We start from the raw sequence: 115,343 nt of genomic DNA on the forward strand, positions 1-115,343 counted from the left end.
CACCGTCATCGACCCCTACGACCTGCGCATGAACCAACCCGGCGCGGTCACCGTGCCCACGCTGCGCGCACAGGCCCGCCGGATGGGCATCGACGTCGCCGACAGCGTGACCGTGCTCGCCGGCCGCGACTACGCCGACCCCGTTACCGCCGTATGGCCACACGCCGCCCGACCACTCGACGGCACACGCGGCATGCCCGAACAAATGGCCATGCTCGCCGAGCTGGCGCGCACGCCGACAACCCCGGTTGTCACCCGACACCTCCCGACCACCCCGCACCCGGAAGGACGTGCCGCATGACACCCGCCCGCCTCCACCTCGTCCCCACCGACCAGCCGCAACCCGCCGACCAGCCGGCCAACGGCGGCCCGCTGTGGGATGTTCCAGTGCCCCTGACCGGGGCAGCCACCGCGACCCCGCCGTTCCCACTCGACGTGTTCCCCGCCTGGCTCGGCGACATGGCGGCCGGGGTCGCCCGGTTCACCGCCACCGACCCCGCCATGGCCGGCACCCTCGCCGTCGCCGTCCTGTCCGCCTGCGCAGGCGGCCGGCTGGAAGTCGAACCGGTCGCCGGGTGGCGGGAACCGACGAACATCTTCACCGCCGTCATCGCCGGCCCCGGTGAACGCAAGAGCCCCGTTCATCGGGCGATGACCGCGCCGCTGTTCGCGGCACAGTCCACGCTGTCCGAGGCGATGCGACCGAGGATCGCCGAGGCCGCCGCACTACGCGACATCGCCGACCGGCAGGCAGAGCAGGCCAAAGCCCAAGCCGCCAAGGCCACCGACCCGACCAAACGCGACGACGCGGCGGCCGAGGCCGTCGCCGCCGCCATCGCCGCCGAGTCCATCACCGTGCCGACCCTGCCCCGCCTGATCGTGGACGACGCCACCCCCGAAGCCCTCATCGGACTCATGGCCGCCAACGGCGGACGCATGGCGATCATCTCGGATGAGGGCGGGATCTTCGACACCCTCGCCGGCCGCTACTCCGGCACCCCCAACCTCGACCCCTACCTGAAGGGGCACGCGGGGCAGCCGATGAGTAACGAACGGCAGACCCGCGAAGGCGCCTCGATTGACAAGCCCGCCCTGACCGTGTGCGTGATGGCGCAACCGGTCGTCCTGCGGCAGTTCGGCGGCAACGCCGGCCTCGCCGGGCGTGGCCTGCCGGCCCGGTTCCTGTTCGCGCTACCCGCGTCGATGGCCGGCTACCGGCCCGTCGACACCCCGCCCGTCCCGGAGCAGGTAGCGGTCGGCTACCGGCGCCACGTTCACGACCTGGCCGCCACCTTCGCCGAATGGGAAGACCCCGCTGTGGTCACCCTCACCCCCGAGGCCGGCCAGGTACGGCGGGCCGCCGCCGAACACGTCGAAGCGCAGCTACGGCCCGGCGGCAGCCTCCACGACATGCGGGAATGGGGCAACAAACTCGCGGGCGCCACCCTGCGACTGGCCGGACTGCTCCACGTCGCCCACCACCCGCAGGACGCCTGGCGACGCCCCATCGACGCCGACCGCATGGCCGACGCCGTAAGGCTCGCCGAGTTCTTCGCCGCCCACTACCGAGCCGCCGCCGCCACCATCACCGCCGACGCCACCACCGAAACCGCCCGCCGCGTCCTGGCCACCATCACCGCCAAGGGCATCACCACCTTCACCCGCCGAGAACTGCACCGCCGCTGCCACCGGCAACTCCCACGCGCCGCCGACGTCGCCGCCGTCCTGGACGTGCTCACCGCCCACGGCTGGATCCGCACCACCGACACCGGCGGCTACGAGATCCACCCCCGCGCCGCCGACCTCGCCGGGGCCGGTGACAGCGGTGACACGGTGACAACCCCACCCGCCGGCCACGTTTCCGCAGCTCACACCACCCGAACCCCTGTCACCACCCCCCGGTGACAGCCCGGTGACAGCGGTGACAGGTCAGCCGGCTGTCACCGCTGTCACCACCTGTCACCACCACCCGGTGACAGCCCGAAACCCCACCCGACCAGCACAAACACCCGACCAACCGCCCCGCTGTCACCGTGTCACCGCCCCCGGCCCCCGCCCCGGGTGCGGCACGCCTCGACCGACAGCCGAACCGGCCCTCTGAGAGCCATACAGACGGATCGGCGCATACCAACACACTCGGACGCCCGAGATCTTGCGTCTACGGCGCTTTCAGGGGCCGCTCTAAGCCGTTCTGCGGTGATACCTCCCCGTTCCTCCACAAGTGACCCACATCGACCGAAAGGGCCTCACCGTGCGAATCAGGCTGCACGGAACACCCACTGAAACAGCCGCTGCGCTCGATGCCCTTGCCCGAGTGCTCCACGTCCACCAGGTCAGCCGGCCCTACCCCGACCGCCGCTGCCCGATGTTGGCAGCGCATCTACCTCCACGCCACCCCGAAGGAGGGCATCAATGGCTAAGCGAGTCACCGGCAAGCCCGCGCCGGTACCTGCGCTGCCCACGGAGCTTCTGACCATCGAAGAGGCCGCCGACCGAATCAAGATGAGCGTGCGCTACCTCCGCCGGGCGGTTGCCGAACGTCGGATCGCGTTTCATCGCCTTGGTCGCTCAATCCGCTTCGATCCTGCCGACCTTGCCGCATTCGTGCAGGCGAGCCGTGTGGAACCCATGACCGCCGAGACGGTATGGCGCGAACTGAGGAGTGTTGCCTGATATGGCCAATAAGGATGGACACCGCCGGTTCGGCAACATCCGTAAGCGCGAGTCCGGCCGCTATCAGGCTCGCTACCCCGGCCCGGACGGACGGATGCGCTCCGCTCCGCAGACGTTCGCTCGCAAGCCCGAGGCTGAAAAGTACCTGTCGCTGGTCGAGGCTCAGATGATGCGGGGCGAGTGGATCGACCCTGAGCGCGGCAAGATCCGGCTACGCGACTACGCCGACCGGTGGATCGCCGAGCGACCGAACCTGCGGCCCCGGACCGTGCACCTGTACCGGTGGACTCTCGGCAGGCACATCACGCCGCACCTCGGCGACATGCCGCTTAACCGGATCGACACGCCTATGGTCCGCGAGTGGCGGTCACGGTTGCTGGCCGAGGGCGTGTCGGTAACCATGGCCGCCAAGGCTTACCGGCTGCTACGCGCGGTCCTGATGACCGCCGTCAAGGAGGACGAGTTGATCAGGATCAACCCGTGCCGCGTCGTTGGCGCCGACCAGGAGAAGCCCGCCGAGCGGCCGGTCCTCACTGTCCCGCAGATCTTCGCGCTGGCCGAGCGGATGCCGGAGCGCTTCCGGGCGTTGATCCTGGTCACGACGTTTGGATGCCTGCGGTGGGGCGAAGCGGTGGCCTTGCAGCGGCAAGACGTCGACCTGGTTGCCGGCACGGTCCGGGTACGACAAGCATTCGTCGAGCACCGAGGTACCGGGTTGATCCTCGGCCCGCCGAAGTCCCGGGCAGGCGTACGAACGATCGCGCTGCCAAAGGCCGCCTTACCCCTGCTGAAACAGCACATGAGCGGCTACGTGGGAGAGGCGCCGGACGCGTTCGTGTTCACCGGCGAGAGCGGGCGGAACCTGTGGCGCGGCAACTTCAACAAGCTGGTCAGGTGGACCGAGGCCGTTGCCGCCGTGGGGGCGCCCGGCCTGCACTTCCACGACCTGCGGCACACCGGCAACACCCTCGCGTCGCGCGCACCCGGCGCGAGCCTGCGGGACATCATGGCGCGGATGGGCCACGACAGCCCGCGCGCCGCGCTGATCTACCAGCACGCCAACCGGGAAGCTGACCAGGGGATCGCCGACGCGATCGACCAGGCGGTGAAGGCGGCCCGACGCAAGCCGAGCAAGCGCAAGCCGAAGCGGGCCGCCTCGGGTGAACCGGCCGCCGAATCGAGCTAATGGCCCACTAATGGCCCACGGCCTGTTTCAGATCTCCTGAGAACGCGGAAGCCCTGGCGGGACATTAGTCCTGACCAGGGCTTCTGTGTTTGGAGCGGGTGACGGGAATCGAACCCGCACTGTCAGCTTGGGAAGCTGATGTTCTGCCATTGAACTACACCCGCGAGCGGACCTCACTGTACCTGGTCGGCTGCGCTGACGCACGGACCCCTCCCGATCCGCGTGACCAGGGGGTGGGCGCACGTTGGGCGGGCGCCGGCCCCTGGCCACGCGGATCTTCGGGGGGATGGGGTGGGCTCAGGCGGCTAGCTGGGTCGCCACGGCGGGCGACGTCGCGGGGTCCAGCCAGAGTCGGACTTCGGGACGGCCGGCCGGGTCTGCCGTCAGCGGGGTGGCGCCGGACTGGCCGTGGCGGGCGACCATCGCGACCTCGATGCTGAACTCGAAGAGGCGCCAGTCGACGTCGTCGGTGGCGCGCAGGGTGTCGGCCAGCCGGGCGACCCGTGCCTGGTCGGTCACGGGACGGGCGCGGCCGGCGACGTAGGCTTCGTCGTCGCTGTCCTCCGGGGGGAACGAGTGCAGGGCGTACCGGCCGTCGCGCTCCAGGTCGCGGCGTTTGGGTGAGTCGACGACGAAGCAGAAGAGGCCCTCGTCGGTGATCACCGGGGCGACGGGGTGTACGCGCGGCCCGCCGTCGGCCCGGACGGTGGCCAGGTAGCCCAGGCCGGGGCCGTACTGGTGCATCAGCGAACGGATCGCTTCGGCGAGTCGGGGCTCGTCGGCGGCGAACTCGGTCCAGGTAGCCATACCGGAATTCTATCGAACATCTGTACGACACGGGTAACGAACCGCGGATCTGACCAGCACAATCTGGCCGAACCGGCGGGGCGGGCCGCCGACCCACCCAGGCCGGCTCGATATGGTGTGACGATGCTGCTCTCCGACCGCGACCTCGTCAGTGAGATCAAGGCGGGCGCCCTGGCGCTGGAGCCGTTCGATCCGGCGCTGGTCCAGCCGTCGAGTATCGACGTACGGCTCGACCGGCTCTTCCGGGTGTTCAACAACCACCTCTACACGCACATCGACCCGTCGGTGCAGCAGGATGACCTGACTTCGGCTGTCGAGGTACCGGACGGGGAGCCGTTCGTGCTGCATCCGGGCGAGTTCGTGCTCGCGTCGACGCTCGAGGTGATCTCCCTCGGCGACCAGCTCGCCGGACGGTTGGAGGGCAAGTCGAGCCTCGGCCGGCTCGGCCTGCTGACGCATTCGACGGCCGGCTTCATCGATCCGGGCTTCTCCGGGCACGTGACGCTGGAGCTGTCCAACGTGGCCAACCTGCCGATCACGCTCTGGCCGGGGATGAAGATCGGCCAACTCTGCATCTTCCGGCTGTCGTCGCCAGCCGAGCACCCGTACGGGTCGGCGGTCTACGGTTCGCGCTACCAGGGGCAGCGTGGGCCGACGCCGAGCCGCTCGTGGCAGAACTGGCGGACCTGGCCGGTCCGCTGAGGCACGAAGGCAGCAAAAGGGGCGCCTCCCGTCGAGGGAGGCGCCCCTTTTGGCGTCGCCGTCACATCCTGGGGCGGCCGAAGCTGTGGATCGTGCCGTTGTCGTAGCGCTTCATCAGGACCGGTACGCCGGCCTGGGAGGCATGCACCAGCCAGCCGTTGCCGACGTACATGCCGACGTGGCTGAGGTCGGAGTTGTAGAAGACGAAGTCACCGGGGCGCAGCTCGGAGCGGCTGATCGAGGGCATCATCCGGCGCTGGGCGGCGGCGTTGTGCGGCAGTCGTACGCCGACCTTGCCCCAGGCGGCGAGCATCAGGCCGGAGCAGTCGTAGCCGTTCGGCCCGGAGGCGCCCCAGACGTAGGGCTTGCCGATCTGGGAGCAGGCGAACTTTGCGACCGTGCTGGCCGGCCCACCCGGGTACGTCGCCGGACAGGGCGCCGGACGCAGCGAGCCGAGGCCGCCGGAGGTGCCGTACGCCTTGAGCCGCAGCTCCTGGAGCTTCTTGATGTCCGCGTTGATCTGCTTGGTCTTGGCTGCCAGCTCGGCCTCGGTCGTGGTGAGCTGGGCGACGAGGGTGTCGAGCGGGCCCTTCTGCGCCGTGTACTGCGCCTTGAGGTCGACCACGCTCTGGATGTCGCGGGCCTGCCTGCGGGCGAACTGGTCGAGCAGTTCCAGCTGGTCGGCGAGGGTCTGCGGCGAGCCGTTGGTGAGAATCGAGTTCAACGCCGACGTGTTGCCGCCCTTGTAGGCGCGGGTCGCGAACTGACCGACGCGTTCCATGGCCAGGTCGACCTGGAGCTGAAGCGGGGCGATCTTCGCGGCGAGGGCGTCGGCCTGCTTCTTCTTCGTCGCCAGCTGCTCGCGGGTGGCGTTGTGTTGCTCGATCACCGGCTCGAGCTGGCTCCACGACTTGTCGATCTGGGCTTCGATCTCGGCGACGGTCGGCTCGGCCCGGGCGGGTACCGCTCCGAAGAGGACGATGGCGACACTGGCGACGGCGACGAAGACGGTTGTCCTGGTCAACCGGCGGAGACGTGGCAGGGCCGGCGGTCGGCCGGCGGTCGCCGGCCGGAAGAGTCGGCGCCACGGTGCATGATCAGCCACCGGGGTCGGTGCTCCTTCTCCTTACGGACCGCCTACCGGGTTAGCTGACGGGTTCGGGCGGGAGAGTTGCGCCCTACCGCAAGTCTGCGGATTCACCCCGGTTACTTCTGGGTCCCCGGCTCACGACCTTGTTGTGACTCGGCGGTGTCGAGTCGACGCCATCCCTGGTGGATGGCCGGATCCCGCTCGACGGTTCATCACATTAGGCAGCGTCGTTATCAATGCGCAACCACCGGACCTGTGAAATCCGTTGCGTGTCAAGCCTGTCGCAGTCAGTCAGGCATGAAAGTTTCCTACAGTACGCAGACATCGTCCGGAATCCATTGACGGGAGCGGCCACACGGACGAAGGTGACGACATAGATCAATCCGACTGGAGGTTCGATGCAGCGTCTCACCAAGCCGACGGGCAGGCGGATCCTGCTCAGCGTCGCGGTCGTCGGCGCCGCGACGCTCGTGCCGGTCAGCCCGGCACCCGCCGTGCCAGCCCCGACCGATACCAGACAGCAGCAGTACGCCGCCGCGTCCGCCGAGTACGGCGTACCGGAGAGCATCCTGCTCGGCGTGTCGTACCTGCAGTCGCGCTGGGACACCAACGCCGGCACGCCGAGCACGAGCGGCGGGTACGGCCCGATGCACCTCACCGACGCCGCGCACGTGGCGAGCCTGCCGGTACCCGGTCACCACGGCACCCACGAGGACCCGCGCGGCGACACCTCCCGCGAGGCGATCGAACTCGAACACCCCGCGCCGAACCCGCCGGACGAGGCGGCGCTGCGTACCCTCGGCACCGCCGCCGGACTGACCGGGGCCGGAGCCGAGGCGCTGCGTACCGACCCGGTGGTCAACATCCGCGGCGGCGCCGCGCTGCTCGCCGCGTACCAGCGGGAACTGGGTGCCCCGCAGGGTGCCGGCAGCGACCCGGCCGACTGGTACGGCGCGGTCGCGCGCTACTCCGGCGCCGACACCCGTGACGCGGCGGCCGCCTTCGCCGACGAGGTCTACTCGACGATCCGTACCGGCGCGACCCGGCGGACCGACGACGGCCAGCAGGTCAGTCTGGCCCGGCACGCCGGCCTCACCCCGGCGACGTCCTGGCTGGACCGGCTCGGCCTGCGCAAGCTGGCCCGCCCGGACGGGCTGGAGTGCCCGGACGACATCTCCTGCGAGTGGCTGCCGGCGCCGTACGAACTGCGCGGCGACGGAACGGTCCCGACCAGCTACGGCAACCACGACAAGGGCAACCGCCCGGCCCAGCAGAAGATCGAATACATCGTCATCCACGACGCCGAGGGCTACTTCGCCGGCACGACCCGGCTCGCCCAGGACAAGAACTGGGTGAGCTGGCACTACACGCTGCGCTCGGTCGACGGGCACATCGCCCAGCACCTGAAGGCCAAGGACGTCGGCTGGCACGCCGGCAACTGGTTCGTCAACGCCAAGGCGATCGGCCTGGAACACGAGGGCTTCGCCGCCCAGGGCACCTGGTACACCGAGGCGATGTACCGCACCTCCGCCAAGCTGGTGCGGCACCTGGCGCTGCGGCTCGGCATCCCGCTCGACCGGCAGCACATCATCGGGCACGACAACGTGCCCGGCACGCTCGCCAGCAACATGGGCAGCATGCACTGGGACCCGGGCCCGTACTGGAACTGGTCGCACTACTTCGACCTGCTGAAGGCGCCGTTCTGGAGCACCGGCACGCACCGTACCGGCCTGGTCACGATCGACCCGGACTTCGCGACGAACCGGCCGGCGTTCACCGGCTGCGAGGTCGCGGGCGTACCGTGCCCGTCGCGGGGGTCGTCGTCGGTGATCCTGCGCAGCGCGCCGAGCCCGGACGCGCCGCTCGTCAACGACCTGGCGAAGCGCCCCGACGGTACGCCGAACACGATGCACATCTCCGACCACGGAGCGCGGGCGTCGGCAGGGCAGACGTACGCGATCGCCGAGCGGCGCGGCGACTGGACGGCGATCTGGTATCTCGGGCAGAAGGCGTGGTTCCACAATCCGCCGTCGGCGCCGAACGGCAAGTGGTCGATCGGCCTGGTCGCCACCCCGAAGCCCGGCAAGGACACCATCCCGCTGTACGGCCGTGCCTACCCCGAGGCGGCGGCGTACCCGGCGGGGGTGCCCTACCAGACGATCTCCCCGTTGCAGTACACGATGAAGGCCGGCGAACGGTACGCCGTCGGTGACGTGCTGGGCAGCGAGTACTACCGGGCCAGCACGTACGAGGGCAACTCGCCCGGCGACTGGACGGTGATCCGCGGCGAGAAGACGTACGTGCAGATCCAGTTCGGACACCGGTTCATGTACGTGGACCGGGAGGACGTACAGATCCTCATGTCACCAGTCGGCGCTCCGCGCTGACCTACCCGTCTCCCATCGGCGCTCCGCGCTGACCCGTTCCAAAAGAATCGGCCCCCGCCGGGAGCGGGGGCCGATTCGTGGGAACAGGTGTCTATCCGGTTCCGACGCGCCGGAAGCCGACGACCGGCTTGCCCATCTGGTCGATGCTCGCCATCTGCACCGGTAGGCCGGCCCGGGGGGCGTGCACCGTGACCCCGTTGCCGAGATAGATGCCCACGTGGCTCAGGTCGCTACCGAAGAAGACCAGGTCTCCGGCTTTGGCATCGGCCCGGCTCACCGCGGTTCCACGGTTCCACTGCGCGCCGGTGTAGTGCGGCAGGGACACGCCGGCCCGGGCCCACGCGTACTGGGTCAGGCCGGAGCAGTCGAAGGAGTTCGGACCGGCCGCGCCCCACACGTACGGCTTGCCGATCTGGGCACAGGCGGTGGCCACGGCACGGTTCGGGTGGTTGGTCGGGCAGGTACCGATGCGGACCGGCGGGCCGATCGGGATGTTCATCTGGGCCTGCAGCCGCTCCAGGTTCTTGATCTCGGTGTCGATCTTCTTCTTCTTCGCCGCGAGATCGGCATCCTGCTTGCGCTGCTCGGTGATGACCGTCTCGAGGGTCATCTTCTCCGTCTCGTACTGCTCCTTCACGGTGACGACGCCGGCAACCTGCCGCTGCTCGTGGCGGGCCAGCATCCGGAGCATCGTCATCTGGTCGGCGAGGCTGTCCGGCGTGCCGACGGTGAGCAGCGCGTTGAGGCTCAACGACGGGCCGCCCTTGTACTGCCGGGTGGCGAGCAGGCCGATCCGCTCGGTCGCCATCTCGGTCTGCAACATCAGCGGCTGGATCTTCTTGTCGAGTTCGGCCGCCTTCTTCTCGTTGGCCTTCAACTCGACACGGACCTTGTTGTACTGCTCGATGATCGGTTCGAGTTCGTGCCACTTGTCGTTGATCTGCGCCTCGAGTTGGGCGGCGGTCGGCTGTGCCTGCGCCGGTATCCCGGGCAGCAGGGTCACGGCCAGCGCCGCGCTGAGGGCAAGGAGGACTCGCGCGCCGAGACGCGGCAATCGGTAACGGCTGGCCACCGGAGACCCCGACTCCTTAGTTGCGACCGCGGGCGCCTCTCGGGGGAAGAACGGAGGCCGACATCCACACACGGTCGGTGCCTCACCTTAGAGGTGTCTCCAAAGTGAATCAAGACGGCGCTCTGCCCTGACGCCTCCCTGGGCGCTCCCTGAACCCCGGCTGAGATCCGTTACAGGTACGTCAGTTGCCGGTCTTGGCCGGCGTGGTGTCGGGCTTGACCGAGCGCAGCAGGACGGTGGCGACGTCGACGACCTCGACGTTGTCCTCCTCGCCCTTGCCGGTCACCCCGTCGCCGAGCATCGTGTAGCAGAACGGGCAGCCGACCGCCACGGTCTTGGCCCCGGTGGACAGCGCCTCTTCGACCCGGTCGACGTTGATCCGCTTGCCGATCCGCTCTTCCATCCACATTCGAGCGCCGCCGGCTCCGCAGCAGAACGACCGCTCGGAGTTGCGCGGCATCTCGGTGAGCCCGCCGTCGACAGCGGACCCGAGCACCTCGCGCGGTGCGGCGAAGACCCGGTTGTGCCGACCGAGGTAGCACGGGTCGTGGTAGGTGACGCCGCCGTCGACCGGGGTGACCGGAGTCAGCTTGCCGCTGGCGACGAGGTGGGCGAGCAACTGCGTGTGGTGTACGACCTCGAACTTGCCGCCGAGTTCGCCGTACTCGTTGCCGAGGGTGTTGAAGCAGTGCGGGCAGGTCGCGACGATCTTCTTGACGCCGGCCTCGTTGAGGGTCTCGACGTTCTGCTGGGCCAGCATCTGGAAGACGAACTCGTTGCCGATCCGGCGGGCCGGGTCGCCGGAGCACGTCTCGCCCTCGCCGAGGATGGCGAAGTTGACGCCGGCCTCGTGCAGCAGGGTGGCGACCGCACGGGTGGTCCGCTTCGCCCTGTCCTCGAACGCCCCGGCGCAGCCGACCCAGAAGAGGTATTCGAAGTCTTCGACCTCGCCGACACGGGGCACCTCGAAGTCGAGGCCCTTGGTCCAGTCCTCACGGGTGTTCTGCGGGGCGCCCCACGGGTTGCCCTTGTTCTCCAGGTTGCGCAGCATCACGCCGGCTTCGGACGGGAAGGACGACTCGATCAGCACCTGGTAGCGGCGCATGTCGACGATGTGGTCGACGTGCTCGATGTCGACCGGGCACTGCTCGACACAGGCGCCACAGGTGGTGCAGGACCACAGCACGTCGGGGTCGATGACGCCGCCGTCCTCGGCCCCCCCGATCAGCGGGCGCTCCGCCTCGGCCAGCGCCAGTACGTCCAGGTGCGCGAGCTGGGCCGCGGTCGCCTTCTCCTCGCCGGTGAGGTCCTTGCCGCCGCCGGCGAGCAGGTAGGGCGCCTTGGCGTAGGCGTGGTCACGCAGGCTGAGCACCAGCAGCTTGGGCGAGAGCGGCTTGCCGGTGTTCCAGGCCGGGCACTGCGACTGGCAACGGCCGCACTCGGTGCAGGTGGTGAAGTCGAGCAGGCCCTTCCAGGTGAACTGCTCGACCTGGGCGACGCCGAACTGGTCCTTCTCCGGGTCGGCCTCCTCGAAGTCGAGCGGCTTGCCGTCGGACATCATCGGGCGCAGCGCGCCGAGCCCGGAGCCGGCGCTGCCGGGGTCGCGCTTGAAGAAGATGTTGAAGAAGGCCGAGAACCGGTGCCAGGCGACGCCCATGGTGACGTTCAGCGAGATCACGATCAGCCAGGTCATCGAGATGGCGATTTTGATCAGGGCGACGATGCTGAGGGCGGCCTCGGACGCCGGCAGCACCGACCCGAGGGCGTGCGACACCGGGGTGGCCCACACCGGGTAGTCGAAGTGGTCGGTGGCGACCTTGAACCCACGGATGAAAAAGCCGCAGATCAGGATCGTGAAGATGACCCATTCGACGAAGTAGGCCTGCCACATGGTGGAGCCGGTGAAGCGGGACAGCCCGCGGGCCCGGGTCGGACGGTTGATCAGTCGGATCACCATCAGGACCGCGATACCCACGAACCCGAGTACGCCGATCAGCTCGGTGAGCAGCCCGTACGGCAGCCAGCCGCTGAGCAGGGGCAGGCCAACCCTCGGGTTGACCACCTCGAAGTACGCCTCGAGCACCAGGGTCGACAGGGCGATGAAGGCGATCATCACGAACCAGTGCGCGGCCCCGACGACGCCCCACCGGAGCATCCGGGTGTGGCCGGCGATCTCGACCAGCATCGTCTTGAGGCGGGTGCCCCGGTCGGTCAGCCGCTCCGGAGCCGGCTGGCCGAGCCTGACGACCGCGACCATCCGGCGGACCGCACGGACCGCCAGCCATACCGCCACCGCGGTGATCGCGGCGGCGAGGACCGTAGTGACGATCTGGACTGTGCCCATGCCTGGCCTCCCGGTCTGCCTGGGTACGGCTGATGACCGGGGGGACGACCGGCCATGCGATGCAGCCTACGCGCCAGGTTACCCGTCAGTAACGTGAGAGTCCCAACAGGCGGGCCGCATCATCCTGCGGCCACCTTAAGGCTCGTTACGGCAACATGATCGGCGGCCGCCCCTGGGGACGGCCGCCAACTTTGTCACACGCCTGTGGAAAACCTGTGGATAACAGGGTCGCCGGTCAGCGCCAGCGGGACAGCAGGATCAGCGAGCTGACCATGGCCCCGAAGCCGACCGCCAGGTTCCAGTAACCCCAGGTGGCGACCGGGTAGGCCGTCTCGGACAGGTAGTAGACGACCAGCCAACCGATGCCGAAGACAATCAATGAAACCGCGGCGATCGGAAGCCAGATCGGGCTAGGCTTGCGGGTCGCGGCTGTCGAAGTCGGGCGCACGTCGGTCGGCGGGGTGTACACCTTCTTCTTGCGAACCTGGGACTTTGGCACGACGCTCTCCTGAGTGAGGGGTTGATCCTCGTCCGGCCTGACAACCGGACGCAGGGGCGACGGTCCATGGCCAATAATGTTCGAGAGCTAGCGTAGTCAAGACAACGCGCTCAGGCCACGTATGGGTTGAAGACAGGTACGTACAGCGTGCCGGCCCGATGCGGCCGGGCCGCGAACCAGCCGGGCCGGACGACGGTCCGGACGACGATCGATGCCGTCCGGAGCGGCGGAGGGAGGCAACGTGGAATACACCTCGGGCGCCGCCTCTTGGCGCCAGGTGTTCCGCCGCGTCGCCGCCGGACTCAGGTGGCGGCCCGCCAGGTCACGTCGCACCGGCTGGAGTGTCGGAGTGCCGCTGATCGCCCTCGCCGCCGGCCTGCTCTTCACCACGACCGCGACCACCGCCGACGGCACCGCCCTCCGCGAGGACCGCCGGCCCCAGCTCACCCAACTGATCGAAGAGCGCCGCCAGCAGGTCACCGACAGCGAGGAACGGGCCGCGCGGCTGCGGGCACAGGTCACGGCTCAGGCCGAGGAGTTCGCCGGCTCGGACGCGCCGATCGCCGAGCAGCGCAACCGCGCCGAGTCGAGCCGGCAGGCAGCCGGATTCACCGCGATGCGCGGACCCGGTCTGGTCGTTGAACTCAACGACGCACCACAGGTCGGCGAGGGCAACCGGCCGGATGCCGCGACCAACGACGACCTCGTGGTGCACCAGGGCGATGTCCAGGCCGTTGTCAACGCCCTCTGGGCCGGTGGAGCCGAAGCGATGTCGATCATGGATGTGCGCGTGCTGTCGACAAGCGCTGTACGCTGCGTAGGCAACACGCTGTTGCTCCACGGGCAGGTCTACTCGCCACCGTTCAAGATCGCTGCAATCGGGGATCCCGCCCACCTTCAGCGGGCGCTGACCGAGTCCGAGGGGGTCCAGTTGTTCAAGGACGCCGTTGACCACTACCAGCTCGGTTACCGAGAGTCGGTCGAGACCGATCTGAGTGTGCCAGCCTACGACGGTTCGAGTGCCCTGCGCTCGGCGAGGGTGCCAGAGTGAATCCCATGAGCGGCGATGGGCCCGAGAGGCGTAACGGTCGCCATCGCGCGACCGGCACAGACGACGCCACAGCGTTGATTCCCAGGGTCACCGACGCGACCCCCGAACAGCCACCGACCCCCGCTCCCCCTCCGACCGGCCCCGCCTACCCGCCGCCCCCGGCCAGCCCCGCGTACCCGCCACCCATGGCCGGCACCGGCTACCCCTCACCCACGGCCGGCACCGGCTATCCCTCGTCCCCGCCTGGCCCCGGCCACCCCTCGCCCACGGCCGGCACCGGCTACCCGCCGCACGCGGCCGTCCAGGCCACGCCCGGCCAGGTGGACCACCCGTCCGACCAGCGCGGCTACGACCAACCCCCGACGGCGGGCCAGCACCCGGTCGGCGCCGCCCGCCCCGACCCGTACGAGCCGCACCGGGCGGTCCCCCGGCCACCGGTCCCCGGCGAGCAGCCGTCGGCCGGAGCCCGACCGGTGGCCGGGGTCGCCGGACCGTCCACCGCCCACCGCTTCGCCGGCCGGCCGGAGGGAGGGCCGCCCCCCGGCCCGCCCACCGACGGCGGGTTCGGACCGCAGCCCGGGCCGCCTCCCGGCCCCGACCTCGGCCGCCCGCAGGCCGACGGTCCACAGATGCGTCCCCCGCTCGCCACCGGACCGCTCGACGACGGCCGGATGCCGGAACCCCGGCCACGGCCCCGGCCGGCGCCCACCCCGCGCGGCGGTCCGTTGTGGCCCGACAACCCGATACGGCGCGACCAGCCGGGCGACGGTCACCCCGGCCAGCCACCGGCGGCACCCGGACACCAGCCCTCTCCACCCCGGCCGCCGCAGGTCGCGCCACCGCCCGGCCCGGCGGACGCTTCGACGGCGGTCATCCCACTCGACACCGCGTCGACCGCGGTCATCCCGCTCGACCTGTCGTCGACGGTGATCATCCCGCCGGTAAGGGGCCGGGATGACCGGTCGGTGGCATCGGCCGGCGCACCGTTGCCGGGCGACCAGACCGCTCCCCTGTCGCGGGCCGCGGCGGCCGGCGCGCGGACCGGCGACACCGACCTCCGTTCCGCGTCCGGAGTCACCGCTGCGGACAGTGCCCGCACCGGAGACGACGGTGACCGCGGCACGGCCCGGGTCGACCCGGTGGCGGCCGCCCAGGCCCGGGCCGCGAAGGCCGCTGCCGCCGGTGCCACGGCCTCGGCCGGCGGCGAATCCGGCGACGGCGCGGCCGACAAGCCCCGCCGGGGCGAGAAGGTCGTCCAGCTTCGCCCGCACCGCACCGACGAGGGATACAAGAGCGTCTACTCGGAACTGACCCGCCCGTCGTTCGGTTCCCGGCTGCGCGGCAGCGTGCGCGTCGCCGGCGAGGTTCTGATCACCTTCGGTCTCGTGGTGCTGCTCTTCGCCGGTTACGAGATCTGGGGCAAGGGCGTGGTGGTCGACGCCCATCAGAGCGACCTGAGCGAGCAACTGGCCCAGCAGTGGGACCAACCCACCGACCCGACGGTCGGCCCCACGCCGGCGGCCAGCGGCTCCCCGACCCCGGCGGTCACCGGCAAGCCGATCGCCGGCCTCTACATCCCGAAGTTCGGGCAGAACTGGATCGTGGTCGAGGGCGTCAGCCAGAAGGACATCCGGTACGCACCGGGCCACTATCCCAAGAGCGCCATGCCCGGTCAGATCGGAAACTTCTCGGTCGCCGGGCACCGCAACCGGGCCACGTTCTGGCGCCTCGACGAACTCCGGAACGGCGATCCGATCGTCCTGGAGGCGAAGAACGACTGGTACGTCTACCAGGTCACCCGCGTACACATCGTCAAGCCGTCGCAGGTCGAGGTGGTCGAGCCGGTACCGGGTCAGTTCGGCGCCAAGCCGACCAAGGCGATGCTGACCCTGACCACCTGCAACCCGAAGTTCGACAACTACGAACGCCTGATCGTGCATGCCGAACTGACCCGCAGCCAGCCCAAGTCCGACGGCCGGCCGGGCGAACTGGGAGGCTGATCGACGTGTACGCCTGGATCTGGCGGAAGCTGCCGTTCGGGCTGCCCGGCAAGCTCATCGGATCGCTGCTGATCACCATGAGCGTGCTGGCCCTCCTGTGGTTCTTCGTCTTCCCCTGGGCCGAGCCGTTGCTTCCCTTCGACGACGTGCAGGTCACCCAGGATGGTGGCGAACCGGGCGGCGGGACACCCGACGGCGGCCCCGGCCCGGACACCGGTGAGCCCGGCAGCGGTGACGGCCACGACATCCCGTACGACACCGAGCAGAACAACCCCGCACCCACCCCCTCGGCGAGCAGGTGACGTCCGTGCGCGTTCTCGTGATCGACAACTACGACTCGTTCGTCTTCAACATCGTGCAATACCTCGGGCAGCTCGGGGTCGAGTGCGACGTACGACGAAACGACGAGATCGACGTGGCCGAAATCGGGCAGCTCGGCGCCGCCGGCATCCTGCTCTCTCCCGGTCCGGGCGCACCCGAGCGTGCCGGCATCTGCCTCGACGTGATCCGGGAATACGCCGGAAAGCTGCCGATCTTCGGCGTCTGTCTCGGCCACCAGGCCATCGGGGCGGCGTTCGGGGCGACCGTGACGCGGGCACCCGAACTCCTGCACGGCAAGACCTCGCAGGTGCACCACGAGGGCAGCGGCGTGCTGGCCGGCCTGCCCGACCCGTTCACCGCCACCCGCTACCACTCGCTCGCGGTGGTACGGGAGACGCTGCCGGACGAGATCGAGGTGACCGGCTGGACCGGGTCCGGGGTGGTGATGGCGATGCGGCACCGCACGCTGCCGATCGAGGGCGTGCAGTTCCATCCCGAGTCGGTGCTGACCGAGGGCGGCCACATCATGCTCGCCAACTGGCTGGCCGCCTGCGGTCGGCCCGAGGCCCTCGACCGGGCTCCCGCCCTGGCCGCCGAGGTCGACACCCGTCGCCTGGCGGCCTTCGCCGGCGCCTGACCAGCACCGCAGCCGCCGCCCCGACGAACAGGCGCTCCGACCGCTGGGGTCGGAGCGCCGGGTCAGGGAACGGTTAGTTGTTGCCGCGCCCGTTGAAGGGCGGCAGGGACGGAATCACTCCCGCACCGCCGCCGTCTCCACCTCCGCCTCCGTCACTGGGCGTCGGCGTCGGGGTGGTCGGCGTCGGGGTGGGCGACTCGGTGGGTTCCGCGCGCGGCTGGGTCACCGTGATGGTGATCGTCGTACCGCGCTTCGCCTCCTGGTTCGCACCCGGGTTCTGAGCGGTGACCCGACCGGGGTCGTCGCTCTCCTGTCCCTCCCGGACGGTGACCTCGAAGTCGGCGTTTCGCAGGGTGGTGGTTGCCTCCGACTGGCCCATCCCCACCACGTTCGGCACGCTTCGGAGCAAACCGTTGGAGAGCTCGACGACGACCTTGGTGCCCGGCTCCACGTCCTTGCCCGCGTCCGGGACCTTGACCACCTGGTCCTTGGACTGGCTGCTGTCGACGGGCTTCCACTCCGGCACCAGTTTGGCGTCCTCCAGTGCCTTCTGCGCACCGGTCTTGTTGTAGCCCGCCAGGTCGGGAATCGTGACGAGTTCGGCGCCACCGCAGACCTGGAGGGTGACCTCCTGCCCGGGTTCGATCCGCTCGCCGGCGGCCGGGGCCTGGGTCAGGACGTTGTTGAGCACGCAGTCGTCCTGTTTGATCACATTGCTGACGACCTTGAGGTTGGCTCCCTCGAGTTCCGCCGTGGCGGCGGCGACCGGCTTGTCGACCACCCCCGGCACGGTCACCAGATCGGGTTCGTCGTTCCCGGCCGCGATGAGCCCGGCGATCAACGCGATCACCGCGAGCACGCCCAGGGCGCTGAGCGCGGCCAGTACCCAGGCGGACGCCTTACGGCGGCGGGGATCGCCGACCCGGGCCGGCGCCGGTCCGCCGCCGGCCTGGCGGGTCGTCGCCGACGGCGCCATCGCCATCGTCTCGTCTTCCCGCATCACCGGGGTGGCCATGACGGGTCGGCCGTTGGCCGCCCGCAGCAGGTCGGCGCGCATCTCGCCGGCGCTCTGGTAGCGGTTGAGCGGGTTCTTCGACAGCGCCTTGAGCACGATCGCGTCGATCGCCGGGGTGACCTCGGGGTTGATCTCGCTCGGTGCCCGGGGGTCTTCCCGGACGTGCTGGTAGGCGACGCTCACCGGGCTGTCGCCGACGAACGGCGGGTGGCTGCACATCAGTTCGAAGAGCACGCACCCGGCGGCGTAGACGTCGGAGCGGGCGTCGACGGCCTCGCCGCGGGCCTGCTCGGGTGACAGGTACTGGGCGGTGCCGATCACGGCGCTGGTCTGGGTCATCGTCGTCGCACCGCTGGCCAGCGCCCGCGCGATGCCGAAGTCCATGACCTTGACCGCGCCGTTCTGGGTGAGCATGACGTTGCCGGGCTTGATGTCCCGGTGGATGATCCCGTGCCGGTGGCTGAACTCCAGCGCGGCGCACATGTCGGCGGTGAGTTCGAGCGCGCGGCGGGGCATCAGCCGCCCCTCGGCCGCGAGGACCTCCTTCAACGTACGGCCGTTGACGAACTCCATGACGATGAACGGGATCGTCTCGCCGGTCGCGGCGATCTCCTCGCCGGTGTCGTAGACGGCGACGATGGCGGGGTGGTTGAGCGAGGCGGCGTTCTGCGCCTCCCGGCGGAACCGCATCTGGAAGGTGGCGTCGCGGGCCAGGTCGGTCCGCAACATCTTGATCGCGACGTCGCGGCCCAACCGGAGGTCACGGCCGTGGTGCACCTCCGCCATGCCGCCGTAACCGAGCAGCTCGCCGACCTGGTACCTGCCACCCAGCAGTCGGGCCTGCGCAGTCATCTCGTCTCAAGTCCTTCGTTCATGTGGTCGTCGCCCCGCCCAGCAGTCGGGCGCTCTCCACTCGACGGTACGGCGCGTTCGGCGAGTCGTCGCGCTCGACAGCCATCTGAATACTTGTCGTGACGTTCGGTGACCGCAGTTCGGCGCTGCCGAAGAGGTCGTTCTTCCGGCTCCAGTAGGCGGCGCCGAAGGAACAGACCAGGACCAGGAGGCCGAGCAGCACCGCCATCAGGAACAGGACCGGTCGACTGGCGCCCCGTTGCGGGTGGGCCGGAGCCGGGGGCTGCTGATAGCCGTACGTGTGGTCGGGCTGCTGCGGCCGGGCGGTGGGGATCGAGGCCGCCCCCCGCGTGTAGCCGCCGGCGGCCGGGCTGGCGGGAGCGGCGTGCTGCATCGATCCGGTCGCCGGCGCGCCCTGGGCCGGTAGCGGGCCGGAGCTGGCCGGCGGGTAAGCCGGCATCATCCGGGTGCCGCCCGGCCCGGAGGTCGGGGCGGTCGGTGGTGCCGAGGCCGGCTTGTTCATCGGGACGGCGGGGCTGCCGGGCGGACCGACGGGCCGGTTGGGCGCGGTCGGGGGGCCGCTCGGGCGGCCGGGACCGGACAGTTCCGCCGCGACCTGACGGGCCGCCACGGCGAGCGCCGCGGCGGACGGCCAGCGACCTCCGGGGTCCTTGGCCATCGCCCGTTCCACGATCGACCGGACCGGGGGCGGGATGTCGCCGGGCAGTGGCCGCGGGGTGTCCCGCACGTGCATCATCGCGATGGCCAGCGGGTTGTCGCCCTCGAACGGCCGGTGCCCGGACAGGCACTGGTAGGCGACCACACCGAGCGCGTAGACGTCGGACGCGGGAGTCGCGGTGCTGCCGGCCGCCTGCTCCGGGGAAATGTACGACGCGGTGCCGAGCACCGATCCGGCTGCGGTGAGCTGGGCGACCATCGCCGAGCGGGCGATACCGAAGTCGGTGAGGACCAGGGTGCCGTTGGGACGTACGAGGAGGTTGCCGGGCTTGACGTCCCGGTGCACGATGCCCTTGTCGTGGGCGGCCTGCAGCGCGTCGGCCGCCTGGGCGACCAGGGCCATGGTCCGTGCCGGGGTCAGCCGGCCGACCCGGCCGAGGGTCCGCGACAGCGCGTCGCCTTCGACGTACTCCATGACCAGGAAGGCGATCTGCTGGTCGCTGCCGTAGTCGTAGACGTCGACGACGCCCGGGTGGTTGATGGTCGCCATGGTCCGCGCCTCGCCACGGAACCGTTCGGCGAAGCCCGGCTCCTCCACCAGCGACGGCAGTAGGATCTTGACCGCGACGGTGCGACCGAGCACCTCGTCGGTGCCGCGCCAGACGTCACCCATCCCACCGCCGGCGATGCGCTCGTCGAGACGGTAGCGGTTGCCTAGCAGTACGCCAGGGCTGAGCATGTCACCTGCCTCCCGCGTCCGCGATGACGGCGCGCATGATCTGTGCGGTGATCCGGGCGGCCTCGCCACTGCCGCCGCTGCCGGCGTTTTCGAGGACGACCGCGACCGCCGAGAGCGGCTGCCCGTCCTTCATCACGTAACCGATGAACCAGCCGTGGTCGTCGTCGTTCTCGCCGGCCTGGGCGGTGCCCGTCTTGCCGCCCACCGTGTAGCCGTTGATCCGCGCGTTGCGCCCGCTGCCGTTCTCCACGACGCTGACCATCATGGCCTGCAGGTCGCCGGCGACCTGGGTGCTGACCGGCCGGCGCAGCTCCCGCGGGGCGGCGGTGTAGTAGTTGGTGGTGCGGTCCGGTCCGAGCAGCTGCTGCACCAGGTAGGGCCGCATCTGGGAGCCGTTGTTGGCGACCGCGGCCGCGATCAGGGCGCCTTCGAGCGGCGTCATCCGTACGTTGTTCTGCCCGATCGAGGACTGGGCCAGGGCCGCCTGGTCGTCGCTGCCGTCCGGGTTCTGGATGTCGCCGGTGCGGCTGGCCGCGACCGGCAGCCCGCCCTCGCCCAGCCGGCCGACGTTGAGTTCCTCGTCCTCGAAGCCGAACTGGGCCGCCTTCTCCTTCAGCTTGGCGGCGCCGAACTGGACGCCGAGCTTGGCGAAGCCCGTGTTGCACGACTCGGTGAGCGCCTCGATCAGCGTCACCTCGTCCTCGGGACAGATCGACGGGGCGGCGTTACGGATGTCGGTGCCGGACGTCGGCGGCCGGTAGACCGGGCCGGCGGGGATCCGGGTGTCCCGGGTGATTCCGTTCTCCAGGGCGACCGCGGCACCGATCACCTTGAACGTCGAGCCGGGTGGCAGCACCTCGGCCAGCGCCCGGTTCTTCAGCGGGCCGTTCCGGTCGGCCTCGTACTTGTTGTAGGCGGCCTCGGCTGTCGACGAATCGTGGCTGGCCAGTGGGTTCGGGTCGAAGCTCGGCATCGAGACGAGAGCCTGGACGGCACCGGTGCGCGGATCGATGGCCACCGCCGCGCCCCTGGTGGCGCCGACCCGGTTGTTGGACAGTTCCTTGAAGGCCGTCTCCTGGGCCCGCTGGGACAGGCTGAGCAGCACGTTGCCACCCGCCGTCTGGTCGCCGGTGAACATGTCCTTCAGCCGGTCGGCGAAGAGCTGGTCGCTGGTGCCGGCGAGGAAGTCGTTCTCGATCCGCTCGATGCCGACGGCCGCGCCGTTGACCGGCTTGTAGCCGAGGACGTGGGCGTAGACCTCACCCTCGGGGTAGGTGCGCAGGAACCTGAGCTGCCCACCGGTGTCCTCGGTGCCGGCGAGCGCGCTGCCGCCGGCCTCGATGTTGCCGCGCTTGCGCTCGTATTCGGCGACCTGGACCCGGCCGTTGTAGTCGCTCGTCCGGTATTCGTCGGCCTTGTAGGCCTGCACCCAGTTGAGGTTCGCGAAGAGCAGGCCGAAAAGAATCATGACGACCACGCCGACGCGGCGCAGTGGGGCGTTCACGGCCGGATCACCTCCGTCGGGGCGCCGTGCAACTGCGCCGGTGGGGTGCCGGGGGTCCGGGCCGGTGCGGCACCGGTCACCGGGCTACGGGCGGCATGGGATATCCGCAACAGCATCGCCACGAGCAGCCAGTTGGCCATCAGCGAGGAACCACCGGCGGACATGAACGGCGTGGTCAGACCGGTGAGGGGGATCAGGCCGCTGATGCCGCCGACGATCACGAAGACCTGGAGGGCGATGGTGAACGCGAGCCCGCCGGCCATCAGCTTGCCGAACGAGTCGCGGACCGCCAGGCCGGCCCGCAGGCCGCGCTCGACGATGAGCAGGTAGATCACCAGCAGCGCGGAAAGGCCGAAGAGGCCGATCTCCTCGCCCATCCCGGCGAAGATGAAGTCGTTGTGCACCTCGGGCACCTGGGTCGGCTGCCCACCGCCGGGACCGGTGCCGAAGAGCCCGCCGGTGCCTAGGCCGAGTAACCCTTGGACCAGTTGGAAGCCGCTGTTGTACGGGTCGCCGAACGGGTCGAGCCAGATCTCGGCGCGCTGGTAGAAGTTGGCGAACGGGCCGCCGATCGCGCTGCCCAGGAAGTAGGCGAGGAAGGCACCGCCGAAGAACAGCAGCAAGCCGATGATCATCCAGCTCGCGCGTTCGGTGGCGATGTAGAGGGTCACCACGAACATGCCGAAGTAGAGCAGCGAGGTGCCCAGGTCCTTCTGGAAGACGAGGACCATCAGGCTGAAGAGCCAGACGACCACGACCGGCCCGAGGTCACGGCCGCGCGGGAAGTCGATGCCGAGGAAGCGGCGGCTCGCCAGCGAGAGTACTTCCCGTTTGCGGACCAGGTAGTAGGCGAAGAACACCAGCAGGGCCAGCTTGGCGAACTCGCCGGGCTGGATCGAGAAACCGCCGACCTTGATCCACAGCTTGGCGTTGTTGACCTCGGAGAACCGGGCCGGCAGCACCGCGGGGATCATCATCAGCACGAGCCCGGCCAGGCCGAGGGTGTAGGCGTAGCGGGACACCGCCCGGTGGTCCCGGATCACGATCAGCAGTCCGGCGGCGAGGATCAGCGAGGCGAGGGTCCAGGCCAGCTGCCGGCCACCGGTGCCGGCGAAGATCGGGAAATCGATGCGCTCGGCCGGGGCGACCTCGGCCAGGTCCAGCCGGCGCAGGAACCCGACACCCAAGCCGTTGAGCAGGGCGACCGCCGGCAACAGGACCGGATCGGCGTACGGGGCCAGAAACCGGACGACCACGTGCAGGGCCAGGTAGACGGCCGACAGGACCGCGGCCGGAACCCAGAAGTCCAGGGTCACCGTGTCGAGCATGTTGGCCTCGACGGTGGCCGAGTAGGCAGCCACCAGCACCATGGCGACCAGCAGTAGCGCCAACTCGGAGTTGCGCTTGGTGTTGGTCGCCGCGAAACGCGGCATCTCACCCGTCGCTGCGGGTGTGGCTGCCGGTCCGGCGGAGGCGGTCACGCGTGATCCCTCAACTCGTGGAAGTCGACGCTCAGTCGATCGGCCGGCAGCTTGCCGGGTCGACAGGCAGGACCGTTTCGGAGGGTGGGGTGTCCGGCGTCGAAGTGGGTGCGGTGGGCGTTGGGCTGGCGTCGGCGCTCGGCGAACCGCTCGGGGACGGCGAGCCGCTGGGCGACGGGGAGCGGGTCGCCGAACTCGTCGGCTCGGTCGCCTCCGGGGTCGGGGACGGGGTGGGAGTGGGGGTCGGGCTGGGGCTGGGCGCGCACAGCGGCTTCAGGTTGGGGTTGCTCGGGACGTCGTCGGTCAGGTCGGCGAGCCGCCGCTGGGCGTCCGACTCGTTCGACGCCTGGATGCCCTGCTTGACCTGCTCCTGCGCGGCGGCGGTCAGTTCGTCGAGACCGGTGGTGCTGGTCTGGTGCACGCTGGAGAGGTTGAAGCCGGCGATCTGCCCGGGCACGCCCCGGAAGATCGCGAGTTGTCCCTCTTCAGTGGCACCGACGTAGTACTGCCGCTGGGTGTAGCTCCAGCCGAACCAGAGACCACCGCCGAGGATGCCGAGCAGCACGACCAGCAGTAGCGCGGTGCGTACCGGGTGCCGGCGGGGGCGTTCGGGATCGTCCTCCTGGCCCCCCTGCTCCGACCCGGAATCCGGGCTCGACGGGCGGGGGGCGGCGAGCGCGGCGGAGGCCCGGCCGGCCGGGGTGGAGACGTCGACCGGGGTCGCCATGCCACGGTCGCGGGCGGCGGCGCCGCCGACAATCGGTGCGGCCTCGAGGATGTCCTGGTCGGTGGCGTCGGCGATGATGACGGTGATGTTGTCCGGGCCACCACCACGCAGCGCGAGTTGGACCAGCCGCTCCACGCACTGGCCCGGGTCGACGTAGTCCCGCATCGTCTCGGCGATGGTGTCGGCGCTCACCACACCGGACAGGCCGTCGCTGCAGAGCAGATAGCGGTCGCCGGGAAGGACCTGGCGTACGGAGTATTCGGGGTCGATGTCGCGCCCGTCGAGCGCCCGGGTCAGCAGTGAGCGCTGGGGGTGGCTGCTCGCCTCTTCGAGGGTGATGCGTCCCTCGTCGACCAGCATCTGGACGTAGGTGTCGTCCTTGGTGATCTGGGCGAACTCGCCGTCGCGGAGAAGGTAGGCGCGGGAATCGCCGATGTGGACCATGCCGATCTTGCTGCCCGAGAAGAGGGTCGCTGTCAGCGTGGTGCCCATGCCCTCCAACTGAGGGTTGGCATCGACTGTTCCCCGAAGTTGCTGGTTGGCGGTGTCGACGGCCGACCGAAGCGCGTCGACGAGGGCGTCACCGGGGACGTCCTCGTCGAGCGGGGCCATCGCACCGATGACGATGTTGCTGGCGACGTCACCGGCGGCCATGCCGCCCATGCCGTCGGCCACAGCGAGAAGCCGCGGGCCGGCGTAGACGGAATCCTGGTTTCCGTCTCGGATCAGACCGCGGTCGCTGTGTGCCGCATAACGCAGGGTCAGAGTCATGGCCGTAACTCGAGGGAAGTGCGGCCGATCCGAATCGGCACGCCGAGGGGGACGGGGGTTGGTCCGGTGACCTTATCGCGATCGAGGTAGGTCCCGTTAGTCGAGCCGAGGTCTTCGACGAACCACTGTCCGGCGCGCGGCACGAGGCGGGCGTGACGTGCGGAGGCATAGTCGTCGGTGATCACCAGGGTCGAATCCTCGGCACGGCCGATGGTGATCTGGGATTCACCCAGGGTTATTCGGGTGCCGGCAAGTTGGCCGGCGGTTACCACCAACTGGTGGGCGGCGCGCCCCCGTTTCACCTTCGCCGGCCTCGCGGCCGCCTGGCTGGTCGACGCGCCGACCCCCCGTGGCGCGGCGACCAGACGGCTGGACCGTGATCCGGCGAAGAGGTCCCGGCGGATCACCCCGACGACCGTGAACACGAAGATCCACAGAAGGATGATGAACCCGAACCGGGCGGTGGTGATGACAAAAGGGGGCAAGGTCCTTAGCCGTCCACTCGGAACGTGAGGGTGGTCGTTCCGAGCTGGATCATGTCACCCGGGTTGAGGGCAACGGCGGAAACCCGCTGGCCGTTGACCATCGTCCCGTTGGTCGATCCGAGATCGGTCAGGACCACCTGGCCGCCGTCGAAGTCGAGCCGGGCATGGCGGCGGGAGATGCCGACGTCGGGCAGCCGCAGGCTGGCCTGATCGCCCCGGCCGATCACGGTCGAGCCCATTTGCAGCGGATAGGTGCGGCCGTCACCGGACACCAGCCGGATGTTACGACCACCGGCCCCCTGCCCCGGCGGCTGGCCGTAGCCACCCCCCTGGTCGTACGGCGGGTAGCCCTGCTGCTGCGGTGGCGCGTCGTAGGACTGCGGCGGCACCGGAGCCACCTCGCCACCGGTGTAGACCTCTGCGGTCACCCGGAACATGCCGGTGTCGAGCCCGTCACCGCGCTCGATCTCGACGATCACGTCGCCGTAGACCGTCCATGCCTGCTCGCCGATGAACTCGGCCTGCGACTGCGCCAGTTCCTGGGCGAGCGCGGCAGCGTAGGGCGCGAGGCGGCTGTGGTCGTAGGGCGAGAGATCGATCACGTAGCGGTTGGGCACGAGGGCGCGCCCACCGGCCAGGATCGCCTTGTGCGCCTCAGCCTCCCGCTGCATGGCGTTGAGGATCTCCACGGGGTGGACGACCCCCTTGAACACCTTCGCGAAGGCCCCCTCAACCAGGCCTTCAAGACGCTTCTCGAAGCGTTGCAGCACGCTCACCGGCTCCTCCTCGGGTTCCGAGGACATGATGGTATCCGGCCGAGGCACATGGAGTCCGCATGCCGATCGACCGCTCGCAGCCGGCCTGTCCTTGGGGGCCGGATTTGCCGTGCTATTGTTCCCAGGCGCCGCGAGCGGGAACCAGCCGGGAACCCTCAGTTGTGAGGATCCACCCGGCTAGGGGAACTCTCTCGCGACGCACCATGGGACAGCGTAATATGTCTCGGCAGCCGCCGAAGGGCGGGTTCGGGACATAACTATGTCGTGTCCCGATGGGGAAGTGGCGGAATGGCAGACGCGCACGGTTCAGGTCCGTGTGCCCGAAAGGGCGTGGGGGTTCAACTCCCCCCTTCCCCACCATGACGAAGGGCTCCGCACCATGCGGAGCCCTTCCTTCGTACCGGGGTCGATCCGGGCGGCGTTATGCTCCGGTGACCTTCAACCATCCCACCCCCGAATTCTGGAGTGACGTGTGACTGTCGCGCTGGTGACCGGATCCGGCGGTCTGATCGGCTCGGAGGCGGTGCGGCACTTCGCCGGGCTGGGCCTCGACGTGGTCGGCATCGACAACGACATGCGCCGGGAGTTCTTCGGCGCCGAGGCGTCCACCGCCTGGAACGTGTCGCGGCTGACCAGCGAACTAGGTACGGCGTACACGCACCATGCCGCCGACATCCGCGACCGGGACGCGCTCGCGGAGATCTTCCGGCGCTACGGCCGCGACATCGCGGTCGTGATCCACACGGCGGCCCAGCCGTCGCACGACTGGGCGGTGCGCGACCCGTTCACCGACTTCGACGTCAACGCCGGCGGGACCCTCAACGTCCTGCAGAACGTGCGTGAGCACTGCGTCGAGGCGCCGTTCATCCACTGCTCCACCAACAAGGTGTACGGCGACCGGCCCAACTCGCTGCCGCTGGTCGAACTGGAGACCCGCTGGGAGATCGAGCCGGGTCACCCGTACGAGGCGGGGATCAAGGAGGACATGTCGATCGACGCGTGCCTGCACTCGGTCTTCGGGGCCTCCAAGGTCGCCGCCGACGTGATGGTGCAGGAGTACGGTCGCTACTTCGACATGAAGACCGCCTGTTTCCGAGGCGGCACGCTCACCGGCCCGGCGCACTCGGCGACCGAACTGCACGGTTTCCTCGGGTATGTCATGCGCTGCAACATGGAGCGCCGCACCTACAAGATCTTCGGCTACAAGGGCAAGATGGTCCGCGACGCGATCCACAGCCACGACGTGGTCGCCGCGTTCGAGGCGTTCTTCCGGGCGCCGCGGTCGGCGGCGGTCTACAACCTGGGCGGTGGCCGGCACTCCAACACATCGCATCTGGAGGCGTTCGCCATCGCCGAACGGATCACCGGAATCGGGATGGTCACCGAATACCACGAGGCCAACCGGATCGGCGACCACCAGTGGTGGATCGGCTCCAACGAGGCGTTCCAGGCCGACTACCCGGACTGGAAGCAGGTCTACGACGTCCCGATGATCCTTCAGGAGATCTACGAGGCGAACGTCGACAAGTGGGTGCCGAAGGCATGAGCGAGCGCAGCGAGCGAATCGGTCGGCTCAGGTTGCCGCATGGCGGCCGCGAGCGCAGCGAGCGGACGGCATGAGCGAGCGGAGTGGGCAGGGCCTCATGATTGCCAAGGGCAAGAAGAACGTGCTGGGCGTCCTGGTCGACGCCACCGACTACGCGGCGGCCACCGAGCAGGTGATCGCCGCCGCCCACGAGCGCCGGCCGCTGGCGCTGACCGCGCTGGCCGTGCACGGGGTCATGACCGGGGTGCTCGACAAGGCGCACAACGCCCGGCTGAACTCCTTCGACCTGGTGACCCCGGACGGCCAGCCGGTGCGCTGGGCGCTCAACCTGCTACACAAGGCCGGGCTGACCGACCGGGTCTACGGGCCGAACCTGACTCTGAAAGTGCTGGAGCGGTGCGCGGCCGACGGGCTGCCGGTCTATCTCTACGGCTCGACCGACGAGACGCTGGCCCGGCTGGTGCCGGCGCTGGAGCGGATGTTCCCGGCGCTGAAGCTGGCCGGTGTCGAGGCGTCGAAGTTCCGGGCGGTGGAGCCGGGTGAGGACGCGCGGATCGCCGACCGGATCCGGTCGTCGGGTGCCCGGCTGGTCCTGGTCGGCCTGGGGTGTCCCCGGCAGGAGGTCTTCGCCTACGCGATGCGGCCGCTGCTCGACATGCCGCTGATGGCGGTCGGGGCGGCGTTCGACTACCACGCCGGGCTGCTGCGCAATCCGCCGCCGTGGATGCAGCGGGTGGGCCTGGAGTGGCTGTGGCGGCTCGGCCTGGAGCCGAAGCGGCTGTGGCGTCGCTACGTCATCCTCAACCCGGCCTACCTGAGCCGGCTGGCCGCGCAGAAGACCGGGCTCTGGAAGGCCACCCCGCCGCCGCCGGCGACTGAGCGCCCGACCAGCTTCGCGGTCTGACTCCCGACCATCGCCCGGCCGGTGGATCAAACCGGCCGGGCGATGGGCTGGCGTGTAGGAATGCGCTTTCCTATGCTGTCCGCATGAGGATCGACGAGGCGCTCACTCCCGCTGCCCTGCTACCCAAGATCGAGAAATTGTGGGAGGCGTCCGCCCACAAGATCGACTCAATCGAGAAGACGTCCCCTCCGGGCTCGCCCTCGCCGGTCTTCACCGTCGCGGGGCGCTACACCGCGCGCGGCTGGACCGAATGGACCCAGGGTTTCCAGTACGGCTCCGCGGTGCTCCAGTTCGACGCCACCGGTGACCGGCGCTTCCTCGACTCCGCCCGGGAGTCGACCGTGGCTCTCATGGCCAGCCACGTCAGCCACATCGGCGTGCACGACCACGGCTTCAACAACGTCAGCACGTACGGCAACCTGTGGCGGCTGATGGCCGAGGGCCGGATCCCGCACGACCCCCGGGAACGCGACTTCTACGAACTCGCCCTCAAGCTGACCGGCGCCGTACAGGCCGCCCGCTGGCGCGACACGATCGACGGCACCGGCTACATCTACTCGTTCAACGGACCGCAGTCGCTCTTCGTCGACACGATCCGTTCCTGCCGCGCGCTGTCCGTGTCGCACCTGCTCGGCCACGCCCTGATGGGCGAACGCGACGAGCGGATCTCGCTGCTCGGCCGGCTGATCGAGCACGCCGTGAACACCGCCCGGTGGAACGTCTTCTACGGCGAGGGCCGGGACAGCTACGACGTACGGGGGCGGACCGCCCACGAGTCGGTCTTCAACGTCAACGACGGCAGCTTCCGCTGCCCCAGCTCCCAGCAGGGCTACTCGCCTTTCAGCACCTGGACCCGGGGCCTGGCCTGGGCGATGGTCGGGTTCCCCGAGCAACTGGAGTTCCTGGCCCTGATCGACGACGCCGAACTCGAGCCGTACGGCGGGCGTGAACAGGTCGAGCAGATCTTCCTCAAGGCGGCGCTGGCCACCTGCGACTTCTACCTGGAGAACACCCCGGTCGACGGCATCCCGTACTGGGACACCGGCGCGCCCGGCCTGGTCCACCTCGGTGACTACCTCGCCGCCCCGGCCGACCCGTACAACGCGCACGAGCCGGTCGACTCGTCGGCCGCCGCGATCGGCGCGCAGGGCCTGCTGCGGCTCGGCCGATACCTGACCGGTGCCGGCCGCGCGGCCGAGGGGCAGCGCTACTGGCAGGCCGGCCTGACCGTGGCCGACACCCTGTTCGGCGAGCCCTACCTGAGCACCGACCCCGACCACCAGGGCCTGATCCTGCACTCGGTCTACCACCGGCCGAACGGCTGGGACCACGTGCCGACGGGTCAGCGGGTGCCGAACGGCGAGTCGAGCATGTGGGGCGACTACCACGCCCGCGAACTGGCCCTCTACCTCCAGCGGGTGGCCCGCGACGAGCCGTACTACACGTTCTTCGGGCCGGCCGGCGCGGCCGGGGGTGCCCGGTGAGCCGGGCGGCGATCGTCACCGGCGGCTCGCGCGGGATCGGGCGCGGCATCGTCCGGTCGCTGGCCGGCGCCGGCTACGACGTGGTGGTCAACTACGCCAGCAACGCCGACGCGGCCAAGGAGGTCGGTGCCGAGGTCGAGGCGCTCGGCCAGCGTGCCCACCTGGTGCAGGCCGACGTCTCGGTGACGGCCGACCGGCAGAAGCTGGTCGACGAGGCGATCACCGCGTTCGGCCGGCTCGACCTGCTGGTCAGCAACGCCGGGGTGGCCCCGGACGTACGCGCCGACATGCTGGAGGCCAGCGAGGAGTCGTTCGACCGGCTGATCCGGATCAACCTCAAGGGCCCGTACTTCCTGGCCCAGGCCGCGGCCCGGAAGATGATCGAGCAGATCGAGGCCGGCATGGTCACCGCCCCGAAGATCGTGATCGTGTCGTCGATCAGCACCTACACGGCGAGCGTGAACCGGGGCGACTACTGCGTTTCGAAGGCCGGCCTGGGGATGGTCGCCCAGCTCTTCGCCGCCCGGCTGGCCGAGCACGGCATCAACGTCTACGAGATCCGGCCGGGCATCATCGAGACCGACATGACCGGCGGGGTCAAGGCGAAGTACGACGACCTGATCTTCAACCAGGGCATCACGCCGATCCGCCGCTGGGGGCAGCCGGAGGACGTGGGGCGCGCCGTCGTGGCCGTCGCGACCGACCTGCTGCCGTTCAGCACCGGCCAGGTCATCGACGTGGACGGCGGCTTCCACCTGCGTACGCTCTGACCGCGACGACAGGGGCCCCGGCGCGTCCGCGCCGGGGCCCTCGCCGTGGAACCCGACTAGAGCGTCAGGGTCCAGGTGTTGATGTAGCCGGTGTCGGCCAGGTAGACGTCACGGACCTGGAGTCGCCAGGTGCCGTTGGCCGCCTCCGACGACAGGTTCACCGTGTACGTCGTGTTGACGTTGTCGGCGCTGTCCGAGGCGCTGCTGTTCTTCAGCCGGTACGACGTCCCGTCCGGAGCCAGCAGGTCGACGACCAGGTCACCGCGGTAGGTGTGGACGATGTTCACGGCCACCCGCGAGGTCGCCGAGGCGTTGCGGTTGCAGCCGCTGATCACGATGCTGCTGGTCACCGCCGAGCCGCCGTCCGGGATGGCCACGTCGGTGCCGTTGGTGCCGGAGCAGCCGCCACCGGTACCGGTCACCGTCAGGGTGTACGTCGCCGTCCGGGTGCCGGCCGCGCCGCTGCCGTTGACCGAGACGGTGTACGTCCCGGCCGCGGTGCTCGCCGTGGTGGCGATGGTCAGCGTCGAGGAGCCGCCCGAGGTGACGCTGGCCGGGCTGAACGAGGCGGTCGCCCCGCTCGGCAGGCCACTGGCCGACAGGCTGACCGCCTGCGGCGAGCCGGCCGTGGTGGCGGTGGAGACGGTGGCGGTCACCGAGCCGCCCGCCACGACCGAGCCGGAGGTCGGCGCGACGGAGACCGAGAAGTTGTTCGTCGGCGGGGGCGTGGTGCCGCCGACGAAGAGCAGCCGGTTCGGGGTGCCGGTGCCGACGTTGGTGACCACGTTCGGGGTGGACGTGTTCACCAGTTCGTCGCGGACCTGCTGCGGCGTCCAGGTCGGGTTCTGCGACAGGACCAGCGCGGCGGCGCCCGCGACGTGCGGGGAGGCCATCGACGTACCGCTGATCGAGTTCGTGGCGCTGTCGTTGGTGTGCCACGCCGAGGGGATGCTCACGCCGGGCGCGAGGATGTCGACGCAGGTGCCGAAGTTGGAGAAGCTCGCGGCCGCGTCGTTGCTCTGGGTCGCACCGACGGTGATCGCGGCCGGGACCCGGGCCGGCGAGTAGTTGCAGGCGTTCTGGCGCTGGCCGAAGATGTTGCCGTTACCGGCGGCCACGACGTAGGTGATGCCTTCATCGATCGAGTTCTGGACCGCCAGGTCGACCGAGCTGTCGGCGGGGCCGCCGAGGCTCATGTTCGCCACGGCCGGCAGGACCGCGTTCGCGGTCACCCAGTCGATGCCGTCGATGACCCCGGCGTAGGTGCCGTTGCCGCTGCAGTCGAGGACGCGTACGCCGACGATCTGCACGTCCTTGGCGACGCCGTACGAGGTGCCGCCGACGGTGCCGGCGACGTGGGTGCCGTGGCCGTTGCAGTCGTCGGCGGTTCCGCCGTCGACCGCGTCGTAGCCACTGCTCGCCTGGTTGAAGTCGTTGTGGCTGGTCCGCACCCCGGTGTCGATGACGTAGGCGCGGACGCCGCTGCCCTCGTTCGGGTAGGTGTACGAGCTGTTCAGCGGCAGGTTGGGCTGGTCGATGCGGTCGAGGCCCCAGGACGGCGGGTTGGGCTGGGTGCCGGCCAGCGAGACGGTGTGGTTCTGCTCGACGAACGCCACCGACGGGTGGGCCGCGAGGCGGGCCGCCGACCTGGCGTCGAGCCGGGCCTCGAAGCCGCGCAGCGCCGAGCTGTAGGTGCGGGCGATCGAGCCGCCGTACTGGCCGGCCAGGCTGCTGGCCGTCGTGTCGACGCTGGCGCGGCTGACCGCGCTGTCCTTGAGCACGACGATGTAGCTGTCCGCGACCGCGGTGGCGCCGCCCGCGTTGCGGATGGTTCCGGTGGGTTCCGCGGCGAGCGCCGGGGTGGCGGCCGCGATGGCGGTCAGCGCGGCTACGCCGACCAGAACGGTTCTACGTGGGAGATTCATCTCCCGTCCTCCCCTCCGACCGGCCCGGACCGTCCGCTCGCTGGAGACGAGGGATCAGTGATGGCCGATCAAGGTGAGGTTATGGAACCAGGTAACCATAACGATAGATGTCGAAATTTATATATCACTTTGTGATGCCCCCTACGGGGCGTCCATGGGGGCCTTACCGGGACCATGCCCTGATTCCCCGGCGGCCGGGACGGGAAAGACTTGTCGTCGTGAACATCGAGCTCGCGACCCTGCTCGCGGTCGCCGCCGTCTGGCTCACCGCCGGCGTCGTCGCCGACGGTCTCCCGGCGGTCGGCACCGCCCGTGGCCTGCGCCGCCGTACCGCGTTGCTCGTGGCGCTGGTCGGAACCGGCCTCGCCGCGATGGCGGGCGTCGCGGCCGTCGCACTGGTCACCACGGACGTCGCCGCCGATCAGGCTCTCCGGGCACTGGCCCTGCCGGCCGTGCCGGCCGTCGTCGTGGCGGTGGCCACCACCCGCCGGCTCCTCCGGCTGCACCGCGGCGCGGGCGCCTTCGCCAGCGCGCCACACACCCCGGCGCCACCGGCGCTGCGGGCCGCCGCGGCCCATCCCCTGCTCGCCATGCCGCTACAGGTCGCCGGGCTGCTCACGCTGCCCGCGACGGTGACCGCGGCCGGCCTGGCCGAGCTGACCGGGCCGACGATGCTCGGACTGGTGCTCACCGCGGCGGTGCTGGCCGGGGCCAGCATCGGGATACGCCACTCCCTGCGGCACAGCCGCCTCGCCGCGCATGCCGTGACGGTGCTGCGGGCCGGCCGCACCGCCCGCCGGGTCGGCCCGGCCCCCGCCGTCGCGGCCGTCAGCGCGGGCGGGCGGCGTCCTGCAGGTACAGCAGTTCGATGACCGAACGGGTGGCCTCGAACCAGCGGTCGAGCCACCCCGGATCCGGCAGGGTCCCCTTCGGCGGCAACTCCAGCAGCAGTCCGCGCAGCAACGGGTGGTCGGCCATCCGCTGACCGGCCGGCTCGTCCCAGCTCGGCAGCGGAAAGGCCGGGTCGGCGAGACCGTCGAGTTCGAGCCCGGGAAGCTTCGGCGCCCGGTCGACGGCGGACATCCCGTTACGCGGGGCGTCACCCTTCGCCGGCCCGTCCTCCGCCAGTCCGCCGTCGCGCCGGCCACCCCGGTACGGCCCGGGGAACCGCTCCTGCGTCGTCGCTCCGTTACCCAGGTTGTTCTGCCCTAACGTCATGATCTTTCGCCTGCCTAACTCGGTGGCGTCCCCGCCGCGGGGGCAATCGGTGCTGCGGCGGGTGGCCCGGCATCCGCCGCGCCATCTTTTACAACGACGCGGCGGGAGGCAGGCGACGGTGGTGATCCGTTCGCCGCCGGCCGGGCTAGCTCGCGACGAACCCGCCGACCCGGGCGCCGCCGACGAAGGCGGCCCACTCGCGCGGGTCGAAGATCAGCGCCGGCCCCGTCGGGTCCTTGGAGTCCCGCACCGCCACCACGCCCGCCAACTGGGCGACCTCGACGCAGTTGTCGCAGTTGGGGCCGCTGCGTGAACTCTTCCGCCACACCGCCCGGGTCAGGTCCACCCGGAACTCTTCGGTCTCGATCTCCACAATGGCTCCTCTGCAAGCTTGGCGATGGCTGCCACGGACTCCTCCGGACGCAGTGCCGCCGCTCGGATGTGATCGAAGATGAAGACGTACTTGCGTAGTTCCTCGGCCTTCTCCAGGAAGAGTCCCCCGGTGGCGTTCTCGGCGTACACCACACCGGGGTCAAGTGCCTCGGCGAAGTCGAGAATGGTGAACGTACCGTCCATGCCGGCGTGCGCCCCCACCTCGAACGGCAGGATCTGCAACGTCACGTTCGGCAGGTCGGCGGCCTCGACGAGCCGCGCCAACTGGGCGCGCATCACCTCGTCGCCACCAACCGGGCGACTGACCACCGCCTCGTCCAGCACCACCCACACCTCGATCGGATCGTCCTGGATCAATAACGACTGGCGCTGCAGTCGGACGCGGACCCGCCGCTCGACCTCCTCGGCGGTGATGTCCGGGCGGGCCGAACGGATCATCGCCTTCGCGTAGTCACCGGTCTGCAACAGGCCGGGCACCACCTGCTGCTCGTACGCCCGCACCGAGCGGGCCGCGGCCTCGAGACCGACGTACGCACCGGTCAGGACCGTGCTGTACGGATGCCACCATCCCTTCTGCCGGGCCTCCCTGGCGATCTGCACCAGTTCCTCGCCCTCGGGGCCGACGACGCCGTAGATGCCCAGCATGTCCGCGACGTCGCGGGGCGTCGCGCTGGTGTGGCCGGTTTCGATCCGGGAGATCTTCGACGAGGAGCACCGCAGCCGCTCGGCGACCATCTCGATGGTGACCCCGGCATCTTCCCGGCGCCGCCGCAGCTCGGCGCCGAGCCGGCGGCGCCGGACGGTCGGACTCCGGCGCTCAGTCACCGGACACGATCTTCCACAGCACGCCCCAGTGTGTCGCCCGGCCGTATGTGACGGCAACCGGAGGACCTACCCCCCGATCGAGGCACGGGTGAATCGAGAACTGCAACTTGCATGAATCATGCCGTTCGTGCAGGCTGTCCGTACGGGTCGAATCACTCAGAGTTCCGACAGAAGATCGCTGAAGTCCCACGGCACTTAAAACGATCAAGGTGCTGGCGGGCTGGGCGTCCATCACTACGGCAAGACGGCACCACCACATTCCGCGGTCAAAGCCTCGCCGCTGTAAGCCGAGCTGCCACGGCGGCGGGTGCGGGACCACGTGGATGAGCACTCGGCCGGGTCGGCGCGGATGCCGGCACCGACGGGACAGTTGCCCGACACTCAAGCGCCGATCCGGCCGGTGCTCCACCCCCCCGCCACCCCGGCCGGTGCCCCGACACCGCCACGAGCGCGGCGAGCAATTCGCGATGGTCCATAGTTGTCCCGGACCGGACTTGTAGTCCTTTCCAGACAGGAGTCGATGTGCTTCCCCGCTCCGGCGACGTCCTCCATGTGACCCGTGCGGCAAGCGTCCAGTTCACCGAACCCATCCTCTTCCGGGTGATCCGGGTGCACGACTGGACGACGTACGACGGCTGGGCCTGGCTCGACGGCTACGAACTGAACGCCGCGGGCGAGGCCGTCGACCGTCGATCGATCTTCGTCCAGTTGAGTGGGCTGCGCCAGCTGCGCCCCAACGCGGGACCGCGGGGACGGGTCGTCAAGCCGAGCCCGGTTCGCACCGGCTGACCGGAATCTCGCCGTTCGGCCCGGACGGCGGTTCGGCCGGCATAGACTCGGCACACCCACCCAGCACGTTTGATTCCTCGCCCGTGGCCCGGACCCCGAACCTGGGGGACCGCCATGCCCATCACCGTGCCGAGGCATCCACACCTGATCGGGTCGCCGGCCGGCCCACCGGACCGCCACCGTCCGACCAGGACACTCGTGGCCGTCGGCGCCGTGTTCGTCAGTCTGTCCGCGGCGGTCCTGGCCGGGACGGCGGCCGCTGGCCACGCCGGACCGGCCGGCCACGGCATGGCCGCGAACGCGGTGACACCGACCTGGTCCGACCCGTCGACCGGCACCTCGCCGGGCGCCTCCGCGACGGTCGAGCCGACCCGGTCCATCGAGCCGACGCCGTCCACCGACCCGACCCCCGCCAGCCCGGCGCCGTCCGGCACCCCCACGCCGGCACCGACCCGGTCGACCCCGCCCAGTTCCGCACCGTCGCGGCCGGTGCCGTCCGCCGACGGTCACGGCGGTGGCGCCGACGGGCCACGGCAGATCACCCCGATCACCCCGTCGGACGCGGCGTGGCGCGGTGCCGGCGCCGGCTTCGGCGGGCCGACTCCGACCCGGTCGGCGCCGGCCGCGACGGCACGGCCGGACATGCCGGCAGCCGCACCGGTCGAAACCGTGCCGGTACGGTCCACCGCGGCGGACCGCCGGCCGGAAGACCACCGGCGCACGCTGGTCTACTCGGGAATCTTCGGCCTGGCCATCGCCACCACCGGACTGGCGATGGTCGGCTGGCGCCGCCAGCACTGGTGAGCGGGTGTCAGCCGCCCGGCGTCACCGACGGCGTCGGGCTCACCGTCGGGGTGACCGTCGGCGCCGGCGCCTGTGCGATGACGAGCGTGACCTGCTCGCCCGGTGGAACCTCGGTGCCGACGCCGGGCTGCACCTCGATGACGGTTCCCGGCACCTCGTCGGAGTCGCGGAACTCCAGGCCGTAGGTCAGCCCGAACTGGTCGAGCAGACCTCGGGCGACATCCTCCGGCAGTCCCAGCACCGGCGGCACCTCGACGGTCTCCGGCTCGCTCGGGCTGGGGCTGGCCGAGGCCGCGGTCGGCGCGGCCGAGGTGGGTGACGGCGACGGGGTCGGCGATCCGGTCGTCGCTGAGGGGGACGGGGTGACCGGTCCCCCGTCGTCACCCGTCGAGCCCACGATCAGCCAGATGCCGAAGCCGAGTACGGCCAGCAGCAGCAACGCCACGACACCGGCGACGATCGGCAGCCACCACCGGCGGGGACCCCGGTCGACCTCGTCCCACTCCACCTGCTCGACCGTCGCGGGAGCCGGGCTACGCGGCGCGGCGCCGGGTGGTGGCACGCCGGCCCGGCCGGACCACACGTCGCCGCCCACCCGGTCGCCACCGCCGAACTGTGCGGTCCGGTCGTCGCCGAGCCGGGCGGTCCGGTCTTCACCGGCCGGCAAGGGTGCGGTCGAGTCGGCGTCGGGGCCGGCTCCGTGGACGGTGGTGGCATCGGGCCCACCGGGCCTCGCCGCCGCTGCCGGCCCTCCGGTGACGCCCGGCCCGTCGTCGTCAGTGACCGGGTCGAAGGGACGGGTCTGGTCCGGTGCGCCGTCCGACCGATCCGGCGGGTGCACACCGTCACGCGGCTCGTCGGCCATCACAGGTCCTCCCCACGTGGAACCCATCCACGTGGATCCAACCTATCCGGCCGACCGGGCGTCTGCCGTCGACCGTGATCACCGGGTGTGTCCGGATCCGGTCGCTCAGTCGTCGCCTTCGTCGCCGCCGTCACTCTCGGACGGGCTGGGACCGCCCGGCCGACCGTTGTCACAGGTGATGATCACCGGTTGCCCCTGCCGGACCTGGACGCCGGCATCCGGACTCTGCCGGTCCACCTTTCCCCGACCGATCAGCAGGGCCGGCGGCCGAAGACCGGCCTCCTTCAGCTCCTCGACCGCCTCTTCGCATTCCATGCCGAGCACATCCGGCATCGGCATCGACTCGGGCGGCGCGGACGAGCTGGCCGACGGCGAGGGCGTGGGGGACTTGGTCGGTTCGTCCTGCCGGTCCGGCGCCTGCTGGCTCGTCGTGGCCGAAGGGGTCGAACCGCCCGGATTCGCGTTCGAGTCGCTCTCCGAGCCGGCGGCCGCCCAGCCGGCGGTCGCCCCGACCACGGCGAGCACGACCGTCAACACCGCCGCCCCGGCCAGCACGCCGGGCCGGGTCAGCTCCTGCCGCGTCCCGCCCGGTGCTCCCCAGGAACCGTTTCCGTCCGTCATGCCGACTTCCCGTCCATCATGCCGCCCACTGTCCCACCTGTCCGACGGCCTGCCGACCCGCCGCAACCATGATCCGACGCGATCGATGCTCCGCCAATCCAGAATCCGACCGGTTCGAGTCTGCAAGACGGGCGCGACCACGACCAACCACGCCAGCCTTTCGGGGTCGGTCGGCCCGGTGCCGCGCGTACGACGACTCGCCCGACTGGCGGCCGAACGATACGCTGCCCCGCATGGCCGTACGAGGCTGGGGAGGGCCGATCGCCACCGCGGTCGGCAGTGCAGCGGGTGCTGGCGCCGCGCAGCTGGGTCTGGGCTACGGCCTCGGCATCATCACCTGGCTTCCGGCGACCGGGGCCGGCGGCGACGCGGGCTGGGTCGCGAGCCTGGCCTGGGCGGCGTGGATCGCCGCGACTTCGACGATCATCGGCGCGATCTGTGCCGAACGGCTCAGCACGCCGGTCGGTGAGCGGCCCGCCGACGACGACCATGTGACCCTCGCCACCACCCTGTGGCGGATCGCGATCGCCGTCGCGGCCGCGGTCGGGGCGCTGGTCACGGTCGCGCTCGTGGCCGTACCGGCCCGGGCGGCCACCCGCGCCGACACCTTCTCGCCCCAGACCATCGCGGCCGGCTACGCCGTCGTCGGCGTCGTCGGGGGCCTGCTGGTGGCGATCTGGGCACTCGCCTCGCGGGCCGTGGCACGCAACGTCGTCGCCACCGTCGGCTGGCTGTGGCTGCTCGCCGTGATCGCCGTGGTCGACGGGGTCCTGTCGGGGCGCGGCCTGACCAGCGCCCAGCTCGGCGTGTGGCAGATCACCAACGACAGCGAGCGGTTCTGGATCCGCGACTACTTCTACTGGCCCGGCGCAGCACTGGCCCTCGGCTCCGCCCTGGTGATCGGGGTGCTCGCCGCCTGGCCGTCGGCGCGGCTGGCCCGCACCCGGGTCGGCACCGCCGTCTCCGGAGGTATCGGCCCGCTGCTGGTGGCCGCCGCCTACTTCCTCGCCGCACCCCGACTGGCCGGCATCCAGGCCGAGCAGCTTTCCGCGCACCTGCTGGCGCCGTACGCGGTGATCGCCGGTCTCGCCGGGTCGGTGCTGGTGACCGCCCTCGCCCAGCGGACCGAGAGCCGTAACCGGGCGGCGGCCGGGTCCGGGGACGACACCACCGAGCCGCCGGCCGACGGGGAGTCGGGTGCCGGGCCGGACACCACCGACGCCGACCAGGCCGATGCCCGCTCCGCGCCCCCGGTCCCGTCCACCCAGCCGATCCAGTCGCCCCAGCCGGTCGGGGGAGCCTCGGGCGCCGTGCCGGTCAAGGCCGGCGCCCCGGCTCCGGCCGATGCCGCGACGCCGACGAAGGCCACCGGACCGGACGGCACTCCCGAACTCACGAAATCACCCGCGCCAGCCAAGGTCACCGGATCGGCGAAGCCGGTAGCGCCGTCGCCCCGCGCGGCGAAGGCCGCCGGCACGAAACCCGCCGCTCCGAAACCCGCCGCCGCAAAGGCCGCCCCGAAGGCCGCGGCCAAGCCGGCCAAGACGCCCGCACCGGCTCAGCCCGCCCCGGTGGCGCCCACCCCGGTGCAGCCCCCACCGGCAGCACCGGAGGCGCCGGCCCGGCCGGACGCCGACCTGGCGGACGACGCGTACGCCCCGTCCCGGGCGTACGTCTCGGAGACGTCCGGTGCCGGGGCCACCGCACCGACGGCCGGTGCTGCCGGCGCCGCCCCGCCGCAACCGCTGTGGCCGGCGGGCGCCCTGCCCGGCGCCGAGCCGGAACCGGCGCCCGAGGAGTCGAAGGCGATGAGCAGGCTGCGCCGGCTCGGCCGCCGCTCCCGCTGAGCCGCGCCCGACGCGACCTGCCGACCGCCGGAGACGGCGTACGGATCAGTCGATCGGCCAGGTGTGGACGGGTTCGTTGGTGTGCTGGAGATCGCCGTAGCACTGGAGCATGTAGCGCAGCGCGGCCGGACGGTCCATTCCCCGCTGGTGTTCGGCGGCCCACACCGCCTCGGCCTGCCAGACCGCGCCGTTGCGGCCGGTGCGGCAGCGCTGCTCGATGATGCCGAGCAGCCGGTCGCGGTGCGCGCGGTCGACCCCGAACCGGTCGAGCCCGGCGTACGCCTTGGGTAGCAGGACCTCCAGCACCAGGTCGGTGACCGGCGTCTCGCCCAACCCGGGCCACTGGACGGTCGCCGCGATGCCCCGCCGGGCCGCGACGTGGAAGTTCTCCTCGGCGGTGGCGAACGGCATCTGGCTCCAGATCGGACGGTCGGCTTCGGCGAGTTCGCGGGAGAGCCCGAGGTAGAAGGCGGCGTTGGCGAGCATGTCGACGACGGTGGGTCCGGCCGGCAGCACCCGGTTCTCCACCCGCAGGTGCGGGCGGCCGTTCATGATGTCGTAGACCGGCCGGTTCCACCGGTAGATGGTGCCGTTGTGCAGCCGAAGCTCGCTGAGCAGCGGTACGCCGCCGTTGTGCAGCACCTCGACCGGGTCCTCGTCGTCGCAGATCGGCAGCAGCGGCGGGAAGTAGCGGACGTTCTCCTCGAAGAGGTCGAAGATCGAGGTGATCCACCGTTCGCCGAACCACACCCGTGGTCGTACGCCCTGGGCCTTGAGCTCGTCGGGCCGGGTGTCGGTGGCCTGCTCGAAGAGGGCGATGCGGGTCTCGGCCCAGAGTTGCCGGCCGTACAGGAACGGGGAGTTCGCCCCGATCGCGACCTGGACCCCGGCGATCGCCTGGGAGGCGTTCCAGTAGTTCGCGAAGCTGTCCGGCGCCACCTGCAGGTGGAACTGGACGCTGGTGCACGCCGCCTCCGGCGCGATCGAGTCGGTGTGGGTGCTCAGCCGCTCGACGCCACGGATGTCGAGTTGGAGGTCCTCGCCGCGGGCGGCGACGATCTGGTCGTTCAGCGCCCGGTAGCGCTCGTTGGTGGAGAGGTTGTCGAGCACGAGGTGCTGCGGGGTCAGGGTCGGCAGCATGCCGATCAGGATGATGGTGGAGTCGGCCTTGACCGCCCGGTCCTCGGCCCGGCCGAGGCTGTCCTGGAGGTCGGCCTCGTAGTCGGCGAAGCCGTCGCCCTCGATGAGCCGCGGTCGGGCGTTGAGTTCGAGGTTGAACTGCCCCAGTTCGGTCTGGAACGTGGGATCGGCGAGGTTGGCCAGGATCTCCGCGTTGCGCATGGCCGGGTCGGCGTTGGCGTCGACCAGGTTGAGTTCGATCTCCAGGCCGGTGGTGGGCCGGTCGGCGTCGAAGCCGAAGTCGTCGAGCATCAGCGCGAAGACGTCCAGACATCGGCGTACTTTTTGCCGATATCGGACGCGATCCTCGCGCGAGAATGCGTCCGGCGTGAGGTCCCTGCCCATGTTGCCCTCCCCGGCGCAGAGCTGTCCCAGCGCGATCACATGTCCGCATGCCCATCCAACCGCGCGACTAACCGATTCTGGTGAAGCCGCAACCGCGCAGAGTAGGGGACAAAACAGGCACACGTCACCCCTGCGTAAGCGGGGGGAAGCGCTACGTCCACCTTTTCATACGCCGATCCGGTCTCCTACCCAGAGAAGCGCCCCGGTGACCGTGGGCACGATCACCGGGGCGCTTCCGAGCGCTGCGCGAAGGTCAGGCCTGACGGATGGCCTCACCCTCGATCTCGATCTTGACCTTCTTGCCGACCATCACGCCACCGGACTCCAGCGCGACGTTCCAGGTCAGACCGAAGTCCTCCCGGTCGATCTCGGTGGTGGCGGAGAAGCCGAACACGTCGAAGCCGTACGGGCTGCGGCCGGCGCCCTCGAACTCGACGGCCAGCTCGACCTGGCGGGTGACGTCCTTGATGGTGAGGTCGCCGGTCAGGACGAACTCGTTGCCGCTGTGCGACTTCACGCCGGTGCTGCGGAACTCCAGCGTCGGGTACTTGTCGGCCTCGAGGAAGTCGCCGGTGCGCAGGTGGTTGTCGCGGTCAGCCTGGCCGGTGCTGATGCTCGCGGCCTGGATCGTGGCGACGACGGACGACTGCAGCGGGTCCTCGCCGATCGTGACCGTCGCCGTCGCCTCGGTGAACTCACCACGAACCTTGCTCACCATGAGGTGCCGGGCGACGAAGCCGACCCGCTTGTGGGCCTGGTCGAGCTCGAAGGTGCCGGCGGTCGGGATGGTCAGGCCGTCCCAGGAGCGGGTGTTCGTGTCGGTGGTCATTGTCGTTGCCCTCCAGGAGCAGATCGTCTTGAGCCGTTGGCTGACTCAGCAACTATAGTCGTCTCAATATTCCGCGTGTCAAGTATTGCTAGGATGTGGCCGTGACCGAGAACCCGCTGGACGACTTCCGGCTGACCGCGATGGGCCTCTTCATGGAGGCGTACGCCGGTCTGGCCGCGCGGTTCGCGACCCAGTTCGAGGAACACGACCTCTCCCCGGTCGAGTTCGAGGTGCTCATGCGCCTCGCCCGGTCTCCCGGTCAGCAGCTCAGGATGACCGACCTCGCCGCCCAGACCACACTGTCCACCAGTGGCGTCACCCGGGTGGTCGACCGGATGGAACGCGACGGGCTGCTCTGCCGGCGGGCCTGCCCCTCCGACCGGCGCAGTTCCTATGCCGCGATCACCGACGCCGGGCTCGCCCGGCTGAGCGAGGTTCTCCCCGGTCACCTCGAACTGATCCGCCAGTGGTTCACCGGTCAACTCAGCCCGGAAGCGCTCGCCGGCATGCTCGATTCGCTGCGCGCCGTACGCGACGCGGTGCATCCCGGGGCGACGGCGGGCACGGCGGAACGGGGCCACTGCCCGGACTCCGCCGCCTAGATCCGGTCACCGGCAGAAAGACCGGCAGAACTGTTCGGGGCAGACCTCAAACACCTAGCAATTGGACAGAACACCCGTATCAGCCAACTACAGTGCACCGAACACAGACAGCACGGGGGGTGCGACGCGGGCGCGGGAGCCGACGGCTCCGCTGGGGGGCGATCCCGCCCGCGTCAACCGGGGGCGCGTCGACGACCGGCGCCGGCCAGCCGAAAAGGCGGCCAGCGCCGGTCGTCCGCGCCGGGTCGACCACCGGTCACTGGGCGGGGGCGGCCGTACCGTTGCGGCGCGGGACCCCACCCGACGAGCGGATCAGCGCCCGCTCCCCCGGCAACAACGTGATCCCGCCCTCGACGCAGACCGCCGCCAGCCGGTCGCGCACCGCTGTCCGCTCCGGCGGGTCGTCCGTCGTGGCCACCAGTCCCACCAGGGCTTCCGCCACATCCCGAAGGTCGTGGCCGCTGGCGTACGTCCGCGCGGCCACCGCGTACCACTCGGCGGCGAGTTCCCGGTCGCCACGCCGCAGTGCGATGGTGGCCTCGATCGAGGCACAGGCGCCGTAGCCGGGCGGGAGTTCCCTGATCGCCGCCGGGTCCGGCCCGTCCGCCGGACCCGGCTCGGCCAGCGCGCCCGCCGGTCGGGCCCGTAACTCCGCCAGTACCGCCGACGCCTCATCGAGCCGATCATCCTGGGCCAGCGCCAACCCGACCGTGCCGAGCACCCGCCGCCGGTGTCCGGGGTCGCCGAGCTCGGCCAGAGCCGCGCTGGCCCGCCGGCCGAGGGTCACCGCGTCGGCGTACCGGCCGTCCAGCCGGGCGACCTCGGCGAGGTTCGCCACGGTCAACGCCCGCAGCCGGTCGTCGCCGCACTGGGCCGCCAACTGGTCTACGGCGGCCAGCCGGCGCCGGGCCGCCCGCAGGTCACCGACCCGGATCTCGTGCCAGGTCAGGTTGTTCTGCGCCACCGCCAGGTCCCGTACCCGGCCGCTGCGGTTGGCGAGCGCGAGCACCGCCTCGCCGTGCCGGCGGGCCCGGTCGTAACCGCCGGCGGCCGTCCACACCCGACAGAGGATCGTGTGGGCGGCCAGTTCCCCCGGCACGTCACCCACCTCCTGGAAGGTGGCCAGCGCCTCCTGGACCGCCGGCAGCTCCTGCCGGCCGGCGTGGTGCTCGGCGGCGAGCTGCCCGAGCCCGACCTTGGCCCAGGCGCGGGTCGTCGGGTCGGCGTCGGCCGTACGCGGATCGTCGAGGACCCGGCGCAGCCACTGCCGGCCGGCGACGTCGCGGCCCCGGAACCGCCACCAGCGGGGTAGCCGGGACGCGAGGAAGAGCGCGGTGTGCGGGTCGTCGTTCGCCGAGTGGGCGAGCGCGGCCGACAGGTCGCTGCTCACCTCGTCGAGCCGCCCGACCCCGGCCGGCAGGTTCGCTCCGCTGAGTTCACCGGCGATCCGGCCGGCCAGCCGGGCGAAGATCGTCGCGTGCCGGCGCCGGATGGCCGTCGTCTCCCCCATCGCCGCCGCCTGTTCGACGGCGAAGTCCCGTACGACGTCGAGCAGCCGGAACCGGTACGGGCCGGAGCCCCGCACGCTGAGCAGTCCGAGCGCGACCAGCCGGTCGAGCAACGGCACCTGGTCGGCGGTGCCGACCGGCTGGCCGTCCGGGCCGGACACGTCGGCCAGCATCGCCTCGCCCAGTTCGACCGACCAGCGGTTACGGAACGCCGAGAGCCGGCGCAGCGCCGCCTGCTCCCCGGGTTCGAGCAGCCGGTAGCTGGCGGCCACCGCGTCACGCAGGCTGACGGCGACCGCCTCCCGGGTGGCCGGTCGACTGGCGAGGTCGAGCACCCGGTCGCCGTACCGGTCGAGCATTTCGTTCAGGTCGAGGACGCGGCCCCGGGCGGCGGCGAGTTCGAGGGCGAGCGGCAGGCCGCCGAGCCGTCGTACGAGGTCGGCCAGGGCTCTGACCTCACCGGGGTCGAGCGGGTCCCGGCGTACCTGGCGCAGCCGGGCCAGGAAGAGTACGGCCGCCGGGTAGCGGGCGACCGACGCGAGATCGGTGCCGGCCTCGACCGGTGGCACCTCCAGCGGGGCGACCGGCCAGACCCGCTCGCCGGGTACGCCGACCGGGTGCCGCCCGGTGGCGAGGATCCGCAGCGTGGGCGTTGACGTGGCGAGGGACCGCAGGGTCTCGGCGACCGCGTCGGGGGCCCGTTCGACGGCGTCGACGACCAACAACGCGGGCGCACCGGCGAGCCGGGCGGCGAGGTCCGCGGACCGGCCGACGCCGAAGACGGTCGCGATCGCGGCGAGCACCTCCCCGGGCGAGGACTCCTCGGTGACCACTATCCCGGCCACGCCGCCGGGGTGGGCGGCACCGAGCCGCTCGCCGACGGCCAGGGCCAGCCCGGTCTTGCCGACCCCGGCGAGCCCGACCAGGTTGACGATGCCCGCCGCCGGGCCGGCGGTGATCAGGTCGGCGAGTTCGGCCACGTCGGTGTCCCGGCCGATCAGTTTCACGGGCGCGGGCAGCCCGAAGGTGTGCGGTACGGGCTCGGGCGTCGGCGCGGTGGTCGGTCCGCCGTCGGCCGGCGCACCGCTGGCGGTCGGCGCCGGAAGCGCGGTGGCACCGCGGGCGGCGACCAGGAAGGTGTCCCGGTCGGCTCCGGTCAGGCCGAGCGCGGTGGCGAGCAGCGCGACGGTGGTCCGCTGGGGCCGGGACGACCGGCCGCGTTCGAGGTCGCGGACGGTGCGTACGCCGATGCCGGCACGGGCGGCCAGGTCGGCCTGGGTCAGTCCGGCCGCGAGACGGCGCTGGCGAAGCAACTCGTCGAAACCGGCCACGCCCTGGTCACGGCCCTGGGCGGACGGATCGGTCGACTGCCCGTTCGGGTCGCAGTCGTCATGATCCGGGAGGGTCATGGGTCGGAAGGGTACGCAGTGGCCGGACCCTGTGGAGCCGAGCGTCGCGGTGCCGACCGAGACTGACGCGGATACCCGACAGAAGGTTGACGGCGATGGCTGGGCGGGTCAGCGGTTGGCGCTCTCCTCGGCCGTGGCGCGGGCGCCGCCGCCGGTTTCCGCCCCGGCGGAACCCGGCGCCGCCGGGCCCCGGGGCGACGGCGGGGTGGCCCGACCGACCGCGGCTTTCCGGCCGGCGTCGCTTCCGGCCAGTGCCACCGCCGGGGTCACCGTACGGTCGGCGAACAGCCGCTCGTGCAGCCGGCGCAGCGGCGCGGGCGCCCACCAGTTCCACTCGCCGAGCAGGCTCATCAGCGCCGGCAGCAGCAGTCCCCGTACGACGGTGACGTCGAGGATCACGGCGACCGCCATGCCGAACCCGATCTCCTTGACCGCGGTCAGTTCGCCGAGCAGGAAGCCGAGGAACACGATCGTGATGCAGACCGCGGCCGCCGTCACCACCGGGCCGGTGTGCCGAATGCCGTCCAGCACGGCCCGGTCGCTGGCCTGGGCACGGGCCTGCGGCGTGTGCCGGCCGGACCAGCGGGTCCACTCTTCGCGGATCCGACCGAGCAGGAACACCTCGTAGTCCATGGTCAGGCCGAACACGAAGACGAAGAGCAGGATCGGCGTGGTCAGGTCGATGGCCCCCCACGACTCGACGCCGATCAGCGGGGCGCCGATCCCCCACTGGAAGACGACGACCAGCAGGCCGAGGGTGGCGAGCAGGGTCAGCACGTTCATCAGCAGCGCCTTGACCGGGATCACCACGGAGCCGGTCAGGGCGAACATCAGTACGGCGGTGGCCAGCAGCAGCACCAGCACGGCCAGCGGCAGCCGGGACGTCACCGACGACTGGTAGTCGACCAGCTCCGCCGCCGGACCGCCGACCAGGATCGGGAACGGGGTGTCCAGTTCCCGGATCTGGCGGACGACCTCGCGGGACGCCGGGCCGCCGGTCTCCCCCTCCGGGGTCACGTCGATCACGGCGGCATTGCCCGGGACATCGGGCCGGGGCTGCATCCGGATCACGTTCGGCATGGTGTTGAGCTGGTTCAGCAGGTCGCGTACCGCCGCGGTGGCCGGGTCGGTCTCGACGACCACGACGACCGGCGCGGCGCGGCCGGCCTGGAAGTCGCGCAGCACCACGTCGTGCACCTGCCGGGCCTCCATCGACGCGGGCAGCGCGCGGGCGTCGGAGTTGGCGAGGTTGGCGCCGAACACGAAGGGGGCGGCGAGCAGGAGCAGCACCAGCGAGACGCCGATCGCCACCGGCTTCGGACGGCGCTGCGCGTAACCGGCGAGCCGGGCGAGCAGTCCGTCGGGCGTACCCGGGCCGCCCTGACCGGCGGCGGCCCGGCGGGCGGCACCGGCCGGAACGGGGTTACGGCGGGAGAGGAGCCGGCGCACCGGGCCGGTGACGGTGGCGACCACCCGGCTGATCCGGGTGTCGGCACCGGGAGCGGGGATACGCCGGTGGCCGACGGCGATCAGTGCCGGCACCGCGGTGAGCCCGACCAGGGTCGCGAGTACGACCACCAGCGCGCCGCCGAGCGCCATCGCGGCGAGCAGCGGCTCGGCGAAGGCGAAGAGCCCGACCATGGCGGCGCCGACGGCGAGGCCGGAGACGAGTACGGCCCGGCCGGCGGTGGCGGTCGTCCGGGCGAGCAGTTCGGCCGGTGGCGCGTCGGGGTCGGCGGTGCGTTCCTCGCGGAACCGGGCGATCAGCAGCAACGCGTAGTCGACGGCGAGCCCGATGCCGAGCAGCGTGACCACGTTGACGGCGAACTCGCTGACCTGCATGACGGTGGCCAGGCCGAGCAGGCCGAGCAGCGTGACGGCGACGGCGCCGAGCGCGGCGGCCAGCGGGATCACCCCGGCGACGAACCCGCCGAGGATGACGACCAGCGCGACGAGCAGCACGACGAGGGCGATCGACTCGCCGATCGTGGCGTCGCGGATCGCCTGGTCGGCGAAGGCCCGCTCGGCGAGTTTCTCGCCGCCGACCAGCACCTCGGGGGCGTCGATGCCGCGCAGCAGGTCGACGACCCGGTCTTCGAGCCGCTCGCGTTCGGCATCCGGCAGTTCGTCGGCGAGTTCGACGACGACCAGGCTGCTGGAGTTGTCGGCGCCGATCTGGCCGCCGGCCGAGTTGTAGACGTCGTCGACCTCGATCACGCCGGGCAGGTCGCGGATCTCGTTCGTGATCCGGGTGACGCTCTCGACCAGCGGCGGGTCGTAGATCTCACGGTCGCGTACGACCGCGACGACGGTGGTGCCCTCGGGCAGCAGTTCCTTGACCCGACGCTCGGCACGCTGCGACTCGGCGTCGGCGCGCAGGTTGTCGGTCGCGCCGAGCCGGTCGAAGACCTGGCCGCCGAGGACGGCGCCGGCCAGCACGAGGACCAGCCAACCGCCCAGGACGGGCCAGCGCCAGCGCCACATCAACCGTCCGAGAGCAGCGAACATGACCGGGTTCCTCCGTGGCGAACACCGCGCCGGCGTACGTCGCCCGCGCCCCCGGGGACGCGATGCCCGCGTCACCCCGGGTGATGGAAGCACCAAACCGGTCGGCTCCGCCAGTCAGCTTTCGGTCGAACCAGCCAGCTTTCGGCGGAAATTGCCACCCCGTTACAGCCCGAGGTCCCTCGCAATGATCATGCGCTGCACCTCGGACGTGCCCTCGCCGATCTCCAGGATCTTCGAGTCACGCCAGAACCGGGCGACCGGGAACTCGTTCATGAAGCCGTACCCGCCGTGGATCTGGGTCGCCTCCCGGGCGTTGTCGACGGCGGTCTCGCTGGAGAGCAGCTTGGCGATGGCGGCCTGACGCTTGAAGTCGGCGCCGGCCAGCATCCGGGCCGCCGCGTCGTAGTAGGCCAGCCGGGCGGTGTGCGCCCGCATCTCCATGTCGGCGATCTTGAACTGGATGGCCTGGAAGTTGCCGATCGGCCGGCCGAAGGCGTGCCGCTCCCTGGCGTACTTGATCGATTCGTCGACGCAGCCCTGGGCGAGGCCGACGCCGAGCGCGGCGATGGCGATGCGGCCCTCGTCGAGGATGCGCAGGAACTGGGCGAAGCCCCGGCCCCGCTCACCGAGCAGGTTTTCCGCCGGCACCCGGCAGTCGTCGAAAGACAGCTCGTGGGTGTCGGAGGCGCACCAGCCGACCTTGGAATAGCCCGGCTGGACGGTGAAGCCGGGGGTGCCGGACGGCACGATGATGGTCGACAGCTCCTTGGACCCGTCGGGGTTGGTCCCGGTGACGGCGGTGACGGTCACCAGCGCGGTGATGTCGGTGCCGGAGTTGGTGATGAACGCCTTCGACCCGTTGATCACCCAGTGGTCGCCGTCGAGGACGGCGCGGGTCGCCGTACCGCCGGCGTCGGAGCCGAAGCCCGGCTCGGTGAGGCCGAAGGCGGCCAGCGCCTCGCCGCTGGTCAGCATCGGCAGCCAGCGGGCTTTCTGGGCGTCGGTGCCGAAGCGGTGGATGGGCATCGCGCCCAGCGAGACGGCGGCCTCCAGGGTGATCGCCACGCTCGAGTCGACCCGGGCCAGTTCCTCCAGGGCCAGGCAGAGGGCGAAGTAGTCACCGCCCATCCCGCCGTGCTCCTCGGGGAACGGCAGGCCGAACAGCCCCATCTTCCCCATCTGCCGGACGACCTCGTACGGGAAGGTGTGGTTCTCGTAGTGCTCGGCGATGACCGGCGCCACCACCTCGTGGGCGAACTCCCGAACGCTGCTCCGCAGTGCCTCGTGCTCCTCGGTGAGCCTGAAGTCCATCGGTTCCTCCTGGCGGGTGTTGCTGGGGAAACCGGCGCGGGGCTCGTGACGCCGCGCCGGGGGTCAGACGGGGGTGACGCCGTGCCGGCGCCGCGAGAAGCCGCGGTCCTTGTGCCGGGCGGCGGCGAACCGCCGGACGAGTTCGGCGCGCAGGTCGGCGGGTTCGACGATGGTGTCCACGACGAGTTCGCTCGCCAGCCGGACGATGTCGATGTCGCGCTCGTACTCCTCGCGCCGGGCGGCCACGAAGGCCGCCCGCTCGTCCGGGTCGGCGATCGCCGCGATCTTGTTGGCGTAGACGGCGTTGACGGCGGCCTCCGCGCCCATCACGGCGATCTTCGCGGTGGGCAGCGCGATGGTGGCGTCCGGCTCGAAGCCCGGGCCGGCCATCGCGTAGAGGCCGGCGCCGTACGCCTTGCGGACCACGACACAGATCTTGGGTACGGTCGCCTCGGAGATCGCGGTGATCATCTTGGCGCCGTGCCGGATGATGCCCTGCTTCTCCACGGCCGTGCCGACCATGAACCCGGGCACGTCGGACAGGAACAGCAGCGGCACGTTGAAGGCGTCGCAGAGCTGTACGAAGCGGGCTGCCTTGTCGGCGGAGTCGACGAAGAGCACGCCGCCCTTGAACATCGAGTTGTTGGCGACCACGCCGACCACCTCGCCGTCGAGGCGGCCGAACCCGATGGTCAGCTCCTTGGCCCACAGTGCCTGGATCTCCAGGAACGATCCCTCGTCGAGCAGGCCCTTGGCGTAGCGGCGCATGTCGAACGCCTGCCGCTCGCTGGCCGGCACCAGCGCGGCGAGGTCCACGTTGGACGGCGCGGGTACGGCGGTGGCGGCCGGCGGCCGCTGGGTCCAGTTGGCCGGCAGGTAGGACAGGTAGCGCCGGACGACGTCGAGCGCGTCGGCCTCGGTCTTGCACAGGAAGTGACCGACCCCGGACTCGGCACAGTGGACCTTCGCGCCGCCCATCGCCTCCAGCGTGGTCTTCTCCCCGGTGACCATCTCGACCATCCGGTCCGAGCCGAGGTACATGCTGGCGTTGCCCTCGACCATGGCGACCACGTCGCAGAACGCCGGGATGTAGGCGCCGCCGGCGGCCGACGGGCCGAACAGTGCGCAGACCTGCGGGATGGAGCCGGAGGCGCGGACCTGGTTCCAGAAGATCTTGCCGGCGCCGCGCCGGCCGGGGAAGAGGTCGACCTGGTCGGTGATCCGGGCGCCGGCGGAGTCGACCAGGTAGACCATCGGCAGGCCGGCGTCGTACGCCCGCTCGATGATCCGGATGATCTTCTCGACCGTGCGGGCGCCCCAGCTTCCGGCCTTGACCGTGGAGTCGTTGGCCATCAGGCAGACCTGCCGGCCGTCGATCTCGGCCGTGCCGGTGACGACCCCGTCGGCGGGCAGCCCCTCGGCGCTGGCGTTGGCGTAGAGCCCGTCCTCGACGAAGGTGCCCTCGTCGACGAGCAGCGCGATCCGTTCGCGGGCGAAGAGCTTGCCCTTGGCCGCGTTCGCGGCGTGGTATTTCTCCGCGCCACCGGCCCGGACCCGCTTGCGGAGCTGCTCCAGTGCCTCGCCGTCGAGCGTCACGCCGACTCCCCTGCCCGCAGTGAACTGAACGATCGTTAGCGTACCCGACCGGGTACGACGGAAGGGGCCTCCGGTGGTACCGGAGGCCCCTTCGTCATACGTCAGGCCGGATCACCCTCGGTTCGGGTGAGTGCCCGGACGGCTCACTGCTCGGCCGAAGCCCCGCCCTCGCTCGCCGCGAACGCGACACCACCGGCGCCGGCAACCGCGTTGCCGCTCACGTCGGCCACGATCTGCACCGGGGCGAACACCTGGGTGCCGTTGCCGATCCCGTAGTTGCCCATGGTGATCAGGTCGACGCCACCGCCGTTGGAGCCGTAGCCCTCCTCGGCCGCGGCCGTGGTGCGGGCCGGCTTCTTGGTGCCCAGGTTGGTGTCGGCGACGGCCGGCACACCCTTGCCCAGGCTGCCGACGACCGGCAGGCCGGCGACGACGGGCAGGCTGTCCAGGATCGGCAGCGCCTCTTCCTTCGAGGTCGACTCCAGCTCGGCGGACGCGCCACCCTCGCTGCCCGCGAAGGCCACGCCACCGGCGGCCGAGACCGCGTTGCCGCTGAGCTCACCCACGAGCTGGATCGGCGTGTACGCCTGGGTGCCGTTGCCGATCCCGTAGTTGTCGCCGGTCAGCATCGTGGTGCCGCCACGGCTCTCGTTCTCGGCGCTCGCGCCGCCGTCGCAGGCCGCGAAGGAGACCCCGCCCAGCCCGGCGACGCTGTTGCCGCACACGTCGATCACGGTCTGCACCGGGGCGTACACCTGGGTGCCGTTGCCGATCCCGTAGTTGCCGGTCGAGACCAGGTTGGTGCCGCCGCCACGACGCCCCTCCAGCCGGGTGCTCTCCTGCTCGGCGCTCGCGCCACCGTCGCACTCGGCGAAGGCGACCCCACCCAGCGCCGGGATGGCCAGGCCGCACACGTTGATCACGGTCTGGATCGGGGCGTAGACCTGGGTCCCGTTCAGGATGCCGTAGTTGCCGGAGGAGACGATGTTCGTCGCGGCCTTGTCCCAACGGCCCTCGGTCCGCTCGGTCGTGGCCTCGCGGGCGGAGTAGTAGCCGCCCCCGTTACCGTTCTCCTCGCCCATCGAGGCGTCCGCGCCACCGTCGCAGGCCGCGAAGGCCACGCCGCCCGCGCCCGACACGCCGTTGCCGCAGACGTCGGCCACGGCCTGGACCGGCGCGACGGCCTGGGTGCCGTTGCCGATCCCGTAGTTGTCGAAGCTGACGACGTCGCCGACGCCCTCGTTGGTGGCGGAGGCGCCGCCGTCGCAGGCCGCGAAGGAGACACCGGCCGCCCCGGCGACCCCGTTGCCGCAGACGTCGACCACGGCCTGGACCGGCGCGACGGCCTGGGTGCCGTTGCCGATGCCGAAGTTGTTGCCCGTGATCACGTCGGCCGACGCGGCGGTCTGGGTGAGGAGCAGACCACCCGCGGCCAGGACGCCAACGCTCAGGGACTTACGAACCCACGTCTTCATGGTGAGGTAAAAGCCTCTCGGTAATTTTCAGAAGAATGTCATTCGAATTCAGTTTTCGATTCCGGAATCGAGGCGAGCTCTACCCTTTCCGGAGGTGTCGCATTTGTTTTCGGGCGCGGCGGTGCTGGCCCGGTTGTTGCCAACCGTCTGCCTTTGCCGCCTGTCGACGCGCGCCCTGCCGTGCTCGTGTTTCGTGGAGTTGCCGCATTCATCGGCGGCGGAATGTCGGGCCGGGCCGCTTGGGTGGGTCGTACGACCCGGGCGGCGCGGCGGCCGCACCCGTGCCCGTCGGACCGACGGGCCGGGGTGTCGCCCCTAGTCGGGCGAGAAGGTCGGGGACTCGGCGACGATGCCGAGCGCCTCGACCTCGGTCGAAACCGGGAGCCGGTGGAACGCCACCGGGTTGCCGGCGACCGCGGAGGGGATCACGGCGAAGGCGCCGCCCTCCGAGGGGGATCCGGCACTCGCCGGAATCCCGTGCCCTGCCGAACCGAGATAACCCCGGACCGGGACGGGCAGGTCAGGTGCCTGACCGGCACCCGTACGCGCGACCGCCGCAGCGGCCGGGCGCTGGTCCGTACCGGCATACTGCCGCAGTACGGAGTGGACGGTTCCGGTACCTGCCTTCGCCATGCCGTCGCCGGCGGCCGTTCCCGTTACGGGCGTACGGATGGCGTCGGAACCGGGAACCCCGGACCGTCCGGGCTCCTCCGCGACCCCGGAGAGGTCTCCGGTGCCGCCCGCCGGGAGTCCGCCCACCGCGTCGGCGACCGGCGCTGTCACGGCGGACAGCAAGGCGGTGACCGGGGCGAGGACGAAGTCGAGCGGGGCGACGACCGGGTCGATCGCCGAGGTGAGCGGGGTGAGCAGACCCGCCGGGCCGGTCAGCGCATCGGTGAGCCCGAGCGGAGCGACCAACCCGTCGACGACACCGATCACGCCGGTGACGCCACTGGCGCCCGACGCCGACCGGGTCGGTGCGGCGTCCCGCGCCGGTGCCGCGGTGGCAGAGCCGCCCGAGGCACCGGCGATGGTCGCCGGGTCGCCGGCCGGCACGCCACCCCCCGGCCCGCTGGCCGGGGAGTTCGTGACCGGGTCGGCGGTCGTGGCGGTCCCGCCGGGCAGGACCACCGAGGTCACGCCGTCCGCGGGAGCCAGCAGGTCGCCGGCGAGCGTCGACGTGGTCCCGAGCAGCGAGCCGGAGGCCGTGCCCAGGGTGTCGGTGACCGGGACGAGCGGCGTCGACTCCTCCGGCGCCCCGACGAGCGGGGTGAGCGAGACGAGCGACGACGCCTGGTCGTCCACGGAGTGGGTGTCCGCCTGCGCGGCGGCACCGCAGAGCAGCCAGGCCGCTCCGGCGAATCCACCGACGACGAGCGCACGCAGCCCGGTCCGCGCCGCGGACCGGATGCGGTCGGTACGCCCCGTCCGGCTGGACGGTGCGGTCGAAGGAACACGCGTCGGCCGCGACGCCGTGCGCTGGTTGCGCTCGACCTCCGACCGGATCATGTTCCGCCTCTCGTCGTCGACCAAATTCTGTGGCGATCTGCCCGGATTAGATCCGTTATGACCGCCACTGCAATTGGTAACGAAGAGATCCCCGAGGGGTCACGCCGCCATTTGGAAAAACTCCGAACTACCCCAGACGTGTACGCGGACCGGCCCGCAACACCCCGGACGGCAACTGACGGCCGACGATCTCCTCGGCGTACGCCGCAACCTCGATCAGCCGGTCGAGATCGATCCCGGTGTCGACGCCCATGTCGTGGAGCATGTGCACCACCTCCTCGGTGGCCACGTTCCCGCTGGCCCCGGGTGCGTACGGGCAGCCGCCCAGCCCGCCGACACTGGCATCGAACTCGGTCACCCCCAGCTCCAACGCGGCCAGCAGGTTCGCCAGGGCCGTACCCCGGGTGTTGTGGAAGTGCAGCAGCATCGGCACGTCGGGCTGCCGGTCGCGGACAGCGGTGACCAACTCGCGGACCCGGCGCGGCGTGCCCATGCCGGTCGTGTCGCCGAACGCGACCCGGTCGGCCCCGTCGGCGACCACCCGGTCGACGATCCCGGCCACCCGGGCCGGGTCGACGTCTCCCTCGTACGGGCAGCCGAAGCTGGTCGCCACGATCACCTCGGCGGTGGCACCCGCGTCGTGCAGCAGCGCGATCAGTCCGGCGATGTCGTCGAGCGACTCGGCCGTCAACCGGTTGACATTGCGCCGGTTGTGCGTGTCGCTGGCCGAGACCACCACCTCGACCTCGGTGAACCCGGCGGCCAGCGCACGCTGCGCGCCCCGCGAGTTCGGCACCAGTGCCGAGTAGCGGACCCCGTCGACCTGGGTGGCACCGGACCAGACCTCGTCGGCGTCGGCCATCTGCGGGATCGCCTTGGGGTGCACGAACGAGACCGCCTCGATCCGGCCCACCCCGGTGCCCGACAGTGCGTCCAGGAGCCGGATCTTGGCCCCGGTCGGCACCGGGTCCTCGTTCTGCAACCCGTCGCGCGGACCCACCTCGCGGATCGACACCTTCGCCGGCAACTCGCCCATCGACGCACCTCCCTGTGCTCACCGTCCATATAACCGCACCGTCCGCGTCACCCGCCCCCACCGGGGTACGGGACGGTCAGCGCATGCGGGCGACGATGCCGGTGTCGTAGTCGCCGGAGACGAACTCGGCGTTGTCGAGCAGTTCGGCGAAGAACGGCAGGTTGCACTTCGGGCCGGCCACCTCGAACCCGGCCACCGCCGCCCGGGCCCGCTCCAGCGCCTGCGCCCGGTCGGCGCCATACACGATCAGCTTGGCCAGCAGGGAGTCGTAGAACGGGGTGACGGTGTTGCCCGCCACGTAGCCGGCGTCGACGCGTACGCCCTCGCCGACCGGCTCGATCCAGGTCTTCACCGCGCCCGGCCCGGGCAGGAACCGCTTCGGGTCCTCGGCGTTGATCCGCAGCTCGATCGCGTGTCCCCGGGCGGTCAGCGCGTCGGGGTCGAAGGTCGGCGGCAGCCCCGCCGCCACCCGCAGCTGCTCCTCGACCAGATCGACCCCGTAGACCAGTTCGGTCACCGGGTGCTCGACCTGGAGCCGGGTGTTCATCTCCAGGAAGAAGAACTCGCCGCTGGCCGGATCGAGCAGGCATTCGACCGTACCCGCGTTGCGGTAGCCGACCGCCTCGCCGGCCCGTACGGCCGCGGCCAGGAAGCGTTCGCGCAGCTGCGGGGTCACCGCCGGCGACGGCGACTCCTCGACCAGCTTCTGGTTGCGGCGCTGTACAGAGCACTCCCGCTCGCCGAGCGCCACCACCCGGCCGTCGGCCAGGCCGAGGATCTGCACCTCGACGTGGCGTACCCGGGGAAAGAAGCGCTCGATCAGCACCGAACCGTCGCCGAACATCCGCTCGGCGAAGCCGCGCACCTTCTCGTACTCGCCGCGCAGGGCGGCCTCGTCGACGGCGACGCCCATGCCCATGCCGCCCCCGCCGGCGGCGGCCTTGACCATGACGGGGTAGCCGATGGTGGTCGCCGCGTCGAGCGCCGCCTCGACCGTCCCGGCCGGATCGGTGGTGCCGGCGGCGACCGGGACGCCGGCCGCCGCCATCAGGTTGCGGGCATTGATCTTGTCGCCCATCGCGGTGATCGCGTCGGCGCCCGGGCCGACCCAGACCAGGCCGGCGTCGGAGACGGTACGGGCGAAGTCGGCGTTCTCCGACAGGAAGCCGTAGCCGGGGTGGATCGCCTGGGCACCGGTGTCCTTCGCCGCGGCCATGATCGCCTCGGTGTTGCGGTAGCTCAGCGCGGGGTTGGCCGGCCCGACGCAGACCGCCTCGTCGGCCTCGGTCACGAACGGCAGGTCCGCGTCGGCCTCCGAGTGCACCGCGATCGCCCGCACGCCCAGCCGGCGGGCGGTACGGATGATCCGGCGGGCGATCTCGCCCCGGTTGGCGACGAGCAGCGACTCGATCATTGATGCCCTTTCCTCGTTGAAACAGGCGTCCGGCGACGGATGATCAGAAGATCACGCCGAGGCCGTGGATCAAGAATCGCTGGCGGCACGCAGCGCGGCCAGTGTCGCGGCGCGCAGCAGGCTGGCCCGCCGCTGCCGGTCGACCTCGCCGCCGAGGAACGGCGTGGAGTTCATCAGACCGAACGCCGCGTGCGCGAGCACCCGGCTCTCCGCGGCGACCAGCCCGGGATGCAGCCCGGTCAGCACGGTCACCCACTCCTCCACGTAGAGCCGCTGCAACCGCCGGATCTGCCGGCGCGGTTCGTCGGGCAGGCGGTCCAGCTCGTGCAGGTGCAGGGCGATGACCGCCGGATTGGCCAGCGCGAAGTCGACGTGGAAGTTGACCAGGGACTGCAACGCCGCGTCCGGGTCGTCGGGATGCTCGGCGACCCGCTGGCGGCCGCCTTCGAGCAGGCTCTCGCTGACCGGGATGAGCGCGGCGACCAGCATCGCCTCCTTGCCGGCGAAGTGGTGATAGAGCGCCGGACCGGTGACCCCGGCGGCCGAGCCGATGTCGTCCATCGAAACGCCGTGGTAGCCACGCGCGGCGAAGAGTCCGACCGCGATGTCCAGGATCTCGTCACGACGGGACCTGCGCCGGGCGGCGGGCTGGGCCGCCTCCCCTGCCCTGGCCGCGTCCGCGGCGCCGGCCGATGTCATCGGATGCTCCACCCTCACGCGGTCAGCGTAGCCCTTTGTCAATCCCTGGTTCACCCACGAATCCACCGTCGCTCGTCACACCCGGAAACTCAGTCGTCGGCCGTCAGACCGTGCTCGGCGCGCAGCGCGTCGGCCTCCGCCGAACGGTCCAACTGGTCGAGGGCCCGGGCGAGCAGCCACGCCGTACGGCGGGCCGGATCCGAGCCGGTCGGCAGCCCGCCGAGCACCCGCCGCAGCACCGGCTCGGCCTGCGCCGGGCGGCCGGAGTCGAGCAGCAGTTCGCCGCCGAACACCTCGACCTGGGCCGCCTCCCCGAACGCCTCGATCGAACGCAGCTTGTCGGGTACGCCGGCCAGCCGGTCGAGCGCCTCGTCAAGCTGGCCGGACTGGGCCAACACCCGGGCGGCGGTGTCGGCGAGCATCGACAGCTCCCACACCACTGCCGGCTCCACCGGCTCCCCCGCCGTAAGGCCGGCCGCCACCCGCTCGGCGCGACCGACGGCCGCCAGCGCGCCCGGGACGTCCGGCGACCAGAGCAGGGCCGCCGCCTCCCGGCGCCGGGCCCGCAGCTCGTGCTGGGGCAACCCGGCCAGCCGGTACGCCTCGGCGGCGGCGGCGAACCGCTGCGCGGCCAGGCTGTCCCGGTCGGTGTCGTAGAGGATGTCGCCGGCCTCCTCCAGCATCTGCCCCCGCCCCGGCAGGTTGTCCGGCCCGTCGAGGTTCTCGGCGAGTTGGTCGAGCAGGGCCAGGGCCGGCTCCGGTTCGTCGAGCCCCCGGTAGATGCCGGCCAGCAGGTAGCGGCTCTGGTCGGCGTCGGCCTGCCGCCCCGCCCGGTCCAGCCCGGCCACCGCCTCTTCCGCGACCTCGGCCGCCTCACCGAGCCGCCCGGCCAACCGGTAGGCGTTGGCCAGGTCGAAACGCAGGTAGTCGATGCCGTCGGCGTCCTGCTCGACGCAGAGCGCCACCGCTTCGACCAACTCGTCGACCGCCTCGGCGGGCCGGCCGGTGGCGAGCAGGGCCTGCCCCCGGGTGACCCGCAGCGGCAGCAGCGCCTCGGCCGGCGCCACCGGCAGCGCCTCGTCGCAGATCGCGACCCGTTCGGCCGGGTCGTCGACCGACTGCGCGTACCAGATCGCGGCGGGGACGAGATATTCGGAGATGCCCAGCTCGCGACTGACCCGGTAGGCGTGCTCCGCCGCCGGGCCGTACTCCTCCTGCCGGCCGAGCTGCCCGAGCAGCTGCGTACGGTGCAGGGCGGCCTGGACGGACAGGTACGGATCGTCGGCGGCGGCCAGGTCGACCCGGTCGATCAGTGCCAGCGCCTCCTCCCCCGCCTGCGTCCTCGACAGCAGCGCGGCCAACCGAAGGCTGGCCGCCGCCCGCTGCCGGGCGTTTCCGTGCCGGTCGAGGTGTTCGACCGCGCCCCGGCTCAACACCATGCCCTCGTCGGCGGAACCCGACTCGTGCAGTAGCGGGCCGAGGCGTCCGGCGACGACCTCGGCGAGCACGGTGTCGCCGAGGTCCCGGTAGCGGGCCATCGCCTCCCGGTTCGCGGCGATCGAACCGGCGCGATCGCCGGCACCGAACAGTTGCGCGGCCCGCATCTCCGACCGGCGGGCCAGGGCCCGCGCCGGCAGGTCGGTGTCGGCGAACCGGTCGTCGAAGGCGGCCAGCACCTCGGCCATTCCGGCCGGGCGGTGCGTACGCCACAGCTCTTCGGCCAGGTCGAGCAGTTCGTCGACGGTGGCCTCGGCGGGCACCGGGACCGGCCCGTCGTACGGCGCGCGGGCCGGCGCCACGTCGCCGGTGCCGGGGTCGCTGGCGGCCGGGCCGGCGGCCGGAGCCGGGCCGGTGCCCGGTGCCGATACCCGGCGGCGCAGGCTGGCCGACAGCGGTAGGTAGTCGACGACCGGCTCGGCGGTGAGCCAGCGCACCACCTGCTCGGACTGTTCGGTGGTGCCGTTGCGGGCGTCGAACTGGGCACCCAGTTCCTTTGCGGTGGCGGCGAGTTCGGCGGCGAGCACACCGACCGGGACGTCCGCCGCCGGCCGGTCGCCGTACGCCCGGCGGTGCACGGACAGCTCTCCGGCGGCGCCGCCCGCCGGCCCGGCCGTCGCGAGGCGGCCCAGCTGCAGGGCACCGGCCGCCGCGAACCGCATGGCGGCCGCCGGTGACGGGGCCCGGTCGAGCCACTCCAGGTGCCGCTCGACGATCTCCAGCCCCCGGGTGTCGTTGCCGGTGACGGCACAGAACTCGACGTGTTCGCCGATCTCGCCGAGGTCGGCGAGATGCCGCCGGTGTCGCCGGTAGGCCAGCCGGTGCGCGTCGCGGGCCTGCTCGGTCCGGCCGGTACGCAGGTAGGGCAGCATCAGTGCGGTCAGGATCGCCTGTGGCTGCTCGGAACAGGTCAGCCGGCCGGCCAGCACCGGCTCGGCCAGCGCCACCGCCTCCTCGTCGCGCCCCAACTGGGCCAGGTAACTCACCTGCGAGGTGGGGTCGCAGCCGGCGCAGTCGGAGAGTTGGTCGCGTGGCGCGGTCACCCACTGGCGGTACCACTCCTCGGCCTCGTCGGCCGCGCCGATGTGCCGGGCCACCCGGTGCCGGTACTTGTGCACCGCCTGGACGCTGTGCCCGCCGGCACGGTAGCGCCGCTCCATGTCGTCGAGGACCCCGTACGTCCTGACCAGCGGCACCGCCGGGAAATTGACCAGCGCGTTGGCCATGTACTTGAAGTACCAGAACAGGGTGTGGGCGTGCCGCTCGTGGTAGGGCCGCGGTTCCCGGTCGAACTCGGTCAGACACCAGGAGAAGGTCACGAAGGACTTGGCCGGCTCACCGCCGTAGACGTAGGCGTTGGTGGCGAGCATCCGGGCCGCGAACGCCAGGTGCGGGTCTTCGGCGGCGTCGGCCCGCTGGACCAGTTGCTCGACCGCGGCGATCTGGCCGGCGCCCCACGGCATGCCGGTGATCTGGTCGAGCATCCGCCAGAGATCGTCGGTGGAGGACACCATCACTCCTGTCCGGAGACGGCCCGGCCGAGCAGGCCGAGAAAGGAACTGTTGAGCAGTGCGGCGTCGGCCGGCCGGATCGGGTGGTGCCCGAGCAGCAGCGCCTGGCCGTAGAGCGCCTCCACGGCCAGGCCGACCAGGGCCGGATCGCCGAGCGTGGTGACCCGACGGACCAGCGGGTTGCGGTGGTTGAGCACCAGTTGCGGGCGCTCCGGCGGGCCGCTCGCCGCGAACGCGTCGAGCACCCCGGCCCACAGCTCGTCGGCCTTCTCCCGGGTCGCCTCGAGCTGGTCCTGGAAGGCGGCGCTGCGGCTGACCAGGTAGAGCGCCGGCAGCGAAGCCGGGTCGTACGCCCGGACCACCACCTCGCAGCCGAGCCGGTCCAGCGACCGCTGGGCCGCGGTGACGAACGGCCGCAGCGCCAACTCGGCCGCCGGGTCCAGGGTGTCGAACCGGGTGGTCAGATCGCTGGGTTCGAGCCGTTCGATCAGCACGTCGCGGTCGAGCGCCGGCAGCCGCTCGACCAGTTCGGCGTCGTACGTGTATCCGGCGTTGACCACCGGCAGGTCCTGCGCCGCCGCGACGGCCGCGAGCTGGCGGAACTCGTCGACACTGGCGGCGTAGCGAACCAGGCCGTGCCGTTGCCGGAACTCGGCCAGGGTGAGCTGGCCGGTGTTGGTCTCCATCGGCCACCACTCGTCGACGAGCCGAAGCATCTCGTCGTCGTGCAGCGCGAGCGCCTTGACGCCGAGGTGGTGCACCCGCAGGAACTCGGCCAGCCGGTTCGGGTCGCTGCCGGCAAGCCGGACCAGCCAGCCGCGCAGCTGGTCGCCGAGCGCCTCCCGGGTGGCTTCGAGCAGGCTGTCCTCGTAAAGCGCCTCGCGGCTGGCCGTGGGCCGCAGCTCGCTGGCGTCGACGACGCACTGCGCGAAGAACGCCCAGTCCGGCAGCAGCCCGTCGGCGGCCTCGGTCAGCAGCATCCGCTTCAGGTAGACCCGGTGCCCGGCCCGCGCCGCCGGGTTGACCGGGACCGGAAGCACGAACGCGGCACCGGTCAGCCCGGCCTCGGGCACCGACAGCGGCACCACGTCGAACGGAACGAAGCCGAGCGTCTCCTGGGCGTACCCGATCAGGGCCTGCCGGCGGGCGGCGGACGACCCGGTAAGCGCCCACGGCGGCGGGCCGGCGGTCGTCGGCACGTCACCGACGCGTACGTCGACCGGCAGCAGCGAGCCGAACAGCCGGGCCAGCTCGGTGACGGTCGGCACGCTGAACCACCGGTCGGTGTCCCGCCGGGGCACCAGCGTCACGGTCGTGCCCGGCTCGGCGCGGCCGGCGTCCGGCGCGGCCAACTCGACCGCGTAGCGGCCGTCGGCGTATCCGGTCCACAACACCGTGCGGTCGTCGCCGCACCTGGTCGTCACCCGGATCTCGTCGGCGACCAGGAAGCAGGAGAGCAGGCCGATGCCGAACTGGCCGAGGAACTCGTGCCGGGCGAAGCCCAGTTCGTCGCGTTTGGAGCTGCGGCCGATGGTGGCCAGCAGCTCGTGCACCTGCGCCTCGGTGAGCCCGATGCCGCTGTCGTGCACCCGCAGCGTGCCGTCGCCGGTCAGCGCGGGCGGCTCGAACCGCACCACGGCGGGCGCGTCGGGCTCGACCGCGCGGCGCGCGGTGATCGCGTCGACGGCGTTCTGCAGCAGTTCCCGGACGAACACCCGCGGGCTGCCGTAGAGATGATGACTGAGCAGGTCGACCACGCCTCGGAGGTCGACCTGGAAGGTGCGGTCCACGCCTGCTGCTCCCCGGTCCGGTGCCGGCGCCCACCGTACCGGGACGGGCCGACAACCCGCGTCCCCCTTTTCAGCCGCTGCCGTCGGCCCGCCGGTCCGGTCGTCCGGACCGACCGGGAAGGGCCGGATGGCCCGGCCGTTCCGGGTCTCCCCGCCGGACCGGAACCGGCGGCGGAACAAGGGCGCCGGAACCCCACCAGTGCCGGGCGACCAGCGCGGCCAGCATGGCACCCGCGCCGTTGACCAGCACGTCGTCCACCGCCGACACCCGGCCCAGGTCGAGCGCGTACTGAAGGGTCTCGACCAGGACCGAGCCGGCCGCGCCGACCGCGAGCAGCCGCAGCGCGCCGGACGCCGTACGGCGCAGCGGGCCGGCCGGACGGGACAGTGCGGCGAACCGGATGGGGGCGAAGAAGCCGAGTGCGGCGAAGACGAGCAGGTTGCCGCCGATCTGCACCACCGCGACCGCCGGGCTGCCGGCCAGCAGGTCGACGAGCCCGCGCAGCGGCACGAGGTCGAGCGTCCGGGGCGCCGGCCGCGGCGTGAGGATCATCCAGATCCAGGGCAGCGTGCCGGCCACCATGCCGACCTCCGCGACGCTGCGCCACGCGGCCACGCGGGCCGGCAGCCCGGACCGCCGCCGGAGCCGGGTCAGCAGTACGGCGAACAGCCCGGCCAGCGGCAGCGCGACCGCCGAGGCCACCAGCACCGGTCCCCAGTCCCGCCACACCTGCGCCATCCACGCAGGCTAGCGGCGCCGGTCAGCCCATCAGCCCGCCGGGCTTGTCGCCGCGTACGACGGGAGCGCGGACCAGGTTGCCCCACTCGGTCCACGAGCCGTCGTAGTTGCGTACCTGCGGATAGCCGAGCAGGTGGCGGAGCACGAACCAGGTGTGGCTGGACCGCTCCCCGATCCGGCAGTACGCGATCACGTCGTCGGCCGACGACAGTCCCAGCTGGTCGGCGTAGATCGCCCGCAGTTCGTCGGCCGACCTGAACGTGCCGTCCTCGTTGGCCGCCGACTTCCACGGCTTGTTGACCGCGCCGGGGATGTGGCCGCCGCGCAGCGCGCCCTCCTGCGGGTAGTCCGGCATGTGCAGAAGTTCGCCGGTGTACTCCCCCGGCGACCGCACGTCGACCAGTGGCCGGCCGGCGGCGACGTGCCCGAGCACCTGGTCGCGGAAGGCGCGCAGGCTGGCGTCGTCACGGTCCGGCGCCGGGTAGCTGGCCGGCTTCGGGGTGGTGCGCTCGCGGGTCAGTTCCCGCCCCTCGGCGATCCACTTCTGCCGGCCGCCGTCGAGCAGCCGAAGGTCGCGGTGGCCGAAGAGGCTGAAGACCCAGAGCGCGTACGCCGCCCACCAGTTGAAGTTGTCGCCGTAGAAGACGATCGTGTCGTCGCGGCCGATGCCCTTGGCCTCGCACAGCGCGGCGAACTGTTCCGGGTGGAGGTAGTCGCGGCTGTCCTGGTCGTTGAGTTCGAGGTGCCAGTCGACCTTGACCGCGCCGGGGATGTGACCGCTCTCGTAGAGCAGCACGTCCTCGTCGGACTCGACGACCACGAGGCCGTCGGTGCCGAGGTGCTCGGCCAGCCACTCGGTGGTGACCAGGCGTCCGGGGTCGGCGTACGACTGCAGGCTGGGTGAGGGATCGTTCGGAACCGGCATCCCGTAAAGGTACGCCGGACGGCGGCCCGACACCGGGTTACCGGCCCGACCGGTGCACCGGCCCGCCGGCTCCGGTGTCAGTCGGTGAACGGGGCCAGCAGGGGCCGCTTGGCGGTGACGGTGTCGCCGGACGAGCGGCCGGTCAGCCGCCGCCTGATCCATGGTGCGAGATGCTGCCCGGCCCAGCGCAGGTCGGCCCGCCGGGCGGCGAGCCACGGCGTGGGTGCCGGGGCGGGCGGCACGAGCAGCCAGTCCTCGTCGGCGTCGACGCCGAGCGCGGTCAGCACGTGGGCGGCCACCCGCCGGTGCCCGATCTCCGACAGGTGCAGCCGGTCGACGCTCCACATCAGCGGGTTGCGGAACTCGTCGTCGGCGTAGAGGTCGACGAGCATCGCACCGTGCCGCTGCGCCGTCTCGCCGACGGCCCGGTTGACCAGTTGTACCCGGGGTGCCATGAGCCGCTGGCCGGGCAGGTGCGCCGTCAGGTCGGCGAACCGGAACAGCAGTACGTCGGCACCGGTGGCACGGAGTTCGCCGATCACCGCGTCGAAGCGGGATGCCAGCGTGACCGGGTCGAAGGACCGGCGCAGTACGTCGTTGCCGCCGGCGGCGAAGCTGATCAGGTCGGGTTTCATGTCGAGGACGACCGGCACCTGCTCGGCCACCACGGCGGGGAAGAGCCGACCCCGGATCGCGAGGTTGGCGTACCCGAAGTCCGGGCCGGCCTCGACGGCGAGCCGGGTGGCGACCAGATCCGCCCAGCCCCGGAACGTCCCGTCCGGGTACGGGTCGTCCATGCCCTCGGTGAAGCTGTCCCCGACCGCCACGTAACTGCGCCAGCGCACCGCGCCCCCCTACCGTCGTGCCTCGACCAGTTTTCTACACCCGATTCACGGCACATCGGTTAATCGGGTGCCGCATCGGTGACCGTTTCCATACGCTGCGCGGATGTTGCTGCGGATGTCCACCCTGTTTCTGCGCACGCTGCGCGAGGACCCGGCCGACGCCGAGGTGGCGAGCCACCGGCTGCTGGTCCGGGCCGGCTACGTCCGGCGGGCCGCGCCGGGCGGCTACACGTGGCTGCCGCTGGGCCGGCTGGTGCTCGACCGGGTGACCCGGGTCGTACGCGAGGAGATGACGGCCATCGGCGGCCAGGAGGTGCACTTCCCGGCACTGCTGCCGCGCGGGCCGTACGAGACCAGTGGCCGGTGGACCGAGTACGGCGACGACATCTTCACGTTGCGGGACCGGCGGGGCGTGGAGTTCCTGCTCGCGCCGACCCACGAGGAGATGGCGACGCTGCTGGTCCGGGACATGTTCGGCTCGCACCGGGACTATCCGGTGACGCTCTTCCAGGTGCAGACGAAGTTCCGCAACGAGGCCCGCCCACGCGCCGGACTGCTGCGCACCCGCGAGTTCCTGATGAAGGACGCGTACTCGTTCGACCTGTCCGACGACGGCCTGCGGGCGGCGTACGACCGGCACCGGGCGGCGTACGAGCGGATCTTCACCCGGCTCGGGCTGGACTTCGCAGTGGTTGCGGCGACCTCGGGGGCGATGGGCGGCTCGGCGTCGGAGGAGTTTCTGGCCACTACCGCGGCCGGCGAGGACACCTACGTCGGCTGCCCGGCATGCGGTTACGCGGCGAACACCGAGGCGGTGGTCACGGCGGCACCGGCGCCCGGCGATCCGGCCCACCACCCGGCGATGACCGTCCACGACACGCCGGACACCCCGACGATCGCCGCCCTGGTCGCGATGGCCAACGAGCGGCGGCTCGGCGGGCGGACCGGCTGGACCGCCGCGGCGACGCTGAAGAACGTGGTGCTGGCCGTACGCCGCCCCGGCGCCGACACCGACGAGCTGCTGGTCGTCGGGATACCCGGGGACCGCGAGGTGGACCTGAAACGGCTCGCCGCCGCGCTCGAACCGGCGACCGTGACGATGTTCGACGGCTGGGCCGACCATCCGGAGCTGGTCCGCGGCTACATCGGCCCGCAGGTCCTGTCCGACCTGGGCATCCGTTATCTGGTCGACCCCCGGGTGGTGCCCGGCACCGGGTGGCTGACCGGCGCCAACCAGCCGGGCCGGCACGCGGTCGACGTGGTCTGCGGGCGCGACTTCGTGCCGGACGGCACGATCGAGGCGGCCGAGGTCCGCACCGGCGACCCCTGCCCACGTTGCGGCACCGGGGCGCTGGCCATCCGGCGGGGCATCGAGATCGGCCACATCTTCCAGCTCGGCCGGCGCTACACGAACGCCTTCGAGGTCGACGCGCTCGGCGCGGACGGCAAGCCGGTACGACCCACGATGGGCTGCTACGGGATCGGCATCTCCCGTACGGTGGCCGCGATCGCCGAGCAGCACCACGACGAGCGGGGGCTGGTCTGGCCGGCGGCGGTCGCGCCGGCGGACGTACACGTGGTGGCCGCCGGCCGGGGCGACCAGGTCGCGGCGGCGCTCCACCTGGCCGGCCAGCTCGCCGACGCGGGCCTACGGGTGCTGGTCGACGACCGGCCGCAGGTGTCGCCGGGCGTGAAGTTCACCGACGCCGAGCTGATCGGTGTGCCGCGTGCCGTCGTCGTCGGCCGCCGGCTCGCCGAAGGGTACGTGGAGCTGCGGGTCCGGGCCGACGGCGAGCGGGTGGACGTGCCGCTCGCCGAGGTGGTGTCCCGGCTGGCCGGCTGACGCGGACGGGTCCGCCGACCGGCCCGGGCGGGCGGGTCGGTCGGGTCAGGCTTCGCCGCGCACTGCCCGGTAGTGGGCGAGGCAGTCGGCGTAGTCGGGGAGCAGCCCGGCCGTGCGCAGCTCGGCGAGCCGTGGGCCGGCGGAGTCGCGCTCGGACAGGATCGGCGGTTCGATGGCGGGCCAGGGCAGGGCCAGGTCCTCGTCGAAGACGTTGACGATCCGCTCCCGGGCCGGGTTGTATCCGGTGCTGCACAGGTAGCTGAGCACGGTGTCGTCCTCAAGGGCGACGAAGCCGTGCCCGAGCCCTTCGGCAAGGTAGAGCGCCCGCCCCTCGGCCGCGTCCAGCCGGACGAACTCGTGCGCGCCGAAGGTGGGCGACCCGACCCGCAGGTCGACGACGACGTCGAGCAGCGAACCGCTCGGGCAGTAGACGTATTTCCCCTGGCCGGGTGGCACGTCGGCCCAGTGGATGCCGCGGATCACGCCGCGCCGGGAGATGCTGTGGTTGGTCTGGGCCACGGTCAGCTCGAAGCCGAGCGCGGCCGAGAAGACGGCGGCGTCGTACCAGACGTGGAAGCTGCCCCGTTCGTCGGCGAACTGCCGGGGTACGAACTCCCACGCGCCGGCGATCGACAGTTCGGTGGCCTTCACCCGTTCACCCCATTCGCGTCCTACGCACAACCCGGCAGCACGATACCGCCTCCGGGGACGTGTAACCGCGCACCCACCGGGTACGGGTAGCCATCGTCCATCTCACCGCGGAGGCTCTCATGACCAGGCACACGGTCGGTGCGGTAATGACCAAGGAGGTCCTGTACCTGCCGGCGGAAACCACACTGGACGAAGCGGCCCGGGCGATGCGTGACGCCGACATCGGCGACGTGGTCGTGACGGAGGGACCGACCCTGGCGGGGATGGTCACCGACCGGGACATCGTGGTCCGGGCGGTGGCCGAGAAGCTCGACCCGGCCAGCACCACCATCGGGGCCGTGGCGACCCGCGAGGTCGTCATGATCGAGCAGAACTCGACGGTCGCGGAGGCGGCGGCACTGATGCGGGAGCGGGCCGTACGCCGGGTGCTCGTCTGCGACCTCGACCGGCAACTGGTCGGCATCGTCTCGCTCGGCGATTTGGCGGTCCGCTTCGATCCCGACTCGGCACTGAGCGGGATAAGCGGCACCGCGCCGTCGCCCTGACGTACGACTCTGACGCCCGGACCGCCTCACCGGCCGGTCCGGGCGTCCCGCATGCTTGGGTACGGCCGGGACACCGGGTAGGGAGGACACGAGATGCCGATGCCGCCCAAGCTCGCCGAGATCGTCGACGAGTTCGCCGCCGCACCCCGCGAGGTGGTGCTGGAGATGTTGCTGGAGTTCTCCGACGCGGTCGCGCCGCTGCCGGAGTCGCTGGCCGGCCACGAGGGCATGGAGCAGGTGCCGGAGTGCCAGACGCAGTTCTTCCTGCGGGCGGCGGTCAACCCGGACCGCACCGTCGACGTGTGGTTCGACTGCCCGCCGGAGGCACCGACGACCCGTGCCTTCGCCGGCATCCTCACCGAGGGGCTGGCCGGCGCCACGGCCGACGAGATCCTCGCCGTACCGGACGACCTCTACCAGCGGATGGGGCTCGCCCAGGCGATCAGCCCGCTGCGGGTGCGCGGTGGCACCGCCGTACTCGCCCGGCTGAAGCGCCAGGTCCGGGAACAGATCTCCTGACCTGCCGCGTTACCACCGTTCGTGGAGATTGACATCTACTCGGACGTGGTCTGCCCGTGGTGCTACATCGGCAAGCGCAAGCTGGAGCAGGCCCTCGAGTCGTACAACGGTGACGTGACGATCCGCTACCGTCCGTTCCAACTCGACCCCCGACCGGTCGAGCAGCCGCAACCGCTGCTGACCGCGCTGGCCGGAAAGTTCGGCGGCCCGGACCGGGTACGGGAGATAGTCACCCGGGTCACCGGCGCGGCCGCCGGTGCGGGCCTGCACCTCGACTTCGACAGCGCACTGAGCGCCAACACCTTCGACGCCCACCGGCTGGTCTGGTTCGCCGACCAGCGCGGACGGGCGGCCGAGATGGTCGAGGCGCTCTACCGGGCGCACTTCACGCAGGGCGTGGACATCGGATCGCCGGCCGCGCTGGCCACGGTCGCCGCCGGGGCCGGCCTCGACGAGGCCGAGGTCCGCGCCTTCCTCGACTCCCCCGCCGGCACCGCCGAGGTCCAGACGGACCTGGCCGAGGCCCGCGAGATCGGCGTGAGCAGCGTGCCGACGTTCGTCTTCGCCGGCAAGTACGCGGTCACCGGCGCCCAGGACCCGGACACCCTGCGCGGCGTGCTCGAAGAGGTACGCCGGCGGGAGGCCGCCGAGGCCGCACTGCGCCCGGTCGGCGTACCACCGACCGGTGACCGGGCCGACGGCTGCACCGACGACAGTTGCGCCGTCTGACGCATCCGCGCTGGTTTCACGTGGAACCACATCGACCGAGCTGAGTCGGCCCGGAATGTCGAGCATTCTGGGCCGGCCCGTGCTGTCGCCAGGCCGGTGCCGCCGGCAGCCGGCCCGTCAGGCGGCGGGCTTGGCCAGATCGGCGATGACCTGGGCGTTGGGCAGCACACCCACCGCCGGGCCGGGCAGTGCGATCTTGCTGTGCCGTACCCCCGAACCGATGATCACGTGCGGTACGGCGACCACCCGGGAGTCGACCAGGATCGGCCAGTCCGCCGGCAGCCCGATCGGGGTGATCCCGCCGTACTCCATGCCGGTCGACCGCACCGCGTCGTCCATCGGGGCGAAGCTGGCCTTGCGCGCGTCGAGCAGCCGGCGCACGGCGCCGTTGACGTCCGCGCGGGTGGTGGCCAGGATGACGCACGCCGCATAGCGGGTCTCGCCACCCCGCTTGCCGGCCACGATCACGCAGTTGGCCGACTCCTCGAGCCCCACCTCGTACGCGGCACAGAACGCGGCGGTGTCGGCCAGGGTCGCGTCGATCGGCGCGACCAGTACGTCGTCGACGTCGATCGGCGCCTCGGCCGGCCATGCCTCCAGGGCAGCCACGACGGGCGGTGCGAGCAGGTCGGGTCGGCCGCGGGCGGGCTCGGTCTTCAGGGTTCCCATCACGTTGCGATCCTCGCACCGCCGCTCCGGGCCCGCGCGGTCACGGGTCTCCTTGACAACAAAAGCTAATACTATTAGCTTTTACGTCATGCCTGTTAGCTACCTGGATCGCGGCGAGGGCCGCATCGCGTACGAGGTGACCGGCACCGGCCCGCTGGTGGTGTGCCTGCCCGGCATGGGTGACCTGCGCTCGGTCTACCGATTCACCGTCCCCACCCTGGTCGACGCCGGCTACCGGGTCGCCACCGTCGACCTGCGCGGCCACGGCGACAGCGACGACGGATTCAGCCGCCACGACGACGTCGCGCTCGGCACCGACCTGCTCGCCCTGATCGAGGAACTCGGCGGTCCGGCCGTCGTGCTCGGCAACTCGATGGGCGCCGGCGCCGCCGTCTGGGCCGCCGCCGAAGCCCCCGACCGGATCGCCGGGCTGGTGCTGCTCGGCCCCTTCGTCCGCGACCCCGACCTCGGTCCGGCGATGAACCTCGCCTTCCGGCTGCTGCTCGCCAAGCCCTGGGGCCCCGCCGCCTGGCACTGGTATTACCAGAAGTTCTACCCGGGCCGCCCGCCCGCCGACCTGACCGAGCACCGGGCCCGCATCCGCGAGAGCCTGCGCCGGGGCGACCACTGGCGCTCGTTCGTCAAGACCACCCGCACCAGTCACCGGCCGGCCGAGCAGCGCCTCGACTCGGTCCATGCCCCTACCCTCGTCGTCATGGGTACAAAAGATCCCGACTTCCCCGACCCGGTCGCCGAGGCCCGCTTCGTTGCCGAACGCCTCCACGGCGAACTACTGCTGGTTCCCGACGCCGGCCACTACCCGATGGCCGAATACCCGGAACTGGTCAACCCGGAACTGGTGCGGTTCCTCGGCACGGTGCACGCCGATGCCTAGGGCCGGGCTCACCCCCGCCATCGTGGTCGAGCAGGCCGCCCAGCTCGCCGACGAGATCGGACTCGACCGGCTCACCCTGGCCGGCGTCGCCCAACGGGTCGGCGTCGCCCTGCCCAGCCTCTACAAGCACGTACGCGGCGCAGACGCGCTCCACCAGCAGCTCGCCGTACGCGCGCTCGAACAGTTGACCACCGAGGCGACAACCGCCGTCGCGGGCCGGGCCGGCCGGCAGGCGCTGCACGCCCTCGCCGCAGCCTTCCGCACGTACGCCCAACGCCGGCCGGGCCGCTACGCGGCCACCGTACGCGCCCCCGACCCGACCGACCCGGCGCACATCGCCGCCGCCGAAGGTGCCGTGAACGTGATCTACGCCGTCCTCGACGGTTACGGCCTCAGCGGCGAGCGGGCCGTCGACGCGGCACGCTGCCTGCGCAGCGCCCTGCACGGGTTCATCGCCCTGCACGCCGCCGGCGGGTTCGGCCTGCCGCAGGACGTCGACCGCTCGTACGAGCGCATGATCGACGCTCTCGACCGCGCCCTCACCACCTGGCCGTAGTCTCCCGCCACGGCGGCCGTCTGCGATGCTGGTCGGCGATGACCAGCAGTTGGCGACACCTGCCCCCAGCCGCCCGTGAGATCGCCAGGGCGAGCACCGAAGCCGTGGCCGCGGCCCGGGCCCACGACGTCGAGGCGTACGGGTCGGCGGTGACCGACCTCGGCGCGGCCGACCGGTCCGGTGCCGTCCTCGGGGCGGTGGTCCGGCTCCTGCTCGAACAGACCCACCCGGACGGGCTCGACGGCGACGACGTGCGGCAGGTGCTCGAACGGTGCGTCCGGTCCGCCGCGACCTGGCAGACCGGGGTTGATCCGCACGTGGTGCTGGTCCTGCTGGCCGGTGCGCTCGGCGTCTACGACCCCGACGACGACACCACTCCGCCCGACGCGCAGGCCGTCGCCCGGCACGCACCGCTCCTCGTCGCCGACCTGCTGGCGGTGGGCGGCCGGCCGCTCGACGGCTATCTGACCGCCGCCTTCGCCGAGATCGAGCGGACCGAAATCCACGACTGACCACCGACAGGAAAGCGGGGAGGGATGGCCGCTGCCGGGCGTCCAGGTGATCGTCGCCCGCCATCTGCTGCCCAGCCGGCGAACCGTCACGGTGATCGGACAGCGAGCACGCCGGCCGCGATAGCGTAGGCCGATGGCCGAGCGGGTTTCGAAAGGCGACGTCATCGCGTTTCGCCTGAACGCCCACCACCTCACCGAACGGCTGGACGGACCCAAGCTGCTCGACGCGGCCGGCCGGTGCGGTATCCAGAACAGCCCGCCCGGGTCGGCGCTGCTGGCGGTGCACGCCAGGGTGCGGGACCTCACCCGGGAACAGGTGTCGGAAGCGGTCGCCGACGAGAAGAGCCTGCTGCAGACCTGGAGCATGCGCGGCTCACCGTTCTACTTCCCGACCGTGGACGCACCGATCTTCACCACCGGCGTGCTGCCGCCGACCGAGAAGGCGATGCGGCATTTCGTCCCCGGCGTGGAACAGACGCTGACCAGGCTCGACATGAGCCTGACCGAGGCGGTCGGGCTGTCCGGCGCCGAGATCGACGACGTGCTGTCCGGGCGCCAACTCCCGATCAACGAGCTCGGTGCGGAAGTCGCCGGGCGGATCGCCGGCAAGCTGCCGGACGAACAACGCCGCAGCTGGGAAGAAGAGGGTCCTTACGCCCCGGACCAGCCGCTCGGTGAGGGCGTCGTGCACTTCTGCATCCGCATCCTGACGTTGCAGGGGCTCGTCTGCTTCGCGCCACGGTCCGGGAACAAGGCACCGTTCGTCCTGGTCGACGAGTGGCTCGGCCATCCGATCCCGGACATCGACCCGGAGGCCGCCCGCGCCGAACTGCTTCGCCGCTACCTGCGCTGCTACGGACCGTCGACCCGCGCAGACTTCGCCGCGTGGGTGGGAATCCAGGCCGGTGACACCGAGCCCTGGTGGAGCCTGGTCGAGGACGAGCTGACACAGGTCGAGTTCGGCGGCAAGTCGTGGATTCTCACCGAGGACGTCGACAGGTTGCGGTCGGCACCGACTCCGAAGGGCGTACGTCTACTCCCGCCGCGCGACCCGTACACCCAGCTGCGCGACCGCGAAACGATCGTCGACAAGAAGTACCGCGGTGAGGTGTGGAAGACGGTGGGCGAACCGGGGACGGTACTCGCCGATGGCAGGATCACCGGTATTTGGCGGCCACGGAAAAGCGGCCGGAAGCTGACCATCACCATCAAGACGTTCGGTTCGTTGCCGGCCCGGACCAAGAAGTCGCTCCAGGACGAGGCCGAGCAGGTAGCGCCGTTGCGAGACGCGTCGTCGGTGGACGTCGCCTTCGACACCTACTGAGGCACCGCGCCGCAAGATCATCCTCAGCGGAGGCCGCGGCGTGCCTCGCGGGATACACCGGCGTCGAGAACATCCGGAAGAGGCAACGGCAGCTTCGATCGCGTCACCGGCCACGGTCGGTGATTCGGGCATCTTCGGTCTGGCCGGCTGCCACACTTTGCCCTGTGGTCAGCGAGGACAACGGGGTGTCCGATGGCAGGTCAGCGCGAGCGCCGCGCGGCATTCGACCGCTACGCGAGGGTGTCGGCGTAACCAGCGTGGAGCTCTTCTTCGATCTGGTGTTCGTCCTCGCGTTCATCCAGGTCGTTGCGCTGATGGAGGACGACTTCACCAATCACGGCGTGCTGAACGGGATGCTTGCGCTGGCCCTGTTGTGGTCGACGTGGTCCATCTATGCCTGGTTGGGCAACAGCCTCCAAGCTCGGATCGGGCTGATCCGGATCGCGCTGCTGTTTGTGGCAGTGGTCACCCTTGTGATGGCGGTAGCCGTCCGGCAGGCATTCACCGACATCCGGGGCGCGGCTGTCTCCGGTCCGGTGGTGTTCGTCGCGTGCTTCGTGGTCGTTCGGCTGGTGCATCTGGCGCTGCGCTGGTACGCCGTTCCAGACACGAGGCCGCACATCGTCCTGCTGATCGCCGTGCCACTGTTTGTCGCCTCCGTCCTTCTGTTCTCGGCCGCCGTCGTGCCGCAGCGACTGTTCGACGACCCGTGGCTGGTCAAGGCCAGCCAGACCGGGCTTTGGATACTCGCCGTCATCATCGACTATGGCCCCGCCCTGGTGATTCGGTCGTGGGGGTGGCACATCATCTCGGCCCGGCACTGGGCCGAGCGGCATGGCCTCATCGTGCTCGTCGCCCTTGGCGAGTCGCTCATAGCGGTTGGCCTGACCAGCAGCGGCGTGCCGATGACCGGAGCGCTCATCGCGGCTCTCGTCTTCACCATCGTCACCGCCGCCGCATTGGGCTGGACCTATTTCGACGTCGTTGCGATCGCCGCCGAGCGGACGCTGATCCAGAACCCAGTCCAGCGCCGGGTTGCCTACGCCCGCGACGCCTACAGCTATCTACACCTGCCGATGATCGCCGGCATCATGCTGCTCGCCCTCGGGCTGCACAAAGTGGTAACGATCATCAAAGACAACGAACTGCACCATTCGTCCCCGCAACTGGAGAGCCTGGGCCTGCACGCCCTCTACGGTGGAGCGGCCCTGTTCCTGCTCTCCCACGTCGGCTTCCAACTGCGGATCACGCGCCTGCTAAGACGGGTCATCTGGCCGCGGCTGATTACCGCAGTGCTGCTGGTGGCGCTCATCCCGGCCGCTGGCCGGCTTTCGGCGGTGCTAGCGCTCGGCCTGCTGACGGCTGTCTGTGTCAGCCTGGTCATCACGGAGATCCTCGTCGCAGGCGGGCGGCGCAAAGAACTGCGCGAGGCCGCTCTAGCCGAGGACCTTCGGCCAGAGGGCCCCTAGATCAGCACGGGACCTGGCACGCGCTACGGGCACTTCTCCGCCACAACGCTGATCACCAACCACGCTGGAAACCTACGTGCACTGGTGGCCGAAGCACGATCGTCGACGGGGGGCGGCTCGGTTCCGCGTTCGGCAGCTCACCGCTTCGCCCCAACCCCGTAACCAAGATCAGATCTGGGTCGTGCCGATTCTGTGCCGGATGACCTTGGGTACCGCTGCGGCGCAGGCCAGGCGTGGTATCGAGTGGAGCCGAGGGGACTCGAACCCCTAACCCCTGCCTTGCAAAGGCAGTGCTCTGCCAGTTGAGCTACGGCCCCGCAGCGGCGGCGGGAGCCGCCAGATCGGGTCGAACCTCAGCGAAGATCAGGCGCGGTGGTGGCCTCGTGCCACAGGGCGCGCTCGTCGTTGGCGTCCTTGACCTTCTTCGCGACGAAGGCCGCGACGCCGATGACGCCGACTACGATCAGGATCTTCTTCAACATGGGGAGACCCCTTGACTGCTGTCGGACCGGATGTGGAGTGGGGCTAGCTGGAATCGAACCAGCGACCTCAGAGTTATCAGCTCTGCGCTCTAACCGACTGAGCTATAGCCCCCCGTGCGACGAGCAAGGTTACCGCACCGCCGGCGCTTCTTTCCAATCGGGGGGTGGGTGTCACGCCGGGGGTCGAACCGGGCCGCCTGCCGTCCGTTCCGGATGGCCGCCGACCTGCCGTAACCGTAGGCGGATGCGCAACGCCGGGGCAACCGCGTTTCGCGGCGCCCCGGCGTCCGGGTCTTTTCCCGGGCCTCAGTCGCGCTCGGCGAGGGTGAGTTCGACGCCGCCGACCAGGTCGGCGCAGACGTTGTAGACGAAGGCGCCCAGGGTGGCCAGAGCGGTGAAGAGCACCACGTTGACCAGGCCGATCAGGGCGGAGGTGCCGATGACGCCCTTGGCGGTGATCTGGAAGCCGCCGCTGTCCTGGCCACCGCCGGCGCTGATCAGCTCACCGAGGCTGGTGTTGACCGTCTCGAAGACGCCCATCGCGTCGAGCGCCAGGTATAGCACCGACGTCGCCACGATCACCACGATGAACAGCACCAGCGAGACGGCGAACGAGAACTTCATCACCGACCACGGGTCGATCCGCTTGACGTTCAGCCGGGCCCGCCGGGGGCCGCGCGACGCGGCGGAGCTGACCGTGTTGCGGGCGGCGCGTACGGCTTCGGTCACCCGGGCCGCGCCGACCGCTCCCGGGCCACCGGCACCGTTGCCTCCGGCCGTGGGCTGGCCTGTCGAACCGGGCGCGGCGCCGACGCCGGAGGGGCGGATCGTGGTGCCGCCGGCGGCCAGGCGCCCCTGCCCGGCGGCGCCCGGACGGGTGGCGGTTCCGGCCTGGTTGCCCCGGGCCCCGTCGCCGCCCGCGTCTCCGGGAGCCTTTGTCATCACGACGTGGCCCTGGCCGGCGCCGTCGTTGGGCGGCGCCGTGCCGTTGCCCTGGTCCGCGGGCTGGTCGGGCGGCGGCGCCATCCCGGGAGCCCGCGTGAACTTGGGTGACGGTGTATCGCCGGGGACTGTCGCCCGACCAACGGCCGCGCGACCGGTCGCTGGTGCGCCGCTCTTCGCGGCTTCCTCATCGACCGGGGTCGTCGGGGCCCCCGCAGTCCCCGACTTCGCCTGTGTCTCCGTCATCAACTAGTCCTGTTCGTCAGGCTCGTCGGCGTTGCGAGCGATGGCCACGATGGTTACGCCTTCTGGCAGGTCCATCAGCTTGACCCCCATTGTGTTCCGATCCCGCGTTCGCCGTACAGGCTTCACCGGAGTCCGGATGACCCCGCCGTTGCTCGTGATCGCGAACAACTCGTCATCCGGACTGATCACAACCGCTCCGACCAGCCCGCCCCGGCGTTCGGTGATCTTCGCGGTCAGCACACCCTTGCCACCCCGTCCCTGGACGGGATATTCCTCGATCGGCGTCCGCTTGGCGTACCCGCCGTTCGTGGCCACCAAAACATCCATTCCCTCGCGAACGACCTCCATCGCGAGGAGTACGTCGTCATCGGTGAACCGCATACCGATCACCCCGGAGGTCGCCCGGCCCATCGGTCGCAGCGCCTCGTCAGTGGCGTTGAACCGAATCGCCTGGGCCTGCTTCGACACCAACAGCAGGTCGTCCTCGGCGGCGACCAGGGCGGCGCCGACGAGTTCGTCCTCGTCACGCAGGTTGATGCCGATGATGCCGCCGCTGCGGTTGGAGTCGAACTCCTCCAGCCGGGTCTTCTTGACCAGGCCGTTCTTGGTGGCGAGCACCAGGTAGGGCGCGACCTGGTAGTTCGGGATCTCGATGATCTGCGCGATCTGCTCGTCGGGCTGGAACGCGAGCAGGTTGGCCACGTGCTGGCCCTTGGCGGTACGGCTGGCCTCGGGCAGTTCGTACGCCTTGGCGCGGTAGACCCGCCCCTTGTTGGTGAAGAAAAGGATCCAGTCGTGGGTCGAGCAGACGAAGAAGTGGCTGACGATGTCGTCCTGCCGCAGCGTGGCGCCGCTCACACCCTTGCCGCCGCGCCGCTGCGAGCGGTAGAGGTCGACCTTGGTGCGCTTGGCGTAGCCGGTCCGGGTGATGGTGACGACGACGTCCTCGCGGGCGATCAGGTCTTCCATCGAGACCTCGCCGTCGAACGGCAGGATCTTGGTACGCCGCTCGTCGCCCCACTTGGCGACGATCTCGCCGAGTTCCTCCGAGACGATCTTCCGCTGCCGTTCGGGCTTGGCCAGGATGTCCTTGAGGTCGAGGATCTCGAGTTCGAGCTTGGCCAGGTCGTCGAGGATCTTCTGGCGTTCCAGCGCGGCCAGCCGGCGAAGCTGCATGTCGAGAATCGCCGTGGCCTGGATCTCGTCGATGTCGAGAAGCTGGATGAGGCCCTGCCGGGCGTCCTCCACCGTCGGCGACCGCCGGATGAGGGCGATCACCTCGTCGAGCGCGTCGAGCGCCTTGACCAGGCCGCGCAGGATGTGGGCCCGCTCCTCGGCCTTGCGCAGCCGGTAGGCGGTCCGGCGCCGGATCACGTCGATCTGGTGGTCGACGTAGTGGCGGATGAACTGGGCCAGGTTGAGGGTGCGTGGCACGCCGTCGACCAGCGCCAGCATGTTGGCGCCGAACGTCTCCTGAAGTTGGGTGTGCTTGTAGAGGTTGTTGAGCACCACCTTGGCGACCGCGTCGCGCTTGAGCACCAGCACCAGGCGCATGCCGGTACGGCCGGAGGACTCCTCGCGGATGTCGGCGATGCCGGCGAGCTTGCCCTCCTTGATCAGCTCGGCGATCCGTTCGGCGAGGTTGTCCGGGTTGACCTGGTAGGGCAGCTCGGTGACGACGAGGCTGGTCCGGCCCCGCTTGTCCTCCTCGACCTCCACGACGGCGCGCATCCTGATCGAACCGCGCCCGGTGCGGTAGGCGTCCTGGATCGCCTGGGTGCCGACGATCAGGCCGTACGTCGGGAAGTCGGGGCCCTTGACGATCTCGATGAGCGCGTCGAGGGTGGTCGGCTCGTCGGCCTCCGGGTGCTCCAGGCACCACTGGACGGCGGCGGCGATCTCCCGCAGGTTGTGCGGCGGGATCTTGGTCGCCATGCCGACCGCGATGCCCTCGGAGCCGTTGATCAGCAGGTTGGGGATCCGGGCCGGCAGGATGGTCGGCTCTTTGGCCCGGCCGTCGTAGTTGTCCTGGAAGTCGACGGTGTCCTCGTCGATGTCGCGGAGCAGCTCCATCGCGAGCGGGGACAGCTTCGACTCGGTGTAACGCATGGCCGCGGCCGGGTCGTTGCCGGGCGAGCCGAAGTTGCCGTTGCCGTCGATCAGCGGGTAGCGCAACGACCAGGGCTGGGCCATCCGCACCAGGGCGTCGTAGATCGACGCGTCACCGTGCGGATGGTAGTTGCCCATGACGTCGCCGACGACGCGCGCGCACTTCACGTAGCCACGGTCCGGCCGGTAGCCGGAGTCGAACATGGCGTAGAGGATCTTGCGGTGGACGGGCTTGAGGCCGTCGCGCACGTCCGGCAGCGCCCGGCCCACGATGACGCTCATCGCGTAGTCGAGGTACGAGCGCTGCATCTCGATCTCGAGGCCGACCGGTTCGATGCGGTCGTGGACGATCGCACCACCGGCGGCGGCCGGAGCGCCCTCCGGCTCGCTCTCGAAGGACTCGGGATTATCCGTCACAGTCAACCCTTATCAGACTTAAAGCCGCATATCGCTGTGGATAACGGCTGTGGAAACCGTCGAAGCTGTGGATAACTCGGTGACTCAGCGCGGTGGTCAATGTTCCGGCCACCACTGATTCACCTAGATGTCCAGGAACCGAACGTCCTTGGCGTTGCGCTGGATGAAGGAACGGCGAGCCTCGACGTCCTCACCCATCAGAACGCTGAACAACTCGTCGGCGGTCGCCGCGTCGTCGAGAGTGACCTGACGCAGCGTACGCGTCGCCGGGTTCATCGTGGTCTCCCACAGCTCCGGGTAGTTCATCTCGCCCAGACCCTTGAACCGCTGGATGTCGTCGGGCCTGGCGTTCGGCTTCTTCTGCTGGCGCAGCGCGATCAGCCCGTCGCGCTCCCGGTCGGAGTAGGCGTACTGCGCGTCGTCGCCCTTCTTGTTCCACTTGATCTTGTAAAGCGGCGGGGCGGCCAGGTAGACGTGCCCCAACTCGACCAGTGGACGCATGAAGCGGAAGAGCAGGGTGAGCAGCAGCGTCTGGATGTGCTGGCCGTCGACGTCGGCGTCCGCCATCAGCACGATCTTGTGGTAGCGCAGCTTCTCGATGTCGAAGTCGTCGTGGATGCCGGTGCCGAGCGCGGTGATCAGCGCCTGCACCTCGTTGTTCTTCAGCACCCGGTCGATCCGGGCCTTCTCCACGTTGAGGATCTTGCCGCGGATCGGCAGGATCGCCTGCGTACGCGGGTCGCGGCCCTGCTTCGCCGAACCACCGGCCGAGTCGCCCTCGACGATGAACACCTCGGATTCACGCGGATCGGTCGACTGGCAGTCGGCGAGCTTGCCCGGCATCGAACCCGACTCCAGCAGCGACTTGCGCCGGGCCAGCTTGCGCGCCTGCTGCGCCGCGATCCGGGCCCGGGAAGCCTGCGTCGCCTTGGTGATGATCTGCTTGACCTCGGCCGGGTTGCGGTCGAACCAGTCGACCAGCCACTCGTTGCAGACCCGCTGCACGAAGCTCTTGACCGGGGTGTTGCCGAGCTTGGTCTTCGTCTGGCCCTCGAACTGGGGGTTGGCCAGCTTCACCGAGATGATCGCGGCGAGCCCTTCGCGGATGTCCTCGCCGGTGAGCTTCTCGTCACCCTTGAGCAGCTTCTTGTCCGCGCCGTACCGGTTGACCACGGTGGTCAGCGCGGCCCGGAAGCCCTCCTCGTGGGTGCCGCCCTCATGAGTGTTGATGGTGTTGGCGAAGGTGTAGACCGACTCGCCGTACGACTCGTTCCACTGCATGGCGATCTCCACCGCCATGCCTTCCTCTTCCGCCCCGAACTCGATCACGCTCTTGTGGATGGGGCTCTTGGTGTTGTTGAGGTGCCGGACGAAGTCGGCGATGCCGCCCCTGTAGAGGAAGGTCACCTCGCGGGCGTTGCCGTCCTCCTCCTGCACCCGTTCGTCGCGCAGCCGGATGGTCAGCCCACGGTTCAGGAAGGCCATCTCCTGGAGCCGCCGGTAGATCGTCTCGAAGTTGAAGTCGACCGTCTCGAAGACGTCCGGGTCGGGCCAGAACGACACCGAGGAACCGGTCTGCTCGGTGGTCTCGCCCTTCTCCAGCTGCGAGGGCACCGAGTTGGTGTAGTGCTGCCGCCACACGTGGCCGGACTTGTGGATCTCGACGAACATCCGTACGGACAGCGCGTTGACCACCGAGACACCGACGCCGTGCAGACCGCCGGAGACCGCGTACGCCTTGCCGTCGAACTTTCCGCCGGCGTGCAGCACGGTCAGCGCGACCTCGACACCCGGCTTCTTCAGCTTCGGATGGAGGTCGACCGGGAAGCCACGGCCGTTGTCGACCACGCGCACACCGCCGTCGGCGAGCAGCACCACGTCGATCGTGTCACAGTGACCGGCGAGCGCCTCGTCGACCGCGTTGTCCACGACCTCCCAGACAAGGTGGTGCAGACCACGCTCACCGGTCGACCCGATATACATACCGGGCCGCTTGCGGACCGCCTCCAAGCCCTCCAGCACGGTGATTGAATCGGCGCCGTACTCCTGCTTCTTCTGCGCTGACACCCTCGGCCACTTTCTCGCACCACCCGGACTGCGGCTCCGGGGGACACGGGGTTCGGCGGGCATTACGACGGCAGGCGCGCGGCCGACACCACGATCGCGGTCGGGGAACGACGGATCGCCAGAGGGCCGGACACACCGGTCGCCGCGGACTCCCGCGGATCGCGATCGGCTGGGACTCGTGTCGGCAACCCGGGCAGAACAAACAGCCCGGGCCGTCGTGTCACGATGTTCCTCGTCTCCAACTGAATCCTACTGTGCCCGGGCGACCAAACGGGTACGCGGCACCCGCGAAGGCGCCTCAGACGTTCATAGCCGGCCGAACCTCTCTGTCCGCGACTCCCCCCACACGCCACGGTGCGATCAAGGCTTCGGTTTCGGACCCGCGCCGGCTCCGGCGACCGCGACACGCGGCGTACGGGGGTCGCGTAATCCGGTCAGGTGTCGTAATTTGGCGGCGCCGTGCCGGACGGGCGGTTTCGGCGCCGGCCGGACCGCCCGTACGACGGCCGCGAGCCGGTCGGCGGACCGCCGCGGCCGACCCGACAGGACCGTGACCAGGAGAGGTGGAGCCCGATGGGGCTGGACAACGTCGCCGTACAGTGGCCCCGGACCGGCTCGTTCTACGAACCGGTCGGCCCGGCGGGGTTCCCCGAGTTCGGTGAACTGGTCGACGCGCCACGGATCCCGGCACCGACCGCCACGCTCGCCGGGCACATCGCCAAGACCGGAGCGGTCCACGCCACCCCGTACACCGAACTGGTCGACCTGCTCCTCGGACTGCAGGGTGTGCTGTACGCCACAGACGCCTCCGCCGAGGACGAGGACCCGGTGATCGACCCCGACGGCTGCGCCTGGATCGCCGGCGGCCTGGAGCGGTTCGTCGAGGCGCACCGGGCGTACGGCGACCTCGTCACCTTCGACACCGTCGGGGCGGTGCTCCGGGCGGCCATCTCGGCCGGGCGCCTCGCCGAACAGCAGCTGCGGTGGCTCGACGCCCGCCTCGACGGCCTGCGCGACGACACCGGCCAAGTGCCGCAGTGGAGCTTTCCGCACACGGAGCTGGTGGTCCTGACCCGCTTCTACCGCCGCTGCGCCGACCAGGGCTTCGCCGTCTACGCCGACTTCTGACCCGGTCAGCCGTACGTGTCGCGGGGACCACGACCGCGCACCCGGCGCGGCCCGCGTGACCACGACGGCGCCGCCGGGCCGTGGATGTGGAGCTTGCGCACCACGTTGTGGCCGACCTCGGCGGCGATCCGGCGCAGCAGCGAGGCGGCGAGCAGCCGGAGCTGGGTCGCCCACGCGGTCGACTCCGCCTCCACGGTCAGTTCGCCGTCCTCGAGCTTGACCGGCCGGCTGTGCTTGGCCACGTCCGGCCCGACGACCCGTTCCCAGGCCCCGAAGACGGTCGCCTCGGCGGCCGGCTGCTGCCAGCCCCGCGCCTTGACCAGCCGGGCCAGCACGTCACCGAACAGCTGCGGGTCGCGCGGATCGGGGCCGGGGCCGGAATAGCCCCGCAGCCGCCGTCGCGGCTGGCCGTCGGTCCCGTCACCGCCGTCCCGGTCGCCGCCGGTACGTCGACGCGGACGGGCGGCCTCCCGTCGGGCCTTGGCGGCGTCGAGCACCGCGCGGGCCAGCTCCGGGCCGCTGGGTTGCGCCGCCTCGCCGCCCGTCCCCGCGGCCGCCGGCTGGTCGGCAGGTCGGGCCGGCGGCTCGCGCCCGGAGTCAGTCGGCACGGGCCACCGCGCCCTCGGTCACCGTGAACCGGGCACCGCGCAACGCCTCCGGTACGTCTTCGGCGACGGCGCAGGTGACCAGCATCTGGGTAGCGGAGCCGACCAGTTCGGCGAGCCGCTCCCGCCGGCCGCTGTCCAGTTCGGCGAAGACGTCGTCGAGCACGAGCACCGGCTCGATCCCGTCGGCCCGGAGCAGGTCGTACGCGGCCAGGCGCAGCGCGAGCGCGTACGACCAGGATTCACCGTGGCTGGCGTAGCCCTTGGCGGGCATCGGGCCGAGCGTCAGTGCGAGGTCGTCGCGGTGCGGGCCGACCAGCGTCATGCCCCGGTCGACCTCCGACTGCCGGGCGGCGGCCAGCGCCGCGGCGAGCCCCGCCTCCAGCTCGGCCCGGCCCGGGGCGGTCTCGGCGGTCTCGAGCGTGGAGCGGTAGGTGATACCGGCCGCCCCCCGACCGGCCGCGACGGCGTCGTACGCCTTGGTCACATGCGGGGCCAGCGCGGCGACCAGGGCGAGCCGGCCGGCCAGCAGTTCGGCGCCGTGCCGGGCGAGGTGGGCGTCCCACACGTCGAGTGTCGAGAGGTCACCGCCTCGGGTGCCGCCGGTCTTGCGGGCCAGGTAGGCACTGCGCAGCAGGGCGTTGCGCTGCTTGACGACCCGTTCGTAGTCGGCCCGTACGCCCGCGAAGCGGGGCAGCCGGGCGACCAGCAGGTCGTCGAGGTAGCTCCGCCGTTCGGCCGGATCGCCCCGGACCAGTTCGAGGTCCTCGGGTGCGAACAGCACCAGCCGGAGCGCGCCGAGGATGTCCCTCGACCGGCGTACGGGTGACCGGCCCAGCCGGGCCCGGTTGGCCTTGCCCGGCACGATCTCCAGTTCGACGAGCAGTTCACGCCCGCCGTGCACGATCTCGCAGCGGATCACCGCCGCGCCGGCCCCCATCCGGACCAGTGGGGCGTCGGTGGCGACCCGGTGGCTGCCCAGGGTCGCCACGTAACCCAACGCCTCGACGAGGTTCGTCTTGCCGACCCCGTTCGGCCCGACGAGCACGCTGACCCCCGGCTCGAGGTCGACCACGACCCGCTCGTACGAGCGGAAGTCGACCAGTTCGAGCCGGCGGACATGCATGCGTCGGTCAGTTCTTGTGGATCGCGTGACCGCCGAACTGCTGGCGCAGCGCGGCGATCGCCTTCATCGCGGGCGAGTCGTCCTGCCGGGACGCGAATCGGGCGAACAGCGAGGCGGCGATGACGTTCATCGGCACCGCCAGCCGGATCGCCTCCTCGACCGTCCACCGGCCCTCGCCGGTGTCGTCGGCGTAGCCGCGCAGGCTGGCCAGCTCCGGGTCCTCCTCGAGCGCGATGTCGAGCAGGTCGAGCAGCCAGGAACGCACGACGGTGCCCTCCCGCCACGACTTGAACACGCCGGGGACGTTGGTCACCAGTTCCGACTTGCACAGCAGCTCGTAGCCCTCGGCGTACGCGTGCATGAGCCCGTACTCGATGCCGTTGTGCACCATCTTGGCGTAGTGGCCGGCGCCGACCGGACCGGCGTGGACAAAGCCGAACTCGCCCGCCGGCTTCAGCGACTCGAAGATCGGCATGAGCCGTTCGACGTGCTCCTCGGAGCCGCCGACCATGAGGGCGTAGCCGTTCTCCCGGCCCCAGACCCCACCGGAGACGCCGACGTCGATGTAGCCGACCCCGACCGCGTTCAGCCGCTCGGAGCGCGGCAGGTCGTCGCTGTAGCGCGAGTTGCCGCCGTCGATGATGATGTCGCCGTCGGAGAGCAGCGCGGCCAGTTCGTCGACGGTCTGCTCGGTGACGCCGGCCGGCACCATGATCCAGACTGCGCGGGGCGTGGCCAGCTTCTCCACCATTTCGGCGAGGCTGGCGACGTCGGCCAGGTCGGGGTTGGGGTCGTAGCCGACAACCTCGTGACCGGCCGTGCGCAGACGCTCGCGCATGTTGCCGCCCATCCGGCCGAGACCAACGAGGCCAAGCTGCATTTTTTGCGTTTCCTTCCGGTTCAGCGCGATCAGCGGGTGACGCGGATCGGCATGATCAGGTAGCGGTAGCCCTCGATGATCTCGCCGTCCTCGGTGGCGGGCGAGATCACGGCCGACTTGAACGCGTCGACGAACGAGAGCACCGCGTGGGGCGACCCGAGGTTCTGCAACCCGTCGATCAGGTATTGCGGGTTGAAGCCGATGGTCAGCGGTTCGCCGGTGAAGGTCGCGTCCATCGCCTCGCTCGCCCGCGCCTCCTCGGTGCCGCCGGCCTCGACGACCAGGCCGTCGGAGCTGAAGCTCAGCAGAACCGGGGTGGTGCGCTCGGCGACCAGGGCGACCCGGCGGACCACCTCGACGAGGGCGGCCACGAGCACCCTGGCCTCGGCGTTGTGCGAGCTGGGGAAGAGCGATCGCACCGGCGGATAGTTGGCGCCGTCGAGCAGCCGGCTGGTGGTACGCCGGGTACCGCCGGCGAACCCGATCATGCCCTCGCCGGCCGATCCCTGGGCGAGGGCGACGGTCACCTCACCACCGAGCGGGCCGAGCGTCTTGGCGGTGTCGGCGAGGGTGCGGGCCGGCACGAGCGCGTTGATGCTGATGTCGGGGTCGTCGGGACGCCACTGCATCTCGCGCAGCGCGAGCCGGTAGCGGTCGGTGGCGAGCATGGCCAGCGTCGAACCGTTGAGCTCGACCCGGATGCCGGTCATCATCGGCAGCGTCTCGTCACGTCCGGCGGCGATGGCGACCTGGGCGACGGCGGCGGCGAACGCGGCGGCGTCGACGCTGCCGGTGCTGGCCGGCATGTCCGGCAGCGCCGGGTAGTCCTCGACGGGCATCGTCGGCAGCGTGAACCGCGCGCTGCCGCAGACGAGTTCCAGATGTGCTCCGACCGCGGCGATGTCGACCGGCTTGGCGGGCAGCGCCTTGGTGATCTCGGCGAGCAGCCGACCGGAGACCAGGGCGGCACCGTCGGCGTCCCCCTGCACGTCGACGGTGACCTGGCTCGACACCTCGTAGTCGAACCCGGACACGTGAAGGAGTCCGTCGGTCACCCGCAGCATCACTCCGGCGAGAACCGGGACGGACGGCCGGCTGGGCAGGCTCTTGGCCGTCCACGCCACGGCGTCGGCGAGCGCGTCACGCTCGACTCTGAACTTCATGCCATGCCTCCGGGTCGACTGATGGACAAAGGTAGCTGCTGCCGCCAGTGGGTGCTGCCGGCAACGGTCCCGCTACCGGCAACGATGGGTTGCTCGCAGCGGCTCCGCTGTCGGCGGCTGTCCGGCCACCGGCGGTGGTGGTGTCGGCGGTCGTGCTGTCGGGGTGCGGCCGGCACACGTGGGTCCCCACCGAACCTTAAGGCGACGACCCACACGGCGTACGCCCGCCCCCGGTGCTTCGTCCGTTCGGATGTCTCTCGATGGGCCGGCCGTCGGCCGGTCCACAGAATCCACAACGCTGATGATTGGGTTTTGATCTCTATTAGAAAAATCTCTCATCGTCTTCATCGGTGTTGTGGATTCTGTGGAGAACTAGAGTTTTCCCAGCTCAGTCCCGTTATCCACCGGTGGGTTGCCTGGGGATAACCAGGGTTCAAACTGGCCGTTTCATCCACAGGCCCCGACTGTTGCCCGGTTGTCCACAACTGCTCACCGGCAATCCACAGGGTTTCCACAAGGTTTTTCCCCAAGGGTGTGGATCGTCGAGTGAAGATCAGGATTAGTTTTCCCCAGATCCTTCAACAGGTTTCCCACAGCTCGCCCTGGCCTGTGGGTAAGTTGCTTACCCTCCGTGTACGTCCACAGTCGTTTCCACAGGAGTTATCCACAGGTTGTGGGTAAGTGGCTGCTGGTCGTCGTCGCGCTGTCCACCGTCGTGGATAACGACCTGTGGACAGTGTGGACAACCGGTGGACAAGAAGCGCCCCGTCCACAGCTGGGACGGGGCGCTTCGGGCTCGGACTCCACCGACGGCGGTTATCCACACCTGGATCAGCGACTGATCCACTACCAGGGGTTACCGGGTGTCAGGAGTTCTGCTTGATCCGGTTGGTCAGCTCGGCGATCTGGTTGTAGAGCAGCCGGCGTTCGGCCATCTGTTGCCGGATCTTGCGGTCGGCGTGCATGACCGTGGTGTGGTCGCGGCCGCCGAACGCCTGGCCGATCCGGGGCAGCGACAGCTCGGTCAGCTCCCGGCACAGATACATGGCGACCTGACGGGCGTTGACCAGCACCCGGGAGCGGGAGTGCCCACGCAGGTCCTCCAGGCTCACCCCGAAGTAGTCGGCGGTCGCCGCCATGATCTGGTCGGCGGTGATCTCCGGACCCTGACCGTCGGGGATGAAGTCGCGTAGTACCTCTTCGGCCAGGGCCAGCTCGACCGCGGTGTGGGTCAGGCTGGCGAACGCGGTCACCCGGATCAGCGCGCCCTCGAGTTCACGGATCGAGTTCGACACCCGGGAGGCGATGAACTCCAGCACGTCCGGTGGGGCGTAGAGCCGCTCCTGGGCCGCCTTCTTCTGCAGGATCGCGATACGGGTCTCCAGGTCGGGCGGCTGGATGTCGGCCAGCAGCCCCCATTCGAACCGGGTACGCATCCGGTCCTCCAGCGTCGCCAACTGCCGCGGCGACCGGTCGGACGTGATCACGATCTGCTTGTTGGCGTTGTGCAGGGTGTTGAAGGTGTGGAAGAACTCCTCCTGCGTCCGTTCGCGGTTCTCCAGGAACTGGATGTCGTCGATCAGGAGGATGTCGACGTCGCGGTAGCGCCGCTGGAAGGCGCTGGTCTTGTCGTCGCGCAGCGAGTTGATGAAGTCGTTGGTGAATTCCTCGGTGGAGACGTACCGCACCGACCGGGCGTTGCCCAGGGTCTGCGCGTAGTGGCCGATGGCGTGGAGCAGGTGTGTCTTGCCCAGCCCCGAACTGCCGTAGATGAACAGCGGGTTGTACGCCTTGGCCGGCGATTCGGAGACGGCGACCGAGGCGGCGTGCGCGAACCGGTTCGACGAGCCGATGACGAACGTCTCGAACATGTACTTCGGGTTGAGCCGGTTGCCGCCGCTGTCGGGCGTGGCGCCCGGGCGGCGGTCGTCGCGGCCCGGCAGCCGCAGGTCGGCGTCGCGGTTCTGGGCGCGGCCAGGACCGCTGTCGGTCCCGCTGCCCAGATTGCGGATGGTCGGCTCGTCGATACGCAGCCCGGCCGCTTCGCCGCGGTAGGTGCGCTCCGGCGGGTCGGGCCGGGCGTCGCGCCGCTCGTGGTGCGGGGCGGGCGGCCCGGACAGGTGTGGAGCCGCGGGCGGCGGCCCGGGCTCCACGTACGGCTGCGGGTACGGCGCCGCGAACAGCGCGTCCTGTGTGCCGCCGCGGTCGGGGCCGGTGCCGGTCGGCGGCTTGGCGTGCTGGTCGGCGTCCGGCCGGCCGGACGCGGCGGGATGGTGGCCCGACCCGGCACCGGGGTGCTGCGCCGAACCGTTCGGCGGCATCGGCAACTCGACGTGTGGTGGCGGCCGGTCGACCTGCTCGGTCGGGAAGCGCGCGAGGACGGGCTGCACCGGGAAGGAGGTACTGTCCGGCACCGCGGCGCTGCCGTAGACCGTCCCGTTGGTGCGCGGTTGACCGTCTTCGGGTGCCCGTACGGTGACGGCAACCTGGATCGACCGGCCGAGCCGGCGGGACAGGGCCTCGGTGATGGCGGGCCGCAGGCGCGACTCGATGACATCCCGGGTGAAGGCGTCGGGTACGGCGAGCAGGGCGGTGTCCTCGACGATGGCGCGCAGCCGGGTCATGCGGAGATAGGCACGCTGCTGGGCTGAGACGATCTCGTCGGCGAGTTCGTCGGTAGCAGCAGTCCAGACCGCGGCAAGGTCGACCATGTCGGTCACCGTCGCGCCACCCCCATCGCATCTGAGTACCGGCTGCCGCTGGTCTGTGGACCTGGCCGCCCGGTGTTGGTCGGCCACCAGGCACGATGTCGTGCGGTGATTCGACCGTTGGACCCGTTGTCCACAAGTTATCCACAGCCTGTGTACCGACCGATTGTGGCTTCCCGGGTGGCGCCTGTCAGGCCCGGATGGTGCCGGATCCACCGCTGATACGGCTTCACCGTGCCGAACGATCGACCACCTCGCCCAGTTTTGCCCCCATCTGCGGCAATCCCTGGCCCCCCGAGCATGCCGACCGGCAATCGGGCACGCTAACAGCGTTGTCCACAACCCTTCAACCGCCGTCCACACCCGGGCGTTGGCGCCATCAGTGAAAACCGCCCCGGGGCGGAGCCGCTGGTCCGCCCGTCCGCACCCCGGCGTGGCGCCGGGGCGGACGTTTGACGGTAGTTGTGGCCGTGCGTAGGCTGGAGCGGCTGTGCCGTCGCCCTCCTGATAGGGTGGCGGTTGCTTGTTCGAGCGGCCTCGTGTGCGAGGTGGGCTCGGGGGAAGAAACAGCTCGGCAAAGCAGGAAGACCCGGACGGAAGCAGGAAGACCCGGACCCCGATCCGAACTTTGAGATCAAGGGATTGGGTGGGGCAGTCCAGCGGCCGGCAAGCGGTAGCACCGACGCCAGACATGACACGAACTCGGACGGGTCGCCGTCCGCGCGCACGAAGACGGAGAGCCTGACGTGAGCAAGCGCACCTACCAGCCGAACAACCGCCGGCGCGCGAAGACCCACGGCTTCCGGCTGCGCATGCGCACCCGGGCCGGCCGCGCGATCCTTGCCACCCGCCGCTCGAAGGGCCGCGCCCGCCTGTCAGCCTGAGGGCTGGCAGTCCCGGTCCGGAAGATGTAGTAGGCAGTCGTGCTGGCGACCTCGCATCGACTGCGGCACAGCAGAGAGTTTGCCGCAGCGATGCGCGCCGGGCGGCGGGCCAACCGCGGTTCGGTGGTCGTTCACCTCGATCTCGGCCGCGAGACAGACGGGCCTGGACAACTAGCAGTCACGAAGCCGGCACGCGACGCCGGGGTGGAGAGCGGATCTCCCCCGTCGCGTGCCGGCTTCGTCGTGTCCAAGGCGGTCGGTGGTGCGGTCGTACGCAATCTTGTCCGGCGCCGGCTCCGCCATCTGGTCCGGGAGCGGATCGACACCCTGCCGGCCGGCTCGACTCTTGTGGTGCGGGCGCTGCCGAGCGCGGCCGAGGTGCCGTACGGCCGGCTCGCGGCAGACCTCGACGCGGCGCTGACCGCCGCGCGGACGCCCCGACGAGCCTCCCGGTCGCGCCGATGAGCGGCGACCACGACTCCCCGCGACGCATGACACTCGGCGCCCGAATGCTGGCAGGACCCGTCATCGCGTACCGTCGTTGGATAAGCCCGGCGCTGCCGGCCCGCTGTCGGTTCTACCCGTCGTGCAGCGCCTACGCCCTCCAGGCGGTGGAGCGACACGGTGCGCTACGGGGATTTCTGCTGGCGGTCCGGCGGCTGTTGCGCTGCCACCCCTTCCACCCCGGTGGGTATGACCCGGTGCCGGAGCCGGGCAGCCGCCGTCGTGCTGATGTGACTGGAGCCCCGAATTGAGTCTCGACTGGATCTACTGGGCGATCTCGTGGATCCTGCTGCTTTGGCATTCCGCGTGGGACGCGATCGGGGTGCCGGCGACGATGGTCCTGGGCACGAACTGGTCCTGGATCCTTGCCATCGTGTTCCTGGTGGTCACCGTACGGGTGATCCTCTTCCCGGTCTTCGTCAAGCAGATCAAATCGCAGCGGGCGATGCAGGCGCTCCAGCCCAAGGTCAAGGAGCTGCAGGAGAAGCACAAGGGTGACCGGGAGTCGCTCCAGCAGGAGATGATGGAGCTCTACCGGAAGGAAAAGGCCAACCCGCTCATGGGCTGCCTTCCGATGTTCCTTCAGATCCCGGTGTTCCTCGGCCTCTTCCACGTGCTCCGCCGGCTCAGCCCGGACAACCAGGGCAAGACGCTGTACGGCTGGACCGCCGACCAGTTCGACAGCGCGGCCAGTGCGACGCTGTTCACCGCGCCGATCTCCGGCAAGTTCGGTTCGACCGCCGAGGAACTGGCCCGGATGGGTGCCGACGGCACCACGGTCAAGATCATGGCCGGTGTGCTGGTCTGCATCATGATCGCCACCACCTACCTGACCAGCCGGCAGATGATCCTCAAGACCGGCTGGGCCGAAGACCCGCAGCAGCGGATGATCCAGCGCCTGATGCTCTACGGCATCCCCGCTTCGCTGCTGATTTCCGGCGCGATCTTCCCCATCGGTGTGATCATCTACTGGGTGACGAACAACCTCTTCACGCTCGGCCAGCAGCAGTGGGTGCTGCGTAAGTTCCCGCCGCTGGTGACCGCCACCGGCAAGGCCGGAACGGGTAAGCCGGGTGCGGGCAAGCCGGGCACCGGCAAGGCCAACCTGAGCAAGCCGGGCACCGGCAAGGCCGGGACCGGCCAGCCCGCGAAGCCCGCCGGCCTTTTCGGCCGTGGCAAGGCCAACGGCACGCAGCCGGAGGCGAAGCCGGCGGTCGACACCAAGGCACTGGCCCCCAAGCCGGGTGCCAAGCCGGTCAACCCGAAGAAGGGGCGGCCCGCGAAACGCCAGGGTTGAAGCTGACCGAACGTCGGGCCGGCAGCCCTCGCTGCCGGCCTAGGGTCCCGGGCCGGGACCCGACTTCGAGGCGCTCCCCTGGCACCGAGCACCACGCCCCCACGTAGACGTGCCGTGACCGTCGGCGATCTTCGCCGGTCACGGAAACCAGCCGACCGTGACTGGTCCGGCCGACCGAGTACGGAGATGACACGTGACCGACACCAGCACTCCCCGCACCGAAGTTTCAGAAGAGCAGGCCGAGTCGGCCGTGGCCCAGACCGAAGGCACCAGCGACGCCGGCGCCGAGGAGTCCAAGGCCACGAGTGACGCCGAGCTCTTCCGGCAGAGCGAGATCGCCGCGGACTATGTCGAAGGGCTCCTGGACATCCTCGACTACGACGGCGACATCGACGAGCTGGTGTCCGGCGGGCGGCCGGTGGTCGAGGTGGTCGGCGACCGGCTCCAGCCGCTGGTCGGTCAGCGCGGTGCCACCGTCGAGGCCCTTCAGGAACTGACCCGTCTCGCGGTGTTCCGGCAGACCGGCACGCCGAGTCGCCTGCTGCTAGACGTCGGCGGATACCGGGCCAGCCGGCGCAAGGAACTGGCCGCGGTCGCACGCAACGCTGTGGAGAAGGTCAAGGAGTACGGCGAAGACGTACGCCTCGAGCCGATGTCCGCCTTCGAGCGCAAGTGCGTCCACGACGTGGTCAACGCACTCGCCGGCGTGCAGAGCGAGTCGGAGGGTGTCGAGCCCAACCGCCGGATCATCGTCCGTCTCGCGGACTGAAAGCTGATATGACGAACGACCCAGCGGCACCAGCCGCGTCCGGCCCGGGTGGCGTCACGCCGCCCGGGCCGTATCAGTCGGTGCCGTCGGCCGAGCGGCCCCCGCGCCCGTCCACGGGCGGTTCGGTGCCCCTTCCCGACGATCTCGTCGAGGCGGCGGGGACGCTCTTCGGTGATCGGCTTCCCCTTGCCGCCGCCTACGCGGAACTGCTGGCGACCGAGGGGGTCGTACGTGGCCTGATCGGGCCGCGGGAGGCCCCCCGCATCTGGGGCCGGCACCTGCTCAACTGCGCCGCCGTCGCGGAGCTGATTCCGACCGGCGCGCGCGTGGTCGACGTCGGCTCGGGTGCCGGCCTGCCCGGTCTCGTGCTCGCGGTGGCCCGACCAGACCTCTCCGTCGTCCTGGTCGAGCCGCTCGCCCGACGTACCGCCTTTCTCGACGAAGCGGTGGACAGACTCGGGCTCGACGGAACGGTGACGGTGCAGCGGGGCCGGGCCGAGGAGTTCGCCGACGCGGACTTCTCCCCTGCCGACGTCGTCACCGCACGAGCGGTCGCACCCCTCGACCGGCTTGCCGGCTGGTGCCTGCCACTGGCAGCCGTCGGTGGCAGGTTGGTCGCGTTGAAGGGCAACTCCGCACCGGACGAGGTGGCTGAGCATCGGGACGCGGTCGACCGGCTGGGCGGCGGCGCACCGGTCGTACGGCACTGCGGAGTCGGTCTTGTCGACCCGCCGACGACCGTGGTGGAGATCGTCCGAGAGCGCGAGATCGTGTCGGCGCGGTCCAGGTCGGCACGGCGTACGGCTGCCCGGCCCGGTTCGGGCGCTAACGCCGGCCGGAAGCGGGCCCGCCGAGGCTGAGACGTCACTTGCGGCGTGCGGTGTGACCGGTCTGACCCTGGGGCAAGAAACCAGGCGGTTGTGGGCGATTTCCGGGCTTTTGACCTCCCACTACCGGGTGCCGGACGGCGTCACGTGGCGGACACCCGTGGCCACGACTACCCATTCGGCCGTAGGCTGGCCGCGCGTCGATAGTGCGGACCGCGCGGTGGAGGGCGACGTGTCAACGCCTCCGCCGCTTCTTGCCGGGCCGCACACTTCGCCCGAAAGCGCGGACGAGAGCGCTGGCGGTGCCGACCCATCCGAACCGGACAGGGATGACACGGTGCATGACAACGGTAGGTACGACGATCACAGACGTAGCGGTCATGGCTCCGCCGGCCCGACTGTTTCACGTGAAACAGGCCACGACGGTTGGTCGAGTGACGGTCGCCTCCATCCAACAGTTCAGGCGTTCTCCGATGGAATTCGCGAGGCGTTGACCGAGGACCGCTCCGTTCCCCAGCCCCGCGGCGGCGCACTTGCCGACCCTTTCGCCGTCCCGCATCCGGTCGACGGACCGGCCTTGCCGGCGGACGACCGTATCGGGGATGCCCGAGCCGGAGTTATGGACGCGCCGGCTCGTCGCCCGGCACCGACGCCCCGCCCCCACTCGTCCGCCAGCGCGGCGCCTGTCCCCCAAATGTTGAATCCGCCGGTTGAGGCCGACACGCCGACGACCGCGCCCCGACCATTCACCGAGGAACCCGTGGCCGACGCGTACGTTTCACGTGAAACCCAGTCACGCGAAGAGGATGATCCACCGTTGGCTATGGAGGCATTGCGCGCCGTGCAGATCCTGAACCCGAGCGGCGAGGTGACCATGCCCCGCCCGGACCGGCCACGGATCATGTGCGTCGCGAATCAGAAGGGTGGCGTGGGTAAGACCACGACGACCGTAAACCTGGCCGTGGCGCTCGCGCTGCACGGCAACCGGGTACTCGTGGTGGATCTGGATCCGCAGGGCAACGCCTCGACGGGTCTGAACGTGCCGCACCACGCGGGCATCTCCGACGTGTACGACTGCCTGATCGACAACGTGCCCCTGGCCGAGGTTGCCCAGCAGGTCGAGGGCATCCCCAACCTGTGGTGCGTGCCGGCCACGATCGACCTCGCCGGTGCGGAGATCGAGCTGGTGTCGGTCGTCGCCCGCGAATCGCGGCTCGCGAGAGCTATCGCCGGCCACCCGGAGCCGTTCGACTACGTCTTCATCGACTGCCCGCCCTCGCTCGGGCTGCTGACGGTCAACGCGCTCGTCGCGGCGCAGGAGGTACTGATCCCCATCCAGTGCGAGTACTACGCGCTCGAAGGGCTCAACCAACTGATCAACAACATCAACCTGGTGCGTCAGCACCTCAACCCGAACCTCGACGTGTCGACCATCATCCTGACCATGTACGACCGCCGTACCCGCCTTGCGGACGCGGTCGAGCAGGATGTCCGCAACCACTTCGGCGACAAGGTGCTGCAAACCGTCATTCCCCGTAACGTGCGGGTGTCGGAGGCTCCGAGTTACGGCCAGTCGGTCATGACTTACGATCCCGGATCGCGGGGCGCAACGAGCTACTTCGAGGCGGCTCTGGAGATCGCGGAACGCGGGGTCGACAAGGTCGCCGGCCACAATGCCTAGACCGGGTACGACGAACCCCTCGGCCGAAATTGGTTGGCCGGACAACTCGGTGGGAGGCGTGGCATGAAGAACCGTCCGCGAGGCGGGCTGGGGCGAGGGCTTGGAGCCCTGATTCCGACCGCTCCGCCGCCGACAGCGTCGGTGGCCACCGTCGAGCCGCCAATGGTCGAGCCGGAGCAGACGACCCCGACCCCGACCGCGCCGCAGAGCGCCGAACCGCCGGCCACTCCCCCGGCACCGGCCCCGCCGGTTGCCGACCCGTCCCCGGAGCTTGCGCCGGTTCCGGGGGCCCGGTTCGCCGAGATCCCGGTCGGGTCGATCGAACCCAACCCAAAGCAGCCGCGCCAGATCTTCGACGAAGAGGCTTTGGAGGAGCTGACGACCTCGATCCAGGAAGTCGGTTTCCTGCAGCCCATCGTCGTACGGGAACTCGCTTCGGACCGCTACGAGCTGGTCATGGGCGAGCGTCGCTGGCGGGCAGCGCAGGCGGTCGGGCACGAGACGATTCCGGCCATCGTCCGGGAAACCAAGGACGACGCGATGCTTCGCGACGCCCTTCTGGAGAACATCCACCGCGCGAACCTCAACCCGCTTGAAGAGGCTGCCGCCTATCAGCAACTGCTCGAAGAGTTCGGCGCGACCCACGACGAGTTGGCCCGCCGCATCGGACGCAGTCGACCGCAGATCTCGAACACGATCCGGCTGCTGAACCTGCCGCCCCAGGTGCAGCTCCGGGTGGCGGCCGGGGTGCTGTCGGCCGGGCACGCCCGCGCGCTGCTCGGTCTCGATGACGCGGACGCCCAGGACAACCTGGCCCGGCGGATCGTGGCGGAAGAACTGTCGGTACGGGCGACCGAGGAACTAGTCAAGATTGCTCTCGCTGACGGACCTCAGCAGAAGGCTCCCGCTCCCCGGCGACCCAAGCCGCACGCGCCGGCCCTGACCGATCTGGCCGACCGGCTTTCCGACCGGTTCGACACCCGGGTGAAGGTCGACATCGGGCGCAGCAAGGGCAAGATCACGATTGAGTTTGCCACGGTCGACGATCTCGAACGGATCGTGGGCATCATCGGCATGGACGGCGAGGGGCAGCCGGAAAGCTGACGTCGCCGCCGTAGCGATGGCCGCCACCCGCCTGGGTGGCGGCCATCGTCGTTTTCAGGGTTGATGCCTTGCGCTCCGTTTCACGTGAAACGGAGCGTCGATGCTCGAAACGAGAGGTGCGATGCTCAGGGGCGGGGCGTGACCATCGCAGTGCGTTGGTTCTCAGGTCAGGTGAGGGCGTCCTGCCCCCGCGGGCCGGGCGGGGCCTGTCTCGACGTTCGAAGCGGCGACCATGGCCAGGGAATGACTAGAGCGCTGGCGGAGAGGTCGTATGGGGCCAGTGCGGTCCCGCGCCCGATTCCCGGTTGGGCCGTAGCTGGCTGACCGGCGGAGGCGAGGGCACCCTTGCTCTACTCCTGCTGGTGCCCGTGCTCGTCCGTGATGCCCTCGGGCTCCCTTCTCCGGTCACCTGTCTGGCGCTTCCCTGTCTCGGGCGCCTTGTCTCGTTGGTCTTGCCGGCTTGGTCTGGCGCTTGGTCTCGGGCGGTGCGTCACAGAGGTGTGGTCACAGCGAGCCTGCCCTGGCAACCCAGCCGGGCGGCCCGCTACCGACCTGGCCGAGGCCCGGGTCGTGTGTGCGCCGACGAGCGCGGAGCACGCCGGAGCGCAGGCGACGCGATGCGGTGGTAACCGATCCGCCCCGAGCGCCCCGCACCAGGCGTCCGTCCCGGGTATCGCCGAGGCCGACCCACCGGTCGCTTCTGCGAGTGATGCCGGGACCGCGATTGATCCGAACCCACCGACTCCTTGATCCACAGAACAGGATTGGCAACTGTTGCCCCCGCCTGCCTCGGCTTCTCGGACGAGCCCAAGGCAACCATCTCCGCTCCTGGGCAGTGATCGACCCGGTGCAGCGATGGACGCCCATAGCAACGGTCGACGTCTAAAGGCAGCCTCTTGCAACGACCCGACCGATGACCGTCCGTCCCGCCAGACGTCTCCTCGTTCCACGTGAAACAGGAAGTCCGAGCCGCACCCGGCGAGCCAGAGCGGATTCCCGGAGCGAGGCGAGGCCCGTCGCTCGCCAGGGGCGGTCGCCTGTGGATAACTCCCCCGTCACCGGCGATGGCAGCCCGGGCCCGACCGCCCGACAGACGTCCGGACCAACCGTCGACCGATCCACCAGACAGCTCTCTTCAACTTGCGACCGGGAGTCCGAACCTCGGCTGACACCGTTTCCCCGCCTCATTTTTCGGCCCGCCCGCCCCGGTGGAAACCACGCCGAAGAAGCCTCTGGCGGTCGGCGGTGACGGATGCGGACCCGCCTCACAGCGGCCCAAAAGTTATCCACAGAAGTTATCCACAGGGTGGCCTGTTTCACGTGAAACCGCGTGTAGACCGGTGGATGAGCCTGTGGATTACGGGCGCCAACCCACTCCGTGACGGTCGGTACGGATCGACTCCGATGCCTCGCGGAAGTCCGGACGCTCGCCCGAAACGGGGAAGGACAGTCATCGACAACTCGGTTAGGGTCAGCGTCGTGTCCGACACCCCCGCCCCGGTTCCAGACTTCACCAGGTGGCCTTCCTTTCCGTTCGAAGGCGAACTCCGCGTCAAGGCCCTCGACGATCCGGTCGACGTCGAGCCGGCGCGAAAGGGCGAGGGCTCGCGAGAATGCACCGCCTGCAACGCGCCCGACGAGGCGTACATCTGGGTGAGCGAACGGTGGCGAGTCCGGGCAATGGATCGTCCGACCGGCCTGCCGATGGTGCTCATTCTCGAATCCCGTTCACACCTGGATCTGGGCGACCTGCCCAACCTGCTTGCCGCCGAGTTGGGCGTGATGACGGTCCGCCTGGAGCGGGCGATCCGGTCACTCGACGGTGTCGCCCGGGTGCACGTCAACCGATGGGGTGACGGTTCCGCTCACCTGCACCTGTGGTTCCTGGCCCGCCCGCACGGCCGGCTGCAGTTGCGCGGCACGTTCCTCTCCCTCTGGGACGCCATCCTGCCGCCGATTCCCGAGGGCCAATGGCGGGAGAACCTGGCCCTGGTGGCCGCGTGGCTTGCCGAGTTCGGTGGCCGGCCGCTCGCCGAGCCGCCGCGTATCCAGTGGCTGGCACCGTCCAGCCTTACCCAGCAGGCGTCGGCAGCCGAAGCCTCGACCAACGGCACCGAGCCCGACGGCGCCGAGCCCGACGGCGCCGAGCCCGACGGCGCCGAGCCCGACGGCGCCGAGCCCGACGGCGCCGAGCCCGACGGCGCCGAGTCCGACGGGACCAGGGCTGACCGAGCCGAGTCCGACGGGGCACGGGGCGTCGGCACCGCAAGCGACAACCCGGCCGGCCCGCCGGCCGCGATGTCTACCAAGCAACCGACCGAGGAGACGGCAGCCGAAAAGCCGACGAGTCACGAGCCGCAAGCCGAGAAGGCGCCAACCGAAGACCGGGCCGGGGAACCGGTGACGACGGGCACGGCCAGCCGTGCCGGCGTGAGCGAGGCCGGAGGCGACGAAGAAGACCCGATCGAGCCCGCCGACCCAGGCGCACCCGCCCAGCCGATCGGTCGCTGACAGACCCGGCGGGGCTACCACCGCCGGGAGCGGCGTCCAACCGCCAAGGGCAGCCACTGCCGGGAGTAGAACCGAACCGCCGGGGGCAGCCGCCGCCGGGAGCGGAGCAGCCGTACGAGATGTCAGGCCGGCCGGGCCGCGGCCCGGGACACCAGGGTCGCCAGCAGTTTGCCGAAGTCGAGTCCGGCCGCCTGCACGGCCAGCGGCAGGAGCGAGGTCTCGGTCATCCCTGGCGATACGTTGACCTCGAGCACGTGCGGCTGGCCGTCCCCGTCGACGATCATGTCGACGCGGGACAGGTCGCGTAGCCCGAGGGCGGTGTGCGCGGCCAGCGCGGTTTCCGCCACCCGTACGGCGACCGCGTCGTCGAGCCGGGCCGGGGCGTGCCAGGTGGTCAGCCCGGCGGTGTAGCGGGCCGCGTAGTCGTAGACGCCGTTGCGGGGCACGATCTCCACGGCGGGCAGGGCCTGCGGTCCGGCGCCGAGGTCGACGACCGAGACCGCGACGTCCATGCCGGCGACGTACCGCTCGACCAGCGCCGTCGAGTCGTACGCGAAACAGCCGACCATCGCGGCCGGCAGCGCGCTGGGCTCGCGTACGACGGCGGCACCGAGACCCGAACCGCCCTGGGCCGGCTTGACCATCAGCGGCAGCCCGAGCCGGCCGGCGATCCGGTCGAGGACGGCGACCGCGCCCAGTTCGGAGAACCGGTCGTGCGGCAGGGCCACCCAGTCCGGGGTCGGGATGGCGGCCTCGCGCAGCACCGCCTTCGCGGACGGCTTGTCCCAGGCGAGGCGGGAGGCGCGGGCGTCGCAGCCGACGTACGGGACGTCGCACAGGTCGAGTACGCCGCGCAGGGAGCCGTCCTCGCCGGTGGCCCCGTGCAGCGCGATCACCACGGCGTCCGGTGGGTCGGCCTGCAGGGCCGGCAGCAGCGTCACGTCGGCGTCGCGCAACTCGGCGTCGATGCCGACCGACCGCAGTGCGTCGAGCACTCGCCGCCCGGATTTCAGGGACACGTCCCGCTCGTACGACAGCCCACCGGCGAGCACCAGCACGTGCAGGTCGGAGAGCGGGGTGGTGGTGGAGAGGTTGCCCGGAGCGGCGGCGGCAGAGTGCGTACCCATGCCGGAGATCATGCCAAGTCGGGACCCGGCGTATCCGCCCCGGCCTGCCCACGGCGGCGGATCGGGTTGCCGCTCACCGTGCCGAAGACCTGTTGCATCGCCATCTCCTGCTCCATCACGCCGGCCAGCCGGCGCACGCCCTCGCGGATCCGCTCCGGCGGGGGGAAGGAGAAGTTGAGCCGCATGTTGCCGCCGCCGGATCCGTCGGCGTAGAAACCGGTGCCGGGCACGTACGCGACCCGGGCCGCGATGGCACGCGGCATCATCGCCTTGGCGTCGAGCCCTTCGGGCAGGCTGGCCCACACGAACAGGCCGCCCTCGGGCCGGGTCCAGGTGGTGCCGGCCGGCATCAGGTCGGTGAGCGCGTCCAGCAGCGCGTCGCGGCGCTCCCGGTAGACCTCGCGGTAGGTCTTGAGCTGCTCGCGCCACGGCATCGTCGACAGGTAGGTGGTGACCGTGGCCTGCGCGAACGCGCTCGGGCACAGGATCTGCGCCTCGCTGGCGATGACGAGCTTGTCGCGTACGGCGTGCGGGGCCAGGATCCAGCCGACCCGCAGGCCCGGCGCGAACGTCTTGGAGAACGTGCTCAGGTAGAAGACGCCGTCCCGGCGCCGGGCCCGCAGCGGCGCGGGCGCCTCGCCGTCGAAACCGAGCTGCCCGTACGGGTCGTCCTCGACCACCAGCAGGCCGGCCCGCTCGCAGATGTCGAGCACCCGTTCGCGGCGCTCTTCGGTGAGAGTGACGCCGGCCGGGTTCTGGTAGGTCGGGATCGTGTAGAGGAACTTCGCCCGGCGGCCGGCACGGGCCTGCTCGGCGATGGCGGCCTCGAGCGCCTCGGGGATCAGCCCGTCGGCGTCCATGGGCACGTGGCAGACCTGAGCCTGGGCGGCCTGGAAGACGCCGAGCGCCCCGACGTAGGTGGGGCCTTCGGCGAGCACCACGTCGCCGGGGTCGAGGAAGAGCCGGGCCACGAGGTCGAGTGCCTGCTGGCCGCCGACGGTCACCACGACGTCCTCGGGCGAGGCGCCGCACCGGCCGTCGATGCCGGACAGCGCCATCACCTCGCAGATGCGTTCGCGCAGTTCGAGGGTGCCCTGGCCGATGCCGTACTGGAGGGTCGAGACACCGTGCTCGGAGCCGAGCCGGCCGAGCATCTCGCCGACGGCGTCCAGCGGGAGCGCGGCGATGTACGGGGCGCCGCCGGCGAGCGACACGACCTCCGGACGGCTGGCCACGGCGAACAGCGCCCGGATCTCCGATGCCGTCATGCCCCGCACCCGGCGGGCGTAGCGGTCGGTGTAGTCGTCGAGCGTCGTGCCGGTCATGCGCCGGTCGACTCCCTCGCGTCGCTCGGTCACGCGGCTACCTCGCTTCGCTTCGCGCGCGCCGCCGAACCTTCGACACGGCGCTGGTCCGTCGATGGTAGTCCGGCGAAGGGTGAGATGGCCTCGCCTTACCGGGCCTGTCCAGATGCCGGACCGGTCCCCGGCACCGGGGTGGGATGGCGGCCGGAGCCGCGACACCGATATGGGCGAGTCCACCCGACGTCTCCCCCGGCGCGAGGTTCCGGCGTACGATCCGTCGTTGGGAGCAGGAGGTGGCCAGGTTGCCCTGGCTGCGTGGTTTCGCTACTCGACCGCATTGAGGATTGGCCAATGTCGCGCCGTCTGGTGAGTCTCACCCTCGACACACTCGAAGATCTGCCCAGTTCGTGCCGGCAGTGCGTCTTCTGGGAACTCGATCCGGTGGCGGCCGAGCGTGCGTGCGCCAACGGTGATCCCGGCCTCGACAAGGAGGCGTGGGTTTCCCAGACGCTGCTCGAGTGGGGATCATGCGGCAAGCTCGCCTACGTCGACGGCATGCCGGCGGGGTTCGTCATGTACGCCCCACCGGCCTACGTCCCTCGGTCGATGGCGTTCCCGACCTCACCGGTGTCGGCTGACGCCGCGCTGCTGACGACCGCGCACGTGGTGGCCGCGTTCGCCGGTGGCGGCCTGGGCCGGATGCTGGTGCAGGGGGTGGCGCGCGATCTCACCAAGCGGGGGGTCAAGGCGATCGAGGCGTTCGGCGACGCCAAGTTCGGCGACGCGGGCGAGCCCGGCGACAGCTGTCTGGCCCCGGTCGACTTCTTCCTGTCGGTCGGCTTCAAGACCGTACGTCCGCATCCCCGGTTCCCGCGCCTGCGGCTGGAGTTGCGTACGGCGCTGTCGTGGAAGTCGGATGTCGAATACGCACTGGAGAAGCTGCTCGGGTCGATGAGCCCGGAGGCGTTGCTGCGTCCGGTGCGCCCGGCGACCCGCTCGACGACGGGCTGAAGCGACGAGGGGCTGAAGCGCGGCCGTCAGGCCCGGGCGCCGGCCACGACCATCGCCCGCAGCTCGCGTACGTCGATCGAACCGGTCGGCACGTCCTGGTCGACCGGGTAGTACATCCGCTGTACGGCGGCCACGACCGCCTCGACCACCTGGTCGCGGAACAGCGGGTTGGTCAGCCGTTCGCGGTCCCGGGCCGAGGTCAGGTAGCCGACCTCGACGCGTACGGCCGGCATCCGGGTCAGCCGCAGCAGCTCCCACGTCTTGGCATGGGTCTGGCAGTCGCGCAGCCCGGTACGCATGACGATCTCCCGCTGGACCAGGCCGGCCAGCCGCTCCCCCACCGTCGACGTGACGCCGTTGTCGGTGCCGTAGTGGTAGGTGGCGACGCCGTCGGCCTCGGGGTTGGCGTGCCCGTCGATGTGCAGGGAGATGAACAGGTCGCCGCCGAGTTCGTTGGCCAGGTGGGCGCGGGCGAGGTCGGTGAGCTGGGCGGTCGGTGCCGGTCCCCGGGTGAGGTGGACCCGCATCCCGGCCGCGGCGAGCCGGCCTTCGAGGCGGGCCGCGAGGTCGTACGCCAGCTCGGCCTCGGACCAGCGCAGCGTTCCGTCGGGTACGACGAAGCCGGGGTCGGGGCCGCCGTGTCCCGGGTCGATGATGATCATCTTGCCGACCAGGTCGGGTCCGGACTGCTGGAACGCGTCGGATTCGCGCAGCCACTGCGGCCGCCCACCGATGACCTTGCGGCCGAGCCGGCGTAGCGCGTTCATGGTGTGCGGTCCGCAGGCGCCGTCGGAGGTGACTCCGACCTCGCGCTGGAACTGGGCCACCGCCCGGGCCGTGCGGGCACCGTAGACGCCGTCGGCGCGTCCGACGTCGTACCCCATCTCCAGCATCCGTTCCTGGAGGGTGCGTACGTCCTCACCGACCAGCGAATCGGGAATCGCCTGGTAGAGCGTACGGGCCCCGAGCCGCCAGCGGGCGGCGTCGAGCGCGCGCCACGTCTCGGCGCCGACCTGGCCGTCGACGCTGAGCCCGCGTAGCTGCTGGAAGGTGCGTACGGCGTGCTCGGTCGCCGCCTCGAACTCGTCGCTGTCGTCGCGTCTGGCCACGAGCAGGTCGAGTCCGGCGAGAATCGTGCAGATCTCCCGGACCGCCGGGCCACGGTCCCCACGTCGGATCGGACGCACGTGCAACCTCCCTCGGAGCGCGCTGGGCGCGTGGACCAGCACGGATCAGCTCAACCGGTCAGCCGCGAGGCCCGCCCGACGTGGCCGCTGACCTGGGCGGGAACGCTTCCGGAGCCTACCGTGGGCCCGGTCGCCGCCGGACCCGGTTGGCGTTATGCGGCCGTGGCCTACGCCGCGAAACGGATCCCTGACGCAGAACCGCCCCGCATCCTAAGACGCGGGGCGGTCGGGAGACGTTTCGTCAGAGCGCCGACTCGATCAGCTTGACCAGGTCGCCCTTCGGGCGGGCACCGGCGACGGACTGCACCGGCTGGCCCCCCTTGAAGACGGTCAGCGTCGGCACCGACATGACCCGGTAGGCGCGTGCCGTCTCCGGGTTCTCGTCGATGTTGAGCTTGACGATGGTGACCTTGTCGCCCATCTCGTTCGCGATCTCTTCGAGCAGCGGCGAGACCTTACGGCACGGGGCGCACCACTCGGCCCAGAAGTCCACCAGGACCGGCTTGTCGGACTGGAGCACGTCGCTTACGAAGTTGGCGTCGGTGACAGCCTTGGTTGTTCCCACTAAACCCTCCTCAGGGCACCCGCGCTGGGTGGTATCCGGATCTCAGACTTCCAACGTCGCGATAAAGCGCTCGGCGTCCAGGGCCGCGGCGCAACCGGTGCCGGCGGCGGTGATCGCCTGCCGGTAGGTGTGGTCGACCAGGTCACCGGCGGCGAACACGCCCGGCACGCTCGTGTGGGTGCTCGGCGCGGCCACCTTCACGTAACCCTCGTCGTCCATCTCGACCTGGCCGCGGAAGAGTTCGCTGCGCGGGTCGTGGCCGATGGCGACGAAGACGCCCGTGACGTCGAGCGTCTTCTGCTCGCCGGTGTGCGTGTTGAGCAGACGTACGCCGCTGACCTTGCCGTCCTCGCCGAGGATCTCCTCGACGATGCTGTTCCACTCGACCCGGATCTTCTCGTTGCCCAGCGCCCGGTCCGCCATGATCTTGCTGGCCCGGAACTCGTCGCGGCGGTGCACGATCGTCACCGACTCCGCGAACCGGGTCAGGAACGTCGCCTCCTCCATCGCCGAGTCGCCGCCGCCGACAACGACGATCTGCTGACCGCGGAAGAAGAAGCCGTCACACGTGGCACACGACGAGACGCCGTGGCCGAGGTATTCCTGCTCCCCCGGCACGCCCAGCGGGCGCCACGCGGAACCCGTCGACAGGATGACCGCCTTGGCGCGGTAGGCGGTCTCGCCGACGTACACCGTGCTCGTGGCACCGGAGCCGACCACGCCGGTGTCGACGAGTTCGACCCGGGTCACGTCGTCGGTGAGGAACTCGGCGCCGAACCGCTCGGCCTGCTTGCGCATCGAGTCCATCAGCTCCGGCCCCATGATCCCGTCGGGGAAGCCGGGGAAGTTTTCCACCTCGGTGGTGGTCATGAGCGCGCCACCGGACTGGACACCCTCGATGACGAGCGGTTTGAGATTGGCGCGGGCAGCGTAGACCGCCGCGGTGTAGCCGGCGGGCCCCGAGCCGATGATGATCAGGTTGCGGACCTCGTCCACTGCCAACTCCTGGAGATGTCTATGCGGTCGGCGCCGGTCGGCACCGGGCCGGATGATCACCGGCCGGAGCTGCCGACGGCAACCACTGACCAGAACGCAATCGTACGAACCAGGATTCCCGGGCCGTGGTGGCGGTGGGTCAGGTCACCCCGGTCGACGGTCGGTCATCGTCAGCTCACCCTACCGAGGTGCGGTAACGGGTGTCGGCACCGGACCCGGCCTGGCCGCAGCCGGGGCCGGCGACCCACACCCATCGCTGCCCACCGCTGTCGGTGAAGAGCATCACCAGCGCCGGGATCCCCTGGAAAGCCGCGTAGTCGACCAGGTCGACGGCGACCGGCCCTCGACCGTGTTCCTGGCTCACCGCGTCGACGCAGGCCGACAACGCCGCCTCGCTGCTCAGCGTCTCCAGGCCGGAGGCGCCCGTCGGCGTCCCGGTCGGCGTCGGCGCCGACCCGTCCGGCTCCAGCACGGTGTCGGGAGTCGTGCTCAGCGTGCTCTGCCGGTCGGCGGCGTCGACGATCGACCGAAGCGTCGCCGGATCGTAGTCGGTGCCGCTGGCCAGCCGCCGCGTACCCATGGCCTCGGTCGACCCGTACGGCTCGGCCGCCTCCGCGCTGGCCGTGGACCGGTCGTCACCGCCGGCTGCGGTGTCCTGGCTGGACCTGGTGTCACCGACGAGCTGGGTGACGCCGAAGGCGGCGAAGGCCACGACACCCGCGGCGACCGTGGCCGGGGCCGCCCAGCGCCGCATGCGGCGTCGGCGGGCGGCAGCCCGGTCGCCGGATTCCGGTCGCCCACCGGGTACGGCGGTCAGCCGGCGGCCGGTCCGCTCGTCGGCGGCGCCGTCCGGCGGGGCGTCCGAGGTGGTCGACCCGGTCGTGGATCCGGTCGTGGATCCGGTCTCCGTGGTCTGCCGGGACGACGGAATCCGGGCCGCGTCGGCGAGGGCGGTGGTGATCCGGGTGGTCACGTCGGCCGGCATCGGTTCGCTTGCCGCACCCCAGTCCGCGAGGTCGGCCGTGACCGCTCCGGACGCGATCAGCAAAGCATCGTGCGCGGCGGACCACCGGTCGTCGTCGGCGATCAGCCGGGCGACCGCCGCCTCCTCGGGGGTGCCGTCGAGCGCACCACCGACATAGTCGGCCAGCAGGTCGAGATCGACCTCCCTGGACTGGCCCGTGCTCACTTGCCCTCCTGCTTCGCGTCGGTCGCCGAACTGGCTGGCTCAGATGGGACGCGTTTACCCGCCCCGGGGTTCCCGCCAGTGACGGCCGGCACGCCCGTACGTCGTCCGCCGGTGTCCGGGCCGCCGGCGTCGGCGCCGGCCGGCGCCGGTTCGGGCTCGCCGCGCAGGTGACCGAGCATGCCCGCGAGCCGGGCGCGGCCGCGGGCGCAGCGACTCTTGATGGTGCCCTCGGCGACGCCGAGCATCACCGCGACCTCGGCGACCGGATAACCCTGTACATCGACCAGGATCAACGCGGCCCGCTGCTCGACCGGCAACTGGTCGAGCGCCTCCCGGACGACCAGCACGGTGTCGTGGTCGGGCGCCGGCGCGGCCGGCTCGACCCCGCCGACCGTCCGACCCGGGTCGGACGGGGACGTGCCGTCCGGCAGCGGGACGGTCGGGTGGGCCTGGCGGCGGCGGATCCGGTCGAGGCAGGCGTTGACCACGATGCGGTGCAACCAGGTCGTCACGGCCGAGTCGCCACGGAAGCGGGCGGCGGCCCGGTGGGCGGAGAGCATCGCGTCCTGTACGGCGTCGGCCGCCTCCTCGCGGTCGCTGATCGTCCGCAGCGCCACCGCCCACAGCCGGTCGCGGTGGCGCTGGAAGAGTTCCCCGAACGCATCGGGGTCGCCGTCGACGTGGGATCGCAGCAACTCCGCGTCGGCGAGTTCGGACAGCCGGTGCCGGCCGGTCGTGGCGGCGGCTGCGGGACCGGGGGGCGGCGGCTCGGACCGCGGGCGCGGGGCGCCGTCACTGCGTCGAGCTGAACCAGCCACGGCAGAACCTTAGCCGAGTACGTCGGTGCGCCGGTCGACCGTGGCGGTCACCGTGCCTCGACCGTAATCTCCTGTACGCCGATCTTGAACTTGCCGTTGCCGGACGACGGCAGGTCGGTGATCCAGACCAGCAGGAACTGATGCTGCTGGTCCGGCTGGAACCCGCTGAACGTCATCGTGGTCCCGTCGTGCTTGGCGAAGGGCTCACCGATGCGGGTGCTGTAGGTCTCGATGACCTGGTTGTCGCCGGCCGTGCTGGAGCCGGGATCGCCGGGGCCGGCGAGCAGTTCGGCGCTCGCCCCGGGGTTCGACAGCACGACCTGCACGGAGGTGACCTCGCGGGCTTGCCGCAGGTCGATGAGGATTCCCATCCCCCGCTTGAGGCCGCCGAAGTCGCCGCGACCCTCGTAGCTCTCGGTGTCCCAACCGGTGTTCGGGTCGCCGTCGACGACCGCCGCGACGCCGCCGAGCTCGGTGCGGGTGCCGTCCGGGTCGACCACCCGGACCTGGCCGGCCTCAAGGGTGACCTTCTCGGGATTCTTGGTGATGGGGGTGCCCTCACCACCACCGTCTTCGCCGGTGCCGGGGGTGGCGATCGTCGCCGGGGTGTCGGTTCCGGGGTCGGGCGAATCGCCGTTGTCGGCCAGCGCGCTGATGCCGAAGAAAAGGCCTGCGGCGGCGATTGCCAGCAGGCCGGCGATCCCGGCGGTGATCTTGCGGCGGGTGGCCCGGGGCTGGTCGCCCACGCCGTCGGGGGCGGAGGTGAAGCGCAGCGGCCCGGCGACGTCGAGGTATTCCTCTTCGACGGCGGCGTCGAGCCGACCCAGTTCGGCGGCGAGCACGTCGGACGACGGCAGGGCGAGATTGCCGTCGAGCAGGTCCATGGCCAGGTCGTCGAGGTAGGCCGGAACACCGGCGCGGACCTGACGGGGGGCGGCGATCGCACCGCTCGCGTCCCGCAGGGCGTCGGGCAACGGGGGCCGGCCGGTCGGCTGCGAGCCGTTGGCCAGCGGTGCCTCGGCGTGCGGCCAGTGGCCGGTGAGTGCGAAGTAGAGGACGCCGCCGATGGCGCGTACGTCGGTTTCCTGGCTGTCGGCGACGTCGGCACGCGCGTCGGCGAGCACGATCCGGCCGTCGTCGCCGGCCAGGACGGTGCCGGGGTGCACATTGCCGTGCACCATGCCGGTGGCGTGCACGGCGGCCACCGCGCCCGCGATGGCGTGCGCGATGCTGGTGGCGCGAGCCGGGTCGAGCGGCCCGTCGGCGACCATCTCCCGCAGCGAGTCGCCGTCGACCCACTCGCGTACGACGTAGGCGCGTCCCCCCTCGTCGATCGCGTCGTAGACGCCGACCAGGTTGGGGTGGATCACCCGGCTGGCCGCGACCGCGGCCTGGAGCATCTCCATCGCCGGATCGCCGCCCGGGTAGCGCAGCACGACGGCCACCGGTCGGCGGAGGATCACGTCGACCCCGCGCCACACCTGGCGACCGGCCGCGTCGTTGTTGATGTGCTCCGCCAGCTCGTACCGCTCGGCCAGGATTTCACCGAGGCTGGGAGCACCGGGGGTCGTCATGGCCGGCGCGACTTCGTCCGCCTCCTGGCCCTCGCCGACCTGGGTCACCCGATCCTCCCTCGGTGCTGATGTCAATTGATCAACGTGCGACTGGGCTCTGTGGGCTCCGCCGAGCGCGGAACCGGCCGGGGTGTGTCACCCCTAGCGTAGGCGGTACCCGCATCCGCCGAGAGTGACCTTACCTGTGTTCCGCTTGTCCCTGGCATGTCATCTCGCGGCGGTCACCGCCCCCGAGCGTATGCCCTGGTCGGACAAGGCATGGTTTGTAGCGTCCCGTCATCTTTCAGATGGAATGCTACAGGGAAATGAATAGTGTGTTTTGTCGGCCTTGGTCGAGGCGTCCGTCCGCCGGCTTCCCCGATCCCCGTCCGATACACCCCACCCGCCGGATTTCGTGTTAGCCGTGGTTTCTCAGCGGCCCAGCTTCCGGCGCACCATACCGACCACCTCGGTGATCTCGCGGATGCGCAGCGCCATCGCGAGTCCGAAGTAGGTCACCCCGATCGCCGTGCCACCCAGGACGATCTGGAGGATCGCGGCCAGCCGGTCCGGCCGGTCGTCACCCGGCAGAAGCTTGATCACCACGATCCCGGCCAGGGCCGAGCCGAGTGCCGCGACCAGCACTTTCGCCCACGTCGCGGCGATGGTCCCGAGACCGATGCGGCCCACCCGTCCGCGCAACAGCCAGGCCGAGATCACCGCCGCCGCGATGTAGGACACCGCGTTGCCGACCATCAGACCGGACGCCGTGAACGACGCCGAGAAGGCCAGGAACAGGCCGACCTGTACGGCGATCCGCAGCGCGACCACCGGAATGTTGACCAGGGCCGGGGTCTTCGTGTCGGGCAACGCGTAGAAGCCGAAGGTGAAGAGCTGGCTGATCGCGAACGGGATCAGCGCCAGGCCGGCGACGAGCAGCACCGGCGCGGTCGCGGCGGCGGCGTTCTCGTCGAACGCGCCGTAGCGGAAGAGGGTGAACGAGATCGGGGTCGCCAGCACCGCGTAGCAGACCGCGACCGGGGCGAGGATCGCGGTCGTGGTCCGGGTGCCCCGGGACAGGTCGGCGGCGAGGTCGGGGTACCGCTCGTCGGCCGCGGCGGCGCTCATCCGGGGCATCAGGGCGGTGATGATCGACACGGCGATGATGCCGTGCGCCATCATCAGCAACAGGAACACGTTGTTGTAGATCAGCGCGCCGGCCTCGCCCTGGTCGCCGGCCCGGTTGACCAGGTTGAACACAACCACCAGACCGATCTGGCTGACCGCGACGTAACAGAACGTCCAGGCACCGAGCCGGGCCAGTTCGCGCAGGCCGAGCCCGCCGAAGTCGAACCGCCACCGCCATCTGAAGCCGACCTTGCGCAGCGCCGGCAGCAGGCCGGCCGCCTGGATCGCGACCCCGAGCAGGGTGCCACCGCCGAGCAGGAGGATCCGGCCGGGGCTCATCTCGCCCGCGCCCACCTCGGTCGCGCCGTAGACCACCACGTAGACGCCGACGGTCGCGATCACGACCAGGTTGTTGAGGATGGGTGCCCACATCGGGGCGGCGAAGTGGCCCCTGGTGTTCAGCACCGCGCTGAGCATCGCCGACAGCCCGGAGAAGAAGATCATCGGCAGCATCAGCCAGGACAGCCGGGTGACCAGCCACCGGAACTCCGGGGTCGTGCCGTCGCTGGCGTAGAGCATGGCCAGCGGCTGGGCGAGGGCCAGGGCCAGGACCGTCGCCGCGCCGAGCGCCAGCACCGCGAGGCTGAGCAGCCGCTGGGTGTAGGCCTGGCCGGAGTCCTGGTCGCCCTTGCGGCGGCGGACCAGGACCGGCACGAGGACGCTGGTCAGGATGCCGCCGAGCAGGAACTCGTAGACCATGCCGGGCAGGATCTGCGCGGTGGTGTAGGCGTTGCCGACCGCGCCGGCGCCCAGCGCGACCGCCAACAGCAGCGTGCGCAGGAAGCCCGTACCCCGGCTGACCAGGCTGCCGGCGGCCATGACGGCGCTGTTGCCGGCCGCGCCGCCGCCGGCCGGCTCGGGCGGTGGCTCGGTCGCCTCCACCACCGGCTGGGCCTGGGTCGCCGGGCGCCACGGTTCCGCGGCCGAGATCGGGGTCGCGCCGTCGGCCGGCGGACGCCCGCCGTCGGGCGCGGCACTCGCGCTTCGGTACAGGCCGCCGGCCATGTGTCAGCCTCCCAGGGGATCGGCGGGTGAACGCCCCGCCGGCACAGGTCCGACCTTAGTCAATGGGAGCCTGCCGGAACCGGCACCTCCGGCCGCCCGGGAACCGTCGGGTCACCGGAGCCCGCTACGCTGGCGATCCCATGCCCGACACATCCTCACCCGGCGCGAACTCATCCGGCGCGAACGGTTCGCCGAGCGCCGCCGAGCGCCGCGAGCTGACCGCCGCTCAGCGCAACGCCGTCACCGAACTGCTGCGGGTCTCCCCCGTCGCCGACGAGTTGGGCCGCCGGTTCGCCAGAGCCGGCCACGAACTGCACCTGGTCGGTGGTTCGGTACGCGACGCGCTGCTCGGCCGGCTCGGCGACGACCTCGACTTCTGCACCGACGCGCACCCCGAGGAAACGCTTCGCCTGATCAAGGGATGGGCGGAGGCGACCTGGGAGACCGGACGGGAGTTCGGCACCATCGGGGCCGCCCGGGGCGGGCTGCGGCTGGAGATCACCACGTTCCGGGCCGAGGCGTACGACGGCGTGACCCGCAACCCGGTGGTCCGCTACGGCAAGAGCCTGCTCGACGACCTGCGCCGGCGGGACTTCACCATCAACGCGATGGCGGTCAGCCTCCCCGACCACCGGTTCACCGACCCGCACCGCGGCCTCGACGACCTCGCCACGCGGGTGATCCGGACGCCCGGCACTCCCCAGGAGTCGTTCGGCGACGACCCGCTGCGGATGCTGCGTGCCGCCCGGTTCGCCGCCCAACTGCGGTTCGCCGTCGAACCCGGCGTACGGGCGGCGATGGCGGCCCTCGCCACCGACCTCGACCGGATCACCGCCGAGCGGATCCGGGACGAGTTCGTGAAGCTGATGTCCGGAGCCGACCCGATCACCGGTCTGCGCCTGCTGGTCGACACCGGGCTCGCCGACCGGTTCCTGCCTGAACTGTCCGGGCTCAAGCTCGAGATCGACGAGCACGCCCAGCACAAGGACGTCTACGAGCACACCCTGACCGTGGTGAGCAACGCGATCGCGCTGGAGGACGGTGAGCCGGACTTCCTGCTGCGGATGGCCGCCCTGATGCACGACGTCGGCAAGCCGGCCACCAAGGCGGTCGGTTCCGACGGCCGGGTCAGCTTCCACCACCACGAGGTGGTCGGGGCCCGGATGACCAAGCAGCGGATGAAGGCGCTCCGCTTCCCCAAGGACGTCACCTCCGCCGTCGTCGACCTGGTCGGGCTGCACCTGCGCTTCTACGGCTACGGCCGTGGCGAGTGGACCGACTCGGCCGTACGCCGCTACGTCACCGACGCCGGCGACCTCCTTCCCCGCCTGCACAAGCTGACGAGGTCGGACTGCACCACCCGCAACCGGCGCAAGGCGGCGGCCCTCGCCGCCGACTACGACGCGCTCGAGACGCGGATCGCCCGGATCCAGGCCGAGGAGGACCTGGCCCGGGTCCGGCCCGACCTCGACGGAAACGCCATCATGGAACTGCTCGGCGTGCCCGCCGGCCCGATCGTCGGCCGCGCCTGGCGCCACCTCAAAGAGGTACGGCTGGAGCGCGGACCACTCGACCGCGACGAGGCCGAGGCCGAGCTGCTGCGCTGGGCGCGCGCCGAGGGAATCGGCTAGCCCCCGCCCCCGATCTTGGTCGGGTAGTCGACAGCGCCCGCCGGCGCGGTCTGCCCCGAGTCGCCCGAATCGGCAGTTACGGGCATGGCGTGGCTCGGATACCGTCGCAGAACGGCAGCGGTGCACCTGGCGCACACGGGCCACAGTGGGCATCTGACGACGTACTCCGGGAGGCGACCATGCAGCCGTGTGCTGTCTGCGGCGGCGTGACCATCAACGCGGCGGGTAACTGCACGCAGTGCGGCACCTACCGGGGCAGCCTCGATCCGCTGCCGCCCTCCCCCTACGCGCAGCAGCCGCCGGACTATCAGCAGCCGTACGGGCAGCAGGGCTACGGGCAGCAGCCCGACTACGGCCAGCCCGCCGGCGGCGCGTACGGCCAGCCCGACTACGGCCAGCCGGGGAGTGGCGGCCCGAGCTATCCGCCCTCGTCCGGTCCGGGCTACCCGCCGGTGTCCGGTGCCGGCTATCCCCCGGTGTCGGGCGGCGGATACCCGCAGCAGTCCGGGGCCCCCGGCTACCCGACCAGTTCCCCGCCCGGCGGCTACCCGGGCAGCGGCGGCCCGACCTACCCGCAGCCGACGAGCGGCGGCGGATACGCGGTCAGCTATCCGTCGATCCCGCAGCAGCAGCCGCCGAGCAAGAACAAGTTCCTGGTACCGGCCATCGCGCTCGGCTCGACGCTCGCCGTGCTCGTCGTCGCGATCCTGGTCGTCGTCGGGATGCGCGGCAACGATGAGGACGACCCCGATGTCCTGGCCAACTCCCCCAACCCGACGCCCTCCGCGCAGCAGTCCGAGTCGTCGGCGCCCGCGGTGCCCGGCATCGACCAGTGCGTGGTCGGTGAGTGGGTGGTCAACTCGCACCGTGAAGAGGTGCCGATCGACGGGGTCGGCAACGTGACCTTCAACGGCCGGAGTCCGTGGGCGAGGCTCTCCCTCACCGCCGATGGCAAGGGCGTCACCGAGTACGGCACCGGCACCGAATACCGGGGCTCCGTGCAGGGCCAGACGGTGACCATCAAGTTCACGGGTCGGATCACCTTCGACTACCGGGCCGATAACGGCACGCTCTCGTTGTCGAACGTCAAGCCCGACGGCACGACGACGGCCACCGTGGGCGGCGGGCAGCCGGTCAGCGAGCCGCTCGGCGGCGGCGACGACCCGTCGAAATACACGTGCAGCGGCGATCAGCTCGTGCAGAGCTCCTACAACATGGAGATCAAGTACTCGCGCGTCCGCTGAGCCGACCCTCCATACGCGAGAGCGCCGCCCCGAACCGGGGGCGGCGCTCTCTGTCGTTGGTGGTCAGTTCTTCGGGGCGCTGTCCAGGACCCGGCCGTCGCCGTCCGCGGTCCCGGTGCCGTTCGAGCCGAGCTTCGCCAGCAGGCCGGCGAGGTCGATGCCGGTCAGGTCGGTGCCGAGCTGAAGGCCCTGGGCGACGTTGTTCGCGACCGACTTGGTCAGCGACGAGGCACCGTCGGTGGAGATGACGGTCATCTTGTCGATCGAGCCCATCGGGGCGCTCGCCGCCTCGACCACCTGCGGCAGCATCTTGACCAGCAGGTCGAGGACGGCCGCCTCGCCGTACGCGGCGAACGCCTCGGCCTTGCGGGCCATCGCGTCGGCCTCGGCCTGGCCCTTCGCCAGGATCGCGGCGGCCTCGGCCTGGCCCTCCCGCTCGATGGCCTCGGCGATCGCGGTACGGCGGCGCTGCTCCGCCTCACCCTCCTTGGCACCCTCGATGGCGTTGGCCTCGGCGAGCGCGGCCCGCCGGGCCCGCTCGCCCTCACCGGTGAGCCGGGCCTGCTCGGCCTGCGCCTGCGCGGCGGCGATGGTCGCCTGCCGCTGCGCGTCGGCGCCGAGCACGGCGGCGTTACGGGCCGCCTCGGCCTCCTGCTCCACCTTGTACCGCTCCGCGTCGGCGGGCTTGCGGACCTCGGTGTCGAGCTGGCGCTCCTTCAGTTCGGCGTTGCGCTCGGCGACCTTCTGCTGCTCGGAGAGGATCGCCTGGTCGCGTTCGGCCTGGGCGAGCGGGCCGGACGCCGCCGATTTCGCCTTGGCGGCGTCGATCTCGGCCTGGATCGAGGCCTGCTTCAGCTCCAGGTTGCGGTTGGCCTCGGCGATGGCCTCCTCGGCCAGCAGCCGCTCCTGCTCGGCGGCCTGCCGGGCGCGGGCCTCGGCGATGGCCGCGTCCTTGAGCACCCGGGCGGCCTCCGGACGGCCCAGGTCCTGGAGGTAGGTGCCCTCGGCGAAGATGTCCTGGAGCTGGAAGGTGTCGAGCACCAGCCCCTGGTTGGTCATCGAGTGCTCGGCCTCCTCGGCCACCGCACTGGCGAACGCCGCCCGGTCGCGGATGATCTCCTCGATGGTGAGCCGGCCGACGATGGAGCGCAGCGCACCGGCCAGTACCTCGCGGGTGAACTCCTCGATCTCGTTCTGCTGGTGCAGGAACCGCTGGGCGGCGGCCCGGATGGCACCCTCGTTGCCGCCGACCTTGACGATCGCGACGCCCTGCAGCTTGGCCCGGATGCCCTGCTTGCTGACCGCGCCCTGGATCTCGACGTGGATCCGCCGGCTGGACAAATCGAGGGACTGCAGCTTCTGCACGACCGGAAGCACGAACACCGAGGCGCCCATGACGACCTTCTGGCCGGAGTTGTCGGTCGAGCGGGATCCGTCGGCGCCCTGCGTCGTACGGCCCTTGCGGCCGGTCACGATGAAGGCCTCGTTCGGCCCGGCCACCTTGATCCGGGAGAGCACGAAGAGCACCAGGATGAAGATCAGCAGCACGCCGCCGCCGATCGCGATGAGCAGTGGGGTCATCGGACCGTCCTCATATATAGGGAATCTCGGACTTATTGGATGACTTGGGTCTCCTCGACGAAGACACTCGTGTCGGTCGGCGCCTCGACCACGAAGACGGAGACACCCAGTGGGATCGCGGCCGCGGCCCGGGCACTGAACTTGACCTGCTGGCCACCGAGCTGGACCCGCACCTCGCCGTATCCGCCGGCCGGGATCGGGGTGACCACGATCCCGAGAGATCCGACCAGGTCGTCCCGGGTCGGGGTGGCGTCGGTACGCATGTCACGAGCCGCCCGGGCCAGGCGCACCGCCAGCCACGCGGTGGGTACGGCCGCGACGAGCCCGGCACCGGCCGCACCGGCGATCAGCCCCGGGGTGTCACCACCGAGGAGTTCATTGGCGATCGCGGCACCGAATCCGAACGCGCCTACGAATCCGGCGATCATCTCCAGCGACACCGGTCCATCGACGTCGGGATGGCCGAAGTGGAGCAGCTCACCGCCGAGCAGGCCCGCCGCCATCAGCGCGACGCCGATTCCACCGATGACCAGGAAGACGATCGTCGCGGTGTCCACGCCTGCAGGGTAGCGATCACCTGCAACGATCCCGCAGTGCCGTACCTCGGTCACGGTGCGTCGCCGCCCGCTCGCACCCGTTCGGGGACGTCCGGTCGGTGCGGGACAATGGGGCCATGCGTTGGGCCGTACTCGACTCGCCGATCGGCGACCTGTCCGTCGGCGTCGACGACGCCGGGATCTGCGGGGTGCACTTCGGCCCGGTCGAGGGGGCGGCCGACCCGGCGCAAGTCGACGCCGGCCCACTGGCCCACGCCCTGACGGAGCTTCGCGACTACTTCGCCGGCGAGCTGACCACCTTCACCGGAGTGCTGTCGGTACGGCGGGGCAGCGACTTCGAGCGCGCGGTCTGGGCGGAACTGTCGCTGATTCCGTACGGCGAGATGCGGACGTACGGCGAGATCGCCCGCGCGGTGGGCGATCCGGGCGCGGCCCGGGCGGTCGGGACCGCCTGCAACCGCAACCCGATCCCGGTCATCGTGCCCTGTCACCGGGTCGTCGGCGCGGGCGGAAAGCTCGTCGGCTTCGGCGGCGGGCTGCCGCGCAAGCGCCACCTCCTGGAACTGGAGGCGGGCGTAGCCCTGCGCCGGGCCTGGTCCTGAACGGTCCCACCGTGGGCGACGCGGGGCCGACGACGGCGCGGGGCCGGGTCCCGTACGGACCCGGCCCCGGACGCGTTCCGGTCGCTCAGTTGGCGATCTTGCCGGCGA

The 115,343-nt window shown here is 70.8% G+C and carries 98 protein-coding genes, 4 tRNA genes, 1 pseudogene and 1 riboswitch (2 of these 104 only partly in view); of the genes and pseudogenes, 43 read left to right on the plus strand and 60 right to left on the minus strand.

From position 1 onward, the window contains the following. The 4 genes from AB0M79_RS15080 to AB0M79_RS15095 form a co-directional block, all read left to right on the plus strand. Window positions 1-301, plus strand: partial view of a DUF6884 domain-containing protein gene (locus tag AB0M79_RS15080; RefSeq protein WP_364213028.1) — the 3' portion only. 473 nt of this gene lie to the left of the window's left edge; 301 of the gene's 774 nt are visible here — the last part of the coding sequence; the start codon falls outside the window, past its left edge; its stop codon occupies window positions 299-301. Next, window positions 298-1,905, plus strand: a complete 1,608-nt coding sequence (locus AB0M79_RS15085; RefSeq protein WP_364213030.1) for a YfjI family protein — start codon at window positions 298-300, stop codon at window positions 1,903-1,905. Before AB0M79_RS15080 ends, AB0M79_RS15085 begins: the two co-directional genes overlap by 4 nt. Window positions 1,906-2,412: 507 nt before the next feature. Then, window positions 2,413-2,673, plus strand: a complete 261-nt coding sequence (locus AB0M79_RS15090) for a helix-turn-helix domain-containing protein (protein WP_364213033.1) — start codon at window positions 2,413-2,415, stop codon at window positions 2,671-2,673. A 1-nt stretch (window position 2,674) separates the two neighbouring features. Continuing rightward, window positions 2,675-3,859, plus strand: a complete 1,185-nt coding sequence (locus tag AB0M79_RS15095; RefSeq protein WP_364213568.1) for a tyrosine-type recombinase/integrase — start codon at window positions 2,675-2,677, stop codon at window positions 3,857-3,859. Between the two features lie 90 nt (window positions 3,860-3,949). Here the strand turns inward: AB0M79_RS15095 and AB0M79_RS15100 are convergent. Together AB0M79_RS15100 and AB0M79_RS15105 are read right to left on the minus strand one after the other, a co-directional pair. Continuing rightward, a tRNA-Gly gene (locus AB0M79_RS15100) sits at window positions 3,950-4,023 on the minus strand. Between the two features lie 133 nt (window positions 4,024-4,156). After that, window positions 4,157-4,666: a pyridoxamine 5'-phosphate oxidase family protein gene (locus tag AB0M79_RS15105; protein WP_364213036.1), complete on the minus strand. Its 510-nt coding sequence runs from the start codon at window positions 4,664-4,666 to the stop codon at window positions 4,157-4,159. A 123-nt stretch (window positions 4,667-4,789) separates the two neighbouring features. Between AB0M79_RS15105 and dcd the strand changes: the two genes are divergently transcribed. Next, window positions 4,790-5,368 carry a dCTP deaminase gene (gene dcd, locus AB0M79_RS15110; protein ID WP_364213039.1) on the plus strand — a complete coding sequence of 193 codons (579 nt, stop codon included), beginning with the start codon at window positions 4,790-4,792 and terminating at the stop codon, window positions 5,366-5,368. 61 nt (window positions 5,369-5,429) lie between these two features. Here the strand turns inward: dcd and AB0M79_RS15115 are convergent, their stop codons facing one another. Next, window positions 5,430-6,473: an NlpC/P60 family protein gene (locus AB0M79_RS15115; RefSeq protein WP_364213042.1), complete on the minus strand. Its 1,044-nt coding sequence runs from the start codon at window positions 6,471-6,473 to the stop codon at window positions 5,430-5,432. 15 nt (window positions 6,474-6,488) lie between these two features. Beyond that, window positions 6,489-6,627: riboswitch (cyclic di-AMP (ydaO/yuaA leader) on the minus strand. A gap of 229 nt (window positions 6,628-6,856) precedes the next feature. Between AB0M79_RS15115 and AB0M79_RS15120 the strand changes: the two genes are divergently transcribed. Beyond that, window positions 6,857-8,845: a peptidoglycan recognition family protein gene (locus AB0M79_RS15120; RefSeq protein WP_364213045.1), complete on the plus strand. Its 1,989-nt coding sequence runs from the start codon at window positions 6,857-6,859 to the stop codon at window positions 8,843-8,845. A gap of 91 nt (window positions 8,846-8,936) precedes the next feature. Here the strand turns inward: AB0M79_RS15120 and AB0M79_RS15125 are convergent, their stop codons facing one another. The 3 genes from AB0M79_RS15125 to AB0M79_RS15135 form a co-directional block, all read right to left on the minus strand. Beyond that, window positions 8,937-9,917, minus strand: a complete 981-nt coding sequence (locus AB0M79_RS15125; RefSeq protein ID WP_364213048.1) for an NlpC/P60 family protein — start codon at window positions 9,915-9,917, stop codon at window positions 8,937-8,939. A 181-nt stretch (window positions 9,918-10,098) separates the two neighbouring features. Next, complete coding sequence (locus tag AB0M79_RS15130) at window positions 10,099-12,261, minus strand: (Fe-S)-binding protein (RefSeq protein ID WP_364213051.1); 2,163 nt, start codon at window positions 12,259-12,261, stop codon at window positions 10,099-10,101. Between the two features lie 235 nt (window positions 12,262-12,496). Then, window positions 12,497-12,760 (minus strand): cell division protein CrgA, encoded by a 264-nt coding sequence (locus AB0M79_RS15135; protein WP_212824848.1) that lies wholly within the window; start codon window positions 12,758-12,760, stop codon window positions 12,497-12,499. Between the two features lie 241 nt (window positions 12,761-13,001). On the opposite strand from AB0M79_RS15135, the gene AB0M79_RS15140 reads away from it, so the two are divergent. The 4 genes from AB0M79_RS15140 (at window position 13,002) to AB0M79_RS15155 (ending at window position 16,769) form a co-directional block, all read left to right on the plus strand. Next, window positions 13,002-13,811, plus strand: a complete 810-nt coding sequence (locus tag AB0M79_RS15140; protein WP_364213571.1) for a DUF881 domain-containing protein — start codon at window positions 13,002-13,004, stop codon at window positions 13,809-13,811. 185 nt (window positions 13,812-13,996) lie between these two features. Continuing rightward, window positions 13,997-15,811, plus strand: a complete 1,815-nt coding sequence (locus AB0M79_RS15145; protein ID WP_364213054.1) for a class E sortase — start codon at window positions 13,997-13,999, stop codon at window positions 15,809-15,811. A gap of 5 nt (window positions 15,812-15,816) precedes the next feature. After that, complete coding sequence (locus AB0M79_RS15150; protein ID WP_357543134.1) at window positions 15,817-16,113, plus strand: hypothetical protein; 297 nt, start codon at window positions 15,817-15,819, stop codon at window positions 16,111-16,113. A gap of 5 nt (window positions 16,114-16,118) precedes the next feature. Continuing rightward, window positions 16,119-16,769, plus strand: coding sequence for an aminodeoxychorismate/anthranilate synthase component II (locus AB0M79_RS15155; protein ID WP_364213057.1), 651 nt, complete (start codon window positions 16,119-16,121; stop codon window positions 16,767-16,769). A gap of 73 nt (window positions 16,770-16,842) precedes the next feature. On the opposite strand, the gene pknB is transcribed toward AB0M79_RS15155, so the two are convergent. The 7 genes from pknB to AB0M79_RS15190 form a co-directional block, all read right to left on the minus strand. Next, window positions 16,843-18,636, minus strand: coding sequence for a Stk1 family PASTA domain-containing Ser/Thr kinase (gene pknB, locus AB0M79_RS15160; RefSeq protein WP_364213060.1), 1,794 nt, complete (start codon window positions 18,634-18,636; stop codon window positions 16,843-16,845). A gap of 19 nt (window positions 18,637-18,655) precedes the next feature. Next, complete coding sequence (locus AB0M79_RS15165) at window positions 18,656-20,053, minus strand: protein kinase (protein ID WP_364213063.1); 1,398 nt, start codon at window positions 20,051-20,053, stop codon at window positions 18,656-18,658. 1 nt (window position 20,054) lies between these two features. After that, window positions 20,055-21,557 (minus strand): penicillin-binding transpeptidase domain-containing protein, encoded by a 1,503-nt coding sequence (locus tag AB0M79_RS15170; RefSeq protein WP_364213066.1) that lies wholly within the window; start codon window positions 21,555-21,557, stop codon window positions 20,055-20,057. Beyond that, window positions 21,554-22,990 carry an FtsW/RodA/SpoVE family cell cycle protein gene (locus AB0M79_RS15175; protein ID WP_357543157.1) on the minus strand — a complete coding sequence of 479 codons (1,437 nt, stop codon included), beginning with the start codon at window positions 22,988-22,990 and terminating at the stop codon, window positions 21,554-21,556. The genes AB0M79_RS15170 and AB0M79_RS15175 overlap by 4 nt, the downstream gene beginning before the upstream one ends. 79 nt (window positions 22,991-23,069) lie before the next feature. After that, entirely contained in the window at window positions 23,070-24,536 is a 1,467-nt protein-coding gene (locus AB0M79_RS15180; RefSeq protein WP_364213069.1) for a PP2C family serine/threonine-protein phosphatase, read from the minus strand. Continuing rightward, window positions 24,533-25,021 carry an FHA domain-containing protein gene (locus tag AB0M79_RS15185; RefSeq protein WP_212824857.1) on the minus strand — a complete coding sequence of 163 codons (489 nt, stop codon included), beginning with the start codon at window positions 25,019-25,021 and terminating at the stop codon, window positions 24,533-24,535. Before AB0M79_RS15185 ends, AB0M79_RS15180 begins: the two co-directional genes overlap by 4 nt. Before the next feature lie 5 nt (window positions 25,022-25,026). Further along, a complete protein-coding gene (locus tag AB0M79_RS15190; RefSeq protein ID WP_364213072.1) occupies window positions 25,027-25,824 on the minus strand; it encodes a DUF3662 and FHA domain-containing protein in 798 nt (265 codons plus the stop codon). Window positions 25,825-26,071: 247 nt separating this feature from the next. Between AB0M79_RS15190 and AB0M79_RS15195 the strand changes: the two genes are divergently transcribed. The 5 genes from AB0M79_RS15195 (at window position 26,072) to AB0M79_RS15215 (ending at window position 30,501) form a co-directional block, all read left to right on the plus strand. Then, a tRNA-Leu gene (locus AB0M79_RS15195) sits at window positions 26,072-26,157 on the plus strand. A gap of 112 nt (window positions 26,158-26,269) precedes the next feature. Beyond that, window positions 26,270-27,343, plus strand: coding sequence for an NAD-dependent epimerase/dehydratase family protein (locus tag AB0M79_RS15200; RefSeq protein ID WP_364213075.1), 1,074 nt, complete (start codon window positions 26,270-26,272; stop codon window positions 27,341-27,343). Between the two features lie 97 nt (window positions 27,344-27,440). After that, the gene (locus AB0M79_RS15205; RefSeq protein ID WP_357543159.1) at window positions 27,441-28,247 is read left to right on the plus strand and encodes a WecB/TagA/CpsF family glycosyltransferase; all 807 of its coding nucleotides are present in this window, start codon (window positions 27,441-27,443) and stop codon (window positions 28,245-28,247) included. Window positions 28,248-28,330: 83 nt separating this feature from the next. After that, on the plus strand, window positions 28,331-29,731 hold the full coding sequence (locus AB0M79_RS15210; protein ID WP_364213078.1) for a hypothetical protein: 1,401 nt from the start codon (window positions 28,331-28,333) through the stop codon (window positions 29,729-29,731). Continuing rightward, window positions 29,728-30,501, plus strand: a complete 774-nt coding sequence (locus AB0M79_RS15215; protein WP_364213081.1) for a 3-ketoacyl-ACP reductase — start codon at window positions 29,728-29,730, stop codon at window positions 30,499-30,501. Before AB0M79_RS15210 ends, AB0M79_RS15215 begins: the two co-directional genes overlap by 4 nt. A 56-nt stretch (window positions 30,502-30,557) precedes the next feature. Here AB0M79_RS15215 and AB0M79_RS15220 read toward each other — a convergent pair whose 3' ends face one another. Next, window positions 30,558-32,426: a S8 family serine peptidase gene (locus AB0M79_RS15220; RefSeq protein ID WP_357535239.1), complete on the minus strand. Its 1,869-nt coding sequence runs from the start codon at window positions 32,424-32,426 to the stop codon at window positions 30,558-30,560. 218 nt (window positions 32,427-32,644) lie between these two features. Here AB0M79_RS15220 and AB0M79_RS15225 point away from each other — a divergent pair, with 218 nt between their 5' ends. After that, window positions 32,645-33,298, plus strand: a complete 654-nt coding sequence (locus AB0M79_RS15225; RefSeq protein WP_364213084.1) for a hypothetical protein — start codon at window positions 32,645-32,647, stop codon at window positions 33,296-33,298. On the opposite strand, the gene AB0M79_RS15230 is transcribed toward AB0M79_RS15225, so the two are convergent. The 3 genes from AB0M79_RS15230 to AB0M79_RS15240 form a co-directional block, all read right to left on the minus strand. After that, on the minus strand, window positions 33,255-33,647 hold the full coding sequence (locus tag AB0M79_RS15230; protein ID WP_357535270.1) for a hypothetical protein: 393 nt from the start codon (window positions 33,645-33,647) through the stop codon (window positions 33,255-33,257). The two genes, AB0M79_RS15225 and AB0M79_RS15230, sit on opposite strands and share 44 nt — an antisense overlap. 142 nt (window positions 33,648-33,789) lie before the next feature. Beyond that, the gene (locus tag AB0M79_RS15235; protein WP_357535268.1) at window positions 33,790-34,011 is read right to left on the minus strand and encodes a DUF397 domain-containing protein; all 222 of its coding nucleotides are present in this window, start codon (window positions 34,009-34,011) and stop codon (window positions 33,790-33,792) included. Further along, window positions 33,981-34,862, minus strand: a complete 882-nt coding sequence (locus AB0M79_RS15240; protein ID WP_364213087.1) for a helix-turn-helix transcriptional regulator — start codon at window positions 34,860-34,862, stop codon at window positions 33,981-33,983. The genes AB0M79_RS15235 and AB0M79_RS15240 overlap by 31 nt, the downstream gene beginning before the upstream one ends. A 522-nt stretch (window positions 34,863-35,384) precedes the next feature. Here AB0M79_RS15240 and AB0M79_RS15245 point away from each other — a divergent pair. Together AB0M79_RS15245 and AB0M79_RS15250 are read left to right on the plus strand one after the other, a co-directional pair. Beyond that, entirely contained in the window at window positions 35,385-35,651 is a 267-nt protein-coding gene (locus AB0M79_RS15245) for a hypothetical protein (RefSeq protein WP_357535233.1), read from the plus strand. 114 nt (window positions 35,652-35,765) lie between these two features. Next, on the plus strand, window positions 35,766-36,455 hold the full coding sequence (locus AB0M79_RS15250) for a hypothetical protein (RefSeq protein ID WP_364213090.1): 690 nt from the start codon (window positions 35,766-35,768) through the stop codon (window positions 36,453-36,455). A gap of 7 nt (window positions 36,456-36,462) precedes the next feature. On the opposite strand, the gene AB0M79_RS15255 is transcribed toward AB0M79_RS15250, so the two are convergent. Together AB0M79_RS15255 and AB0M79_RS15260 are read right to left on the minus strand one after the other, a co-directional pair. Beyond that, complete coding sequence (locus tag AB0M79_RS15255) at window positions 36,463-37,320, minus strand: PASTA domain-containing protein (protein ID WP_364213093.1); 858 nt, start codon at window positions 37,318-37,320, stop codon at window positions 36,463-36,465. 105 nt (window positions 37,321-37,425) lie between these two features. Then, window positions 37,426-37,941, minus strand: coding sequence for a PASTA domain-containing protein (locus AB0M79_RS15260; RefSeq protein WP_364213096.1), 516 nt, complete (start codon window positions 37,939-37,941; stop codon window positions 37,426-37,428). A 233-nt stretch (window positions 37,942-38,174) separates the two neighbouring features. Between AB0M79_RS15260 and AB0M79_RS15265 the strand changes: the two genes are divergently transcribed. Then, window positions 38,175-39,788 (plus strand): hypothetical protein, encoded by a 1,614-nt coding sequence (locus AB0M79_RS15265; protein WP_364213099.1) that lies wholly within the window; start codon window positions 38,175-38,177, stop codon window positions 39,786-39,788. 45 nt (window positions 39,789-39,833) lie between these two features. Here the strand turns inward: AB0M79_RS15265 and AB0M79_RS15270 are convergent, their stop codons facing one another. After that, complete coding sequence (locus tag AB0M79_RS15270; RefSeq protein ID WP_364213102.1) at window positions 39,834-41,312, minus strand: glutamate--cysteine ligase; 1,479 nt, start codon at window positions 41,310-41,312, stop codon at window positions 39,834-39,836. Between the two features lie 253 nt (window positions 41,313-41,565). Continuing rightward, entirely contained in the window at window positions 41,566-42,141 is a 576-nt protein-coding gene (locus tag AB0M79_RS15275) for a YceI family protein (RefSeq protein WP_364213105.1), read from the minus strand. 101 nt (window positions 42,142-42,242) lie between these two features. On the opposite strand from AB0M79_RS15275, the gene AB0M79_RS15280 reads away from it, so the two are divergent. Then, on the plus strand, window positions 42,243-42,743 hold the full coding sequence (locus tag AB0M79_RS15280) for a MarR family transcriptional regulator (RefSeq protein ID WP_357535221.1): 501 nt from the start codon (window positions 42,243-42,245) through the stop codon (window positions 42,741-42,743). 256 nt (window positions 42,744-42,999) lie between these two features. On the opposite strand, the gene AB0M79_RS15285 is transcribed toward AB0M79_RS15280, so the two are convergent. From AB0M79_RS15285 to AB0M79_RS15350, 14 genes are all read right to left on the minus strand, one after another. Beyond that, a complete protein-coding gene (locus AB0M79_RS15285) occupies window positions 43,000-45,660 on the minus strand; it encodes a helix-turn-helix domain-containing protein (protein ID WP_364213108.1) in 2,661 nt (886 codons plus the stop codon). Between the two features lie 108 nt (window positions 45,661-45,768). Further along, entirely contained in the window at window positions 45,769-48,168 is a 2,400-nt protein-coding gene (locus AB0M79_RS15290) for an MMPL family transporter (protein WP_364213111.1), read from the minus strand. A gap of 162 nt (window positions 48,169-48,330) precedes the next feature. Continuing rightward, a complete protein-coding gene (locus AB0M79_RS15295; protein WP_364213113.1) occupies window positions 48,331-49,479 on the minus strand; it encodes an acyl-CoA dehydrogenase family protein in 1,149 nt (382 codons plus the stop codon). 63 nt (window positions 49,480-49,542) lie between these two features. Beyond that, window positions 49,543-51,075 (minus strand): acyl-CoA carboxylase subunit beta, encoded by a 1,533-nt coding sequence (locus AB0M79_RS15300; protein WP_364213116.1) that lies wholly within the window; start codon window positions 51,073-51,075, stop codon window positions 49,543-49,545. A 143-nt stretch (window positions 51,076-51,218) separates the two neighbouring features. After that, window positions 51,219-52,550 carry a hypothetical protein gene (locus tag AB0M79_RS15305; RefSeq protein WP_364213119.1) on the minus strand — a complete coding sequence of 444 codons (1,332 nt, stop codon included), beginning with the start codon at window positions 52,548-52,550 and terminating at the stop codon, window positions 51,219-51,221. Window positions 52,551-52,865: 315 nt separating this feature from the next. Further along, the gene (locus AB0M79_RS15310; protein WP_364213122.1) at window positions 52,866-54,059 is read right to left on the minus strand and encodes a hypothetical protein; all 1,194 of its coding nucleotides are present in this window, start codon (window positions 54,057-54,059) and stop codon (window positions 52,866-52,868) included. Between the two features lie 127 nt (window positions 54,060-54,186). Beyond that, window positions 54,187-55,095, minus strand: coding sequence for a hydroxymethylglutaryl-CoA lyase (locus tag AB0M79_RS15315; protein ID WP_364213125.1), 909 nt, complete (start codon window positions 55,093-55,095; stop codon window positions 54,187-54,189). Window positions 55,096-55,171: 76 nt separating this feature from the next. After that, window positions 55,172-56,509 (minus strand): biotin carboxylase N-terminal domain-containing protein, encoded by a 1,338-nt coding sequence (locus AB0M79_RS15320; protein WP_364213128.1) that lies wholly within the window; start codon window positions 56,507-56,509, stop codon window positions 55,172-55,174. A 69-nt stretch (window positions 56,510-56,578) separates the two neighbouring features. Further along, window positions 56,579-57,208: a helix-turn-helix domain-containing protein gene (locus AB0M79_RS15325; RefSeq protein WP_357535205.1), complete on the minus strand. Its 630-nt coding sequence runs from the start codon at window positions 57,206-57,208 to the stop codon at window positions 56,579-56,581. A gap of 89 nt (window positions 57,209-57,297) precedes the next feature. Further along, window positions 57,298-60,216, minus strand: coding sequence for a hypothetical protein (locus tag AB0M79_RS15330; protein ID WP_364213132.1), 2,919 nt, complete (start codon window positions 60,214-60,216; stop codon window positions 57,298-57,300). Window positions 60,217-60,218: 2 nt separating this feature from the next. Continuing rightward, on the minus strand, window positions 60,219-62,006 hold the full coding sequence (locus tag AB0M79_RS15335) for an HSP90 family protein (RefSeq protein ID WP_364213135.1): 1,788 nt from the start codon (window positions 62,004-62,006) through the stop codon (window positions 60,219-60,221). A 70-nt stretch (window positions 62,007-62,076) separates the two neighbouring features. Next, on the minus strand, window positions 62,077-62,745 hold the full coding sequence (locus AB0M79_RS15340) for a VanZ family protein (RefSeq protein ID WP_364213138.1): 669 nt from the start codon (window positions 62,743-62,745) through the stop codon (window positions 62,077-62,079). A gap of 22 nt (window positions 62,746-62,767) precedes the next feature. Beyond that, window positions 62,768-63,670 carry a sulfurtransferase gene (locus AB0M79_RS15345; RefSeq protein ID WP_357535197.1) on the minus strand — a complete coding sequence of 301 codons (903 nt, stop codon included), beginning with the start codon at window positions 63,668-63,670 and terminating at the stop codon, window positions 62,768-62,770. A gap of 77 nt (window positions 63,671-63,747) precedes the next feature. Next, the gene (locus tag AB0M79_RS15350; RefSeq protein ID WP_364213141.1) at window positions 63,748-64,515 is read right to left on the minus strand and encodes an SGNH/GDSL hydrolase family protein; all 768 of its coding nucleotides are present in this window, start codon (window positions 64,513-64,515) and stop codon (window positions 63,748-63,750) included. A gap of 103 nt (window positions 64,516-64,618) precedes the next feature. On the opposite strand from AB0M79_RS15350, the gene AB0M79_RS15355 reads away from it, so the two are divergent. After that, complete coding sequence (locus AB0M79_RS15355; protein ID WP_364213144.1) at window positions 64,619-66,358, plus strand: proline--tRNA ligase; 1,740 nt, start codon at window positions 64,619-64,621, stop codon at window positions 66,356-66,358. Window positions 66,359-66,403: 45 nt separating this feature from the next. Here the strand turns inward: AB0M79_RS15355 and rfbC are convergent, their stop codons facing one another. Then, a complete protein-coding gene (gene rfbC, locus AB0M79_RS15360) occupies window positions 66,404-67,009 on the minus strand; it encodes a dTDP-4-dehydrorhamnose 3,5-epimerase (protein WP_364213147.1) in 606 nt (201 codons plus the stop codon). A 119-nt stretch (window positions 67,010-67,128) separates the two neighbouring features. Here rfbC and AB0M79_RS15365 point away from each other — a divergent pair, with 119 nt between their 5' ends. The 3 genes from AB0M79_RS15365 (at window position 67,129) to AB0M79_RS15375 (ending at window position 68,802) form a co-directional block, all read left to right on the plus strand. Further along, window positions 67,129-67,554 carry a CBS domain-containing protein gene (locus tag AB0M79_RS15365; protein WP_364213150.1) on the plus strand — a complete coding sequence of 142 codons (426 nt, stop codon included), beginning with the start codon at window positions 67,129-67,131 and terminating at the stop codon, window positions 67,552-67,554. A 93-nt stretch (window positions 67,555-67,647) separates the two neighbouring features. Beyond that, entirely contained in the window at window positions 67,648-68,073 is a 426-nt protein-coding gene (locus tag AB0M79_RS15370; RefSeq protein ID WP_364213153.1) for a SufE family protein, read from the plus strand. A 21-nt stretch (window positions 68,074-68,094) separates the two neighbouring features. After that, the gene (locus AB0M79_RS15375; RefSeq protein ID WP_364213156.1) at window positions 68,095-68,802 is read left to right on the plus strand and encodes a DsbA family oxidoreductase; all 708 of its coding nucleotides are present in this window, start codon (window positions 68,095-68,097) and stop codon (window positions 68,800-68,802) included. A 117-nt stretch (window positions 68,803-68,919) separates the two neighbouring features. Here the strand turns inward: AB0M79_RS15375 and AB0M79_RS15380 are convergent, their stop codons facing one another. Beyond that, window positions 68,920-69,471, minus strand: coding sequence for a YbaK/EbsC family protein (locus AB0M79_RS15380; RefSeq protein ID WP_364213576.1), 552 nt, complete (start codon window positions 69,469-69,471; stop codon window positions 68,920-68,922). An 88-nt stretch (window positions 69,472-69,559) separates the two neighbouring features. Here AB0M79_RS15380 and AB0M79_RS15385 point away from each other — a divergent pair, with 88 nt between their 5' ends. The 5 genes from AB0M79_RS15385 (at window position 69,560) to AB0M79_RS15405 (ending at window position 74,227) form a co-directional block, all read left to right on the plus strand. Next, window positions 69,560-70,366: an alpha/beta hydrolase gene (locus AB0M79_RS15385; RefSeq protein WP_364213159.1), complete on the plus strand. Its 807-nt coding sequence runs from the start codon at window positions 69,560-69,562 to the stop codon at window positions 70,364-70,366. Next, the gene (locus AB0M79_RS15390) at window positions 70,359-70,922 is read left to right on the plus strand and encodes a WHG domain-containing protein (protein WP_364213162.1); all 564 of its coding nucleotides are present in this window, start codon (window positions 70,359-70,361) and stop codon (window positions 70,920-70,922) included. Before AB0M79_RS15385 ends, AB0M79_RS15390 begins: the two co-directional genes overlap by 8 nt. A gap of 38 nt (window positions 70,923-70,960) precedes the next feature. Further along, on the plus strand, window positions 70,961-71,434 hold the full coding sequence (locus tag AB0M79_RS15395) for a hypothetical protein (protein ID WP_364213165.1): 474 nt from the start codon (window positions 70,961-70,963) through the stop codon (window positions 71,432-71,434). Window positions 71,435-71,567: 133 nt separating this feature from the next. Next, the gene (locus tag AB0M79_RS15400) at window positions 71,568-72,758 is read left to right on the plus strand and encodes a winged helix DNA-binding domain-containing protein (protein ID WP_364213169.1); all 1,191 of its coding nucleotides are present in this window, start codon (window positions 71,568-71,570) and stop codon (window positions 72,756-72,758) included. 164 nt (window positions 72,759-72,922) lie between these two features. Next, a complete protein-coding gene (locus tag AB0M79_RS15405; RefSeq protein ID WP_364213172.1) occupies window positions 72,923-74,227 on the plus strand; it encodes a low temperature requirement protein A in 1,305 nt (434 codons plus the stop codon). A gap of 244 nt (window positions 74,228-74,471) precedes the next feature. Here the strand turns inward: AB0M79_RS15405 and AB0M79_RS15410 are convergent. From AB0M79_RS15410 to gyrB, 6 genes are all read right to left on the minus strand, one after another. Further along, window positions 74,472-74,544: transfer RNA gene (locus AB0M79_RS15410), tRNA-Ala, on the minus strand. A 36-nt stretch (window positions 74,545-74,580) separates the two neighbouring features. Next, entirely contained in the window at window positions 74,581-74,709 is a 129-nt protein-coding gene (locus AB0M79_RS15415; RefSeq protein WP_212824929.1) for a DLW-39 family protein, read from the minus strand. Between the two features lie 38 nt (window positions 74,710-74,747). Beyond that, window positions 74,748-74,821: transfer RNA gene (locus AB0M79_RS15420), tRNA-Ile, on the minus strand. A gap of 194 nt (window positions 74,822-75,015) precedes the next feature. Continuing rightward, complete coding sequence (locus AB0M79_RS15425) at window positions 75,016-75,897, minus strand: DUF3566 domain-containing protein (RefSeq protein WP_364213175.1); 882 nt, start codon at window positions 75,895-75,897, stop codon at window positions 75,016-75,018. 3 nt (window positions 75,898-75,900) lie between these two features. After that, complete coding sequence (gyrA, locus tag AB0M79_RS15430) at window positions 75,901-78,423, minus strand: DNA gyrase subunit A (protein WP_364213178.1); 2,523 nt, start codon at window positions 78,421-78,423, stop codon at window positions 75,901-75,903. 123 nt (window positions 78,424-78,546) lie between these two features. Beyond that, window positions 78,547-80,553 (minus strand): DNA topoisomerase (ATP-hydrolyzing) subunit B, encoded by a 2,007-nt coding sequence (gyrB, locus tag AB0M79_RS15435; protein ID WP_364213181.1) that lies wholly within the window; start codon window positions 80,551-80,553, stop codon window positions 78,547-78,549. Between the two features lie 510 nt (window positions 80,554-81,063). On the opposite strand from gyrB, the gene AB0M79_RS15440 reads away from it, so the two are divergent. Further along, window positions 81,064-81,618 carry a hypothetical protein gene (locus AB0M79_RS15440; RefSeq protein ID WP_364213184.1) on the plus strand — a complete coding sequence of 185 codons (555 nt, stop codon included), beginning with the start codon at window positions 81,064-81,066 and terminating at the stop codon, window positions 81,616-81,618. A gap of 5 nt (window positions 81,619-81,623) precedes the next feature. Here AB0M79_RS15440 and AB0M79_RS15445 read toward each other — a convergent pair whose 3' ends face one another. The 5 genes from AB0M79_RS15445 to dnaA form a co-directional block, all read right to left on the minus strand. Beyond that, window positions 81,624-82,226, minus strand: a complete 603-nt coding sequence (locus AB0M79_RS15445) for a DciA family protein (RefSeq protein ID WP_364213187.1) — start codon at window positions 82,224-82,226, stop codon at window positions 81,624-81,626. Then, window positions 82,216-83,349, minus strand: coding sequence for a DNA replication/repair protein RecF (gene recF / locus AB0M79_RS15450; RefSeq protein WP_364213190.1), 1,134 nt, complete (start codon window positions 83,347-83,349; stop codon window positions 82,216-82,218). Before recF ends, AB0M79_RS15445 begins: the two co-directional genes overlap by 11 nt. A 7-nt stretch (window positions 83,350-83,356) precedes the next feature. Next, window positions 83,357-84,229: a phosphogluconate dehydrogenase (NAD(+)-dependent, decarboxylating) gene (gene gnd, locus AB0M79_RS15455; protein ID WP_364213193.1), complete on the minus strand. Its 873-nt coding sequence runs from the start codon at window positions 84,227-84,229 to the stop codon at window positions 83,357-83,359. Between the two features lie 29 nt (window positions 84,230-84,258). Further along, window positions 84,259-85,392: a DNA polymerase III subunit beta gene (gene dnaN / locus AB0M79_RS15460; protein ID WP_357535162.1), complete on the minus strand. Its 1,134-nt coding sequence runs from the start codon at window positions 85,390-85,392 to the stop codon at window positions 84,259-84,261. Between the two features lie 866 nt (window positions 85,393-86,258). Next, window positions 86,259-88,103: a chromosomal replication initiator protein DnaA gene (gene dnaA, locus AB0M79_RS15465; RefSeq protein WP_364213579.1), complete on the minus strand. Its 1,845-nt coding sequence runs from the start codon at window positions 88,101-88,103 to the stop codon at window positions 86,259-86,261. 743 nt (window positions 88,104-88,846) lie between these two features. Between dnaA and rpmH the strand changes: the two genes are divergently transcribed. The 9 genes from rpmH (at window position 88,847) to AB0M79_RS15510 (ending at window position 97,677) form a co-directional block, all read left to right on the plus strand. Then, window positions 88,847-88,984 carry a 50S ribosomal protein L34 gene (gene rpmH, locus AB0M79_RS15470; protein ID WP_334529209.1) on the plus strand — a complete coding sequence of 46 codons (138 nt, stop codon included), beginning with the start codon at window positions 88,847-88,849 and terminating at the stop codon, window positions 88,982-88,984. Between the two features lie 39 nt (window positions 88,985-89,023). Continuing rightward, the gene (gene rnpA, locus AB0M79_RS15475) at window positions 89,024-89,449 is read left to right on the plus strand and encodes a ribonuclease P protein component (protein WP_364213198.1); all 426 of its coding nucleotides are present in this window, start codon (window positions 89,024-89,026) and stop codon (window positions 89,447-89,449) included. Further along, window positions 89,446-89,739, plus strand: a complete 294-nt coding sequence (gene yidD, locus AB0M79_RS15480) for a membrane protein insertion efficiency factor YidD (RefSeq protein WP_364213201.1) — start codon at window positions 89,446-89,448, stop codon at window positions 89,737-89,739. Before rnpA ends, yidD begins: the two co-directional genes overlap by 4 nt. Next, window positions 89,736-90,785 (plus strand): membrane protein insertase YidC, encoded by a 1,050-nt coding sequence (gene yidC / locus AB0M79_RS15485; RefSeq protein ID WP_364213204.1) that lies wholly within the window; start codon window positions 89,736-89,738, stop codon window positions 90,783-90,785. The genes yidD and yidC overlap by 4 nt, the downstream gene beginning before the upstream one ends. 193 nt (window positions 90,786-90,978) lie before the next feature. Continuing rightward, window positions 90,979-91,554: a R3H domain-containing nucleic acid-binding protein gene (locus AB0M79_RS15490; protein WP_364213207.1), complete on the plus strand. Its 576-nt coding sequence runs from the start codon at window positions 90,979-90,981 to the stop codon at window positions 91,552-91,554. Window positions 91,555-91,562: 8 nt separating this feature from the next. After that, window positions 91,563-92,414, plus strand: a complete 852-nt coding sequence (rsmG, locus tag AB0M79_RS15495; protein WP_364213210.1) for a 16S rRNA (guanine(527)-N(7))-methyltransferase RsmG — start codon at window positions 91,563-91,565, stop codon at window positions 92,412-92,414. Window positions 92,415-92,718: 304 nt separating this feature from the next. Next, complete coding sequence (locus tag AB0M79_RS15500; protein ID WP_364213582.1) at window positions 92,719-94,062, plus strand: AAA family ATPase; 1,344 nt, start codon at window positions 92,719-92,721, stop codon at window positions 94,060-94,062. 63 nt (window positions 94,063-94,125) lie between these two features. Further along, entirely contained in the window at window positions 94,126-95,166 is a 1,041-nt protein-coding gene (locus AB0M79_RS15505; RefSeq protein WP_364213585.1) for a ParB/RepB/Spo0J family partition protein, read from the plus strand. Between the two features lie 1,704 nt (window positions 95,167-96,870). Next, complete coding sequence (locus AB0M79_RS15510) at window positions 96,871-97,677, plus strand: hypothetical protein (RefSeq protein WP_364213588.1); 807 nt, start codon at window positions 96,871-96,873, stop codon at window positions 97,675-97,677. 122 nt (window positions 97,678-97,799) lie between these two features. Here the strand turns inward: AB0M79_RS15510 and AB0M79_RS15515 are convergent, their stop codons facing one another. Beyond that, the gene (locus AB0M79_RS15515; RefSeq protein ID WP_364213213.1) at window positions 97,800-98,804 is read right to left on the minus strand and encodes a D-alanine--D-alanine ligase; all 1,005 of its coding nucleotides are present in this window, start codon (window positions 98,802-98,804) and stop codon (window positions 97,800-97,802) included. Window positions 98,805-98,812: 8 nt separating this feature from the next. After that, complete coding sequence (locus AB0M79_RS15520) at window positions 98,813-100,129, minus strand: PLP-dependent aminotransferase family protein (protein ID WP_364213595.1); 1,317 nt, start codon at window positions 100,127-100,129, stop codon at window positions 98,813-98,815. A 330-nt stretch (window positions 100,130-100,459) separates the two neighbouring features. Between AB0M79_RS15520 and AB0M79_RS15525 the strand changes: the two genes are divergently transcribed. Next, on the plus strand, window positions 100,460-101,119 hold the full coding sequence (locus AB0M79_RS15525) for a GNAT family N-acetyltransferase (RefSeq protein ID WP_357535148.1): 660 nt from the start codon (window positions 100,460-100,462) through the stop codon (window positions 101,117-101,119). Between the two features lie 26 nt (window positions 101,120-101,145). Here AB0M79_RS15525 and AB0M79_RS15530 read toward each other — a convergent pair whose 3' ends face one another. From AB0M79_RS15530 to murJ, 7 genes and pseudogenes are all read right to left on the minus strand, one after another. Further along, the gene (locus tag AB0M79_RS15530; RefSeq protein WP_364213216.1) at window positions 101,146-102,306 is read right to left on the minus strand and encodes an N-acetylmuramoyl-L-alanine amidase; all 1,161 of its coding nucleotides are present in this window, start codon (window positions 102,304-102,306) and stop codon (window positions 101,146-101,148) included. Window positions 102,307-102,547: 241 nt separating this feature from the next. Continuing rightward, window positions 102,548-102,871: a thioredoxin gene (gene trxA / locus AB0M79_RS15535; RefSeq protein WP_357535146.1), complete on the minus strand. Its 324-nt coding sequence runs from the start codon at window positions 102,869-102,871 to the stop codon at window positions 102,548-102,550. Window positions 102,872-102,913: 42 nt separating this feature from the next. Continuing rightward, the gene (trxB, locus tag AB0M79_RS15540; RefSeq protein ID WP_364213219.1) at window positions 102,914-103,867 is read right to left on the minus strand and encodes a thioredoxin-disulfide reductase; all 954 of its coding nucleotides are present in this window, start codon (window positions 103,865-103,867) and stop codon (window positions 102,914-102,916) included. A 175-nt stretch (window positions 103,868-104,042) separates the two neighbouring features. Beyond that, window positions 104,043-105,056, minus strand: a complete 1,014-nt coding sequence (locus tag AB0M79_RS15545; protein ID WP_364213222.1) for a hypothetical protein — start codon at window positions 105,054-105,056, stop codon at window positions 104,043-104,045. Further along, entirely contained in the window at window positions 105,053-105,775 is a 723-nt protein-coding gene (sigM, locus tag AB0M79_RS15550) for an RNA polymerase sigma factor SigM (RefSeq protein WP_364213598.1), read from the minus strand. Before sigM ends, AB0M79_RS15545 begins: the two co-directional genes overlap by 4 nt. 146 nt (window positions 105,776-105,921) lie before the next feature. Further along, window positions 105,922-107,524: pseudogene (locus AB0M79_RS15555) on the minus strand (protein kinase family protein). A gap of 335 nt (window positions 107,525-107,859) precedes the next feature. Then, complete coding sequence (gene murJ / locus AB0M79_RS15560; protein WP_364213225.1) at window positions 107,860-109,620, minus strand: murein biosynthesis integral membrane protein MurJ; 1,761 nt, start codon at window positions 109,618-109,620, stop codon at window positions 107,860-107,862. A gap of 140 nt (window positions 109,621-109,760) precedes the next feature. Between murJ and AB0M79_RS15565 the strand changes: the two genes are divergently transcribed. Both AB0M79_RS15565 and AB0M79_RS15570 read left to right on the plus strand, forming a co-directional pair. Further along, window positions 109,761-111,251, plus strand: a complete 1,491-nt coding sequence (locus tag AB0M79_RS15565; RefSeq protein WP_364213228.1) for a CCA tRNA nucleotidyltransferase — start codon at window positions 109,761-109,763, stop codon at window positions 111,249-111,251. A 179-nt stretch (window positions 111,252-111,430) separates the two neighbouring features. Next, the gene (locus AB0M79_RS15570; protein ID WP_364213231.1) at window positions 111,431-112,495 is read left to right on the plus strand and encodes a hypothetical protein; all 1,065 of its coding nucleotides are present in this window, start codon (window positions 111,431-111,433) and stop codon (window positions 112,493-112,495) included. Window positions 112,496-112,558: 63 nt separating this feature from the next. Here the strand turns inward: AB0M79_RS15570 and AB0M79_RS15575 are convergent, their stop codons facing one another. Next, a complete protein-coding gene (locus AB0M79_RS15575) occupies window positions 112,559-114,076 on the minus strand; it encodes an SPFH domain-containing protein (RefSeq protein ID WP_364213234.1) in 1,518 nt (505 codons plus the stop codon). A gap of 32 nt (window positions 114,077-114,108) precedes the next feature. After that, window positions 114,109-114,579: a hypothetical protein gene (locus AB0M79_RS15580; RefSeq protein ID WP_364213601.1), complete on the minus strand. Its 471-nt coding sequence runs from the start codon at window positions 114,577-114,579 to the stop codon at window positions 114,109-114,111. A gap of 170 nt (window positions 114,580-114,749) precedes the next feature. Here AB0M79_RS15580 and AB0M79_RS15585 point away from each other — a divergent pair, with 170 nt between their 5' ends. Further along, window positions 114,750-115,235 (plus strand): methylated-DNA--[protein]-cysteine S-methyltransferase, encoded by a 486-nt coding sequence (locus AB0M79_RS15585; protein ID WP_364213237.1) that lies wholly within the window; start codon window positions 114,750-114,752, stop codon window positions 115,233-115,235. Window positions 115,236-115,320: 85 nt separating this feature from the next. On the opposite strand, the gene AB0M79_RS15590 is transcribed toward AB0M79_RS15585, so the two are convergent. Then, window positions 115,321-115,343, minus strand: the end of a protein-coding gene (locus AB0M79_RS15590) for an inositol-3-phosphate synthase (protein WP_357535135.1). It continues 1,057 nt past the right edge of the window; 23 of the gene's 1,080 nt are visible here — the last part of the coding sequence; its start codon lies beyond the right edge, outside the window — the gene reads right to left on this strand; the stop codon is at window positions 115,321-115,323.

Source organism: Polymorphospora sp. NPDC051019 (genome assembly GCF_040683055.1).
GTDB lineage: Bacteria > Actinomycetota > Actinomycetes > Mycobacteriales > Micromonosporaceae > Polymorphospora > Polymorphospora lycopeni.

Bases quoted from the DNA above. Each gene is read 5' to 3' on its own strand.
- AB0M79_RS15085 (WP_364213030.1), top strand. From the start codon at position 298: ATGACACCCGCCCGCCTCCACCTCGTCCCCACCGACCAGCCGCAACCC.
- AB0M79_RS15090 (WP_364213033.1), top strand. From the start codon at position 2,413: ATGGCTAAGCGAGTCACCGGCAAGCCCGCGCCGGTACCTGCGCTGCCC.
- AB0M79_RS15095 (WP_364213568.1), top strand. From the start codon at position 2,675: ATGGCCAATAAGGATGGACACCGCCGGTTCGGCAACATCCGTAAGCGC.
- AB0M79_RS15105 (WP_364213036.1), bottom strand. From the start codon at position 4,666: ATGGCTACCTGGACCGAGTTCGCCGCCGACGAGCCCCGACTCGCCGAA.
- dcd (WP_364213039.1), top strand. From the start codon at position 4,790: ATGCTGCTCTCCGACCGCGACCTCGTCAGTGAGATCAAGGCGGGCGCC.
- AB0M79_RS15120 (WP_364213045.1), top strand. From the start codon at position 6,857: ATGCAGCGTCTCACCAAGCCGACGGGCAGGCGGATCCTGCTCAGCGTC.
- AB0M79_RS15130 (WP_364213051.1), bottom strand. From the start codon at position 12,261: ATGGGCACAGTCCAGATCGTCACTACGGTCCTCGCCGCCGCGATCACC.
- AB0M79_RS15145 (WP_364213054.1), top strand. From the start codon at position 13,997: ATGGCCGGCACCGGCTACCCCTCACCCACGGCCGGCACCGGCTATCCC.
- pknB (WP_364213060.1), bottom strand. From the start codon at position 18,636: ATGACTGCGCAGGCCCGACTGCTGGGTGGCAGGTACCAGGTCGGCGAG.
- AB0M79_RS15165 (WP_364213063.1), bottom strand. From the start codon at position 20,053: ATGCTCAGCCCTGGCGTACTGCTAGGCAACCGCTACCGTCTCGACGAG.
- AB0M79_RS15175 (WP_357543157.1), bottom strand. From the start codon at position 22,990: ATGCCGCGTTTCGCGGCGACCAACACCAAGCGCAACTCCGAGTTGGCG.
- AB0M79_RS15180 (WP_364213069.1), bottom strand. From the start codon at position 24,536: ATGACTCTGACCCTGCGTTATGCGGCACACAGCGACCGCGGTCTGATC.
- AB0M79_RS15190 (WP_364213072.1), bottom strand. From the start codon at position 25,824: ATGTCCTCGGAACCCGAGGAGGAGCCGGTGAGCGTGCTGCAACGCTTC.
- AB0M79_RS15205 (WP_357543159.1), top strand. From the start codon at position 27,441: ATGATTGCCAAGGGCAAGAAGAACGTGCTGGGCGTCCTGGTCGACGCC.
- AB0M79_RS15210 (WP_364213078.1), top strand. From the start codon at position 28,331: ATGAGGATCGACGAGGCGCTCACTCCCGCTGCCCTGCTACCCAAGATC.
- AB0M79_RS15220 (WP_357535239.1), bottom strand. From the start codon at position 32,426: ATGAATCTCCCACGTAGAACCGTTCTGGTCGGCGTAGCCGCGCTGACC.
- AB0M79_RS15250 (WP_364213090.1), top strand. From the start codon at position 35,766: ATGCCCATCACCGTGCCGAGGCATCCACACCTGATCGGGTCGCCGGCC.
- AB0M79_RS15255 (WP_364213093.1), bottom strand. From the start codon at position 37,320: ATGGCCGACGAGCCGCGTGACGGTGTGCACCCGCCGGATCGGTCGGAC.
- AB0M79_RS15260 (WP_364213096.1), bottom strand. From the start codon at position 37,941: ATGACGGACGGAAACGGTTCCTGGGGAGCACCGGGCGGGACGCGGCAG.
- AB0M79_RS15265 (WP_364213099.1), top strand. From the start codon at position 38,175: ATGGCCGTACGAGGCTGGGGAGGGCCGATCGCCACCGCGGTCGGCAGT.
- AB0M79_RS15270 (WP_364213102.1), bottom strand. From the start codon at position 41,312: ATGGGCAGGGACCTCACGCCGGACGCATTCTCGCGCGAGGATCGCGTC.
- AB0M79_RS15275 (WP_364213105.1), bottom strand. From the start codon at position 42,141: ATGACCACCGACACGAACACCCGCTCCTGGGACGGCCTGACCATCCCG.
- AB0M79_RS15285 (WP_364213108.1), bottom strand. From the start codon at position 45,660: ATGACCCTCCCGGATCATGACGACTGCGACCCGAACGGGCAGTCGACC.
- AB0M79_RS15290 (WP_364213111.1), bottom strand. From the start codon at position 48,168: ATGTTCGCTGCTCTCGGACGGTTGATGTGGCGCTGGCGCTGGCCCGTC.
- AB0M79_RS15295 (WP_364213113.1), bottom strand. From the start codon at position 49,479: ATGGACTTCAGGCTCACCGAGGAGCACGAGGCACTGCGGAGCAGCGTT.
- AB0M79_RS15305 (WP_364213119.1), bottom strand. From the start codon at position 52,550: ATGAAGACGTGGGTTCGTAAGTCCCTGAGCGTTGGCGTCCTGGCCGCG.
- AB0M79_RS15310 (WP_364213122.1), bottom strand. From the start codon at position 54,059: ATGATCCGGTCGGAGGTCGAGCGCAACCAGCGCACGGCGTCGCGGCCG.
- AB0M79_RS15315 (WP_364213125.1), bottom strand. From the start codon at position 55,095: ATGGGCGAGTTGCCGGCGAAGGTGTCGATCCGCGAGGTGGGTCCGCGC.
- AB0M79_RS15320 (WP_364213128.1), bottom strand. From the start codon at position 56,509: ATGATCGAGTCGCTGCTCGTCGCCAACCGGGGCGAGATCGCCCGCCGG.
- AB0M79_RS15325 (WP_357535205.1), bottom strand. From the start codon at position 57,208: ATGACATCGGCCGGCGCCGCGGACGCGGCCAGGGCAGGGGAGGCGGCC.
- AB0M79_RS15340 (WP_364213138.1), bottom strand. From the start codon at position 62,745: ATGGCGCAGGTGTGGCGGGACTGGGGACCGGTGCTGGTGGCCTCGGCG.
- AB0M79_RS15345 (WP_357535197.1), bottom strand. From the start codon at position 63,670: ATGCCGGTTCCGAACGATCCCTCACCCAGCCTGCAGTCGTACGCCGAC.
- AB0M79_RS15355 (WP_364213144.1), top strand. From the start codon at position 64,619: ATGTTGCTGCGGATGTCCACCCTGTTTCTGCGCACGCTGCGCGAGGAC.
- AB0M79_RS15365 (WP_364213150.1), top strand. From the start codon at position 67,129: ATGACCAGGCACACGGTCGGTGCGGTAATGACCAAGGAGGTCCTGTAC.
- AB0M79_RS15370 (WP_364213153.1), top strand. From the start codon at position 67,648: ATGCCGATGCCGCCCAAGCTCGCCGAGATCGTCGACGAGTTCGCCGCC.
- AB0M79_RS15380 (WP_364213576.1), bottom strand. From the start codon at position 69,471: ATGGGAACCCTGAAGACCGAGCCCGCCCGCGGCCGACCCGACCTGCTC.
- AB0M79_RS15385 (WP_364213159.1), top strand. From the start codon at position 69,560: ATGCCTGTTAGCTACCTGGATCGCGGCGAGGGCCGCATCGCGTACGAG.
- AB0M79_RS15390 (WP_364213162.1), top strand. From the start codon at position 70,359: ATGCCTAGGGCCGGGCTCACCCCCGCCATCGTGGTCGAGCAGGCCGCC.
- AB0M79_RS15395 (WP_364213165.1), top strand. From the start codon at position 70,961: ATGACCAGCAGTTGGCGACACCTGCCCCCAGCCGCCCGTGAGATCGCC.
- AB0M79_RS15400 (WP_364213169.1), top strand. From the start codon at position 71,568: ATGGCCGAGCGGGTTTCGAAAGGCGACGTCATCGCGTTTCGCCTGAAC.
- AB0M79_RS15415 (WP_212824929.1), bottom strand. From the start codon at position 74,709: ATGTTGAAGAAGATCCTGATCGTAGTCGGCGTCATCGGCGTCGCGGCC.
- AB0M79_RS15425 (WP_364213175.1), bottom strand. From the start codon at position 75,897: ATGACGGAGACACAGGCGAAGTCGGGGACTGCGGGGGCCCCGACGACC.
- gyrB (WP_364213181.1), bottom strand. From the start codon at position 80,553: ATGCCCGCCGAACCCCGTGTCCCCCGGAGCCGCAGTCCGGGTGGTGCG.
- AB0M79_RS15440 (WP_364213184.1), top strand. From the start codon at position 81,064: ATGGGGCTGGACAACGTCGCCGTACAGTGGCCCCGGACCGGCTCGTTC.
- recF (WP_364213190.1), bottom strand. From the start codon at position 83,349: ATGCATGTCCGCCGGCTCGAACTGGTCGACTTCCGCTCGTACGAGCGG.
- gnd (WP_364213193.1), bottom strand. From the start codon at position 84,229: ATGCAGCTTGGCCTCGTTGGTCTCGGCCGGATGGGCGGCAACATGCGC.
- dnaN (WP_357535162.1), bottom strand. From the start codon at position 85,392: ATGAAGTTCAGAGTCGAGCGTGACGCGCTCGCCGACGCCGTGGCGTGG.
- dnaA (WP_364213579.1), bottom strand. From the start codon at position 88,103: ATGGTCGACCTTGCCGCGGTCTGGACTGCTGCTACCGACGAACTCGCC.
- yidD (WP_364213201.1), top strand. From the start codon at position 89,446: ATGAGCGGCGACCACGACTCCCCGCGACGCATGACACTCGGCGCCCGA.
- rsmG (WP_364213210.1), top strand. From the start codon at position 91,563: ATGACGAACGACCCAGCGGCACCAGCCGCGTCCGGCCCGGGTGGCGTC.
- AB0M79_RS15505 (WP_364213585.1), top strand. From the start codon at position 94,126: ATGAAGAACCGTCCGCGAGGCGGGCTGGGGCGAGGGCTTGGAGCCCTG.
- AB0M79_RS15510 (WP_364213588.1), top strand. From the start codon at position 96,871: ATGGTGCTCATTCTCGAATCCCGTTCACACCTGGATCTGGGCGACCTG.
- AB0M79_RS15515 (WP_364213213.1), bottom strand. From the start codon at position 98,804: ATGGGTACGCACTCTGCCGCCGCCGCTCCGGGCAACCTCTCCACCACC.
- AB0M79_RS15520 (WP_364213595.1), bottom strand. From the start codon at position 100,129: ATGACCGGCACGACGCTCGACGACTACACCGACCGCTACGCCCGCCGG.
- AB0M79_RS15525 (WP_357535148.1), top strand. From the start codon at position 100,460: ATGTCGCGCCGTCTGGTGAGTCTCACCCTCGACACACTCGAAGATCTG.
- murJ (WP_364213225.1), bottom strand. From the start codon at position 109,620: ATGGCCGGCGGCCTGTACCGAAGCGCGAGTGCCGCGCCCGACGGCGGG.
- AB0M79_RS15565 (WP_364213228.1), top strand. From the start codon at position 109,761: ATGCCCGACACATCCTCACCCGGCGCGAACTCATCCGGCGCGAACGGT.
- AB0M79_RS15570 (WP_364213231.1), top strand. From the start codon at position 111,431: ATGCAGCCGTGTGCTGTCTGCGGCGGCGTGACCATCAACGCGGCGGGT.
- AB0M79_RS15575 (WP_364213234.1), bottom strand. From the start codon at position 114,076: ATGACCCCACTGCTCATCGCGATCGGCGGCGGCGTGCTGCTGATCTTC.
- AB0M79_RS15580 (WP_364213601.1), bottom strand. From the start codon at position 114,579: ATGGCGGCGGGCCTGCTCGGCGGTGAGCTGCTCCACTTCGGCCATCCC.
- AB0M79_RS15585 (WP_364213237.1), top strand. From the start codon at position 114,750: ATGCGTTGGGCCGTACTCGACTCGCCGATCGGCGACCTGTCCGTCGGC.